The sequence below is a fragment of the Amycolatopsis orientalis DSM 40040 = KCTC 9412 genome (genome assembly GCF_000478275.1).
Classification (GTDB): Bacteria; Actinomycetota; Actinomycetes; order Mycobacteriales; family Pseudonocardiaceae; genus Amycolatopsis; species Amycolatopsis orientalis.
In genome coordinates this window covers 228672-342668 of the sequence record NZ_ASJB01000080.1, presented here as the reverse complement: position 1 = coordinate 342668, position 113997 = coordinate 228672, and the positions used below count along the sequence as shown (strand labels likewise).

Here is a 113997-nt window from a genome sequence, read left to right as displayed (position 1 = left end):
CCGCCTCTTCGAAGATCCGCGCGAGCACCACGCCACCGGTGACGGCGGTGCGCGGATCCGGTTTGAGGATGACGGCGTTCCCCAGCGCGAGCGCCGGGGCGACCGAGCGGATGCCCAGGATGATCGGCATGTTGAACGGCGAGATCACCGCGACGACACCGGCCGGGACCCGCCGCGCCATCGAAAGCCGCGGTTCCTCACTCGGCAGCAGTTCGCCGTACGGGCGGCCTGGCAGGGCCGCCGCTTCGTAGCACTCCTGTTCCGCCACGTGCAGCGAGAACCCCGCCACGCCGGGGACGGCCCCGACCTCGCGGACGTTCCACCAGCTGATCTCGTCGGCGTGCTCGGCCCACAGCCGCGCCGCGGTGCGCAGGACGGCGGCACGCCGGACGTGCGGTGTCGTCGCCCAAGCCCGTTGCGCCTCGGCCGCGGTTTCCGCCGCCTTCGCGGCGTCTTCGGCCGACGCGATCCCGACACTGCCCAGCACCGCACCTGTCGCGGGCTCCGCGACATCACGGACGCCGCCGGTGCCGGGCACCCACGAGCCTCCCGCGAAGATCCGGTCCGTCCACGTCGACGAGTCGAGAAACACCACAAGGCCGCCTTCCGTCTCGGGGAGGCCGACGCTATTGCAGGTTCACCCGATCGGGCAATGATCGGATCAACTCACCGGTTCGATGATCCCCGAACGCGCTTCCGGCGCCGCCGACCGCAGCGCGTCCGCGGCCTCGTCACTCGGCTGCGACTGGGATTCCCGTTCCGCGTCGACGCGTGCCTTGTAGACCTCGACCTCGCGCGTCGCCTGCTCCTTGGACCAGCCGAGCACCTCACCCACCAGCGTGGCGACCTGCTCGGCGCAGTCGACGCCGCGGTGCGCGTACTCGATCGAGATCCGCGTCCGGCGCGCCAAAACGTCTTCCAGGTGAAGCGCGCCCTCGTGGCTGGCCGCGTAGACGACCTCGACGCCGAGGTAGTCCGGCGCGTGCTCCAGCGGCTTCAGCAGCTCCGGACGTCCTTCGCCGAGCGCGAGGACCTCGTGCACCATCGAGCCGTACCGGTCGAGCAAATGCCGGACGCGGTACGGGTGCAGTCCGTGCTCCGAGGCCAGGTGGTCGGCCTGGTTCACCAGGGCGTGATAGCCGTCGGCGCCCAGCAGCGGCACCTTGTCCGTGATGGACGACTGCGGCCTGCCGGGAAGGTCGACCGCGGCGGCGTCGACGGCGTCGGCCGCCATCACCCGGTAGGTGGTGTACTTCCCGCCGGCGATCGCGACCAGCCCCGGCGCGACCCGGGCGACGGCATGCTCGCGCGAGAGCTTCGAAGTCTCTTCGCTTTCCCCGGCGAGCAAAGGCCGGAGTCCCGCGTAGACACCTTCGATGTCGTCGTGCGTCAGCGGTGTCGCGAGCACGGTGTTGACGTGTTCGAGGAGGTAGTCGATGTCGTGCTTCGTCGCGGCCGGATGCGCGAGATCGAGGTTCCAGTCCGTGTCGGTGGTTCCCACGATCCAGTGATTGCGCCACGGGATGACGAACAGGACGGACTTCTCGGTGCGCAGGATCATGCCCGATTCCGAGACGATCCGGTCGCGCGGGACGACGATGTGCACACCCTTGCTCGCGCGGACGCGGAACCGGCCGCGGCCACCGGAAAGGCGCTGCAGTTCGTCGGTCCAGACGCCGGTGCAGTTGACCACCGCGGAGGCGTGGATCTCGGTCTCGCGGCCGTCCTCGACGTCGCGAACGCGGACGCCGGAAATGCGGTCCGCCTCGCGGAGGAAACCCACCACCTGGGTGGAGGTGCGCACCACGGCGCCGTAGTGCGCGGCGGTGCGGGCGACCGTCATCGTGTGCCGCGCGTCGTCGGATTGCGCGTCGTAGTAACGGATTCCGCCGATCAGCGCGGAACGCTTCAGCGCCGGGACCATCCGCAGCGCACCCGCGCGGCTCAGGTGTTTCTGGCCGGGAACCGACCGGGCACCGCCCATCGTGTCGTACATCAGCAGGCCGGCCGCGGTGTACGGCCGCTCCCAGACGCGGTGGGTCAGCGGGTACAGGAAGCTGACCGGCTTCACCAGATGCGGCGCGATCGTGGTCAGCATCAGCTCGCGTTCACGCAGGGCTTCGCGCACCAGACCGAATTCCAGCTGTTCGAGGTAACGGAGCCCGCCGTGGAAGAGCTTGCTCGACCGGCTCGACGTCCCCGAAGCGAGGTCGCGCGCTTCGACCAGGGCGACCCGCAGGCCCCGGGTCGCGGCGTCGAGCGCGGTGCCCGCCCCGACCACGCCGCCGCCGATGACGACCAGGTCGAATTTGTCCTCGCTCAGGCGCTGCCACGACTCTTCCCGCTTGAGCGGTCCCAGCCTGGCGGGGCTGTTTTCGGCTTCGCGCTGAGAGCTTGCCACGTGACATTCCTCCTTGGTGCCGCTGTGTCTCCAGCATCGCACGATCGGCCGCGACCGGTCCGTTATGCGGGTGACACATGTGGCGTAACCCTCGTCGATCTTGGAAGGATTGGGCCACCGGATGCCTGGAAGGAACAAATACGCGACGGTAACGTGCCTCGGACGTGGGTCGGCAAGGGCGCCGTAGCACACCGTGTTCGACCCTGCGCGGAATGTCCAATGTGGAGGTCGAACGGTGAGTGTGGGAGCCATATTCGTCTGGGAACTGCTGGGAACGGCGGTCCTGATCCTGCTGGGTAACGGCGTGGTCGCCAACCACGTGTTGCGGAAGAACAACGGCCACAACGGCGGCGTCGTGATGATCACCCTCGGGTGGGCGTTCGCGGTGTTCGCCGGCGCCAGCATCGCCGCGCCGAGCGGCGCGCACCTCAACCCCGCGGTAACACTGGGGCTCGCCATCGCGGACAAGACGAAATGGGCGGACGTCCCGATCTACTTCGCCGGGCAGATGGTCGGCGCGATCCTCGGCGCCGTGCTCTGCTGGGCCGCCTACAAACTGCAGTTCGACGACCACCCGCAGCGCGACGAGACGCTCGGCATCTTCTCGACCGCCCCGCAGATCCCGAACAAGGCCTGGAACCTCGTCACCGAGATCATCGGCACCTTCGTCCTGGTCGCGTGGATCCTGCTCAGCCCGGTCTACGCCAACGCCACCGGCGAAGGCGGAACGCCGACCTTCGGCAACTCCGCGCTCGGCTACGCGGGTGTAGCGTTCGTCGTGCTGGTCATCGGCCAGTCCCTCGGTGGCCCGACCGGTTACGCCATCAACCCGGCCCGAGACCTCGGCCCCCGTATCGCGTACGCGTTCCTGCTGCCCATCAAGAACAAGGCCAACCCGAACTGGGGTTACTCCTGGATCCCGGTCGCCGGCCCCTTGGTCGGCGGTGCCCTGGCCGCCCTGCTGTTCCTCGCCGTCCACAACCTGACCTGAGACTGGAGCTTCGATGACTTCGTACGTAGCCGCGATCGACCAGGGCACCACGTCGACCCGCTGCATGATCTTCGACCACTCCGGGCGAGTGGTCGCCGTCGACCAGCGGGAGCACGAGCAGATCTTCCCGAAGGCGGGCTGGGTCGAGCACAACGCCGAAGAGATCTGGGAGAACACCCGCGCGGTCGCGGCGGGCGCGCTCGCCAAGGGGGACCTGGTCGCCGGCGACATCGTCGCGGTCGGTATCACCAACCAGCGCGAGACGACCCTGGTCTGGGACCGCACCACCGGCAAGCCGGTGTACAACGCGATCGTGTGGCAGGACACCCGCACCGACAAGATCGTCAACGACCTGGGCGCGCTCGGCGGCGGGCAGGAGCGTTACCGCGAGAAGGTGGGCCTGCCGCTGGCGACCTACTTCTCCGGACCGAAGATCAAGTGGATCCTCGACAACGTTGACGGCGCCCGTGAGAAGGCCGAAGCGGGCGACCTGGTCTTCGGCAACATGGACACCTGGGTGTTGTGGAACATGACCGGCGGGGTCGACGGCGGTGTGCACGTCACCGATCCGACGAACGCGTCGCGGACCATGTTGATGGACCTCGACACCCTGACCTGGGACGCCGGGATCGCCGAAGAGATGACGATCCCGCTGTCGATGCTCCCGGAGATCCGGTCGTCCTCGGAGACCTACGGCAAGGTCCGCGAGAAGGGCGCGCTGGCCGGTGTCCCGATCGCGGGCATCCTCGGCGACCAGCAGGCCGCGACGTTCGGGCAGGCCTGCCTTTCGCCGGGTGAAGCGAAGAACACCTACGGCACCGGCAACTTCATGCTGCTCAACACCGGTACCGAGAAGGTCATGTCGAACAACGGGCTGCTCACCACGGTCTGTTACAAGATCGGCTCGAACGACACGGTGTACGCGCTCGAAGGGTCGATCGCGGTCACCGGTTCCCTCGTGCAGTGGCTGCGGGACAACCTCGGCCTGATCGGCTCCGCGGCCGAGGTCGAGGAGCACGCCCGGACCGTCGAGGACAACGGTGGCGCGTACTTCGTCCCGGCGTTCTCGGGCCTCTTCGCGCCGTACTGGCGCTCCGACGCACGCGGCGCGATCGTCGGGTTGACCCGGTACGTCAACAAGGGCCACATCTCGCGGGCGGTCCTGGAAGCGACGGCCTTCCAGTCGCGCGAGGTCATCGACGCGATGAACGCCGATTCCGGCGTCCCGCTGAAGTCGCTGAAGGTCGACGGCGGCATGGTCGTCAACGAGCTGCTCATGCAGTTCCAGGCCGACATCCTCGGCGTGCCCGTGATCCGCCCGGTGGTCAACGAGACCACCGCGCTCGGCGCGGCCTACGCGGCCGGTCTCGCTGTCGGCTTCTGGAAGAGCGAAGACGACATCCGCAACAACTGGGCGCAGGACAAGCAGTGGGACCCGTCGATGGACGAGGCCCGCCGCGAAGCCGAGTACCGCAACTGGAAGAAGGCCGTCACCAAGACCTTCGACTGGGTCGAGGATGAGGACTGACGACTGATTCGCGCGTGAATGCCTCCTTCCCCCGGCTGAGCCGAGGGAAGGAGGCCTTCACGCGCTGGGGGCGCTAGCCGAGAGCGCCACCGCCGGTCTGCGGCGCACCAGCGGGCTTGACCTTCACCTGTGGCGTCCTGCCCGGTGACAGCGGTGTTCCGCACGGCTTCGTCAGCGCCGCCGGGACGACGGCGCGGGAGCTGGACGGTGCGGGACTCGACGACGGCGCGCCGCTGCTCGGCGGCACACTGGAACTCGACGGCGGCTTGCTGCTCGACGGTGGTGCGCTCGAAGGCGGCGTGCTCGAAGGCGGCGTCGTGGGCGGCAGGCAGACGATCTCGAACTCGACGGTCGCCGTCCCGCTCGCGGCAGGGAGGTTCGGCCCGCCGTCACAGTGGAAGCTCGCCTTGAACTTGCCGGTCTTCCCGGCGGCCTTACCGTGCCCGATGTACGGCGCCTGGTTGCCCGAACCGGGCTGGACTTCGAGCGTGACCGGACCGGCCAGGCCGTCCGACGTCACCGCGGTGCGCGTGCCGTAGCAACTGGCGGTGAATTCCAGCGCCTGCCCCGGAGCGACCTTCGCCGGGCTGACCCACAGTTTCGGTGGCGGCGCCGTCGCCGCCGCCTGAGGCGCGAGAAGCACTCCCGCCGTCATCGCGAGCAAACCCGCACCCGCGACGATTCCCTTGATTCCCATGTTCTTTCTCCCTCAGTGCGTGCCCTCGCACAAAGAACACTCCCGGAAACGGGAATCGGTTGCCTTCACCGGCGAAAAACTCGTGAGTGGTAATGACGGTTAGAACCGTCATTACCACTCACGAGAAAGGACCCCCACCCGTCTGCGGCGCCCCCACCGGAATCTTCGAAACCTGACGTCCCGAACCCACCCTGGCCGAAGGGCCTGAATGACCCGTCGGCACGGGTTTGACCGTCGATACCGTCGGTTTCGGCGGCTTGGACGACGGAGTCGGTATCGCCGTCACTTCGAGATTGATCGTCACCGGCTTCGTCTTGCAGGTCGCCGTGACCGCGTAGAACCCGGGGCGCGCCTTGCCGTCGATATGCGCGACGGCACCGAGGATCACCGGATCCTCCGAGGTGACTTCGAACTTCCCGATGTGGTCCAGCACCATCGACTTCACCTCGCCGAGGTCGTCGACAGGGCAGCCGACGGAGACCAGGATGTCCTCACCGGCCTTCGCCTTCGCCGGTGAAACCGCGATGAACGGATACTGCATCGGCGGCGGCGTGAACGACGTGGTCGGCGAGGTGGAGACGTCTTGCGCGGACGCGACGGCCGGGGCGGCCAGTGCCGCCCCGCACGCCACCACCACCACCACCAAGGCGGACCGGTACTTGATCATGGAACTCACCTCGCGATCAGCCGGGCGAAGACGATGATGTTGTCGAGATAGTTGTGCGACGCCTTGTCGAAGACCCCGCCGCAGGTGATGAGCCGCAGTTCCGGCGCGGTGGTGTCGCCGTAGACGGCGTCGGTGGGGAACTTGTCCTTCGCCACCCGCTCGACCTTCGTGACCGCGAACTCGGCCGTCGTGCCGTCCTTGCGGGCGATCGAGACCTTGTCGCCGGGCACCAATTCCTTCAGCCGGAAGAAGATGCCCTTCTGCTTGTTCCCGTCCACGTGCCCGAGGATCACCGAAGGCCCGACCTCCCCCGGGGTCGGCCCGTGCTCGTACCAGCCCGCCTGCATCGGCTGGGTCACCGGCGGCACCTCGACGGTGTTGTCCGCGTTGAGGCCGAGCGGGACCAGGCTGGACTTCGCCTCGATCTTCGGCACGTCGATCGAGACCGGATCGGCCTTCGGCATGCCCTCGACGGCGGCCCCGCCGTCGGTGGGCGCGCCGGACTCGACCGGCGCGGCCGACGACGTCTCCGCTTGGCTCGCGGCCACCTGCGGCGCGGCCTGACCGGTCTCCCCCGGACCGGACAGGACGAACGCCAGTGTCGCCAGTACGGCCAGCAGGACGACCGCGAGCACCAGCGGTGCCCGGCGTCCTCGCCACCATGTCGACTTCATGCTCACCCCTGTAGTGAAACTTCGGTGGCGGGCCGACCGAGCCGGTCCCGGCCCCAGACCGGAACCGGCTCGTCGTTCACCCCCACGCCTGCCAGACGCCACGCACGACGCGGCGGTTGCCCATTCAGGTCACGAAATGATCGCGATCGCTACGCGCGCACCGCACGACGACGGTACGCCGCGAACCCGACACCGCCCGCGACCAGCGCGAGACCGCCCCCGACGGCGGCGAGGACGCCGATGTGGTCGGCGGGCCCCTCGGTGCCACCGGTCTGCGGAGCACCGGCCGGCACCTTCGCGACCTGGTTCTTCTTGCCGACCACCTCGAAGGTGACCGTCGACTTCTGGCCCCAGCAGGTCAGCGTCACCGGGTACTTGCCCGGCTTGATGTCCCTGACCGTCGCCGACCATTTCGCGGAATCGACGGAGTTCGCGGAGTCGACGGTGAGAGCCGCCGAAGTGACCTTCGGGCCGAACTCGTTGCCGCGGGTGGCGCACTGGAAGTCCAGCTTCACCCTGTCCCCGGGCTTGCCCTTGGCGGGCGAGACGGTCAGGTTCTCGAGGATCCCGACCGGCGACGCGTGCGGGCCGGGGCCGTCGGGGTCCTCGGTCGGGGACGCCGACGGCGAGGGAGACGGAGAAGGCGAAGCCGACGAAGAAGGCGACGGGACATTCGTCGGAGAAGCCGCGAGAGCGGCACCCGGCGCGAGAAGAAGGAATCCGGCGACGGTACCGGCGGTGAGCATGATGGTGCGCTTCATTGAATTACCCCTGAAAGCTGACTGTGAATGGAAATCGGAAAAGAACGATCCCGCGCCCCTGTTTCCCCCAGTGGCGGTTTTCTGTTTTCCGACACCCTCATGACGTCTCCACGGGGGCCCGGGTTGCCCGGTTTCATCACGAAAAGGTCGCGAAATCACCGGCGCACTCGGACTCGGCCACGAAAAACCGCCCCCGGGCCGAAGTCCGAGGGCGGTTTCGAGGAAAAGGAATCAGGAAGCCATGCTGCCGTCACCCGCGCGAGCACCGCCGGAAGGGACCGCGCTCACCTGCCGGGCGGGAACGGAAAACGTTGCCGTATAAGACTTCCCGTTGCAGTTGACGGTCAGCGGGTAGCTGCCCGGCGCGGTGCCCTTCTTGAGTTCGACCTCGGCGCTGACGTTCGCCGGGACGCCGATGAGCGGGCCGTAGTCGTACTTCCCGACGGTCAGGACCGGCGAAGAGAACGTCGTCGACTTCGGCGCCTTCAGCCCTTCGCCGGGGCACTGCGCCAACGCCACATTGGACTCGCCGTGGACGTACTTGTTGACGAGTCCGAGGTCGTAGGCCGTGTCGTCGTTGAGCTGCACCGTGACACCGGAAGCGGGCTGGGGATCGGGCTGAGGCTGCTGGGCGAGGCCGGTCGCCGGACCCGCCAGCACCGCCGCGCCGATCGCCACCACTCCGAAAAGAACCCTGCGGACCACGAAAAACCCCTAGCTGTCAACGAAACACCTGACACGCGCTAGACGCGGGCACCCCCGCGGGGGTTGCTTCGCCGGTGAAGATCAGTCCAAGTCGTCGTGCCGCATGAGCTGGCGGCCCGCCTCGGTGATCGACCCCGAGAGCGACGGGTACACCGAAAATGTCAGTGCCAGATGTTCCACTGTGAGCTGGTTCTGGACGGCGAGCGCGATGGGAAGGATGAGTTCGCTCGCCGTCGGCGCCACGACCACCCCACCGACGACGACGCCGGTGGCGGGGCGGCAGAACAGCTTCACGAAACCGCGTCGCAGACCTTCCATCTTCGCGCGGGCGTTCGTCGCGAGCGGGAGCATGATGGTGCGGGCGGGCACCTCACCCGAGTCGATCGCCTGCTGGCTGATGCCTACGGTCGCGATCTCGGGGTGGGTGAACACGTTGGCGGCGACGGTCTTGAGCTTGATCGGCGCGACACCCTCACCGAGCGCGTGCCACATCGCGATGCGGCCCTGCATGCTGGCCACCGAGGCGAGCATCAGCACCCCGGTGCAGTCGCCGGCGGCGTAGATGCCGGGCGCGCTGGTGCGGGAAACCCGGTCGACGCCGATGAAGCCACCGGGGCCGGGCTCGATGCCGACCTTCTCCAGGCCGATGTCGGTGGTGTTGGGCACCGACCCGACGGTCATCAGCGCGTGGCTGGCCTCGATCACGCGGCCGTCGGCGAGGTGGATCTCGACGCCCTTTTCGGTGCGCTCGACCTTGTCGGCGCGGGCCTGCTTGGCGACGGTGGTGCCGCGCTGCGTGAAGACCTCTTCGAGCACGGCCGCGGCGTCGGCGTCCTCGTGCGGGAGCACCCGGTCGCGGCTGGACACGACGGTGACCTTGACGCCCATCTCGGTGTAGGCCGAGGCGAACTCGGCACCGGTGACGCCCGAGCCGATGACGGCCAGGTGCTCGGGCAGCTCGCGCAGGTCGTAGAGCTGACGCCAGTCGAGGATGCGCTCACCGTCCGGCACCGCGCCGGGCAGCACGCGCGGGGTGGCGCCGGTCGAGATGAGGACGACGTCCGCGTCGAGCACCTCGACGGAGCCGTCGGCGGCGGTGACGGCGACCTTGTGGGTGGCGAGGCCGGGCTCTTCGTCGTCGAACCGGCCCTGGCCGATGACGACGCGGACACCCTCACGCTGCACCCGGGCGCGGATGTCGGCGGACTGCGCGAGCGCGAGTCCCTTCACCCGGCCGTGGACGGTCGGCAGGTCGACGCTGGTGTCCGCCATGTCGGTGTTGATGCCGAGTTCGCGGAGGTCGTGCATGTTCGCGAGGGCGCCGGAGGAGGCGATGAACGTCTTCGACGGGACACAGTCGTAGAGCACGCACGCGCCGCCGAGACCGTCGCGTTCGACGATGGTGACGTCGGCTCCGTGCTGGGCCGCGACCAGTGCCGCTTCGTAACCGGCGGGGCCTCCGCCCATGATCACGATCTTGGTCACTGGTCTCCTCCTCGCACTGGTGTCTGTGACTGCGTTTACCGTACGCGGGCGACCGCTGGGCGGATTGAGTGGCCGGACACGGCATGTGCGTCCAGCCGGGTGACCGCCGGGTCGCTAGGCTGTGGTCGTGCCGTTGTATGCCGCGTATGGATCCAATATGGAGCCCGCCCAGATGCTGGAGCGCGCTCCTCACTCGCCCATGGCCGGCACCGGCTGGCTGGAGGGCTGGAGGCTGACCTTCGGCGGCGAGGACATCGGCTGGGAAGGCGCGCTGGCGACCATCGTCGAAGACCCGGGCAGCCGGGTCTTCGTGGTGCTGTACGACGTCACGCCGCTGGACGAGGACGGCCTCGACCGCTGGGAAGGCGGCGAGCTCGGCGTCCACACCAAGATCCGGCTGCGCGTGCAGACCATGGACGGTTCCGTCCTGCCCTGGCTGTACGTCCTGGACGCCTATGAGGGCGGCCTCCCGTCGGCGCGCTACCTCGGCGTTCTCGCCGACGCCGCCGAAGCCGCGGGCGCCCCCGCCGACTACGTCGAGGCGCTCCGCACGCGCCCGTGCCGAGGGATCAGCGGCTGATCCACGCCCTGTGGATACCTGGGCCTCCACGGCCCCTCACTTGAGTCACCCGACCTGATGAAAAACCGGGCTTTTGCCTGCTCCCGCCCCGAAATCCGCACGTAGCACAGGCCCCCGGACGGATCTTCCGGGGGCCTGTGGACAACTCTGTGAACTGTGGATAACTCGGTTCAGGCCAGGGTGGCCAGTGCGGTGTGGACCAGCGTGCGGACACCGCACATGAGTGCACGCTCGTCCAGGGTGAAGGTGGGGCGGTGGATGTCGGCCATCGGACCTTCGCCGGACCACACGCCGAGACGCGCGAAGGCGCCCTGGACGTGCTCCAGGTACCAGCCGAAGTCCTCGCCACCGGACGACTGCTCGGTCCCGGCCACGGCGGACTCACCCAGCGCGGCTTCGACCCCGGCCCGCATCAGCGCGGTCGATTCCGGGTCGGAGACGACCGGCGGGACACCGCGGCGGTAGTCGAGGGAGAACCCGACGCCGGTCGGCGCGAGCAGCGACTCCACCGAAGCCGCGACGAGCGGCTCCAGCATCGTCCACACCTCGTGGTCCGCCGTCCGGAGCGTGCCGCGCAGCACCCCGTCCTGCGGGACGGCGTTGGCGGCCTGCCCCGCGTGCACCGCGCCCCAGACCAGCACGGTCCCGGAGCGCGGGTCGACGCGCCGCGACAGCACCGCGGGCAGCGACGTGATCACCGTGCCGAGCGCGTGCACCAGATCGGCGGTCAGGTGCGGCCGCGAGGTGTGACCGCCCGGCGAGGTGAGCCGCAGTTCGATGAGGTCCGCGGCGGACGTCAGCGCGCCTTCGCGCAAGCCGACCTTGCCGACCTCCAGCCGCGGGTCGCAGTGCAGCCCGTAGATCCGCTCGACGCCCTCCATCGCGCCGGCGGCGATCATGTCCAGCGCGCCGCCGGGCATGACCTCCTCGGCGGGCTGGAAGATCAGCCGCACCCGGCCCGGCAGTTCCGGCGCGCCCGCCAGTGCCCGCGCCGCGCCCAGCAGGATCGCGGTGTGCGCGTCGTGCCCGCACATATGCGCGGCGCCGTCGGTCTGGGAGGCGTACGGGAGTCCGGTGGCCTCGGTCAGCGGCAGCGCGTCCATGTCGGCGCGCAGCGCCACACACCGGTCACCGCTGCCGATGTCGCAGACGACACCGGTGCCCACCGGCAGCACCCACGGCTTGAGGCCGACCGAGCGGAGCAGGGACATGACCATTTCGGTCGTGGCGAACTCGTGGCGGGAGAGCTCCGGGTGCGCGTGGATGTGCCGGCGCCACGCGAGGACGTCGGTGGCGTTCGCGCGGAGCCAGTCGTCGAGCCAGAAGGGGCCGCGCCCGGCACCCAGATCATGCACAGGTGCCATGCTGACGCCGGCCTCGGAGATCAGCGCGGTGGGCGCCTCTATAGGGGCAACGACGCGACCCTCGGGGTCGCCTGGAATGTCCGGACGTGAATCGAGCACCGTCACGCCGCACCTCCTCCCGCAACACAGTTGCCTCCGCCTACCACCGTACGAGTGGTCACTGAAGACACGCTGGGTGCCGTTCGATCTGTGATACGCATTTGCGATAGATCGTGCACCATGCAGATGACAAGCCGCTCGTCGAGTGATCGAGCCCGAGACGGCCGGTAGCGGATCTGCGTTGAACGGCTACGAAGAGTTCGGTCCGGGCTAAGCGGAGAGCCCTACTACTTACCGGTAGCGGTTCAGGACTTCTTCTTCTTGGAACGGGAGCGTCGGCCGAGGATCACGAGCCCGAGGAGCACCGCGGCGGCGATGCCGGCGATGACCTTGTTCTTGGTCTCCTGGCTGTTGGCCTTGTCCGTCTCGGCGGGGTCGAGCACCGGTCCCGGCTGTGCCTGCGACGGCACCTCGTGCACCGCTGCCGCCTGCGTGATCACCGACGACGCGGCGGGGAGCGCCGTGACCGGCGCGGCCTGCGCGACCGGGGCGCAGACGACCAGCCCGGCGGCGATCAGCCCGGCCAGCTGTCCGAGGCGAGACCTTTTCGGCATGACTCCCTTTCGTCGACAGAGCGCGAATCCGATTCTGCACTCTGCCGCGTTCCCGCGTCAGCCGCCACGCGGAGGACCGGAGAACGCCTCCAGAATCCGTTGCGCGGCCAAGGTGGGGGTCAGTTCACCGTCCCGGACCGCCCGTTCGACGTCCGGAACGACCGCTCGCACGTCCGGATGCGCGGCGAGCCTTCCGAGAAGCTGTTCCCGGACCATCGCCCAGGTCCACTCCACCTGTTGCCGCCGTCGCCGTTCTTCGAGTTCGCCGGACGCGGTCAAAACGTCACGGTGACGGCCGATCTCGGCCCACACCTCGTCCAGCCCGACATCGGTGAGCGCACTGCACGTCAGCACCGGCGGGGTCCATTCGGCGTCGCGCCCGTAGATCATCCGCAGGGCCCCGGCGAGTTCGCGGGCCGCGCGTTTCGCGTCGCGTTCGTGGTCGCCGTCGGCCTTGTTGACGGCGATGACGTCGGCCAGTTCGAGGACGCCCTTCTTGATCCCCTGCAGCTGGTCGCCGGTCCGCGCCAGGGTCAGGAACAGGAAGCAGTCGACCATGTTCGCCACGGTCACCTCGGACTGCCCGACGCCGACCGTCTCGACCAGCACGATGTCGTATCCGGCCGCTTCCATCAGGACGATCGTTTCGCGGGTCGCCCGCGCGACACCGCCGAGAGTCCCCGAAGTCGGCGAAGGGCGGATGAACGCCTTCGGGTCCACCGCGAGCCGTGCCATCCGGGTCTTGTCGCCCAGGATCGAGCCGCCGGTCCGGGTCGACGACGGGTCGACGGCCAGGACGGCGACCTTGTGCCCGGCTTCGGTGAGATCCGTGCCGAGCTGGTCGATGAAAGTCGACTTGCCGACACCGGGCACGCCGGTGATGCCGACCCGCCGCGCGCCGCCCGCGTGCGGGAGCAGCTCGACCAGCAGCTCCTGTGCCTGCGCCCGGTGGTCTTCGCGGTTCGACTCGACGAGCGTGATCGCCCGCGAGAGCAGGCCGCGGTCACCCGCGAGGACACCCTTGGCCAGCGCCCCGACGTCGATCTTGCGCGGCAAGGCTCACGACTCCTGGGCGGTCAGCTGTCCGATGAGGTCGATCGCCGCCTCGGCGATGACCGTGCCGGGCCCGAAGATCGCCGCCGCGCCCGCCGCGCGCAGCTCCTCGTAGTCCTGCGGCGGAATGACGCCGCCGACCACGACGATGATGTCCTCGCGGCCCTGTTCGGCGAGTTCGGCGCGCAGCGCGGGCACCAGCGAAAGATGCCCGGCCGCCAGGGACGAAACGCCGATCACGTGCACGTCGGCCTCGATCGCCTGCCGCGCGACCTCGCCGGGGGTGGAGAACAGCGGGCCGACGTCGACGTCGAACCCGATGTCGGCGAAACCGGTCGCGATCACCTTCTGGCCGCGGTCATGGCCGTCCTGGCCCATCTTCGCGACCAGGATCCGGGGGCGGCGGCCCTCTTCCTGGGCGAAACTCTCGACCAGTTCACGGGCCCTCTCGACGTTCTCGGCCTTGCCGACCTCCTCGCGGTACACACCGGAGATGGTACGAATCTGGCCGGAGTGGCGCCCCCAGATCTTCTCCAGCGCGTCGGAGATCTCCCCGACCGTGGCCTTCGCCCTGGCGGCGTCGATGGCCAGCGCGAGCAGGTTGCCGTCGGCCTGGGCACCGGCCGTGAGCCGTCGCAGCGCGTCCTGCGTCGCGTCCTCGTCCCGCTCTTCGCGCAGCCGCCGCAGTTTCTCCAGCTGCTGCGCGCGCACGCCGGCGTTGTCGACCTTGAGCACGTCGATCTGCTCGTCGTCGGTGACCTGGTACTTGTTGACGCCGATCACGGGCTGCCGGCCGGAGTCGATCCGCGCCTGGGTCCGCGCGGCGGCCTCCTCGATGCGCAGCTTCGGGATACCGGCGTCGATCGCCTTCGCCATGCCGCCCGCCTGCTCGACCTCGGTGATGTGGCCCCATGCCTTGCGCGCGAGGTCGTAGGTCAGCTTCTCGACGAACGCGCTGCCGCCCCACGGGTCGATCACGCGTGTGGTGCCGGATTCCTGCTGCAGCAGCAACTGCGTGTTGCGCGCGATGCGGGCGGAGAAGTCCGTCGGCAGCGCGAGGGCCTCGTCGAGGGCGTTGGTGTGCAACGACTGCGTGTGTCCCTGGGTCGCCGCCATCGCCTCGACACAGGTGCGGACGACGTTGTTGTAGACGTCCTGCGCGGTCAGCGACCAGCCCGAGGTCTGCGAATGCGTCCGCAGCGACAAGGACTTCGACGACTTGGGCTCGAAGCCCTTCACCAGCTTCGCCCACAGCAGGCGCGCGGCACGGAGCTTCGCGACCTCCATGAAGAAGTTCATGCCGATCGCCCAGAAGAAGGACAGCCGCGGCGCGAACTTGTCGACGTCCAGCCCGGCCTCGACCCCGGCGCGGATGTACTCGACACCGTCCGCGAGCGTGTACGCCAGCTCCAGATCGGCCGTCGCCCCGGCCTCCTGCATGTGGTAGCCGGAGATGGAGATCGAGTTGTACTTCGGCATGTTCCGCGAGGTGAACGAGAAGATGTCCGAAATGATCCGCATCGACGGCTGCGGCGGGTAGATGTAGGTGTTGCGGACCATGAACTCCTTGAGGATGTCGTTCTGGATGGTCCCGGCCAGTTTGTCCGGCGTGACACCCTGCTCCTCGGCCGCGACGACGTAGAGCGCGAGCACCGGCAGGACGGCGCCGTTCATGGTCATCGAGACGCTCATCTTGTCGAGCGGGATGCCGTCGAAGAGCTGGCGCATGTCGTAGATCGAGTCGATCGCGACGCCGGCCATGCCGACGTCACCGGCGACGCGCGGGTGGTCCGAGTCGTAGCCGCGGTGCGTCGCGAGGTCGAAGGCGACCGAGAGGCCCTTCTGCCCGGCGGCGAGGTTGCGGCGGTAGAAGGCGTTCGATTCCTCGGCGGTGGAGAAACCCGCGTACTGGCGGATGGTCCACGGCTGGTTGACGTACATCGTCGGATACGGGCCGCGCAGGTACGGCGCGATACCCGGATACGTCCCGAGGAAGTCCACTCCGGACAGATCGTCGGCGGTGTAGACCGGTTTGACGCCGATGCCCTCCGGCGTCTCCCACGCGAGCGCGTCGGGGCCCTTGCCGGTGGCGGCGTGCAGCGCCTCCGTCCACTGAGGACGGTCCGCCGGGTCGGGCGATCCCAGCTCGATTCCGGAGAAGTTCGGGATGGTCATCACTGCACTCCGAGCTCGTTCAGCGTGCCGGTCAGGATTTCCAAGGCGTCGCAGCCCGTGTAGAGGTAGCCCGTGACGTCCGGGTGGTCGCCGGGCTTCCCGGCGAGAAGCACCGACGTGGCGCCCGCTTCCTTCAACGCCTTCGCGACGCTGTCGGCTTCTTCGGCGTAGGAGGTGTTGCTTCCGCAGAGGCAGGCGACCTTCGTTCCGCTGGCGCGGAATTCCGCGACGACGTCCTCGGGCGCACCGGGGTTGACGGCTTCGATCCCGCCGGCCTGGAAGAGGTTCGCCGCGAAACTCGCCCGCGCGGTGTGCGCCGCGACCGGGCCGAGGGTGGCGAGGAAGACCCGGGGACGGCTGGGATGCGCGTCCGCGCGGTCCCGCAGGGCTTCGAAGGCCTCCGCGTACCGATGCCGGGGCAGGCCGCCGTCCGGGAGGTCTTCGACCGGGTCACGAACGACCGCTTTCTCCGTCAGGTTGGGGAATTCGCTCACGCCGGTGATCGGATCGCGCCGGGTCGCGAGCCGTTTCGACCGCTTCTCCCAGGTCTCCGCGAGCCGTCCCGCGAGCGCGCCCGAGGCCAGTTCGGCCTCGATCCCGCCCGCCGCTTCGATGGCGGTGAACTCGCGCCAGGCGGCCTTGGCCAGCTCGTCGGTGAGGTTCTCGACGTACCAGGAGCCACCGGCCGGGTCGATGACCCCGGCGAGTTTGGACTCCTCCAGCAGGACGGCGTGCGTGTTGCGCGCGATCCGCGCGGAGAACGCGTCCGGCTGGCCGATCGCGGCGTCGAACGGGAGCACGGTGATCGCGTCCGCGCCGCCGACCCCGGCGCCGAAACAGGCGACCGTCGTGCGCAGCATGTTCACCCACGGGTCGCGCTGGGTCAGCATCGCGGGCGAGGTGACCGCGTGCTGCCGCATACCGGAACCCCGGCCGCCGGAGACCTCGGTGACCCGGGCCCACAGGCGCCGCGCGGCGCGGAACTTGGCGATCGTGAGGAACTGGTCGGCCGTGGCGGCGAGCCGGAACTCGAGTTGCCCGGCCGCGGTGTCGACGTCCAGGCCCGCTTCGGTCAGCGCCCGCAGATACGCGACTCCCGCGGCGATGGTCGCGCCGAGTTCCTGCGCGTCCGAACCGCCCGCCTCGTGGAACGGCAGGCCGTCGGCGACGATCGTCCGCACCTTCGGGTGGCTCTTCGCGACCCGGGCCGCCAGCTGGGCGGCGGGGGCGAGCGGATGCGCCGAACCGGTGCGCGCGGTCAGGCCGATCGGGTCGGCACCGAGGGTCGCGGTGACCGCGCTCGCCGGGATCTCGCGTTCCGCGAACAGCTCGAACAACTCGGTGGCCGCGGCTTCGTATTCGTCGCCCGCGTCGAGGATGACGGGCGCGAGGTCGACGTAGACCTCGTTCAGCGCGTCGGCCAGGTCGGCGACGGGCACCCCGCCCGCACCCGCCCGCAGCCAGATCGAGCTGACGCCGCCTTCGAGGTCGGCGAGGATCGCGGTGTTGACGACCTTGGCGTCGCGGCGGGCGTAGCGGGCGCGGATGTCCCATCCCGTCGTCACCGCGCCTTCGGGACGGGCGCTTCTCACGAACGGCGGAAGACCCGGGAAGCCGGTTCCCTCGACCGTGTCTTCGGCCGTGTAGAGCGGCTGGATCTCCAAGCCGTCATAGGTTCGGGTGACCAGCTTGCTTTCGGGCAGCCCTTCGAAGGCCTCGTCGATCGCGCCGCTCTTGCGCAGCACCCCGGCGACGAGCTCCCGCCACTGCTCCCGGCTCGCTTCCGGGAACTCCGCCGCGAGGACCAGGTCGTCGGGCTCAGCGGGCTCAGCTGGGGTCGGCACTGACTCCGTTCCGGCCACTTCCGTCATAACCCACGATGCTAACGGCCCCTAACAGCCCCTACCTGTGACGCTAGTCGCGCCAAGGGGTGGCCGGTTCACTCCGCCAGGGCACGGCGCATAAGCCCGCCACGGGGGCATACGACACAATTGGGGCCGTGCCGTCCGACACCCCCGAGTCCAGCGAGAGCCCCGGCGAAGAGAAGCGTGTCGTCGCCGGGCGATATCGGTTGCGCTCGGTCATCGGATCAGGGTCGATGGGGACGGTCTGGTCGGCCTACGACGAGTTCCTGCACCGCCCGGTCGCGGTCAAGGAAGTGCGGCTCCCGCCCGGCGTCCCGACCTCGCAGGCCGACGAACTCCGCGAACGGACCCTGCGCGAAGCCCGCGCGATCGCCGTCCTGAGTCACCCGAACGTGATCATCCTGCACGACGTGGCGCGGGAGAACGACGAACCCTTCGTGGTCATGGAGCTGCTGCCGTCGCGCAGCCTCGCGCACATCCTGCGCGACCACGGGCCGCTGACGGTCGAGCAGGCGGCGGCGGTCGGCATCGCGGTGGCCTCCGCGCTCGAGGCCGCGCACGCCGCCGGGATCACCCACCGTGACGTGAAACCGGGGAACGTCCTGGTCGCCGGGGACGGCCGGATCAAGCTCACCGACTTCGGGATCGCCCGCAACGTCTCCGAAGCCACCATGACCCGCACCGGGATGATGCTGGGCTCACCCGCGTACATCGCGCCCGAAGTCGCCTCCGGCGGCGCCGTCGTGCCCGCCGCCGACCTGTGGGGCCTCGGCGCGACGCTGTTCGCCGCCGTCGAGGGCTCGCCCCCCTACGACGCCGACGGCGACCCGCTCGAAACCGTCGGCAAGGTCGTCAACGGGAAGGTGCCGAAGCCCGGCCCCGGTCCGCTGTCCGACGTCATCGGCGCGCTCATGAAGAAGGAGCCGTCGAAGCGGATCACCCTGCGCGAGGTGCGGCGCCGCCTGTACCCGTTGCAGGCCAAGACGTTGATCGACCTCTTCCCGGCCGAGCTGTTCCACACGCCCGACGGCAAGAAGACCACCGCGCATCTGGACGCGACCGACACCCAGGTGATCAAGACCGTCGCCCCCGAGAAGCCGTCGGAGGGCACGAGTTCCGAACTGGCCGCCGATCCCGGGCCACTGCCGTTCCTGCGCCCGCCCGAGCCGGCGACGGCTCCCCGCGCCCCGGAACCGCCTGCCGAACTCGCGCCGATGCCGACGGTCACGCCGACGGCGCCGCGGCCGCCGGGCCGGTCGACGGTGGCCACGGTGGTACTGGCGTTCGCGTCGATCGTCGTCTTCCTGCTGGCGGCGGCGGGCGGGTTCGTCCTGGCCAGGACCGTCGGCGGAGAGGACCTGCGGCCACCGGCCGCGCTGGAGGAGGGCGACACGATCGTTCCCCAGCAGCCACCGAAGCTGATCACGCAGCAGGGCGACGCCAGCATCGTGAACGGCGTCAAAGGCGGCCGGTTCAGCATCGGCGTGCCGGAGGGCTGGAAGAAGTTCGTCGCGCCGCACGTCACCAAGGGCCTGGCGAGCACGGTGGTCCAGTACGTCTCCCCCGACGGCCGCCAGGTCATCCGGGTCGAGCGGCTCGGCGGTTTCCTGTCCGACAGCCCGCCGCCCGCCTACTTCAGCTGGCTCAAGACCCAGCATCCGGAGATCTCGCCCATCGGCGGACCGGTAGCCGTGCCCGGCCGGGGCGACAACAGCATGCGGTACGTCTACCGGACGACCGAGCGCTCCGCCGCGACCAGGGACTCCTCGAACGAGAGCATCACGCGCACGACGTTCATGGACCTGTTCGGCGGGGGCACGGATCTGTGGATCCTGTCGGTGACCTCGCCGATCGAGCAGGAGACGTCCGCTAGGACGGCGATCTTCGAGCCGGTCGCGCAGTCACTCGTCGTCGACGGCTAGCCGGGCGAAGTACGCCTTCGAGGCCCGCTGCTGCGCCAGCCGCCGCAGCACCGAAAGCAGCCTGTCGCCGAGCACGGTCTCGACGACGGCGATCTCGATGATCCGCTCCAGCGACTCGACCCCGGCGATGCCTTCGAGGTCCAGGTCGGCGGTCCGGTCGGCGATCTCGGCGTAGTCGTCGAGTTTGTCGAGGTACCAGCCGTGCCCGACGTCCCGGATCGCGCACAGGACGCCGACCAGGGCCTGGATGATCGGATCGTCGTCGTCCTTGCAGGGCCAGCCCCGGCGCCCGGCGAGGTCGCGGATCGTGGCGAGCGCCCAGTCACGGCTTTCGTCGTCGACGGTCTGCCGGGACGCGGTGATGCCCTCCTGGGCGAGGCCGAGGATGCGGTGGGGACTCGCGTTCCCGGCGTCGACCGCGGAGAGCACCTCGCCGACCGTCGCGAGCGACAGGCCGCCGACGTCCATCAGCGCCCTGATCAGTTTGATCCGCTGAACGTGCCCGTCGTCGTACTTGGCCTGGTTGGGGCTCGTCCGTTCCCCCGGCGGGACCAGCCCTTCCCGCAGGTAGTACTTGATCGTGGCGACCGGGACTCCGGCCCTCTCGCTCAGTTCCGCCATCCGCACGCGTGGTCGCTCCGATCTCGGGGACGGTTCAGGGACAACCCTGAAGACTTCTCAGGATGGATAGTTTAACTTCCCATAACGGAGAGCATCACTATCCATTCTGGGAGGAACCCGTGACCATCTTGACCGATCTCCGCGAGAGAACCCGCACCTGGCACCGGCCGTCCTATCGGTTCGCGCAACTTCTCGCCGGGATCACCGTGCTGTGCGTGCTGCTGCTGGTGGTCGACCAGCGGACGTTGCAAGGCGCGCCGATCTGGGCGAAACCGTTCAAATTCGCCGTCTCCGGCGCGCTGTACTTCTTCACCTGGAGCTGGCTCACTTCGCTGCTCCCGCGGTTCCGGCGGACCGCGGGCTGGCTCACCAACCTGCTCGTCGTGATCTTCGCGGGCGAGTACGTGCTGATGGTGTTCCAGGCCGTTCGGGTCCGGGCGAGCCACTTCAACAACGCGACGCCGCTGGACGCCTCGATCTTCCAGATCATGGGGGTGATGATCGCGACGCTGTGGGTGATCAACCTCGTGCTCACGATCGCCGTCCTGTTCACCCGGATCCCGGACCGCGCGACGGCGTGGGCGGCCCGGATCGGCGCGGTCCTCGGCATGGCCGGGATCTCGCTGGCGACGCTGATGAGCGGCCCCACCCCCGACCAGCGGGCCGCGTTCGAGGCGACCGGGACCTCGGCGATGATCGGCGCGCACACCGTCGGACTCCCGGACGGCGGCCCCGGCCTGCCGATCCTCGGCTGGAGCACGGTCGGCGGCGATCTGCGGATCCCGCACTTCATCGGTCTGCACGCCCTTCAGGTACTTCCGCTGCTCGCGCTCGCCCTCGGCGTCCTGGCCGCGCGCTACCCGCGTCTTCGCGACGGCGTCCTCCGGACTCGCCTGGTGCTGATCGCCGGCGCCGGCTACGCGGGCCTGCTCGCGCTGCTCACCTGGCAGGCCCTGCGCGGCCAGTCGATCGTCGCCCCCGACGGCCTCACCTTGACCGCGTTCGCCCTGCTCGTGGCCGCCGTCGCGGTTAGCGGGCTAATCGCGATCGGGCGGCCGTCGAGGGACCGGGAGCTGGCGAGGTCCCTCCGATGAGCGTCGAGACGCTGTTCACCTGGACGTTCCCGATCGCGACGCCGTTCTGGCTGCTGATGATCTTCCTGCCGGGCTGGTCCTGGACGCGCCGGATCATGTCCTCGCCGTGGGTGCCGCTGCTGCCGCTCGTGCCGTACTTCGCCCTCGCCATCCCGCATCTCGGCGAACTGTGGACGGCGGTGCGGCGACCGGACCTGGACGTGCTCAGCGCGTTCACCGGCTCGCCGTACGGGGCCGCCGCGATCTGGGCCCATCTGGTCGCCTTCGACCTGTTCATCGCGCGATGGATGTACTTCGAGTCCCGCGAGCACCGGATCCACCCGCTGGTGACGGGCCCGATCCTGGCACTCACGATCTTCCTGTCCCCGTTCGGGCTGGTGGCGTTCCTGCTCGTGCGAAGTGTCCGGATACGCTCGTCGGCATGAGTGAGAACGAGGTCGCGGCGGCCGCCGCCATCGCCGAGCGCACCGGCGTCGAGAAGCACGACATCGCCGTCGTGCTCGGTTCGGGCTGGCGCCCGGCGGCGGACGTCATCGGCGAGCCCCAGGCGGAGATCCCGCTGGGCGAACTGCCCGGATTCGCCGCCCCGGGCGCGGTGGGACACGGGGGAACCGTCCGGTCGGTCCAGGTCGGCGACAAGCGTGCGCTGATCCTGCTGGGCCGCACGCATTTCTACGAGGGCAAGGGCATCGACCCGGTCGTGCACAACGTGCGCACCGCCGCGGCGGCCGGCGCGCGGACAGTGCTGCTGACCAACGCCGCGGGCGGGCTGCGTGAGGGTTTCCGCGTCGGGCAGCCGGTGCTGATCTCCGACCACCTCAACCTGACCGCGCGCTCGCCGATCGTCGGCGCGAACTTCGTCGACCTGACGGACCTGTACTCGAAGCGGCTGCGCGACATCGCCCGCACCATCGACCCGTCGCTGGAAGAGGGCGTCTACGCGGGACTCACCGGACCGCATTTCGAGACTCCGGCGGAGATCCGGATGCTGCGGACGCTCGGCGCCGACCTCGTCGGCATGTCCACCGTGCTGGAGGCCATCGCCGCCCGCGCCGCCGGGGTCGAGGTCTTCGGGCTTTCGCTGGTGACCAACCTGGCGGCCGGGATGACCGGGGAACCGCTGAACCACGAAGAGGTCCTCGAAGCGGGCCGCCAGTCGGCGACGCGCATGGGGACTCTGCTGAAGGAACTCGTCGCACGCGCCTGACCTCGGGTGCTCGCGACGGGGATCGCGTTTAGCCCGCTAAACGCGATCCCCGTCGCGAGCCGTCAGGTCAGCCCGCGTAGTCGGGAAGCCGCTGGGCGACCTCCGCGGGCGACGGCATCGCGGCGACCTCATCGGCCAGCTTCCGCGCCGCCGAGCGGACGTCGTCGTCGGCCAGCAGATCGCGCGCCTTCTCGAAAATGACGTCTCCCGTGGCTTCCGGGCCGATCAGCTGCCCGCCCACTCCGGCCGCGACAACGGCTTCGGCGTTCGTGAACTGATCCGCCCCCTGCGGAAGCACCAGCTGGGGCAGGGCCGCGCCGAAAGCACCCAGCGTCGTCCCGCTCCCACCGTGGTGGACCACGAGATCGACATGCGGCAGAAGATCGGCCTGCGGCACCCATGCCTCGACACGCACGTTGCCCGGGACTTCGCCCAGCCCCGCCGGATCCACCGTCGGGCCCGCGGCGACCACGACGTCCGCCTCGAGCCGAGCCAAGCCGCTGATGGCCTGTTTCAGCACGCCCTCGTCACCGAAAGCGGTGCCGAGGGTCAGGTAGACCAGCGGACGGCTCTTGTCGCGCCCCCGCACACCGGCCGGGAGGTCGCCGGGCTCGGCCCAGCCGACGGGACGCAACGGAATCCTGCTCGCCTCGGCCAGGAAATCGGGCGACTGCACTGATTCCGGGCAAATGTCGACGACCGGGTCCCCGTACAAAGGCGGTTCGGCGCCTTCGAACCCGATCTCCTTCGCGTACTCCACGAGCCGGTCGTTGATGATGTCCATGACCTCGCCCGGCGAAACGCGGCCGAAACCGTGCCCGATCGCGGGGATCCCGGCGAGCCGGGCGGCGATGGCGCCACCCGCGTTGCCGGATTCGTAAACGACCAGATCCGGCCGGTGCCGTTCGAACAACGGCGTCAGATCGGCGACGAACCGCCGGGGCAGGACATTTCCGAACACCTGCCCGATAACGGGATAAAACGACTCGGGCGGGGCCTTCGGGTCACGAGGCGGGGCGTCCGGGCCGAAGAACGATTCGAACGCCTCACGCATCCCGAATCCGGCGCTTTCCGCGGCCAGACCCGCCTTTTCGACGGCAGGACGCATGTCGTCACCCGTGGCGAACAGGACGTCGTGCCCGGCGTCGCGCGCGGCGACGGCGAGCGGTAGTAGGGGATAGAGATGACCATGACTCACCAGAGAAGTGAAGATCAATCGCACCCTCCCCAACGTACCCGTAGGCTGACTCGGTGACGACTTCTTTGACCCCGGTTCTCAGGGATCAGGCGTTCCGCTGGATCGCCGACGATCCGGACGACGACTCCCGCGTCGAACTGCAGAACATCCTCGCCCGCGCGATGGGCGGCGAAGCCGAAGCGGCGGACGAACTCGCGGACCGGATGGCGGGCCCGCTCGAGTTCGGCACCGCCGGGCTGCGCGGTCCGGTGCGCGCCGGCCCCAACGGGATGAACGTGGCGGTCGTGACCCGCACGACGGCCGGAGTCGCCGCTTGGCTGACCGCGCAAGGACATGGGGGCGGCGTCGTGGTGGTCGGCCGCGACGCGCGGCACGGTTCGGAGGCCTTCGCCGCGGCCGCCGCCGAGGTGCTGACGGCCGCCGGATTCGCGGTGAAGGTACTGCCGGGGCCGCTCCCCACGCCGGTGCTCGCGTTCGCCGTACTGGAACTCGGCGCTGTCGCGGGCATCCAGATCACCGCGTCGCACAATCCCCCGGCCGACAACGGTTACAAGCTTTACGACGCGACCGGCGGCCAGATCGTCCCGCCGTCGGACGGCCAGATCGAGCAGGCCATCGAAGCCGCCGCCCCGGCGATCAGCGTGCCGCGCGCGCCGGGTGCCGAGGTACTGGGCGACGAACTCCTGGACGCCTACCTCGCCAAGGTCGCGCTTCTCCCGCGCGGCCCGGAACGCGAGGTCAAGGTCGCCGCGACGGCGCTGCACGGCGTCGGGGCGGAGACCCTGCGCGCGGCGTTCGAACGCGCCGGGTTCACCGATCTGCGTCAGGTGACCGAGCAGGCGACGCCGGATCCGGACTTCCCGACGGTCTCGTTCCCGAACCCGGAGGAACCGGGCGCGACGGATCTCCTGCTGGCACTGGCGTCCGAAGTGGACGCCGATCTGGCGATCGCGCTCGACCCCGACGCCGACCGCTGCGCGCTGGGCGTACGGATGCGGGACGGTTCGTGGCGGATGCTGCGGGGCGACGAAACCGGCGTCCTGCTCGGCTGGCATGTTCTGTCCACTGTGGACAACGCCGATCCGCTGGTGGCCACGACGATCGTGTCGTCGTCGATGCTCGGCGAGATCGCGAAGGAGTTCGGAGCGCGCTACGCGGAGACGCTGACCGGGTTCAAATGGCTGGTCCGCGCGGGCGAGGGACTGGTGTTCGCCTACGAAGAGGCGCTCGGCCTCTGCGTGAACCCCGGTTTCGTGCGCGACAAGGACGGCATCTCCGCCGCCGTGCTCGCCGCCGGGCTGACCGCTTCGCTGCGCGCGGCGGGCCGCGGCCCGCTGGACGTCCTCGACGAACTGGCCGTCCGGCACGGGGTGCACGTGACGGACCAGGTCTCGCTGCGGGTCACCGATCTGTCGGTGCGGGAGAAGCTGATGGCCGGGCTGCGTGCCGCTCCCCCCGCGTCGATCGGCGGCACCGACGTCACGATGGAGGACCTCCTGCCCGACGCCGACGTCCTCCGACTGACCGGTGACGGCGTGCGCGTCGTGATCAGGCCGTCCGGGACCGAGCCGAAGCTGAAGGCGTACCTGCAGGTGAAGCAGGCTGTCACGGGCGACCTCGCCGAAGCGCGCGCCACGGCGGACGCCCGGCTGGCCGCGCTCCGGGCCGACATCGAGGCCCGGTTGAGCTGACAATCGGTCCATGGCGAAGCTGCTGATCGTTCACCACACGCCGTCGCCCTCGACACAGGCGATGTTCGAAGCCGTGCTCTCCGGCGCGAATCATCCGGACATCGAGGGCGTCGACGTGGTGCGCCGTCCGGCGCTGGGCGCGACCGTGCCCGACGTCCTCGAAGCCGACGGGTACCTGCTCGGCACCCCGGCGAACCTCGGCTACATGTCGGGGGCGCTGAAGCACTTCTTCGACACCGTCTACTACCCGTGCCTGGATTCCACGCGGGGACGGCCGTTCGGTTTCTTCGTGCACGGCAACAACGACACCGCGGGGACCGTGCGCGGGATCGAGGGCATCACGACCGGCCTCGGCTGGGAACGCGCGGCCGCCCCGGTGCTCGTCACCGGCGAACCGGGCAAAGCAGACCTGGAGGCCTGTTTCGACCTGGGCGGCACCCTCGCCGCCACCCTGATGCCCTGACCCGCGTCGCGTTTAGCCCGCTAAACGCGACCGCCGGCGACCCGCCCCACGCGTTTCGTCCTCTGGATGCGGTGGTTGGCGGCGCGAACGATCGCGTTCAGCCCGCTAAACGCGAAAAGTTCCGGAAAAAGTAAGGGGCCTGTCACCGGAAGCCCTGGGGGTCGACCTCCGGCAACAGGCCTAGGCCAAGGGTTCGCCGTGATGGCGATCAACCTTGGCTAACGAAGCGTACTACATCCAGCACGATCTTGTGCACCCACCGGGAAAAACGCCTCTCACTCCGTACTCCGTGCACCCCCAGGGCACGGATTCCGGAGAGAGAGGCCCGGACACGGTACGAAACCGCTTGACAACTGTAAACCACTGCATACAGGCGCTGTCAACAGCTGCGGACAGGCCGAATCGCGTTACACTCCAACTACGCAACGGGACCAGGGAACGAACGGGGGGTCATGTCGTCGCACCAGACCTTCGCCCAGAAGCTCAGCGCGCTGATCGACTCGGTGCGCGCGGACGAAGGCGCCCCGCACAGCTATCGCGAGCTGTCCGCGGCGATCGACCGCGCCGGCGGCCCCGCGATGTCGCCCGCGTACCTCCAGCAGCTCGCCACCGGCAAGCGGATCAATCCGAAGATCCACTACGTCGAAGCGCTCGCGAGACTCTTCGGGGTCCCGATCACCTACTTCTTCGAAGACCAGGAACCGCAACCCGTCGGAGAGGCCAAGCTCATGGCCATGCGCGCGCAGGAGCTTTCCCCGCAGGGCCGCCGTCAGGTCATGGACCTGCTGGAGCTCGTCGAACGGTACGAACGCGCCGCCGAACGCGACCACCCCGGCGAGAAGCGATGAAGGAACGCGAACTCCGCAAACGCTGCCGGAAGATGCTGAACAACCTCGACATCGAACCGCCGCTCGACGTCGGCGTGCTGTGCGAGCGGCTCGGCGAACAGCGCGGCAGGCCGATCCGGCTCATGCCGTATCCGCTGGAGGTACCCGGCCCGTTCGGCTGCTGGATCGCCACCGGCTCGGCGGACTACATCTTCTTCCAGCAGGAGACCACGAAGTCCCACCAGGATCACATCATCCTGCACGAACTCGGGCATATGCTCGCCGATCACCACCCCGGCGGCGACGCCGAACCCGCCGACTTCCTGCGCGGTCCGGCACCGGGCCTCGACGGCGACGCCGTGCATCGCGCGTTACGCCGCACCTCCTACGATGAGGCCCACGAATGGGAAGCCGAGACCGTGGCGACGATCATCCTCGAATGGGCGTCGGTCTTGAACTACACGATTCCCCGTCGCGCCGACGACGATGACGTCCGCCGCGTCCAAGGCGCGCTGGGCGACCATCAAGGGTGGCTGTGAACTCGCTGTTCTCCCCTCTCAACGTCGTGGCGATGGTGCTGTTCGCGACCGCGCTCGCCTGGCGGATCTACCAGACGTACCGGGCGCCGCGCGTCCTGCCGAACTGGGCGATCACCATCACGATCGTCTGCGTCGCGGGGTCCTTCCTGTCCCAGCAGAAGGTCATCTCCGCCTGGCTCGACGGGCTGACGGGCAAGGGCACCGGCCGTCTCGTCAACAACATCTTGCTCGCCTTCGGCGTCTGCGCGCTGTTGATCGTCTTCCTCGGCTCCGCGCTCGGCCCGCGCAGGCCACGGCGGGTCCTCTTCGAGCTGGTCCCGCTGTCCGCCGCGATCGCGCTGATGCTGATCGCGATGGCCATCACGCCACCCGAAGCCCGCGGGCTCGCGCTGAGCCCGAAGCTCGTGCACGAGCCCGGCGTGGCGCTGTTCTACCTCGGGGCCGGGCTGTACCTGATCTACGGCCTTTCCGCCTGCGCGCTCTGGATCTTCCGGTACATCCGCACCGCGGACAGGCATCTGCGGACCGGCCTGAAACTCAGCGCCGCCGGACTGCTCTGCCTTTCCGTCGGCAGCATCTTCCGCGCGCTCTACATCGTGATCGCGTGGGCGTTCGGACCGTCGATCCCGCTGCTGCTCACCGTCGCCGTCCCGTTGGTGCTCCTCGGCATCGTGCTCTTCCTCGCGGGGATCACCTATCCCGGCGCACGCGCCCGGTTCGCGGCGCTGCGACGCCGTCGTCAGCATCGCCTCCACCACGAACGGCTCACGCCCTTGTGGACCGCGCTGGCCGAGGTCTACCCCAACATCGTGCTCCGGACGACGCCGCAGGGGCCGTGGGAGCGATGGCGCCCGCGCACGATCCACCGCCGGTACTACCGCCGGGTGATCGAGATCCGTGACGGGCTCGTGCAGCTGAGCCCCTACCTGGAAACGGACCTCACCGCGCTCGCCGTCGACGATCCCCAGGCCGCGGCGGAAGCGTTGAAGACGGCGATCGCCAGGCAAGCCGCGGGCGAAAAGACCGACGGGCGGGCGAAACTCGTGCTCCCTGGCGGCGCCGCGGACATCGAATCCGACGTACGGCCGTTGCTCGCGCTTTCGGCCGCCGTATCCCGGAACGGGGCATGACCTTGCAGCTGCTGCTGACGGCGAGCCGGATACTGACGCGTCCCGGCACGCCTGCCGAAGACGGCGCCGTTCTCGTCGACGGAGACCGGATCCTCGCGGCGGGCCCACGCGCGGAAGTGGCCGCACAGGCGGCCCCGGACGCCGAGAAGCTCGACTTCCCCGGCGCGACGCTGATGCCCGGCCTGTTCAACGCCCATGTGCATCTGGCCTTCGACGCCACCCGCGAAATGCTCCCGAACTTCCTGGCGAGCGACGACGCCGCCTTGCGCGCGGGCGCCAGGGAACGGCTGGATCACCTGCTGCGCAGCGGCGTCACGACGGTGCGGGACCTCGGCGATCGCGCCGCCCTCGGCGCCCGGGTCCGGGCGGAGCTGGACGCGGAAGGCGTGACGGCGCCGCGTCTGCTGACCGCGGGTGCCCCCTTGACCGTCCCGAGTGGACACTGCCACTTCTTCGGCGGTGAGGTCGCCGACGACGACGCCATCCGGGCCCTGATCGACGCGAACGCGGCCGACGGCGCCGACGTCATCAAGGTGATGGCCAGCGGTGGTCAGATCACCGAAGGCGGCGCCGACATGTGGGAATCCCAGTTCGACGTCCGCGCGCTCCGCCTGATCGTCGGCCACGCGGCGCGCCACGGGCTCCCGGTCGCCGCGCACGCCCACGGCGCCGACGCGATCGAAGCGTCGGTCGAGGCCGGGGTCCGCACGATCGAGCACTGCACCTGGATGACCGGGCCCCAGCGGCAGGACAGGCGCGAAGGCGTCGCCAAGCGCATGGCCGCCGAAAGCATCGCGGCGTGTTCGACCAGCAGCCGCAACTGGCGGATGCTGGCCGAGCGCATGGGCGAAGACCTCGCGAAGAACGTCTACGGACGGCTGTCCTGGCTGGAAGAACTGGGTGTCCCGCTGTTGTCGGGGACGGACGCCGGACTGCCCGGTTCGGTCTTCGACGATCCGGTGGGCGCTCTCGAACTCTACGAATGGCTCGGTTTCGGACGGCGGCGGATTCTCGAGATCGCCACCGAGGACAGCGCCGCCGGGCTCGGCCTCGGCGACATCACGGGCCGCCTCGCGCCCGGTTTGAGCGCCGACGTCCTGGTCGTCGACGGCGACCCGCTGAAAGACCTTTCCGCTCTTCGCAACGTCCGTCTAGTCCTCGCGCGCGGCTCCCGGGCCTGATCCCGGAAGTGGGACGCCAACTTTGGTGACACCGTTTTAAAACAGTGTTATCGTTGCGCTCCCACCCGCCACGAAGGGAAGAACCATGGAAGGCCCGATCAGGCTGTTCACCGTCATCGCGCTCGTTTCGCTGCCGACGGTGATGTACGGCGGATACGCCCTGATGGGTGTCCTGCGCGACCGGAAACTGACCGAGCACCAGCGCGGGATGTTCCGCGCCGGTCACGCCCACGCCGGTGTCCTGCTGGTCCTGGCGCTGGTCGCGCTGCAGATCCTCGACCGGACCGGGCTCGGCGGCACCGCGCGGTGGATCGTGTGCTTCCTGCTGCTGTTCGGCGTGCTCGCCCAGTCCGGCGGCTTCTTCCTGCACCTGCTGCCGGGAAAGGGCAAGCTCGGCGGGCGGGTCACCAGCGCCGGGGCCGTCCTGCTCGCGGCCGCGATCCTGACCACCGCGTACGGCGTGGCCTTCCCCTGACGAAATCGCCGGGACCGGCTCGTTAAGCTTGCTGACGTGCCTGAATACCTGCCGACCAACCCCGTCAAGGGGACCCGCGACTTCCTGCCCGCCGAGATGTCCGTCCGGACGCAGGTGTTCGGCCATCTCTACGACGTGCTCGAACTGCGGGGTTTCCTCCGCTACGACGGGCCGATCCTCGAACCCGCGGAGATCTACGAGCGGAAGTCCGGGCAGGAGATCGCGGATCAGCAGCTGTACACGCTGACCACCAAGGGCGGCGAGCGGCTGGCCCTGCGCCCGGAGATGACGCCGTCGGTCGCCAGGATGATCGCGGGCAACGCGAAGTCGCTGCAGTTCCCGGTGCGCTGGTACAGCCACCCGAACTGCCACCGCTACGAGCGGCCGCAGCGGGGCCGGGTCCGCGAGCACTGGCAGATCAACGCGGACATCTTCGGTTCGGACAGCGCCAACTCCGAGATCGAGATCTTCGAACTCGTCCACGACATGATGGGCGCGCTCGGGGCGACCCCGGACATGTTCCAGGTGCGGGCCAACGACCGGAACCTGCTCTCCTCGGCGCTCACCGACATCGTCGGCGTGACGCCCGAGCAGCTGCCGCAGGTGTTCACCCTGGTGGACCGCTGGGAGAAGTCGGACCGCGTGAAGCTGAGCGACACCGCGACCGAGATCGGCCTGACCGACAAGCAGTTCGAAAAGCTGACCGAGGTACTGGCGGCCGGCACCGCGTTGCTCGACGAGCTTCCGGAGCAGGTCAAGGAGAACTCGAACCTGGTGAAGGTGCTCGGCAGCGGTGCCGCGGAGCTGATCACCTTCGATCCGATGATCGTGCGCGGGCTCGCGTACTACACGTCGACCGTGTTCGAGGTCTTCGACACCTCTCCGGAGAACCGCCGCGCGCTGTTCGGCGGCGGCCGGTACAGCGACCTAGCGTCGTTGTTCACGTCGCAGCAGATCCCCGGGATCGGCTTCGGCATGGGCGATGTCACGCTGATCGACTTCCTCGACACCCACGAGCTGACGCCGAAACCGCGCAGTGAGGCCGATGTCGTGGTGATCCCGGTGGTCGAAGAGCTCACCGACGCCGCGCGCGACGTCGCCGGGCGGCTGCGCAAGGCCGGGCTGCGGACGTCCACGCCCATCGAGCTTCGCAAGCTGGGCAAGGAACTCACGCGTGCCGACAAGGCCGGGGCGCGGGCCGTGGTGATCGTCGGCCAGGAGGACTGGGACGCCGGGAACGTGACGGTCCGCAGTCTCGCGACCCGCGAGCAGCGGACCGTGACCGTCGACGAAACGGTTTCGACGGTCACTTCCCTTCTCTGACAACGAAAAACCGGCGCCGGTTCGCCCGGCGCCGGTTTTTTCGTTCGTGCTCAGCGCGAAACCAGGCGCATTCCCTCGTCGGGATAACGCTGCCCGGCCACCGCGTCGGCCGGTACAGCCTCCTCGATCTCGGCCACGTCCTCGGCCGTCAGCTCGAGGCCGACAGCCGCGACGTTCTCTTCGAGGTACTTGCGCCGCTTCGTACCCGGAATCGGCACGACATCCTCGCCTTGGGCCTGCACCCATGCCAGCGCCAGCTGACCCGCGGTGACACCCTTTCGCTCGGCGAGGGCCCGCAGTGCCTCGACGATCGCCAGGTTCCGTTCGAGGTTCCCGTCGGCGAAGCGCGGTTGCGCCGTCTGCCGGAAGTCACCTTCGGCGAAGTCCTCTTTGGACTTGAACCGGCCGGTGAGGAAACCTCGGCCGAGCGGCGAATACGGCACCAGGCCGACACCCAGCTCACGGCAGACCGGGACGACCTCGTTCTCGATGTCGCGGGACCACAGCGACCATTCCGTCTGCACCGCCGTCACCGGATGCACGGCGTGCGCCCGCCGGATCGTCTCCGGACCGGCTTCTGACAGCCCGATGTGGCGGATCTTCCCCTGCTCCACCAGCGAGGACAACGCCCCCACGGTCTCCTCGATCGGCACGTTCGGGTCGACGCGGTGCTGGTAGTACAGATCGATGTGGTCGACGTTCAGGCGGCGCAGCGACGCCTCGACCTGTTGGTGCACATAGAACTCGTCGCCCCGGATGCCACGCTTCATCGGGTCCGCCTCGTCGCGCACGATGCCGAACTTGGTCGCCAGCACGACCTTGTCCCGCTTGCCGGCCAGGGCGCGGCCGACCAGTTCCTCGTTGCGGCCGAAGCCGTACATGTCCGCCGTGTCGATCAGGGTGACCCCCAGCTCGATCGCGCGGTGGATCGTCGCGATCGATTCGGTGTCGTCGCCCTGGCCGTAGAACTCGCTCATGCCCATGCAGCCGAGTCCCTGCGCGCCGACTTCCAGCGTGCCGAGCCTGCGGGTGGGCAGCGTCGAACCCGTCATGATTTCTCTCGCAATTCTTCGGAGGTTATTTGCCGGCGGCGCGGGCGAGCCGCTCCGGGTAACGCTCACCGGCGATCGCCTCGGCGGGCGCCGCCTTTTCGATGGCCGCGATGTCCACTTCGGACAGTTCCAGCTCGGCGGCGGCGGCGTTCTCTTCGAGGTACTTGCGCCGTTTGGTGCCCGGGATCGGCACGACGTCGTCGCCCTGGGCCTGCACCCACGCCAGTGCCAGCTGGCCCGCGGTGACGCCCTTTTGTTCGGCGAGCGCGCGCAGTGCCTCGACGATCGCCATGTTGCGCTCGAAGTTGCCCTCGGCGAAGCGCGGCAGGTTGCGGCGCATGTCGTCCTCGGGCAGGTCCTTCACCGACGTCACGCCGCCGGTGAGGAAACCGCGGCCGAGCGGCGAGAACGGCACGACGCCGATCCCCAGCTCACGGACGGTCGAGAGGATCTCGCCTTCGATGCCGCGCGTCCACAGGGACCATTCGCTCTGCAGGGCCGTCACCGGGTGGACGGCGTGCGCGCGGCGGATCGTCTCGGCGCTGGCCTCGGAGATACCGGCGAAGCGGATCTTCCCCTCGTCCACCAGCTCCGAGAGCGCTCCCCAGGTCTCCTCGACCGGAGTGTTCGGATCGACGCGGTGCTGGTAATAGAGGTCGATGTGGTCGACGTTCAACCGGCGAAGGGACTTTTCGCAGCTCTGCTTGACGTACGCCGCGTCGCCGCGAGCGGACATGCCGCCGTCCTGGTCCCAGACGATGCCGAACTTGGTCGCCAGCACGACCTGGTCCCGCTTGCCCGCGATCGCGCGGCCGACCAGCTCTTCGTTCGCGCCGGCGCCGTAGACGTCCGCGGTGTCGAGCAGGGTCACGCCCAGTTCGAGGGCGCGGTGGACGGTGGCGATCGACTCCGTGTCGTCGTCGCGGACGCCGTAGGCCTGGCTCATCCCCATGCAGCCGAGTCCTTGCGCCCCGACTTCCAGACCGCCGAGCCTCCTGGTGCTGATCACGCTGAAATTCCCTCCATGGTGGCTCCGGTGCCGAGCACCTTGCGTTCCACCTGGTCGTAGTGGTCGATCTTGTAGTCGAGGATGTCGAGGCAGGCCTGCAGCTCGGCGATCCGGTCGGCGACCGATTTACGCTGGTCGACGAGGATCGCCTTGCGCCGTCCCGCGCTCGCCGAGCCGTGATGGCGCAGGGAGGCGTACTCCCGCATGCGTTTGATGGGCATGCCGGTCAGCCGTAGCTTGGTCAGGAACCCGAGCCACCCGAGGTCCTCATCGGAGTAGGCGCGGCGCCCCGCGGCGTCCCGGGCCGGGGGCTCGACGAGTTTGATGCGCTCGTAGTACCTGAGGGTGTCGATGGACAACCCGCTACGTCGCGCGGCTTCCGCTATCGAGTAGCTCATGCCGACGACACTACGACCTGGAGCGCACTCCAGGTCAACTCCGAATCCGAGCGATTGATAACAGCGTTGCGTTACGCTGGGCGCATGCCCCGCCCCAGGACGCACGACGAGAACCTCCGGCTGAAGCTACTGGACCGCGCCGGTGAGCTGATCTCGGCCGACGGCCCGAAGGCGCTCAGCCTCCGGAAGCTGGCCGCCGACGTCGGCACCTCCACCACCGCGGTCTATTCACTCTTCGGCGGTAAGACGGATCTGGTCAGCGCGCTGTTTTCCGAGGGCTTCCGGCGCTTCGGCCTGCGGATGTCCGGGGTCACGCTGACGGGTGACGCGGTCGAGGACCTGGTGCGGCTCGGCGTCGCGTACCGGGAAAGCGCGCTGGCCGACCCGCACCTCTACGCGATCATGTTCACGAAGTCGGTGCCGGGATTCGAGCCCGCGGACGAGACGTCCGAGCAGGCGCGCGCCACGATGGCGCCGCTGGAGGAGACGATCCGCAAGGCCGTCGCGGACGGCGTCTTCGCCGACGTCGCGCCCGAGGTCGTCACCGTGGCCTGCTGGGGTTTCGTGCACGGCCTCGTGTCACTGGAGCTCAACGGGAACCTGCCGGAGGAGTTCACCGTGAGCGAGGCCTACGAGACCGCGGTGCGGGCGAACGCCTCCGGCTGGCTGCGCCGCTGACGCGTCGCCTTTAGCGGGCTAATCGCGACGCGTTTAGCCCGCTAAAGGCGCTCCCGGTGGAACGCGTTTCGTCCTCTGGATGCGGTCGGAGGCTCAGTAGAGCGGAAGGGTGCCCTGGTGCAGCATCGCCCCTGCCGCGTCCAGGACGACGACGCCTACCTGCGCGTCCGGGTTCTCCGTGTCGATGCCGTCCGGCCGCCAGATCGCGAAAGTCCCTTCGGTGACCGCCGCGTCGACCTTCTTGCCCGCTCCGAAATCGAGCTTCACCGTGGCCGCGGTCCGCGGCACAGTCCCGATGAACGGGTTCTTCGCCCTGCCGGGCAAGCCCTGCTCGGAGCCGCCGAGCGTCTCGGTCCGGAGTTTGTTCACCGGTCGCGGATCGGTGTTCGTGTCGGCGAATACGCGGTAGTGCTCGCTCGTTCCCTCGCGATATCCGAGCCCGCCTTGGCAGACGACGGACCTTTCGCCGAACCGGCCGACGACCACCTTGACGTCATCGCCTTCGAGCAGCGTGCCTGCCTGGTACCCGTCCTCGTCCGGCAGCGTTTCGGTCGCCCCGGCCACACAGGTCCGGAAGAACTCACCCGCCGGCGTGTCCCGGCCCGGTACCGAGGGCGGTGGTCGATCGATGCTCGTCACGGCCGGTTCGGGGGCGGGCGGAAGGCCGTACGGCGCGACGTTGACGCCGTCACCGGGCTCCCCGGTGTACGGCCCGACGGAGTACGTGGTCCGCGACGGTTTGAACTGCGAAAGCTCCACGAACAGGTTCCCGTTCCGGAAGACCTTCACATCGGAAGTGACGGTGAAGTCGGCGGCCCGGCCGAAGATCTCCATACCCGTCCAGCCGGGGTCGGCCACCCCCGCCACCGTCCCGTTGCGACTCATCAGCAGAGCGGCGGCTTTGGTACCCGCGGCGTAGGACGGAGCGGCGTTCGGGTCGGAGACCGTCACCGTCATCTCCGTGGTCTCACAGAAGAAGACCTTGTCCCCCGCCTTCACCGCGACGACGGTGACGGAAGTCCAGGAGGGAACGACGGTGAACTGCGGCACCCACTCTTCCCTGGCGGGGAAACCCGCCGTCCTGTTCTGCGCCCGGATCGCCGCCCAGCACCGGTCCATGGCCGGAATCGCCTTCGGCAGGTCGAGGGCGAAGTCAGGGTTCGCGGGGGCCGGCCCCGGGACGTCCGGATCCCGGACGAGCACGGTCGTGACCAGTGCGCCCGCGAGGACCGCGACCACGGCGGCCGCGGCGGCGACGATCGGCCATCGCCGCCGTACCGGTTTTCCCATGCCCTCCCGCAGGGACATCCGCAGGTTGTCGAGCACTTCCGGAGGGAGTTCGCGCCTGCCGGGCAGGCCGAGGTCGTCGGTCATTTCTCCTCCAGGGCGGCCCGCAGCTGCGCGCGGGCCCGCGAGATGTGGGCACGAACGGTCACCTCGGCGACGCCGAGCAGTTCGGCGGCGTCCGGCAGGGAGAGATCGCCGAGCAGGCAGAGTTCGACGGCTTGCCGCTGCGACTTCGGCAGCTTCGCGACCAAGGCGAGCACCTGCCGGAGACGGTCTTCGCCGTCGAGCTGGTCGACGACGGTGTCGGCGTGGTCGGACACCTGCCGGGGTTCGGGCAGCCGCCGGACGAGCCGGAGACGGCGCCCGGAGCTGCGGTGTTCACTCCGCGCGAGGTTTCCCGTGACGGTGTACAGCCAGGGCAGCGCGCTGTCGCGGATCAGCGTGATGTCCGCCCGGCGCCGCCAGGCGGTCAGAAAGGTCGCCGACGTCAGGTCTTCCGCCGACGCCCACGACCCCGTGAGCCGGTAGGCGTGGTTCCACACCGACTGGGCGTGGCGTTCGAAGAGTTCGCCGAACGCCCCGTGATCACCACCCGCGGCCGCCCGCCAAAGCTCCGTGTCATTCCTGTGGGGAGGAGATTCGTCCACGTCCACCGGCACCCCCACCGATCCGGTCACTGTTCTGGTCACATCCGTCAGTGACCGGCACCCGGCGAGATGTTGCGTCCCGGCCGGCTCGCGTTTAGCGGGCTGAACGCGATCCGGCGGGGGTCAGACGGCGCCGTACTGGCGATCTCCCGCGTCCCCGAGGCCGGGCACGATGAAGCCGGAGTCATTGAGCCGCTCGTCGATGCTCGCGGTCACCACCCGTACCGGCAGCCCGGTCTTCTTGAGGTGCTCGATGCCCTCGGGAGCCGCGAGCGCGCAGATCGCGGTGACGTCGGTGGCGCCCCGGTCGGTGAGCAACCGGATCGTGTACTCCATCGAGCCGCCGGTCGCGAGCATCGGATCGAGCACCATCACCGGCCGGTCGGCGAGCGACTCGGGCAGCGACTCCAGGTACGGCGTCGGCTTGAGCGTCTCCTCGTCGCGGGCGAGCCCGACGAACCCCATCTGGGCGTCCGGGATCAGCTTGTGCGCCTGATCCGCCATCCCCAGCCCGGCCCGCAGCACCGGCACGAGCAGCGGCGGGCTGGCCAGCGCGTAGCCGTCCGTGCGGGCCACGGGCGTGTGGATCCGCTCGATGCGGACAGGGATGTCGCGCGTGGCTTCGTAGACGAGCATGACCGTCAGCTCATGCAGGGCCGCCCGGAACGCCGCGCTGTCGGTGCGCGCGTCGCGCATGGTGGAAAGCCTGGCCTTGGCCAGCGGGTGATCAACGACGTGCACATCCATGCCGGTCAACTTATCTCCTCACGCCTGTCGCGCGAACCAGCCGACCCAGCGGCGTTGCCACGGCATCTCGACCGAACGTTCGTGGTGGTTCGCCCGCGCCCACGCGACGGCCTCGTCGGCGGACAGCCCGGAAAGGGTGGCCAGACACGACATCACCGTCCCGGTCCGCCCGACCCCGCCGTAACAGGCGACCTCGACGGCCTCCCCCGCCGCCGCCCGGGCGTGGAGGGCGACGATCTGCCGCCGCGCCTCCGCCCGGTCCATCGGCAGCAGGAAGTCGGGCCAGCGGATCCATTCGTGGTCCCAGTCCAGCTTGTGGTCGTGTTTCCGGCGCAGCTTCGCCCCGCCCAGATAGAGCCCGAAATCCGGTGCCGGTCCCTCGGGCCAAGGGCGCCCCAGGCCCCGTCCCCGCACCTTGACCCCGTCCGGCAGTTCGATCGCACCAGGTAGTGAGTTCCCCATCACGGCAGAATCCCACTGTCGGCCAAAAGATGGACGCCCGGCCCTTCTCCCGGCGCTAGGCTCCTGCGCGTGAGCGAAGAGCCAGCCCTGCCAGGCCCCGAACAGATGCGCATCTCCGACGCCGACCGCGAACAGGTCGCGCAGGTGCTGCACCTGGCGATGTCCGAAGGGCGTATCACCATCAACGAGCTGGAAGAGCGGCTCACCATCGTCTACGCGGCCAAGACGGTGGGCGATCTCAAGCCGGTCACCGCGGATCTGCCGCAGTCCAGCACAACGCTCCAGCCCTCGGCCTCGCGCGCGCTCGGCCTGCCCGACGACCGGATCGGCGGCCACCCCGGCTCCGGCGCCTCGATCGCCGTCCTGTCCGGCGCGTCGCGCAAGGGCAGCTGGGTGGTCCCGCCGCAGCACAACAGTTTCGCCTTCTGGGGCGGCGCCGAACTCGACCTGCGGCACGCGCGGTTCGCCGAGAAGCATTCGACGATCACCGCGGTCGCGATCATGGGCGGGATCGACATCATCGTGCCCGACGACATCAACGTGGACGTCACCGGAATCGGCTTCATGGGTGCCTTCGAACTGGAGGACCGCGCCGGTACGCCGGCCGCACCACCGACGGCGCCGACAGTGAAGATCACCGGGCTCGCGTTCTGGGGCGGCGTCGTCGTCAAACGGAAACCACGCAAGAGGGACACACCCGAACTGGAAGCCTGAGCCGAACTGGGGGGATACATCCGATGCGCCGAACTCTTGTCGCGATCGCTTGTGCCGTAACACTTTCCGTCACCGCGCTCCCGGCGGCGGCCGCCGGGAAGGCCGATCCGCGCCAGACCGCGATGGACGCGGCGGTGGCCGCGGGCATTCCCGGCATGGTCGCGGTCGCCGATGACTTCCGCGGTGTCAGCGGCGTCGCGGACATCACCCGGCCCGGTAAGCCCGACGCGTCCGGTCGCTGGCGGATCGCGAGTGTGTCCAAGGTGTTCGTCGCGACACTGGTGCTGCAGCTGGTCGCCGAAAAACGCGTCGGGCTGGACGAGCCCGTCCAGCGCCACCTCCCCGGGCTGCTGCCGTATCCGGAGCCGATCACCGTCCGCCAGCTGCTGCAGCACACCAGCGGTCTCCCACGTGACCTGCTTCCCGAGGATTCCTGGGCGACGGGGCCGGAGATCGACACCGAGCGCTTCGAGCACTTCGGCAGCGAAGACCAGATCCGCTTGAGCACGTCGAAGCAGCCGCTGCAGTTCAAGCCCGGAACGAGCTGGGGGTACTCCAACACCGGCTACAACGTCCTCGGCCTGCTGGTCGAGAAGACCACCCACAAGCCGCTGGAGCGCGTGCTGGCCGAGCGCGTCACCGGACCGCTGCACCTGCGCGACACCTCGCTCCCCCGTGACTTCCCGTTCCTGTTCAAACCGGCCGCGCACGGCTACGAGCAGCTGTACGACGCGCCGCGCGGCCTCACCGACGTCACGACCTACAACTACTCGCGCTACTTCGGCGCGGGCGGGATGGTGTCTTCGGGCAAGGACCTCAACCGCTTCTTCGAGGCTCTGCTCGGCGGCCGTCTGCTGCCCGCGGATCTGCTGGCCCAGATGAAGACGACGGTGCCCTTGAACGGCGGTCTCGAATACGGCCTCGGCCTGATGAAACTGAACCTCAAGACGGCGGGCGGCTGCGCGGAGGACATCACCGTCTGGGGCCACGGCGGTGACCTGCCGGGGTTCAACACCCTCAGCTTCCACGACGAGTCCGGTAAGGACATCTCCACACTGGCCACCGTGGACCTCACCGCGTCGCCGGACGCCTCCCTCAAGCGTCAGCTGCCGATGATCTCGGAGTTCTGCTCGCCGGTGGTCCCGACCAGGGCGGTCGCCCAGGCGCCGGTGCCCAGCCTGTAGGCCGCTTACACTCACCCGTATGACAGCTACGACCAGCTCGTCAGCGGCGACGGCAACCCCGGCGCCGCTGACGGACGCGACTCGCGACGAGGCGAGCCTGCGCCGGTTCCTGCACGGGCTGCCCGGTGTCGACCAGGTCGGCGTCGAGCAGCGGGCGGCGGGCCTCGGCACGCGCAGTATCAAGAAGGCCGCCAAACTCTGGGCGATCGACACGGCGATCTCGATGGTCGACCTGACGACCCTCGAAGGCGCCGACACCCGGGGCAAGGTCCGCGCGCTCGCCGCGAAGGCCAAGCGGCCGGACCCGGAGCGGCCGGACACCCCCAAGGTCGCGGCCGTCTGCGTGTACCCGGACATGGTCGAGACGGCTGTCGAGGCCCTGCACGGCACCGGCATCCACGTCGCGAGTGTCGCCACCGGCTTCCCGGCCGGCCGCACGAGCCGCGAGATCAAGCTGGCCGACACCAAGATCGCCGTCGACGCGGGCGCCGCCGAGATCGACATGGTGATCGACAGGGGTGCCTTCCTGGAGGGCCGCTACCTGGAGGTCTTCGAGGAGATCCAGGCCATCAAGGCCGCCTGTGGCAGCGCTCACCTGAAGGTCATCCTCGAAACCGGTGAGCTGGCCACCTACGACAACGTCCGCCGCGCGTCCTGGCTCGCGCTGCTGGCGGGCGGCGACTTCATCAAGACCTCCACCGGCAAGGTCTCGCCCGCCGCGACCCTGCCGGTCACCCACGTGATGCTGCAGGCCGTCCGCGACTGGTTCGTCCAGACCGGCGAACTGCGCGGCGTCAAACCCGCCGGTGGCATCCGGACGACCAAGGACGCGATCAAGTACCTGGTCGCGGTGCACGAGGTCGCCGGCGAGCAGTGGCTGACCCCGGACCTCTTCCGGTTCGGGGCGTCCAGCCTGCTCAACGACCTCCTGCTGCAGCGCCGCACCCAGGCCGACGGCCACTACAGCGGTCCCGACTACGTGACGGTGGACTGACCATGGGCATCTTCGAGTACGCGCCCGCGCCCGAATCGCGCGATCTCGCGAACCTCAAATCGCAGTACCGGCCGTTCGTGAACGGCGAATTCGTCGACGGCTCGGGTGAGCCGCTCAAGACGATCAACCCCGCCACCGAAGAGGTGCTCGCCGAGGTCGGCACCGCGTCGGTGTCCGATGTGGACACGGCGGTGAAGGCGGCGCGCAAGGCGTACAACGGTGTCTGGTCCAAGATGCCGGGCTCCGAACGCGCGAAGTACCTGTTCCGCATCGCGCGCCTGATCCAGGAGCGGTCGCGGGAGCTGGCCGTGCTGGAGAGTCTCGACAACGGCAAGCCGATCAAGGAATCGCGGGATTCCGACGTGCCGACGGCGGCCGCGCACTTCTTCTACCACGCGGGCTGGGCCGACAAGCTCGACTACGCGGGCTACGGCCCGAACCCGAAGCCGCTCGGTGTCGCGGGCCAGGTCATCCCGTGGAACTTCCCGCTGCTCATGCTGGCGTGGAAGATCGCGCCCGCGCTGGCCACCGGGAACACCGTGGTGCTCAAGCCCGCGGAGACCACGCCGCTGACGGCGCTCGTGTTCGCGGAGATCTGCCAGCAGGCCGAACTCCCGCCCGGCGTGGTCAACATCCTGCCCGGCGCCGGGGACATCGGCGCCGCGCTGGTGGGCCACGGCGACGTGAACAAGGTCGCCTTCACCGGCTCGACCGAGGTCGGCAAGGCCATCCAGCGCCAGATCGCGGGCAGCGCGAAGAAACTGACCCTGGAACTGGGCGGCAAGGCGGCGAACGTCGTCTTCGATGACGCTCCGCTGGATCAGGCCGTCGAGGGAATCGTCAACGGGATCTTCTTCAACCAGGGCCACGTCTGCTGCGCGGGCTCCCGGCTGCTGGTGCAGGAGTCCATCGCCGAAGAGCTGCTCGCGAAGCTCCACCACCGCGTTTCCACGCTGCGGCTGGGCGACCCGCTGGACAAGAACACCGACATCGGCGCGATCAACTCCGCCGAACAGCTCGCGAAGATCAAGGGCCTGGTGGAATCCGGCGACGCCGAGGGCGCGCAGCGCTGGACCAGCCCGTGCCCGGTGCCGGAACGCGGGTTCTTCTTCGCTCCCACGGTGTTCTCGGACGTGCAGCAGTCGATGCGGATCGCCCGCGAGGAGATCTTCGGCCCGGTGCTCTCGGTGCTGACCTTCCGCACGCCGGACGAAGCCGTCACCAAGGCGAACAACACGCCGTACGGGCTCTCCGCCGGAATCTGGACCGAGAAGGGCTCGCGCATCCTGTGGATGGCGAACCAGCTCCGCGCCGGCGTCGTCTGGGCCAACACCTTCAACCGCTTCGATCCCGCCGCGCCGTTCGGCGGCTACCAGGAGTCGGGTTTCGGCCGCGAAGGCGGACGCACCGGACTGGAGGCCTACCTCGATGTCTGACCGTATTTCGGTGGCGAAGACCTACAAGCTCTACATCGGCGGCAAGTTCCCCCGCTCGGAATCCGGCCGCGTGTACCCGGTCACCGACGCCAAGGGCAAGTTCCTCGCCAACGCCTCGCACGCGTCCCGCAAGGACGTCCGTGACGCGGTTTCCGCCGCCCGCAAGGCTTTCGGCGGCTGGTCGTCGGCGACGGCGTACAACCGCGGCCAGGTGCTCTACCGGGTGGCGGAGATGCTGGAGGGACGCCGCGAGCAGTTCGTCGCGGAGGTTTCGGCGTCCGAAGGCGTCGCGGCGAAGAAGGCACAGTCCCTTGTGGACGCTTCGATCGACCGCTGGGTCTGGTACGCGGGCTGGACGGACAAGATCGCGACCGTGCTCGGCGCGGCCAACCCCGTCGCGGGCCCGTACTTCTCCTTCACCGTGCCGGAGCCGACCGGTGTCGTCGGCGTACTGGCGCCGCAGCAGTCGTCGTTGCTGGGTCTGGTGAGTGTGCTGGCGCCGGTGCTGGCGACGGGCTCGACGGCGGTGGTCGTCTCCAGCGCGGAGCGTCCGCTGCCCGCGATCACCCTGTCGGAGGTCCTGGCCACGTCCGACCTGCCCGGCGGGGTGGCGAACATCCTGACCGGCCGCGCGTCGGAGCTGGGTTCGTGGCTCGCGTCGCACGGGGACGTCAACGCCCTCGACCCGACCGGCGCGGAGCCGTCCGCCCGGGCGGACCTGGCCCGCGACGCCGCGGGCACGGTGAAGCGCGTCCTGACCGTGCCGGACACCGAGCCGGACTGGACGGCCGACGCCGACATCGCGCGGCTGCGGCGGTACCTGGAAGCGAAGACCGTCTGGCACCCCCTGGGCGTCTGACCCCCACCCCACCTCATGCATTTAGTCCTCTGAATGCATGAGGTGGCGTCACCCGCCGTCGCGTTTAGCGGGCTAAACGCGATCGGTGCCGCGTCCCGAAGGCGTCGCGTTTAGCCCGCTAAACGCGCCGCTCTCAGGGGCGCGGGGGCCGGTCCGGGTCCAGGTCGGCGCCGGTCAGGACACGGCCTGGCAATGAGCCGTTCCGATCGGCCCGCAGCCCGTCGATCATGATCCCGATGCAGCGCCGGGTCGCCATCCGCGCGACCTCGTGGCCCTTACCCGGCATCTGCCGGAGCAAGGTCGCGAACAACATCGCGACGTCGCCGGTGCCGACGTCCGTCCGGAGCCTGCCCTCCGCCTGCGCGCCCCGGACGAAACCCTCCAGCACCACCAGCAGATCGTCACGCAGGGCCTTGATGGCGGGATCGCTCTTGAGGATCGCCAGCGCCCGCGGGGAAACCATCGCGAGCTGGATGCTCAGCTGGAGTTCCATCGATTGGTGCAGCAGCCGGATCAGGGCATCCCAGTCAGAGGACTCTTGGTCCTTCGCCGCCTTCGCGTCCCTGAGGACCCTGTCGAAGTTGTCGACGGCGACCGCCCGGATCAGCGCGTCCCGGTCCGGGAAACGCCGGTACAGCGTGCCGACGCCCACCCCCGCCGCGCGCGCGATCTCCTCCATGGGGACCTCGGCGCCCTGAGCAGCGAAGATCATCCGGGCGGCGGCCAGGATCTGATCCCGGTTCCGGCGCGCGTCGGCGCGCAAGGGGGTCTCGGGGTCGGCTGTCATGGTCCTCGCCTCTCACGGATGGTTCGGCGCCGTGATTCTCGCACGGACGAACGGGCGCTTCACGCTTCACGCGGAACCACCCCTTCGCGAGTGGACGACCTGTCTCCACTTGAGTACCTTGGTGACATAAGCGGAATAAAACCATCCGCATACGTTTTATGGGGCCCCTGTCCGATTTCACCCGTACTCACCCGACACCCGGGGAAGGACGACCCGATGACCGACGTCGAGGAAACCACCGCCACTCTGCCGCTGGCGCGGAAGTGCCCGTTTTCGCCGCCTCCCGAGTATCAGAAGCTTCGCGAGGAAAGTCCGATTTCGCGGGTCAGCCTCCCTTCCGGGCAGACGGCGTGGGCACTGACCAGGCTCGAAGACATCCGCGAAATGCTGAGCAGCCCGCATTTCAGTTCCGACCGGCAGAATCCGTCGTTCCCGATGATGGTGGCACGACAGATCCGGCGTGAGGACAAGCCTTTCCGGCCGTCCCTCATCGGGATGGACCCGCCGGAACACGGCCGGGCCAGGCGTGACGTCGTCGGCGAATTCACGGTCAAGCGGATGAAGGCACTGCAGCCGCGTATCCAGCAGATCGTCGACGAGCACATCGACGCCTTGCTCGCGGGCCCCAAACCCGCCGATCTCGTCACGGCGCTTTCGCTGCCGGTTCCGTCGCTGGTCATCTGCGAACTGCTCGGCGTCCCCTATGCGGACCATGACTTCTTCCAGTCCTGCAGTTCCAAGATGCTCAACCGGGAGGTCAGCGCCGAAGAACGGCAGACGGCGTTCGAGCAACTCGAAACGTATCTCGACGAACTCGTCGCCAAGAAGGAAGCGAACGCCACTGAGGAAGACCTGCTCGGCCGCCAGATCCTGAAGCAGCGGGAATCCGGCGAAGCCGACCACGGAGAACTCGTCGGATTGGCGTTCCTGCTGCTCATCGCCGGGCACGAGACGACGGCGAACATGATCTCGCTCGGCACGGTGACCCTGCTGGAGAACCCCGATCAGCTGGCGAAGATCAAGGCCGACCCGGACAAGACCCTTCCCGCCATCGAAGAACTCCTGAGGGTATTCACGATCGCGGAGATGGCGACCTCACGCTTCGCCACGGCCGACGTCGAGATCGGCGGCACGCTCATCCGGGCCGGTGAGGGCGTGGTGGGCTTGAGCAACGCGGGCAACCACGACCCGGCAGGCTTCGAGAACCCCGACGACTTCGACATCGAACGCGGCGCGCGGCACCACGTGGCGTTCGGCTTCGGGGCACACCAGTGTCTCGGCCAGAATCTCGCGCGGCTGGAACTCCAGATCGTGTTCGATACGTTGTTCCGGCGTATCCCGGACATCCGGGTCGCCGTTCCGGTCGACGACCTGCCGTTCAAGCACGACTCGTCGATCTACGGCCTCCACGCGCTTCCGGTCACCTGGTAGGAGGAGCCATGAAGATCATCGCGGACACCGGCCGGTGTGTGGGCGCGGGCCAGTGCGTGCTCACCGACCCCGAGCTCTTCGATCAGAGCGAGGACGACGGGACGGTCATCGTGCTGGTCGCGGAACCCGAGGGGAGCAAGGCGGAGGAGAACGCGCGCACGGCCGTGCACATCTGCCCGAGCCAGGCGCTTTCCCTCGCGTAACCGACCGGGCTCGTGAGTGGTAATGAGGGTTCTAACCCTCATTACCACTCACGAGACCCAACGCCTTACTTGACGGCGCCCATCGAAAGTCCCCGAACCAGGTGGTTCTGCGCGATCCAGCCGACGATCATCACCGGCAGCGACGCCAGCAGGGCGGCCGCGGACAGCTGCGCCCAGTACAGGCCCTCGCTGGTGATGAAGCCGACCAGGAACACCGGTACCGTCCCGGCCCGCGCGGCGGTGAGGTTGACCGAGTAGAAGAACTCGGTCCACGAGAAGATCACGCAGATCAGCGCGGTCGCGGCCACCCCGGGCGCGACGACCGGCATGATGATCTTCCGGAGCAGGATCGGCAGGGTCGCCCCGTCGATCCGGCCCGCCTCGATCATCTCGTGCGGCACCTCCAGGAAGAACGACCGCATCATCCAGATGGCCAGCGGCAGGTTCATCGAGGTGTACAGGATGATCAGCGCCCAGACGTTGTCCAGCAGCCGGGTGTTCTGCGAGATCACGTACAGCGGGATGATCGCCGCCACGATCGGCAGCATCTTCGTCGACAGGAAGAAGCCGAGCGCGTTGCTCGTCCCCTTCACCGGCGCCAGCGAGAGCGCGTACGCCGCCGGGATTCCCAGCAGCAGCACGAAAAGCGTCGACACGACGGTCACGAACGCCGAGTTCGACAGGTACGGCAGGAAGCCGCGTTCGAGCACGCCCGCGAACTGGTCGAGGGTCGGCGTGAAGAACAGTCGCGGCGGATCGGTGTAGGCGTCGGCCTCCTGTTTGAAGGCCGTGAGGATCATCCACAGCAGCGGGAACACGAACAGGATCGCGATCACCCAGGTCGCGACCGTCAGCGCGCCGGGGCCGAAACGGCTTTTCATTTCGCGCCTCCCTGTACCGAGAACGTGCGGAACATCAGCCGCAGCGCGAAGGTCGCGACGATCATCGTCAGGATCACGACGATCACGCCCATCGCGGATGACTGTCCGATGTCGAAACCCTGGAACGCCCGCTGGTAGATGTAGAACGGCAGGTTCGTGCTGGCCGTCCCCGGACCTCCCTGTGTCATCAGGAAGATCGCGTCGAAGCTGTTCACGATGTAGATCGCGCCCAGCAGGGTCGCCAGCTGCAGGAACCGGCTCAGATGCGGCAGCGTGATCGCGGTGAACGTCCGCCAGCGGCCGGCACCGTCGACCGACGCGGCCTCCAGCACGTCCTTCGGCTGGCTCTGCAGCCCGGCCAGGATCAGCAGCATCATGAACGGCGTCCACTGCCAGACGACCTGGGCCATCACGGCGGCCAGCGGGAATTCCGAAAGCCAGTCGACGTCGGTGCCGAAGACGAAGTGCAGCAATCCGTAGGTCGGGTCGAACATCGTGGTCTTCCACAGCAGTGCGCCCGCCGCGGGCAGGATGAGGAACGGCGTGATCAGCAGCGTCCGGACCACCCCTCGGCCGAGGAACTTGCGGTCCAGCAGGATCGCCAGCCCCAGGCCGAGCAGCAGCGAGACGAACACGCAGACGACCGTGAGCACGACGGTGTTCAGCAACGCGCCGAGGAACGTCGAGTCGGCGAAGACGTCGATGTAGTTCCGCAGCCCGACGAAATGCCGCGAACCCGGCCGGACCAGGTTCCACGACTGGAACGAGTAGAACACCGTCAGCAGGAACGGCAACTGGGTCACGGCGACGACGAACAGCAAGGCGGGCAACAGCGGCAGCCGTCGCTTGAACGGCGTATCAGTGCCGCGTTTCGGAGCCGCCTTCCTCGCATGGGCCGGCTCCGGGCGGGCAGGAGCGGAGATCGTGGCCATCACTGCACCTCCTGATAGGACTTGCCGACGGTCTGCGCGTACTCCTGCGACTGCTTCAGTGCTTCGTCCACGGTGATCTGGCCCGCGATCGCCGCCGAAAGCTGCTGGCTCACCCGCGTGCCGAGGTCCTGGAACTCGGGGATGCCGACGAACTGGATCCCGGGATAGGGCACCGGATTCGCCATCGCCTTCCGCTGGTCGGCGTCCGCGATCCCGTCCAGCGTCGGCTGCGCGTACGCCTTGGCGGCCTCGCGGTACTGTGGGATGTCATAGGTCGACTTCCGCACGCCCGGCGGGACGCGGTTCCAGTCGCCGAACTCCTGGGCGACCCGCTGTACGTAGGCCTTGTCGGTCATCCAGGACATGAACTTGAAGGCGGCGTCCTTGTCTTTGGCGACCTTCGGGATCGCCAGCGCCCAGGTGTAGAGCCAGCCGCTCGCCCGCGTCTTCTCCACCGGGGCCGGGGCGTAACCGGACTTCCCGACGACCTTGCTGGCCGACGGATCCTCGTTCGTGCCCGCCATGACCGTGGCGTCGTACCACATGGCGGCCTGGCCCTGGGTGTACCGCGTGCCGCATTCGGAGAAGCCCGCACTCGACGCGCCGACCTCGCCGTGGTTCCGCACGAGGTTCACGTAGAACTCGGCGGCCGCCTTGAATTCGGGGCTGGTGAGCTTAGCGTTCCAGTCCTTGTCGAACCACTGCGCGCCGAAGGTGTTGGCGACCGTGGTGAACGGCGCGAGGCTCTCGCCCCAGCCGGGCTTCCCGCGCAGGCAGATCCCTGCGACGCCCTTGGCCTTGTCGTCGAGTTTCGCGGCGAACTCCGCGATCTGCGACCACGTCGGCCTGGCCGGCATCGTGAGTCCGGCCTGCTCGAAGAGATCCTTGCGGTAGGCGAGGAACGACGACTCGCCGTAGAACGGCAGCGCGTAAAGCGATCCGTTGTGCGACAAGGATTCCTTGATGCTCGGGATGAAGTCACCGGCATCGTAGGAGGGATTCGCCGCGAGATGAGGATCGAGGTTTTCGAGCCAGCCGTTCGCGGCCCACTGCGGCGCCTCGTAGTTGCTGATCATGACGACGTCGAACTCGCCGCCTTCGGTGGCCGTCGACGCGGTGATCTTCGCGCGTGCCTGGTTTTCGGGCAGCGAAACGAATTTGAGCGTGACGCCGGGGTTGGCCTTCTCGAACTCGCCAGAGAGTGCGATGGCGTCCTTCATCTGCGGGTTCGCGACGATCGCGACGACGAGCGTCCGGTCGCCGGTCCCGAGCGCGCCGGCACCGGCGCATCCGGTCAGCGTCAGCAGGAGAACCGCGAGCAGAGCGGCGGTTTTACGCACTTTCGCCTCCCGGTAACACCTGGACCTTCAGCCCGGCACCGCTGCGCATGAGGGCGAGCGCGTCGGGGTACCGCTCCAGCGGCAGGGTGTCGGTGAGCAGGGCGCCTGTGTCGATGGCGCCGTCGGCGACCAGGTCGAGCGCGGCACCGAAGCTGTTCATGACGGCCATCGAGCCGACGACGGTGATCTCGTCGTTGTAGATGCGGAAGGGCGAAAGCGCGACGCGGGCTTCGGCGGGCGCGACCCCGAAGACCAGCAGACGGCCTCCGCGCTGGAGCGAGTCGAAAGCGGCTTCGATGGCCGGTGCGGCGCCGGTGCAGTCCGCGGCGGCGTCGAACTTCTCGTCGTCCAGGTCCTTCACGTCACCCGCGACCGCGACCGCGCCGAGGTCCATGGCCCGGCCGAGGCGGGCGGTGTTGCGATCGACCACCGTGACGTGGGCGCCCGCGCGCTGCAGCAGCTGCTGCATGACCAGGCCCATCGTGCCCGCGCCCACGACGAGGAACCGCTCCCCCGCCTCGACGCCTATCCGGCGTACGCCATGGACGGCGCAGGAGACCGGTTCGACGAGCGCGCCCTGTTCCCAGGTCATCGTGTCCGGCATGCGGTAGCAGTTGGCGGACGGAACGGCGACATACTCGGCGAAAGCGCCGTTCACGGTGTCGCCGGTCGCGTTCCAGTTCTCGCAGAGGTTGCCGCGGCCGGTCCGGCAGGGCTTGCAGTAGCCACAGAACAGGGACGGGTCGACGGCGACGCGATCGCCGATCTTCCAGCCGCCCGGCACGTCCGCGCCGAGTTCGACGATCTCGCCGGCGAACTCGTGGCCGGGAACGATCGGATAGGGCGTCGGCGGGAAATGCCCGTCGGCGATGTGGAGGTCGGTGCCGCAGATCCCGCAGGCACCCACCTTGACGACGACCTGGCGATCGCCCGGTTTCGGGTCGGGTACCTCGCCGACCCTGATCTCCCCGGGCTTGTCCACGATCGCGGCACGCATGCCAGCTCCTCTTCTCCGCTCAAATGAGCAGGACGGGCTTATGCTTCAGACTGCATGTCCCCGCATGGTGAACTTTTCCCTGGTGTTACGTCAACCTTTCGGGTTGATTTCGCGCTATAGTGCTCATATGAGCGCCAACAAGCAGGGTCCCGGCCTGGTGGAGTCGTTACGCCTGGCCGCGGTGGCCCGGCGCTTCTACGAGCAGGGTGCCTCGAAACTCGAGATCGCCGACGAATTCGGCATCAGCCGGTTCAAGGTCGCGCGGATGCTCGATACAGCCAGGGAAAGCGGCATCGTCAAGGTCGAGTTCCACCTTCCCGCGCCGGTGGATCTGGCGCTGTCCGAAGAGGTCCGGACCGCATACCGGCTGGACAGGGTCCTCGTGCTCGAACGAGCGGCGGAGCCGGAATCGCGGGAAGTGGCCCGGCGGAAGATCGGCACGCTCGCGGCCCGGCTCCTGACCGAGATCATCACTCCCGGCGACGTCCTCGGCCTGTCGTGGGCACGGTCCGTGAACGCGATGACCGACGCCATCCGGTCGTTGCCGAAATGCCCGGTCGTGCAGCTGTGCGGAGTGCAGGCGGGGATGGACATGCGGGACCGGTCGGTGGAGACCGTCAGCCGCGTCGCGTCCGTCTCCGGTGGACAGGCGTACCCGATCTTCGGGCCGCTCGTCCTCCCGGACCGTCGTACCACCGAGACGCTGCGCAGGCAGCCCGGTATCGCGGAGACGTTCGGGCAGTTCAAGAACCTGACCAAGGCGGTCGTCAGCATCGGCGCGTGGAAACCCGAGGAATCGACGGTCTACGACGCGCTCGACGAACCGGAGCGGGTCGCGATAGCGAAACGCGGCGCCAAGGCGGAGGTCTCGGCGCGCCTGTTCGACGCCGACGGGACACCGATGTCGACGGGGCTGGCCCACCACGTGCTGGCCATCAGCGCCGAGGATCTGCTGGCTGTCCCCGAGGTCATCGCGCTGGGCTACACGGCACCGAAGGCCGAAGCGATCGACGCCGTCCTCCGCTCCGGCATGGTCTCGACCCTGATCACCGACGCCGCCGCGGCCATCCCGCTCCTCGAACTGGCCGAGGCGCGCCCGCTCGCCTAAAGCTGCTGAAGGACGCTTTCCCCGCATGCGATGCGACGAAAGCGCCCTTCACCGCGTGAGATGCGGGGAAGGGCCCTTTCAGCCCGTCCTGTCCCGGGCCACCCTGTCCTGGGCCGCCATCACCTCGTCACCGTGCCGGAACGCCCACTCCCCAAAAGCCTCGATAGGCCCCAGGAGGCTGGCCCCGAGGTCCGTCAGGGAGTACTCGACCTTCGCCGTCCGCCCACAGTCACGCCTGCTGACCAGGCCGTTGAACTCCAGGCGGCGGACCGTCTCCGTGAGCACCTTCGTCGAGATCCCGCCGAGCCGTCGCCGCAATTCGGCCGGCCGCAGCGCGCCGTCCCGCAAGGCCCAGAGCACGACGGGATTCCACGTGTTCGCCATCAGGTCGAACGCCAACCGGGCCCGGCAGTCGGCGAGGAAGACGTCGTTCATGGAGCCTCCGGTAACCACTTGGTATCCACGCCGCTTTCTACGGTCAGGTGGTAACTCGATCTTAAGGAGCGGCACATGCGTATCGGCGTTTTCGGGGCGGGCGGGATGGCGGAGGCGCTCGGCGGCCAGTGGACGGCGGCCGGGCACGAGGTGATGGTCGCCGCCCGCGACCGGGCCAAGGCGGCCAAGATCTCCGCACGGGTGGGAACGTGGGCGGAAACCGCCCGTGCCAGCGACGTGATCCTGCTCGCCGTCCCCGCCGCCTCGGTGGCGGAAGTCGTCGCGGCGGCGGGGGATCTCGCCGGGAAGACCCTGATCGACTGCACCAACGCGGTCGCCCCGGGCGCCGTGCTCACGGTCCCGGACCAGGCCGCCCGGATCGCGCTCGCGGCGAAGGACGCGCACGTGGTCAAGGCGTTCAACCTGTGCCCGGTGGAAGTCTGGCGGATGACTCCCCCGGTGTTCGGCGGCCGCCCGCTGGCCGTGCCGCTCTGCGGTTCGCCGGAAGCGGTCGCCACGGTGAGCGAGCTCGTCCGCGACCTCGGCTGCACACCGCTGGCGGCCGGCGGGCTGGACCGGGCGGAACTCATGGAGGCGACCATGGCGTTCATGGTCGGGCTGTGGTTCGACGGCCACGACGCCCAGGCCTGCTTCCCGCCCCTTCCGGTCTGATTTCAGGGTCGTCCCCGATGCGCCCGGCCGGGTGGCCGGGCGAACCTGTCCGGCGTGAAAAGGAAAACGTCACAACGCTGGCGGCAGGCGACGGTGTGGCTGCACGTCATCACCTCGGTGGGCTGGATGGGGCAGGCGCTGGCCCTGTTCGCCCTCCTGATGGTCAGCCGCACCGCCGCCGACGGCGCGACGCGCGTCGCCGCGACGTCGATGGCGCACGAGATCGACACCCTCCTGCTGGCCCCGCTCGCCAACGCGTCGGCCTTCACCGGGTTCATGCTCGCGGCGTCGACGGCCTGGGGTTTTTACCGCCATTGGTGGGTACTGGCCAAATTCGTGATCACGCTCGTCCAGCTCTACGCCGGGATCTTCCTGCTTTCGGGTGCCCTTCAGGATTCCGTCGTGGCGGCGCGGGCGGGCGACCCCGACCCCGTACCGCTGGCCCAGGTCACCGGCACCGCGCTGATGGCGAGCGCGATCGCGTTCCAGGCATGGCTCTCGGTCGCGAAACCGTGGGGCAAGGTCCGCGCCGGCGCGAAGCCGCCGACGGCGCCGACGTGGGTGTTCGTCATCGCCGTCGCGGCGCCCCTCGCCGACATCACGATGGGCCTGATCCTGGGGTTCCCGCTACCCGCGCTCTCGCTGATCGCGCTGATCGTGCGGCTGACCGGGCGGCGCCGGGAGTCCCGTCGCCGGACCGCGCCGGTGCCCGCCACCTGAACGCGTCAGAGCCGGTCCACCGCGGTGACCCGGATGACCGCCGACCCCGCCTCGTCCGACGCCGCCAGGTCGACCTCGGCGCTGATGCCCCAGTCGTGGTCGCCCGCCGGATCGTCGAAGATCTGCCGCACCCGCCAGATCTCCGTCTCCTTCTCGATGATCAACAGCTGCGGCCCGCGCGCGTCCGGCCCGATGCCGAGGGTTTCGTGCTCGTCGAAGTAGTCCTCGATGGCGTCTTCCCACGCGTCCGCGTCCCAGCCCGACGCGGCGTCCAGTTCCCCGAGTGTGTAGTAGGAACGCCGGGACGCCAGCTCGACCCGGCGGAACAGCTCGTTCCGCACGAGGACCCGGAAGGCCCGCTCGTTCCGGGTGACCCCTGGCGGCTCGGACGGCGGCCTTGCCGAGACCGGGCCTTCCTCTTCGGGATGCCGCAAGGCTTCCCACTCGTCGAGGAGGCTGGAGTCGACCTGGCGTACCAGTTCGCCCAGCCATTCGATGAGATCCTGCAACGCCTCGGTCTTCGCTTCGTCGGGGACCGTGTGCCGGAGTGAGTCGTAGGTGTCGGTGAGATACCGCAGCACCAGCCCTTCCGAGCGGGCGAGCTGGTAGAAACCGATGTACTCCACGAAGTTCATCGCGCGCTCGTACATGTCGCGCACGACGGACTTCGGCTTCAGCTCGTAGTCGTCGACCCACGGATGTCCTTGCCGGTAACGGGAATACGCCGCCTCCAGCAAGTCCTCGAGTGGCTTCGGATACGTGACGTTTTCGAGCAGTTCCATCCGCTCGTCGTATTCGATGCCCTCGGCCTTCATCGCCTGCACGGCCTCGCCGCGCGCCTTGAACTGCTGCTGAGAGAGAACCGGCCTCGGGTTGTCCACTGTGGATTCCACAATGGACACGACATCGAGCGGATACGACGGCGATTCGACGTCGAGGAGTTCGATCGCGGCCAGCGCGAACGGCGAGAGCGGCTGGTTCAGCGCGAAATCGAACTGCAGGTCGACGGTGAGCCGCACGATCCGGCCCTGCTCGTCGGGTTCGTCGAGCCGTTCCACCACACCGGCCGCGAGCAGCGCGCGGTAGATCGCGATCGCGCGCAGGATCAGCTTCCGCTGGGTCGCGCGGTCGGAATGGTTGTCCTCCAGCAGATGCCGCATCGAGTCGAACGCGTTGCCCGGCCGGGAGACGACGTTCAGCAGCATCGAGTGGCTGACGTGGAAACTCGACGTGAGCGGTTCCGGGTCGGCGGCGATCAGCCGGTCGAAGGTGCTCTCCGTCCAGTTGACGAACCCCTCTGGCGCCTTCTTGCGGACGATCTTCTTTTTCTTCTTGGGATCGTCGCCCGCCTTCTCCAGCGCCTTGGCGTTCTCGACGACGTGGTCCGGCGCCTGCACGACGACGTAGCCGTCGGTGTCGTAGCCCGCCCGCCCCGCACGCCCGGCGATCTGGTGGAATTCACGCGCCTTCAGATGCCGTTGCCGCACCCCGTCGTACTTCGTCAGCGCGGAGAAGACCACTGTGCGGATTGGTACGTTGATGCCGACGCCCAGGGTGTCGGTTCCGCAGATCACCTTCAGCAGTCCGGCTTGCGCGAGCTGTTCGACCAGGCGCCGGTACTTCGGCAGCATGCCGGCGTGGTGGACGCCGATGCCGTGCCGGACCAGCCGCGAGAGGGTCTTCCCGAACCCGGCCGCGAAGCGGAAGTCGCCGAGCATCTCGGCGATGGCCTCCTTCTCCGCCTTGGTGGTGACGTTGATGCTCATCAGCGTCTGCGCGCGCTCGATCGCCGCGGCCTGCGAGAAGTGCACGACGTAGACCGGCGACTGGCCACCGTGGAGCAGCTCGGACATCGTTTCGTGCAACGGCGTGAGCGCGTAGCGGAAGGTGAGCGGCACCGGCCGCTGCGCCGAGGTGACCACCGCGGTCGGGCGGCCGGTCCGGCGGGTGAGATCTTTTTCGAAGAACGAGACGTCGCCGAGCGTCGCCGACATCAGCACGAACTGCGCCTTCGGCAGTTCCAGCAGCGGCACCTGCCAGGCCCAGCCGCGGTCCGGCTCCGAGTAGAAGTGGAACTCGTCGGCCACGACCTGGCCGACCGGCGCGTCGGCACCGAACCGCAACGCCATGTTCGCCAGGATTTCCGCGGTGCAGCAGATGATCGGCGCGTCGGCGTTCACACTCGAATCGCCGGTCATCATGCCGACGTTCTCCGCACCGAAGATCTCGATGAGCTGGAAGAACTTCTCCGAGACCAGCGCCTTGATCGGCGCCGTGTAGTAGCTGCGCCGGCCGTGCGCGAGCGCGGTGAAGTGCGCCCCGACGGCGACCAGGCTCTTCCCCGACCCCGTCGGCGTCGACAGGATCAGGTTCGCCCCGGAGACCACTTCGATGATGGCCTCCTCCTGCGCGGGGTACAGCTCGAGCCCGCGCTCGGCCGTCCAGGTGGAGAAGGCTTCGAACAGCGAGTCGGGATCGGGATCCGCAGGCAGGAGGTCTGTAAGAGTCATCAGAGGACCTATCGTGCCATCCGTTGGTCGCTTCTTGCCCAGGGGTGATCGCGCCCTTCGCCGGAAACCCGTAGGCTTCGCGGTACCGCGCACCTATCGGGCAAGCATCGCCCGGTCGCGCGCACACAGGCGGTAATCCGAGAGGGCTAAGGAATGGCACAGGACATCATCCCGATCGAACTCGGCCTGCCACAGGGTGACGTCGTCACCCTCTGGGCGCCGCGCTGGCGGGAGGACGGCGAGGAGTGGGAAGCCTTCCTCGGCGACGAGGAGGACCTGTACGCCTTCCCGGACGCCGCGCACCTCGCCGCGTTCGTTCGGACCTCGGAGCAGCACGACCTGCTCGACCACCCCGCGTGGGACGTCGTGCCCGCGCTGAACGTGCCCGAGCTGATCCCGGACGACGACCACACCTACGACCTGGTCGGCGTCCCGGAGCTGGTGGCCGAGAAGCCGGACCAGTGGACGCTCGGCGAGCTGGCCGAGATCATCGGCATCGTGCGTTCGCTCGCGGACGTGTGCGAACTCGACGAAGTCCACGAAGTCCTCGACGCGCACGAGAGCTTCTCGCTCCTGGATCAGGGCACGCTGCCCTTCTCCGGCCGCGACGGTGAGCGCCTGTGGGCGGATCTGTCGGAGGCCGTCTCCGAGAAGTGGGACATCGTGCTCGACGCGATCGACGGTCTGGTGACCGCTCCGGACGTCGACGAGAAGGTGCTGGAGCAGACGGCGGAGGAACTCGCGACCTTCCTCGCGGAATCCGCCGAAGCCGAAGCCGCCGCCGATGTCGACGAGGATCTCGAAGACGTCGACGAGGACGAGGAAGACGACGAGCCCGTCGGCTTCTGGGGCGAGGTCGGCATCGACCCGATCAAGATCATCACCTCCGGCGCCGAGTACTACACGCTGCGCTGCTACCTCGACGACAAGCCGATCTTCCTCGGCAGCGAGGGCGAGATCGACGTCTTCACCTCCGAGAAGGCGCTCATCCGCGCCATCGCGGACGGCAAGGAGCTGGCGGACAACGACCTCGCCCAGGTGTCCACTTGGGACGAGGTGACCACGAAGGCCACCGCGGGCGAACTCGAGATCGAGGTCGACACCGAGAACACCTACGTGCTGACGGGGATCGCCGACGACATCGCCGAGGGCCCCGAGGCGATCGACCCGACTCAGCTCGAGCTGGCCGTCGAGCTGATCACCGACGCCGCCGAGTGGGCCGAGGACGACAGCGTCGAAACCGCGCTGGCCGCCAACGAGAGCCTCGGCTGGCTGGTGTCGTTCGTGCTGCGGCCGGACCCCTCGCGCCTCGAGCCGAGTGCTCCGTTCGACGCCGAGCAGTCCGAGTGGCGCAAGCTCGTCGAGACCTTCGAGAACCGCCTCACGGTCGTCTGATCCCCCTACGGGACGCTATGAAAGGTCCTTTCCTTGCAAAATTTGCAAGGAAAGGACCTTTCATTGCACTGGGGGGTTCTCGTTCTTGACGGGTACCAGGGCGACGGCCAGTACCGGGAAGACCGCCGCCACGCAGAAGGCCAGCGCGTACCGCGAGTCGCCGATCACGAGCCCCAGCATCGGCGGGGTCAGGGCGGCGGCGATGTTCTGGCCGGTGTTCTGCGTGCCCATCGCCCGCCCGGCCCACGCGAGCCCGGCCATCTCCGCCGAGGCGGTGAAGCCGAGCCCGTTGTCGGACACGGTGATCACCGCGGCCAGCACGAGCGCGAGCAGCACCAGCCACGGCCAGGTCGCGTCCCCGAGCGCGACCAGGAGCATCACCGCGGCGCTCGCGACGGCCAGCTGCCGCATCGGCCGCAGCCTGCTGCCGACGCGGTCGGACCAGTGGCCGGAGACGAGCCTGCCCACCGCGCCGAGGATCTGCACGCCGCCGACGAACAGGCCCGCCGACGCCGCCGTCCAGTGGTGCATGGTCACCAGGTACACCGGCGTGAACGCGGAAACCGTGAACTGCGGGACCACCAGCAGCGCGCTCGCGCCGTGGACCCGCCACAACGCCGGCTTCCGGTACGGCGACGGCGGCTTCCCGCCCGTCACGGGTCCGGTCTCCGGACGCGGCGGGTCGATCAGGAGCCAGGCGACGAGCAGCGCGACGACGATCGCGGCCAGCGCGGGCAGCATCAGCGAGATCTGGAAGCCCCAGCGGTCCGCGAGCGGCGGGAGACCGAAGGCGGCGACACCCACGCCGAGCGGCTGGGCCGTCTGGCGGACGCCCATCGCGAAGCCGCGTTCGGCCGGGCCGAACCAGCCGAGGACGGCCCGGCCGCTCGCGGCGTTCACTGACGCGGTGCAGGCACCGGCGAGCAGGAATACCCCAAAGAGCACCCCGAGCGAGTGATCACCGAGGGCCGCGTACACGAGGAGTAACCCCGAGACACCCAGCCCTGTGGCCATCACCAAACGCTCTCCGTAACGGTCGGCCGCCGCACCCCACAAGATCAACGTGAACAACAGGCCAAGACTCGGTGCCGCCACCACTGTTCCCGCCTCGGCCAGCGTGAGCCCCTCCGCACGCTGCATGGACGGCACCAGGAACGGGATCCCGTAGAGGAACGAACAGCTCGCGGTCTGCGCGGCGAGGCCGAGCGCGAGGATGAGCCAGCGTCGTTTTCCGCCGATCCCCACGTCCACGACCTGCGCCATCATCGCCACCGTTTCACTATATGGGAAAGTTCTCCTATATAGTGAAATATAGTTGGCTATGCTAACGAACGCAAGGCGGCGTACCCGGGCTTGATGACCGTGTTGATGATGTCGAGCCGGTGGTCGAAATCGAGGAACGCGGATTTCATCGCATTGATGGTGAACCACTCCAGATCGGCCAGGCCGAAGCCGAACGCCTCCGCCAGCGCGGCGAATTCGCTGGTCATCGAGCAGCCGCTCATCAGCCGGTTGTCGGTGTTGACCGTGACCCGGAAGCGCAGCCGGGTGAGCAGGCCGATGGGATGCTCACCGATCGAGCGCGCCGCTCCCGTCTGGACATTGGACGTGGGGCAGATCTCCAGAGGGATCCGGCGGTCGCGGACGTAGGCGGCCAACCGTCCCAAATGGACCGTGCCGTCACTGTCGGTCTTGATGTCCTCGACGATGCGCACACCGTGCCCGAGGCGCTCGGCACCGCAATGCTGAATCGCCTCCCAAATGGACGGCAGCCCGAACGCCTCCCCGGCATGAATGGTGAAATGCGCATTATTCGTGCGGAGAAACTCGAATGCGTCGAGATTTCTGGTAGGCGGAAATCCGTCTTCCGGTCCGGCGATGTCGAACCCGACGACGCCGGCGTCGCGGTAGCGGACGGCGAGCCCGGCGATCTCGAGGGCGCGGGCGTGCTGGCGCATCGCGCAGAGCAACGTCCCGATCCGGATCCGGCCGCCTCCGGCGGCCACTCTCCGTTCACCTTCCTCGAAACCGGCCTGAACAGCCTCGACCACCGCATCGAGTGAAAGGCCTCGTTCGACGAAGAGCTCGGGGGCGTAGCGCACCTCCGCGTAGACGACCCCGTCGGCGGCGAGGTCTTCCACCGCTTCGGCGGCCACCCTGACCAGCGCTTCCTCGGTCTGCATCACGCCACAGGTATGCGCGAACGTCTCAAGGTACGAGACGAGGGAGCCGGAATCGGCGGCGTCGCGGAACCATCGGCCGAGTTCGACGGGGTCGGTGGTGGGCAAGCCCGGGTACCCCGTCCGGTCGGCCAGTTCGGCGACCGTGGCGGGCCGCAGACCGCCGTCGAGGTGGTCGTGCAGGAGGACCTTCGGAGCACGGCTCAGTACCGCCTCCGGGATGCGGGAACTGCTGCTTTCAGAGGACATACGTAACGGTAACCAGCCTGTCATTCCCCTACATGGCGGTAACCCTCGCTGTCCACTTAACCCTCAGCTTTGTCGATCACGGGCTGAATCGGCCATCAGGGGCAGAGCTCGGCATTGTCCGATACCCGGGGGCCATACGCACAGCAATTTCGCAATGGATAAGCTTCACGTCACGTCCCTCCCATTTCCCCGCCCCCGAAGGACACCGCAGTGACCACTGACAACAACATTGCAGCCCCGTCCTTCGACCGGATGCGCAACATGCTGGTGCGCGCGGCCGAAGTGCGGGAGAGCGAACAGCAGCAGATCTTCGACGCCCTCGACGACATCTATGCCCGCCTTGCCCCGGTCGACTCGCTCGGCGCGGTCCGCAAGCGGCTGTCGGAGATGCCCGACCGCACCGAGGTGAGCGTGCTCGCCGAGCGGCTCGACGAGACCATGTCGCGGCTCGAGGCGCAGGACAACGCGCTCGCCGCGCTGACCCGCGCCGTCGAGAGCATCGTCGACAAGCTCGCCAAGCCCTTCGCGCAGCTCGACGGCCGCCTCGACGGCATGGCCGCGAAGTTCGAAGGTGTCGCGGGCCGGATGGACGGGCTCGAGGACAAGCTCCAGAACATCCACCGCCGTCTCGACGAGCTCGGCGCGCACCTCGACAAGCAGGACGTGAAGACCGACTCGCTGCCGCAGTCGGTGATCGGCCCGGTGCGCGAGCGCGTCGAGCAGGCCGAGTCGGTCCTGCGCGACCGTGTCGACACCGTCGACCGCGAGCTGCGCACCCGCGTCGAGAACCTCGACAAGGCCACCAAGGAAAGCCTCGCCGCGAACGCCGACGCGCTGAAGACCGCGCTGACCGAGACCGGCGAGATGATCGACGCCTCGGAGCGGCTCGACGGCCTCGGCGACCGGCTCGAGAAGGTCACCTCGCGGCTCGACGATCTGGCGGAGCGGCTCGACAAGGTCGAGGACGGCTTCACCGGACGGCTCGGCGACCTCGACGGGTCGATCCGCAGTGGTCTGTCGAAGGTCGAGAGCACGCTGTCGAAGCAGCCGGACACCGACTCGGTCGACACGCTGGTGCGCAAGAGCAACGACGAGTCCGTCCGCCGCATCGGCGGGCAGCTGGACGAGGCCATGGCGACCTTCGCGGAGCTGATGCTCGGCGGTGGCCCGGCCCTGCAGCAGATCTCCCCGCCGCCGCCCGCGCCGCGCCAGCCGCGTCGCAGCTCCCGCAACGGCCGGGCGCCCAAGGCGGCCGACGCCAAGGCGAAGGCCGACGGCGGCGACGAAACCTCCGACTGACCCCTTCCCTCCTCCGCGTTCAGTCCTCTGGATGCGCTACTTGCCCGCGCAAGGACCGCATCCAGAGGACGAAACGCGCGAGTCGCGGCCGGGCGCGTCGCCTTTAGCGGGCTAAACGCGCTCAGCCAGGTGCCCCTCCCCCCTTTTAGCGCGTGAAGGCCCCCTTCCCTCGGCTGAGCCGAGGGAAGGGGGCCTTCACGCTGTCCTGGCCCTTCGCGTGCCCCGTCACCTGCCTCGGAGCGACTTTCGCGGGCTAACCGCGCTCCCGCCCTCGCATTTCGTCCTCTGGATGCGGTAGTGCGTAGTGCGAACTACCGCATCCAGAGGACGAAATGCAGAAGGCGAGGGCCCCAAGTGAGCGAGCGCGTCGCGTTTAGCCCGCTAAACGCGATCAGGCGGGAGCGGAGCGGGCGAAGCGCGGTTAGCCCGCTGAAAGCGATCAGGTGGGGCGCACGGTCTCCAGGACGAGCGGAGCGGAGGCCGGGGCCTCGGAGCCGACCGAGTAGGCGTCAGCGAGCGCGGCGAGCGCCGCCGGGACGGCGTCCGGGGTGTCCGTGTGCAGCTCCAGCAGCGGCTGCCCGGCCGACACGGCATCGCCCGGTTTCGCCAGGCACAGCACACCCGCGGCGGCCTGCACCGGATCCTCCTTGCGCGCCCGCCCGGCCCCGAGCCGCCAAGCGGCGACACCGACCGAGTAAGCGTCCAGAGACGTCAAGACACCATCCGCAGGCGCCGAGACGACATGGACGTGCTTAGGCCGCGGCAGAGCGGCCTCCGGATCCCCGCCCTGCGCGGCGATCATCCGGCACCACGTCTCGTAGGCCTTCCCCGACGCGAGCACCGCCGCCGGGTCCACTTCGGACAGACCAGCCAGCGCCAGCATCTCCCTGGCCAAAGCCACGGTCAGCTCGACGACGTCGGCAGGGCCACCGCCGCGCAGCACCTCGACCGACTCCGCGACCTCGATCGCGTTCCCGACGGCGTAGCCCAACGGCACGTTCATGTCCGTGATCAGCGCCGTCGTCGCGACGCCGTGCGCCGTGCCGATCTCCACCAGCGTCCGCGCGAGTTCACGGGCCTGCGGAAGCGTCTTCATGAACGCGCCCGACCCGGTCTTCACGTCGAGGACCAGTCCGGCCGCGCCTTCGGCGATCTTCTTGCTCATGATCGAGCTGGCGATCAGCGGGATCGACTCCACCGTCGAAGTCACGTCCCGCAGCGCGTACAGCTTCTTGTCCGCGGGAGCCAGCCCGGAGGTCGCCGCGCAGACGACCGCGCCGACGTCGTCGAGCTGCCGGATGATCTCCGATGTCGACAAGGCGGCACGCCAGCCCGGGATCGACTCCAGTTTGTCCAGCGTCCCGCCGGTGTGCCCGAGCCCGCGCCCGGACAGCTGCGGCACGGCCGCCCCGCACGCCGCGACGAGCGGTGCCAGCGGCAGCGTGATCTTGTCGCCGACCCCGCCCGTCGAATGCTTGTCGATCGTCGGACGGCTGACCTTCAGCTTCAGCCGCTCCCCCGACGAGATCATCGCGCCGGTCCAGCGCGCGATCTCGCCGGAGTCCATACCGCGCAGGAAGATGGCCATCGCGAGCGCGGCCATCTGCTCCTCGGCGATCTCGCCGCGCGTGTACGCGTCGATCGTCCAGTCGATCTGCTCGTCGGAGAGCCGTCCGCCGTCCCGCTTCGCGCGGATGACGTCGACGGCGGCGAACGCGCTCATGGCAGATCGTCCGGTCCGAACGCGTCCGGCAGGACGGCGGACATCGGCAGGATCCCGCTGGGGGTGTCCACGAGGCACTCGGCCCCACCGTGCTCGAACAGGATCTGACGGCAGCGGCCGCACGGCATCAGCAGATCGCCTTCACCACTGCGGCACGCGACGGCGACGAGCCTGCCACCGCCGGTCAGCCGCAGCTGGCCCGCCATCGTGCATTCCGCGCACATTCCCAAGCCGTACGAAGCGTTTTCGACGTTGCAGCCGACCACGATCCGGCCGTCGTCCACCACACCCGCGACACCGACGTGCAAACCCGAGTACGGCGCGTACGCCGACTTCGCCACCTCGACGGCTTGAGCCCGCAGGGCTTCCCAGTCGAACTCCGCCATGTCAGTCCTCACCTCGCCGGTAGAGAGCGCCGTCCGCCTTGGGCGGCCGCAGCCGCTGCGAAGCCACCGCCAGCACGATCAGCGTCACGAAGTGCGCGGTGTACGGGATGAGGTCGCTGGGCAGGTCGTCGTTGGTCCAGTAGATCGCGTACAGCAGGGCCGCGCCGAAGACGCCGAGCGCGGCGGCAATCCACTGACGGCGGAACAGCTGCACGGCCACGATCACGGCCAGCAGGATCACCGCGCCGTACAGCAGCGCGAGCACCGCGGTGCCGCCACCGGCGAGCTGGAGCCCGTCCGCGTACCCGAACAGCGCCGCGCCGCCGAGCAGGCCACCCGGCCGCCAGTTGCCGAAGATCATCGCCGCGAGGCCGATGTACCCGCGGTTGTTGGTCTGGTTCTCCAGGTAGTCCGCACCGCCGGCGAGCAGCACCAGCGACGCGCCGCCCATGCCGGCGAGCCCGCCGGAGATGATCATGGCGACGTACTTGTGCAGATAGACGTTCACGCCGAGGGATTCGGCCGCGACCGGGTTCTCACCGCAGGACCGCAGGCGCAACCCGAACCGCGTCCGCCACAGCACGAGGTAGCTGATCGGGACCAGCGCGATCGCGATCATCGTCAGCGGTGCGACCTCGGTGACCAGGCCGTTGAGGATCCCGGCCAGGTCGGAGATGAAGACGCGCTGCATCTTCTCCAGATCCGACAACCAGTCCGAGAGGAACGTCGCCGAATAGGTGTCGAACTTCGGGACCGGCGGCGACTGGCGCGGGTTCCCCGAAAGCGGGGTGAACACCAGGTTCGCCAGGTACTTCGCGACGCCGAGACCGAGCAGGTTGATCGCCACACCGGAGACGATGTGGTTGACGTTGAAGGTCACCGTCGCGACGGCGTGCAGCAGACCGCCGAGCGCGCCGAACACGATCGCCGAGATCAGCCCGGCCCAGACCCCGCCGTGGTACGCGCCCCACGCCGCACCCCAGGTGCCGAGGATCATCATGCCTTCGAGGCCGATGTTGATCACGCCGGCGCGTTCGGCCCAGAGGCCGCCGAGCGCGCACAGCAGGATCGGCAGGGCCAGCCGCAGCGCGGTGTGCGCGGTGTTGGTCGAGGTCAGCGTGTTGACGCCGGTGGCGTACGACGCGATCGCGAGCACCCCGACCGCCAGCAGCCCCCAGATGGCGCCCTTGAGCCAGCCGGGGATGCGGCGCTTCGGCGGCTTCACCGGCATGGTGGTGCCGCCGGTGTTGGGCGATAGAACGTCCGCGGTGGTCACACCGCACCTCCCTCGGACACGCTGGAACCCTTGCGGCCGTTGCCGGCGAGCGCACGACCCACGCGGTGTTGTTCGGCGGCCAGGTCGGCGCGGCGCACGATCTCGTACGCGATGACGACCGACAGCACGATCACGCCCTGCATGATCGTGGCGATCTCTTTGGACACGTTGATCTGCTCCAGCGACACCGCGGACCGGTCGAGGAACGCCCACAGCAGGGCGCCCAGCGCGATCCCGGCCGGGTGGTTGCGCCCGAGCAGGGCGACCGCGATACCGGTGAAGCCGTACATCTGGGTCGACGTGATGCCGTAGGTGAAGTCGCGGCCGAGCAGTTCCGGCATCGCGACCAGACCGGCGACACCGCCGGAAAGCAGCATCGCGATCAGCGTCATCTTCTTGGCGTTGACCCCGCCCGCCGCGGCGGCCGTCGTCGACTCGCCGCTGGCCTTCAGCTCGAAGCCGAACCGGGTCCGGTTGAGCATGAACCAGTAGGCCGCGCCGATCAGCGCCGCGATGATCACGAAGCCGAACAGCTCACCGGACCCGATCGGGATACTGGGGATCCGGCCGGTTTCGGCGATCTCACGGGTGGCGATGTTGTTGCCGGTCTGCACGCCGAACTGGTCCGCGTTGACCAGGAACGCCACGATGCCGCCGACGATCGCGTTCAGCATGATCGTCGAGATGACCTCGGAAACCCCGCGGGTCACCTTCAGCACGGCGGGGATGGCCGCGTAGAGCATGCCGCTGGCGACCGCGACGAGCAGGATCGCGAGCACGTGGATCACCGGCGGCAGCCGCAAGGCCCCGCCGATGATGGCGGTGACGATGGCGGCGAACCGGTACTGGCCCTCGACACCGATGTTGAAGAGGTTCATCTGGAAGCCGATGGCCACCGCGAGCCCCGACAGGTAGTAGACCGTCGCGAGGTTCACCGTGTCGACGGCGGTCGAGCCCTTGAAGAGCTGGCCGATCATCGTGCCGTAGGCCTGGAGCGGGTCGGCTCCCGAGATGATCAGCGCGATGGCCGTCAGGATGACCGCGAAGACGATCGCGAGCAGAGGCGGCAGCAGCCTCGTACGCCAGGAACTCACGCTGTTCCTCCAAAGCCATGAGTCGCGTAGATGGCGAACCTTTTCACGCCACACCATCCTCTTCGGAGTCTTCGGAGGCACCCGTCATCGCGGAGCCCAGTTGCTGCGGGGTCACGGTCGCGGGGTCGGCCTCGCCGACCAGTCGTCCGCGAAGCATGACCTGAATGGTGTCGGAGAGTCCGATCAGCTCGTCGAGGTCGGCCGAAACCAGCAGGACGGCCAGCCCGGCGGCACGCGCCTGGCGGATCTGTTCCCAGATCAGCGCCTGCGCCCCGACGTCGACGCCGCGCGTCGGATGCGACGCGATCAGCAGCACGGGATTGCCCGAAAGCTCGCGCCCGACGATCAGCTTCTGCTGGTTACCGCCCGAAAGCGCGGCGGCCGGGACTTCGATGCCCGGCGTGCGGACGTCGTACTCCTCGACGATGCGCCGGGTGTCCTCCCGCGCGCCGTCGATGTCGAGCAACTGTCCTTTCGCGACCGGCTCACGCGTCTGGTAGCCGAGAATCCGGTTGACCCACAAGGGTTGCCTGAGCAGGAGGCTGTACCGCGTGCGGTCTTCGGCGATGTAGCCGATCCCTGCCTCGCGGCGGGCGAGCGTCCCCAGTTTGTGCAGTTCGATGGTCTTGCCGTCGGTGTCGACCAGCTCGATCCGGCCGCCGCCCTTGCGCATGCCCATGATCGTCTCGACGAGTTCGGTCTGCCCGTTGCCCTCGACACCGGCGATCCCGAGCACCTCACCCGCGTGCACGGTGAAGGAGATGTGGTCGAGCACGTTCCGCTCGGAACCCTCGACGCTCAGGCAGACGTCGTCCAGGCGGAGGACGTCCCGGTCGGTCACCGTGGACTCGCGGGTCTCGGGGCTGGGCAGCTCCGAACCGACCATCATCTCGGCCAGCTGACGCGAGGTGATCGTCTTCGGATCCGCCGTGCCGACGGTGGTGCCGCGGCGGATCACGGTGACCGTGTCGGCGATCGCGCGCACCTCGTCGAGCTTGTGCGAGATGAAGAGGAAGGTGAAGCCGTCCTTCTGCATGGCGCGGACGGTCTCGAACAGCGCCTCGACCTCCTGCGGCACGAGGACCGCGGTGGGCTCGTCGAGGATGATGATCCGCGCGCCGCGGTAGAGCACCTTGACGATCTCCACCCGCTGGCGGTCGGCGACGCCGAGCTCTTCCAGCAGCGCGTCCGGGCGGGCGTGCAGGCCGACGCGTTCGGCGAGTTCCGCCAGCTTCGCCTTCGCCGCGCGGCCGATGCCGTGCAGGTTCTCCGCGCCGAGGAAGACGTTCTCCCCGACGGTCAGGTTGTCGGCCAGCATGAAGTGCTGGTGGACCATCCCGATACCGGCCTTGATGGCGTCCTGCGGGTTGCGCAGTTTCACCGGTTCGCCGTTGATCGCGATGTCGCCCTCGTCCGGCTGCTGCATGCCGTAGAGGATCTTCATCAGGGTCGATTTGCCCGCGCCGTTCTCGCCGCAGACGGCGTGCACCTCGCCCTTGGTGACGGTGAGGTTGACGTCGGAGTTGGCGACGACACCGGGGAATCGCTTCGTGATCCCGGTCAGCTGCACGGCCGGTTCACCCCGGTCGGGGGCGTCGGTGACCTCGGCCTGGGGAGCGCTCATGAAAAGCCATCCAGTTCTGGGTAAACAGGTTGGGGCTCGGAAGGGGTTACCCTCCCGAGCCCCGCTGCCTGGTGAAGCTTACTTCTGCGGCTTGTCCGAGACGGTGATCGCCCCGGAGACGATCTGCGCCTTGTAGCCTTCGAGCACGTCCTTGATGTCGTCGATCTTGCCGCCGGAGGTGGCGTAGCCGATGCCGTCGACCTTGAGGTCGAACCGCTTCGGCAGCGACGTCAGGTCACCCTTCGCCAGCGCGCGCAGGTAGTCGAACACCGCCACGTCGACGCGCTTGAGCATCGAAGTGATGATGACGTCCTTCGACGCCTCGACCGTCTTCTGGTTGTACTGGTCGGAGTCGACGCCGATGGCCATGGCGTTGTTGGACTTGGCCGCCTCGAAAACGCCCTTACCGGAGGCACCGGCGGCGTGGTAGACGACGTCCGCGCCCTTGGCGATCTGGGCGGCGGCCTTCACGTTGCCCTTCGCCGGGTCCTGGAACCCGGAGAAGTCACCGGCCGGGGTGAGGTACTCGTCCTCGATCTTGGCCTTGCTCGAAGCGGCCTTCACGCCCTGGAGGAAGCCGGCCTCGAACTTCTGGATCAGCGGCGTGTTGACGCCACCGACGAAGCCGACGTGGCACTTCTTCGACTTGTAGGCGGCGGCGACACCGGCCAGGAACGAGCCCTGCTCCTCGGCGAACACCAGCGGGGTGACGTTCGGCGCCTTGACCGAGTCGTCGTCGACGATGGCGAACTGGGTGTTCGGGTACTTCGGCGCGATGGCGCCGACGGCCTTGGCGTAGGCGAAGCCGACCGCGATGACCGGGCTGAAGCCCTGCGAGGCGAGCTGGTCGAGACGCTGCGACTTCGCGGCCTCGTCCTCGGTCGCGGCGGCGGTGCTTTCGGTGACCGACGTGACGCCGAGTTCGGCCTTGGCCTTGTCGGTGCCGGCGGCGGCGGAGTCGTTGAACGACGCGTCACCACGACCGCCGACGTCGAAGGCCAGCGCGACCTTGAGCTTGCTGCCGTCGACCTTCTCGCCGGCCTGGCTGGTGCTCGTCGAAGCGGCGGCCGCGGCGGGCGGCTTCGGCGCGGTCACGCAGCCGGCGGACTGGTCCCCCGTGCTCGCGTTGTTGTTGTTCCCCGCTCCGGAATCCTTCGCGCACCCAGCCAGTACCAGAGCACCGGCCATGGCAGCGGCGGCCAGCGCGGTTCCACGCATGCGACGCAACGTGTGTCTCCCTCCCCGCTGATCCAGCGGATGGTCCGAAGAAACGACCCGGCACTACTGCCGGGTTCGACCGAGGAACGGTACCTAACGGCCGCTTAGCCGCCATAGGAAAGGCACGCTACGTAACACAAACGTTTACTCATGAGTCGTACGCGCGACGAATGGAGTACTTACGGTGATCAAGACGGAGTACTCGCGTGAAGGCCCCCATCCCTCGATTGAGCCGAGGGAAGGGGGCCTTCACGCGCTGTTCAGGGGCTATGCGCAGGTGAGCAGCGGAGACGCCCAGTCACCCCGGTCGTACTGCACCCCGTCGCCACCGTCGGTGAGCACGAGCCGGAGGTACCGGGCGCCGATCAAGCCGGCCTTCAGGGTCGTCGCGGGATCCGCCCAGGTCTTCAGCCCGGAATCCGCGGCCTTGGTCCCGTCCGCGTAAATCTCGAAAGTGGCCGAACCGAGTTTCGTGGCCGGTTCCTTCTCGTCGTCGATCCCGACGTCGACGGTGAACTCCGAGCAGCGGCCGCCGAGGTAGAACACCACTTCGGCGCTCGCGTGCGTCCCGAGGCCCTTGGCGTACCGCGTCCCGTTGATGGTCAGCGGCTTGCCGTCGCGGGCCGGGATCCCGCCGTTCGACAGGTCCTTCTCGACGGGTCCGTACCCGTTCCGCTCCGCGGCCCAGGCGACGTCGCTGGCCCAGACCCGGCCGGACGGCGGCGCCGCGGGCACCGTCACCGGCGAGTCCATGGCTCTCGCGACCTTGCCGAAGCCCACGGTCCAGTAGCCGATCTCGCTGGTCAGCACGGCCTTGGTGCCCGCCGCGCCCGCCGGCGGGGTGAGCCGCCACCGGCCGATCGCGGATTCCCCGGTCGTCAGAAGCCCGCGACGTGGCCCGGCCACCGGTTCGGCCTTCCACCCGGACGGCGCCTTCAGCGAGACCTCCGGGGCGAACACCGGGAGACGGGCCTCATTGGTCGCCCGGACCGCGACCTCGACCGGTTCACCCGCCGGGAGGAGGTCGCCCGGGACGCCGGGCGCCGGACGGCTCAGTTCAAGCCCGCCGCTGACCAGCGGTTCGTGCCGGAACCAGTCGCCACCGGCCTTGACCCGGTAGAGGGCCGTCTCGTGCGGGCCCACCACCGCCGAGATCCGGCCCGCCGTCTGCAGGTCATGCCGGGCCCACAGATCGCGCGCGGTGTACCCGGCCGCGGGCGGCAGCCCGACTTCTCGCGCGTCGGCCGAGATCGTCGCGTTCGCGGAGTTCTCGTTGAACAGCGCCACCGCGACGTCGCCGTTCGCCAGCGGCTTCGCGAACACCCACTTCCCGTCCACGTTGGAAAGCACCTTCGCCTGGACGCCCTTGCGGTCCTGGTCGATCGCGATGATCTCTTCGTTCCGCAGGATGTCGAAATGCTCGGCGGGCACCTTCCGCAGGTCGGCGCCGATGAGCAGCGGCGCGGCCATCATCGACCACAGCGCGAAATGCGTCCTGTACTCCGCCGTGGTCATCCCGCCGTTGCCGACTTCGAGCATGTCCGGATCGTTCCACCGGCCTGGCCCGGCGTAGGCGTCCAGCGGCGCGTTCTGCTTCATCAGCTGGAGCATGCGCGCCCAGTTGTCCTTGATGTCACCGGTGGTCCGCCACAGATGCCCGACACCGGCACCCCATTCCCACGGCTTGTTCTCGCCCCACTCGCAGATCGAGAACACGATCGGGCGGCCGGTCTTCTTCAGCGCGTCCCGCATCTTCGTGTACCGCTCCAGCGCGGGACGGCCCTGGTTGTTGCAGTTGTCGTACTTGAGGTAGTCGACGCCCCAATCGGCGAACGTCCGCGCGTCGGCCTCCTCGTGGTCGAGCCCGCCCGGCATCGTCTTGGCGCAGGTCACCGTGCCGGCGCTGGTGTAGATGCCGAACTTGAGGCCCTTCGAGTGCACGTAGTCGGCGAGCGCCTTGATACCGCCGGGAAAACGGGTCTTGTGCGCCTGCAGCCTGCCCTCGGCGTCGCGCTGTGGCTCCGCCCAGCAGTCGTCGACGTTGACGTATTCGTAGCCCGCGGCCTTGAGCCCTCGCGAGACGAAGATGTCCGCCGTGTCGCGGATCAGGTTCTCGTCGACCTCGCAGCCGGTCGTGTTCCAGTTGTTGAACCCCATCGGCGGGGTCAGCGCCAGTCCGTCGGGCAGTGCCCGGGCTTCGGGCGCCGTCGCCAGCCCCAGCAGGACGACGGCCACCATGACTGCTTTCACGTCGCCGCCCCCTCAGACGAGCTGGTAGGACTTCAGGCCCCGGATGTTCTGGTGGCAGTTCTTGAGGCCGTCCGAGTTCAGGCTCCGGTAGATCCCCCACTTCGGCCGCAGATAGTTCTTGTCCCGCCACAGATCCGCCGTCTTCCGGACGTCGGCGACGGTCTTGGAGCCGTCCTTGAGCACGCAGCGGAGATATCCGCTGTGCGAGGCCTTGAACTCCCAGGACACGTCGATCCACTTGTTCTGCAGCGGCGCGTAATCGGTGAGGTCCGCCTCCGCCCCCGAGTCACCGGCGATGGTCAGGACGCCCTTGCCGCCCTTCATCCTCGGCGTGAGAGTCCACTGTGGAGCGCCGACGTCGGAGACCTTCATCTGGAACAGGTGGGTGAAGGCCGTTGTCGCGGTCAGTTCAGTGGGCCAGTAGGCCTGATACGTGATACGCCAGGTCTCGTTCTGGAGGATCTTGTAGGTCGTGTCGCCCTTGCGCATCCCCTTCGCCTCGTTGCGCTGCCGGTCCGTCGAGGTGTCGACGTCGCGGGTGTGCATGTCGAAACGCCAGTGGTCGCCCTCGGGGTAGATGTGCTTGACGCCGGGATGCGATCCGGCGCGGTCGTCTTCCAGCCCCTCGAACGCGCGCAAGCCGTCTTTCGCCGGGTCGGGACTCCACCTCAAGGTCCAGGCGGCCGCCTCCGCCGTCCCGGTGCCGAACGCGGCAGCGCCGAGTATGCCCGCGCCCAGGACGAGCGCGGTCCGCCGGTCGAGGTTCTCCATGGCTACTTTCCCTTCTCTAAGGTGACCGCGAAAACGTGCGGTCTCGGGGTGGCGGCGGAAGGGAGCGTGACCGACACGACCTCGCGTGCGGGGTCGAGCGGGACACGCTGATGGAAGATGGCGAGCTTCACCGACTGGACACCCGCCCGTGAATGCAGCTGATTCGTGGTGACGGCCTCGCTTTCGCCGAACGCGGCGGCGGCACGCCATCCGGTGAGCCGGAGCGGCACCTCGGCCGATCCGTCCACATAGGACACCTTCAGCGTGGTGACGGCGTTGCCGGTGTCGGCGGCGCCGAGCAGATGCAAGGTGGCGTACTTCCCGGCGGGTAAAGGGATCGTCGCGCCGACGACGTTGTTCGGCGTGCCCTCGCCGCCGTTGACGAACAGGAACGGGACACCGTCGTCGGTGACCTGCCCGGTCTGCGGCAGCTGCGCGGCGGGATAGGTGTTCCCGCCGCCGTCGAAATCGCCGTCCCCGAGGTAGAACTCGCTCGTGACGCCGTCGGAGTTCAGCACCGCGGCCAGGTCCACCGGGACGAGGTCCCCGGCGGGCGGCAGCGCGGGAAGCCCCCACGGCGGCGCGGGCACGGAGATCGGGACCGGCGCGATCGTCGTGTCCGGCCGTCTTCCCCTGGGGTAGACCAGCACCTCGTGGCCGCGCGCGAGTTCGATGGTGACCGTGCCGTCGGGCCGCTGCCGCCAGTTCCGCGCGCCTTCGACCTCGAGCCTTCCCGGTATCGACGGCTTGAGTTTCAGCGGCTCGCCCGCCAGGCTCCGGACACGGACGAACTTCGTGACCCCGTCCTCGCGCACCGCGCTGACCTGGAACGCGCCCTGGGTGAGGAAATCGTGCAAGGTGACGTCACGCCAGGTCGTGGGGAGGGCGGGGAAGATCCGGATCGTGTCGCCCCAGCTCTGGCACAGCATGTCGTGGATCGCTTGCGCGGCGGACAACGGCGTTTCGATGACCGGACCGGCTTCGTAGTACATGGTGTTGGGCTGCGCGAACCGCGTGACGAACGCGCGCAGATGGTTCAGCGCGTCGTCGCCGCGCCCCAGCGCCGCGGAAAGCGAGGCGGCCCCGGTGAAGCTGAACCCGCGCAGCGCGCCTTCGAAGCTGATCCAATGCGCCAGCGACTTCGAGATCAGCTCCGCCTGCGCGGGATCGTCGACGTTGAGCAGGTACAACGGGTAGGCCGCGAGGAGATGCGAGTAGTGGCGGTGCGATTTGGCGAACGGGACGCCGGTGCCGACCATCAAACCGTGTTCGTCGACGGGGAAGTCCACCAGCTTGTCGAGCACTTCCCGCCATTTCGGCGCCAGCGGATCGTCGACCCGCAACGTCTTCGCCGCGTCGAGCAGGGTCCGGCAGCTCCACCGGATCAACGCGAGGTCGTAGTGGCAGTCGGGCGCGCGGCCGTACTCGGGTGAGAACGTCGGCGGCAGATGCAGCCTGCCGTCGGCACCGGGCGCCAGGAAGTGCAGGTAGTAGTTCATCGCCTTGCGCAGCACCGGGAACAGGACGTCGCGCAGGATCGCCACGTCCATGGTGTGGCGGTAGCTCAGCCAGACGTTGTGCAGCAGCCACGGCAGGTCGCCGATCTCGGCGTCCGCGTCCGGCCCCGGCACGCCGACGAATCCGGCGTCGGCGAACCGCGCGTCCGCGCTGCGCCGCAGGCCCATCGAGTCGGCGCGATACTCGGGCCGGAGGCCGTCGATCAGCGTCTGCCTGTTCTCGGCGATGGTGCGCGGGATCGGGTCGAGTTCGAGGTGGTTCGAGCCGTGCACGGGCCAGTATTCGAGCTGGGCATTGAGGTTGTACCAGACCGACGGCCACGGGGTCGGCTCCAGCCAAGGCCCGGTGGTCGCCATGATCGGCGCTTCCGCGCGCGCGGCGGACGCCAGTTTGTACAGCTGGATCCAGTAGAAGCCCTGCAGCTTCGAGTCCGGAATGGACAGAAAGCCGCGACGGTGGAAGGCATGCCACCAGCGCCGGTGAGTCCCCGCCAGAGCGTCCACGGTGGACACTCCCCCGACAACGGACCGCGCTTTTCCCTCCGCCTCCGTGCCCGGATGGCTGTGCGAAGTCGACAGGAGAAGCGTCTTGCCGCCGTGCCCGGCGCGGCGCACCCGGTAGGCCGTCGCGTTCTGCCCACCGGCGACGAGCGGCTGGACGACCACGGTGAGGTCGCCTTCGGTGCGGGTCACCGGCGGCGGGTTCGGCTCGAAGCCTTTCGGCGGCTGCTCGCGGACGATGCGCGGGCTCACCGCGGGGACCGGCGCGAAAGTGAGTCCGAACCCTCGCTCCCCCGCGCTCGGGGCGACGTCCACCACCAGCAGGTCTCGCGTGCCGTGCACGAACGCGCGGATCTCCAGCGTGCCCTTGTCCGTGGTCACGGTCCCGTTGAGTTCGGCGTTCCAGAGGTCAAGTCGCAGCCGGGCGCCGGTGAGTTCACCCACTGGTGTGAGCAGCACCTTCCCGATCGGGAGCCGCGCGACACCCCACTCGTTGCCGAAGCCGGGCCGATGGTCCTGGGATTCGCTGTGGTCGACGGTGAACTTGAGCGCGCCCTGGTCGCGATAAACCTGCGTGCCCAGGAATCCGTTGCCCAGGAACGGCCCCTCGTACCAGGTGCGCGGCAGCCGCTCCCAGCACGGATCCTGACCGGCGAGGAACCGCGACCACTCCGCGTCCGTGCCCATTCCGTGACAAAGGGTCCTGGCCTCGGACAAGGCCGGGGAAGCGGCGGAAGTCGCCGGGAGAAGCGCTCCTAAGAGGACACCGGCGGCCGCGCCGCCGAGCAGGTCGCGTCGCGGGAAGCCGGCGGGCTGGCCCATGGTCACCCCATCGTGAACTCGGCCGAATGATCGGATGTCTGTCCAGCCTGAACATAAGATATGGCATATGACTCGTCAACGATTCGCAGACATGACGACTCATTCGGCCGATCCTGTCGAGCGAGCGTGGATGTCCCGCTCAGAGAGATCCGATGTCCGGCCGCTCAGGCGCCGGTGATCAGGGCACCGACGACGGATCCGGACGGATCAGCCACCCCCGCTCGCGACGGGGTGTGATGTCTGGTCCATCACACAGACGAACCCGGAGGTGAGCCCACCGTGAGGTCCGGGTCTAGCATCTTTTTCATCCACGCTCGATGACCATGATCTCGGCACCGTCGCCGGAGCCGTCCCCAGTGGACGTCCCGGCGGCAGGCGCGGAAACCAGCGGTCAGCGGGCCCAAGCCATGACGTTGGAGGCCGTTCACCGATGTCCACCACGGCTAGCACCGCCTCTGAGGCGGCAGCGAGCGATCGGGCGGGTGCCTCACGCCGGCAAGGGACGTTCTACCGGGGCGACCCCGGTATGTGGTCCTGGGTGCTGCACCGCATCACCGGCGTGCTGACATTCTTCTTCCTCTTCGTGCACGTCCTCGACACCGCGCTCGTGCGCGTGTCGCCCGACACGTACAACGAGGTCATCGAGACCTACAAGACCCCTCTGGTCAACCTCCTCGAGGTCGGCCTGGTCGGCGCGGTGCTGTTCCACGCGCTCAACGGCATCCGGGTCATGCTGGTCGACTTCTGGGAGAAGGGACCGAAGTTCCAGAAGCCGATGCTCTGGACCATCCTGGCCATCTGGGTCGTGGTGATGATTCCCGGTGCCTTCTTCATGATGAAGCGCACCGTCGAGACGCTCTTCGGGGGGAACTGACCATGGCATCCGAAGTTCTCGCACTCGACAAGCCGCGCTCCCCGAAGCGCCCCGCCGCCCGCCGGAGCAACTTCGAGCTCTACAGCTGGCTGTTCATGCGCATCTCGGGCCTCGCCCTGATCGTGCTGGTGCTCGGCCACCTGTTCATCATGAACATCCTCGACGGCGGCGTGCACCGCATCAACTGGGGCTTCGTCGCCGGCCGCTGGGCCTCGCCGTTCTGGCAGTTCTGGGACCTGTCGATGCTGTGGCTCGCCGAAATCCACGGTGGCAACGGGCTGCGCACGATCATCGACGACTACGCCCGCAAGGACAGCACCCGGTTCTGGCTGAAGATCGTGCTCTACGTCTCGATGGTGCTGATCCTCGCCGTCGGCACGATGGTGATCTTCACCTTCGATCCCGGTATCTCGGCCAACTGACGCCCACCACACGTTAAGCGGAGTCCTCATGCAGTTCCACAAGTACGACGTGGTGATCGTCGGCGCCGGTGGCGCCGGGATGCGCGCGGCCATCGAGTCCGGCCAGCGTGCCCGCACCGCGGTCCTCACCAAGCTCTACCCGACGCGTTCGCACACCGGCGCCGCCCAGGGCGGTATGTGCGCCGCGCTGGCGAACGTCGAAGAGGACAACTGGGAGTGGCACACCTTCGACACGATCAAGGGCGGCGACTACCTGGTCGACCAGGACGCCGCCGAGATCATGGCGAAGGAAGCCATCGACGCGGTCCTCGACCTCGAAAAGATGGGCCTGCCGTTCAACCGGACGCCCGAGGGCAAGATCGACCAGCGCCGCTTCGGCGGGCACACCCGTGACCACGGCAAGGCCGCGGTGCGCCGCGCCTGCTACGCCGCGGACCGCACCGGGCACATGATCCTGCAGACGCTGTACCAGAACTGCGTCAAGCACGGCACCGAGTTCTTCAACGAGTTCTACGTGCTCGACCTGGTACTGACCCCGGACGAGGACGGCAACCCCGTCGCCTCCGGCGTCGTCGCCTACGAACTGGCGACCGGTGAACTGCACGTCTTCCAGGCGAAGTCGATCGTGTTCGCCACCGGCGGCGCGGGCAAGATCTTCAAGACGACGTCGAACGCGCACACCCTCACCGGTGACGGCCTCGGCATCATCTTCCGCAAGGGCCTGCCGCTGGAGGACATGGAGTTCTTCCAGTTCCACCCGACAGGTCTCGCCGGGCTCGGCATCCTCATCTCCGAAGCCGTCCGCGGCGAGGGCGGCATCCTCCGCAACGCCGACGGCGAGCGGTTCATGGAGCGCTACGCCCCCACCATCAAGGACCTCGCGCCGCGCGACATCGTCGCCCGGTCGATGGTGCAGGAAGTGCTGCAGGGCCGCGGTTGCGGGCCGAACAAGGACTACGTCGTCCTCGACGTCACGCACATCCCCGAAGAGACCCTGAACGCGAAACTCCCGGACATCATGGAGTTCTCGCGGACGTACCTGGGTGTCGACCCGGTCACCGAACCGGTGCCGGTGTTCCCGACCTGCCACTACGTGATGGGCGGCATCCCGACCAACATCCACGGCGAGGCGTTGCGGGACAACGAGAACGTCATCCCCGGCCTGTACGCCGCGGGTGAGGTGGCGTGCGTGTCCGTGCACGGCTCGAACCGGCTCGGCACCAACTCGCTGCTGGACATCAACGTCTTCGGCCGTCGCGCCGGCATCGCCGCCGCCGAATACGCGCTGGCACACGAGCACGTCGACCTGCCGGAGAACCCGACCAAGGTCGTCGAGGACCAGCTGTCGCTGCTGCTGTCGGAGCACGGGGACGAGCGCGTCGCCGACATCCGTACCGAACTGCAGCGGACGATGGACTCGCACGCTTCGGTGTACCGCACGGAGGACACGCTGAAGCAGGCGCTGACCGACGTGCAGTCGCTGAAGGAGCGGTACAGCCGCATCACCGTGTCGGACAAGGGGAAGCGGTACAACACCGACGTCCTCGAGGCCGTCGAGCTGGGCTTCCTGCTCGAACTCGCCGAAGTCCTGGTCGTCGGCGCCCTGGCGCGCAAGGAATCCCGCGGCGGGCACGCGCGCGAGGACTACCCGAACCGCGACGACACGAACTTCATGCGGCACACCATGGCCTACAAGCAGGGTTCTGAGCTGTCCGCCGACATCCGACTGGACTACAAGCCGGTGACCTTCACCCGCTACGAACCGATGGAGCGGAAGTACTGATGACCACGGCCACCCCCGAGAAGTCGGAGGCCGTGTCCTCCGACCACACGCCGATCACCGTCACACTGAAGATCCTGCGGTTCAACCCCGAGGTCGACACCGAGCCGCACTGGGAGTCCTACGACGTCCCGGCGCAGCGCACCGACCGGCTGCTGAACCTGCTCTTCTACGTGAAGGACTACATCGACGGGACGTTCTCGTTCCGGCGCTCGTGCGCGCACGGCGTCTGCGGTTCCGACGCGATGCAGATCAACGGCATCAACCGGCTGGCGTGCAAGGTCCTGATGAAGGATCTGCTGGAGACCGGCGGCAAGAAGACCGTCATCACCATCGCGCCGATCAAGGGCCTGACGACGCTCAAGGACCTTTACGTCGACATGGACCCGTTCTTCGAGGCGTACCGTGCGGTGAAGCCGTACCTGATCGCCTACGGGAACGAGCCCACGCGCGAGCGGATCCAGTCGCAGGCCGACCGCGACCGGTTCGACGACACGACCAAGTGCATCCTGTGCGCCTGCTGCACGTCCTCGTGCCCGGTCTACTGGAACGACGGCTCGTACTTCGGCCCGGCCGCGATCGTCAACGCGCACCGGTTCATCTTCGACTCGCGTGACGAAGGCGCCGAAGAGCGGCTCGACATCCTGAACGACTCCGAGGGTGTCTGGCGCTGCCGGACGACGTTCAACTGCACCGACGCCTGCCCCCGCGGCATCCAGGTGACCAAGGCGATCCAAGAGGTCAAGCGCGCCCTGCTCTTCAAGCGCGTCTAAACGCTTCTCGCGGTGGCGCGCTGTCTGCCTTCGGACAGCGCGCCACACGCCAGCCTGCCCAACTAAGCCTGGTCATGGCGGTAGCCTGACGCATGTGTCGACTACCACCTACTCTGCGTTCGCTCCTGCTGCGCATCGCCACCTCGACGATGCGGAATACCTCCACGAGGCGAAGCGCTGGGCGAACGCGGACCACCTTACCGGGTTCGCAGCCGAGTGTGGCCTGAAAGCTATTCTGATTTCATACCTCGGCGGCAAGTTGACCACGGGCGGCAAGCCGACCCACGACAATATTCCTTCCGGAAGTAGATCCTACGGCCACATCGACCGACTATGGGATCAGCTTGGCGCAACAGTTACCGGTCGAAATGGCGCCCAATTCAGTGCTCTTATCGCTGCGCCAAACCCATTTTCCTCATGGAAAGTCGACGAACGCTACAGCGATGGCACGCATATCGACGAGACTCGAGTTACTGCACATTTAACTCACGCCAGACGGATCCTTAGCCTGCACGAACAGGCGCGAATCAACGGGGCCATTATATGACAGTAAGGTTTGACGCCGCTTGGAACAATTCGATCGAAGTCGCCAGCGAAATCAGTAGAAACAACCTCGACGTAGTAGTCGTGCGCGACATACTAGGTCGAGTATCCATTTTTGTCGACGGAGATACATCCGCCATCAAAGATGAATTTTCTCGAAAGCTCCGTGAAGCAGCTGGCAATTTTGCCGCCCCTAATCCAATCGTGTCCTCGCTCGAGCTTTACGAGAGTGATGCGGTCATGAAGTCACACGATCTGATCACTCTTTCAGAAGACTCGAATTCGGGTCGACTTTCCATTCTTGAGAGAGGAGTCGTCGGGGCCGACTGGACTCGATCAAATTCACCCTCCCGATTGTGCAGAGCGGCCGTATATGGCTTTAAAGGAGGGGTTGGCAGGTCAACCGCAACTTTTATGCTCGCCCAGTACCTCGCAGATCTCGGTAAATGTGTACTAGTCGTAGATCTGGACTTAGAATCACCCGGAGTCAGCGCGCTCGCCCAAGACGTGCAAAATGTTTCCGAATATGGCATAGTTGACTTTCTCGTCGAATCCGCGGTAGGTAACGCCGACGGCCTGGAGATCGCAAGCAGGAGCCAACTCATCACAGGCAAGAACAATGGAGAGGCCTGGTTAGCCCCCGCCGGAGGACGGGATCTTTCAGGCTATCTAGCAAAACTTAACCGGATTTATGCTGACCTGCCAGCCACCGAAGAACAACCATCGAAAAGTTTCGCAACAAGGCTAGATGAAGCTATCCGCAAAGCGGAGGATACCGTCACAAGCCTGAGCAGAAAACCCGATGTCGTACTACTCGACAGTCGAGCAGGAGTCCACGACATTGCAGCCGTGGTCCTCACCCAGCTTAGCTCGATCAACTTTCTATTCGGCGCCGACAATCCGCAAACATGGACCGGGTATCGCACACTTTTTGAGCAATGGAAGATTTCAGGAAAGGCACGGGAGCTCGGCGAACGAATCCAAATGGTGTCCTCCATGACTCCTGACAAGGATCGGGATCGTTACCTTTCAAGCTTTCGCGACCATGCCCAAGAAGTTTTCTCTGAAACCTTGTACGAGGACACCGACGACAGCGAGTTGGACGCATTCAACTTCTCAGTCGATGATGTGAATGCGCCGCATTCACCACTGCCTATTTCTTTTAATTCTGATCTTGTGGCACTTGACCCTACCAGGCAGCCACATTGGCACAGTCAACAACTTATTCAGGCGGCATTCAAAGACTTCCTACTGCCAGCTTCCCAGCTAATTCTTGGATACGACCAATGATCGATTTATCAACTCGTCAATACCGCCACCTCCTCGAAAAAGCAATTCCTATCACAGCGGACTCTGACACAACAGAAGTCCAACGCGAGACCCTCTTTACCCCCGGAAGTCACAGGAGCGCACTTGAGCCTGACGTCACTGTAGTAAAGGGTGGCCGAGGGGTAGGCAAGACACACTGGTTTAAGGCTCTCATGAATCCCGATCTACGGGAAATTGCTGCCAAAGACTACCAGTTGCCAAGGCTCCTCAAGGTCGAGTCACTGGCGGGGTACGGCTCAGCTCTCGCTCCGACCCAGTACCCAAGCACACGGGCACTTGAAAAATTGACCTCTGCTGGAGTTGCCCCTGTCGACATCTGGACCGTCGTAGCTCTCAAGGCACTGGGCGTACCAGCAGTCAACGATCTTGACTCATGGGAGTCGCGAACTTCCTGGCTTCAAGAAAATCAAGAAGCGGTCGAAGTGGCACTTTCCGACGCCGACCAGGAAGCCGGCAAGACTGGAACGACAAAGCTCTTCCTGTTCGACGCACTCGATCGACTTCATAATAATCGTCGGCAAGCCGATCAGCTAGCGGGCGGAATTCTCGAGTTTGCTCTTAACTTGCGCCTAACAACTCGAAACCTACGCGCAAAGGTATTCATTAGGCATGATATGCTTGAAAGCGCTCAAGGAAATTTTCCGGACGCGTCGAAGTTGGTCTCAAACGCCGCTGACTTAACTTGGTCCCAAGTAAGCTTATACGGCCTACTATTTCAGCATTTAGGCAATGCTGACACATCCGAGGCCGCATTGTTTCGCCAAGCGGAACCGGGTTGGCGAGAACGCAATGACCGCCATGTCCCCCCCGAGCCATTGGTAACAGACTCGACGACCCAGCAGAAGACATTTATTCGCCTCGCGGGGCGATTCATGGGAACAAATCACCGCAAGGGTCACACCTACACGTGGCTGCCAAATCACCTAGCCGACGGAAATGGTCAAACCAGTCCGCGCAGCTTTCTCGTCGCACTTCGAACTGCCGCCGAACGCACTGGGAGTACATACTCCACCCACGAGTTTGCGCTGCACTGGGACGCGATCAAACGCGGTGTCCAGGTTGCCTCGCAAACTCGTGTGAGTGAAATTCAGGAAGACATTCGATGGATTAAGACGGCGATCGATCCTCTTCAGGGCCTACAAGTGCCTATTGAGCAAAGTGACGTCATTGCTCGTTGGACAGAAGTAAAATTGTCGGAAATGCTTGCCAATTTTGCAGAGCAGCCGGATGACGAAGACGACGCTCGAACCGGACCCGCAAATCCAAACAGTTATCCAAAATTGATTACCGAACTAATTGACTTAGGCTTGATGACACGTCGAGCAAACGGAAAATTAGATCTTCCTGATGTCTACAGAATCGCATTTGATCTAGGACGCAAGGGTGGCGTCCCACGAGTACGCACATAGCTGAACCCAGAAAACCCGGGGCCCGCCCGCGAAACGCGGACAGGCCCCGGCAATCGAAAGGAACTACTTCACCGCGTCCAGGGCGTTGACGCGGCCGTGCCCGTAGTACGAGTTGTCCTTCTCCGGGCCTTCACAGACCGGCGCGGCGGTGCCGCACGCGATCGGGTCGGCCTGGTGCTCCAGTAGCCAGCTCAGCAGCCGCGGCGGAGCGTGGCGGTAGCGGGACGCCAGCAGCGCGGCGACACCGGCGGCGTGCGGGGACGCCATCGAGGTGCCGCACTTGGCGCCGTAACCACCGTTGAAGATGGTCGACAGCGGGCAGCCGACCCCCTGTCCGGCGGGCGGCAGCTGGGCGCGGTCGCCACCGGGGGCGGTGACCGAAACGTCGTCACCGTAGTTGCTGTACGACGACTTCGTGCCCGCGTAGCCGATGGCCGAGACGTTGACGACGCCGTCGATGGCCTTGGGCAGGATGCCGCAGCTCTCGTCGATCGGGTGAGGGCGGTTCGGGTCGGTGGTCTGCTCGTCCGGGTCGAAGCCGCTGTTGCCGGCGGCGGCGACGTTCAGCACGCCACGGCCGGTCGAGTAGACCACCGCGCGGCGGACGGCCTCGTACGCGGCCGCGTCGCCCGGCTCCTTCGAGCAGTAGAACATGCCCGGGTCGATGTAGTAGCTGTTGTTCGTGACCGGGAAGCGGTGCTTCGCCGCCCACATGAACCCGCAGACGGCGGCTTCGGGGAGGATCAGGCCGTCGTCGTTCACGACCTTCACCGACGCCAGTTTGACGCCCGGCGCGATACCGGTGAACCCGCGCGCGGTGTCCTTGCCGGCGATCGTCCCGGCGACGTGCGTGCCGTGGTCGGAGTTGGTGGGCGCCCAGGCGGCGGGCGTGGTGTCGGGCGCGCCCGAGTTGCAGCCGGCGGACACCGACGGGTCCAGCGCGGCCTTCAGCGCGGGGTGGGTGGGCTCGATGCCCGAGTCCAGCACGCCGACGGTCACCGAGCTGCTGCCACCGGAGATCTTGTTCGCCTCGGGAGCCTGGATCGCCCGCATGTCCCACTGCTGGGCTGACAGGTCCTCTTCGACCGCGACGCTGGTGGTCTCTTCGGTCTCCTTGGTGTCGACCACGGCGGAGCGGGTCGCCCTGGCGGTGGCCGCCGGCGGGAACGCGACGTCACGGCCGCCCGAGTAGGCGCGGAAGACGCCGATCTTCGCCTGGAAGTCGGCGTTGCGCGAGGTCGCCACGGCGACCCCAATCTCCGGGTAGTACGCGACCTTCTCGCCGCACTTGGCGCGCAGCTCGCTGTCGACCTTGCGTTCCGGGGTGCGCGGGTTGTAGAGCACCACGTAGTTGAACGGCGCGCTCGCGGTGTCGCACTGCGGTGCCGGCGCGGCGCTCGCCGACGGGGCCGCGAACACACTTCCCGCCGCCGCCGCGACGAGCGCGGGGACGAGCAGGCGTCTGATCCGGGACATTCCACCTCCATGATTCGGTGGAGTGAACGTAGGCGAGCCTGAGCCCGGCCACCACCGTCAAAAGGACGACAAACCTGATCAGGCGTCAGCCTTTTCCGCGTCCTGTGACTTGGCGCCACGGAGCGTGCGCAGACCGATCAGGCCGATGATGGTGCCGAGCACGAACGAGACGACCGTCAGCACCGCGTGCACGATGAAGTAGGCGGTGGGCGAGCCGTCGGCGGCCCAGGCGCGGTCGCTGTCCCAGAGGTTCTTGGCGAACGTGATCCAGATGATCCACGACCACACGCCGAAACCCAGCAGGAACATCGAAGTACCTCGCGAAATGCGCATGCCCCTGAGTATGCAGCGAGCCCGGCGACGCTACATTGCTCGGGTGCACAGCGCTATCTCCCGGTCGCTCCTGGTCCTCGTCTCCGGTGTGCTCGCCCTCGCGGTGACGCCGGTGGCCACAGCCGCCCCGAAGCCACCAGCCGAGGCGCAGCCGTGCGCGAACAAATTAGTACCGCCGCCGCCGGTCGACACCTCCGAGAAACCGCGTCCCGGCGCGGCCGTCCCCGCACCGCTGCCGGTCCCGCCCGCCCCGGTGGGCGGCGAACGGATGGCCGAATGCGGGCTGGTGCTCCCCAAGCGCGCGCTGAACCCGCCCGAGGGGACCACCGCCGCGTCCTGGGTCCTGCAGGACCTCGAAACCGGCGACATCATCGCGGCGAAGGATCCGCACGCCCGTCAACGGCCGGCGTCGCTGATCAAGACCCTGCTCGCGCTGGTCGTGGTCACCGAACTGCCGCCACGCAAGGTCGTCGTCCCGACCAAGGAGGACGCCGAGCAGGAGTGCACCTGTGTCGGTATCGCCGCCGGTGGTCAGTACACAGTGGACCAACTGCTGCACGGGCTGCTGATGCATTCCGGAAACGACGCGGCGCACGCGCTCTCCACCGTGCTGGGCGGCGTCGACGCCACCATCGGGAAGATGAACGCCCTCGCCGCCCGCATCGGCGCTACGGACACACGGGCCGCGACGCCGTCCGGACTCGACGGTCCCGGCATGTCGACCTCGGCCTACGACATGAGCCTGATCTTCCACTATGGGATGAAACAGCCGGAATTCGCCCAGGTGGTCAAGACCAAGTCCTTCGAAATCCCGCCCACCGCCGGAAAGCCGGCCATCACGATCTACAACGACAACAAGCTCCTCGGGTCCTATCCCGGGTTCCTCGGCGGGAAGACCGGCTTCACCGACGACTCGCGCCACACCTACGTCGGCGGCGCGCTTCAGAACGGTCACCGGGTTGCGGTCGTGATGCTCCGCGCCGAGCAGCGTCCGACGCGGGTGACCGAACAGGCCGCGAAGCTGCTCGACTACGGCATCGCGCTGCGCGAGGACAAGGCCGAATCGGTCGGGCGGATCGAGTACAAGCCGGCGGACACCGTGGACGCGGGCGTGGCCAAGGCCGCGCCGAACGCCGACGGCGCGTCGAACAGCGGTGCCGCCGTCGCGGCCGAAGACCCGTTCGGGACGGTCGGGTGGATCATCACCCTGGTCGTCTTCCTGATCATCGTGGCGTCGTTCGTCATCGGGCATCAGCGTAAGAAAGCCATGGCCGGCGAGTAGGCACGACGAAGGCCGCCCCTCCGTTCCTTCGGAGAGGCGGCCTTCGTGTTTTCAGGATTTGCGGCGGCCCATCCAGCCCAGCAGCGCCCCGGTCGCGAAGGCGCCACCGACGGCGCCCAGACCAGGCCCTTGCTGGACGGTCACCCTCGGGTGGATGGACACCGGTGGCGGCGGCTCGATGACCGTCTTCAAGTTCTCCTTCGCGGTCGCCGTCCACGCGGTGACGAACAGCAGGAACCTCGAGACGAGGTTCGCGAACACGAGCAGCCCGATCACCGGGCCGAACAGCGTGAACGCCGGTGATTTCGTGACGCTGCCGAGGTAGAGGGTCGCGGCCTGCTGGAGCACGACGAACCCGACAGCGGCGAACACCGCGCCCTTGACCGCGCTGCGCAGCGCGACGTGTTCGCGGGGCAGCCTCGCGATGACCCACAGGAACACCAGCGTGTTCGCGAGCAGACCCAGCAGGATCGTCGCGACCTTCAGCACGAACACCGCCCAGGCCTGCTCTTCCAGACCGACGAGTTCGAGCAGGAACCGGCCGACGCCGCTGCCCGCCGCGGTGAGACCGAACGAGACCACCAGCGCGAGGCCGAGCCCGACCAGCGACAGCAGATCCTTGATCGTCGTCGAAACCAAGGGCAGCTTCTGCTTTTCCTGTCCCCATTGGGCGGTCAGGGCGTCACGCAGGTTCGACATCCAGCCGACACCGGAGTACAGCGCGAGCAGCAGACCGAACACCCCGATGCCGCCGCCGGACTTCAGCGCCGCGCCGATGATGCCGCTGACGAGTTCGCTCAACCCTTCCGGGACCGACTTCTTGATGCCGTCGATGAGCTGGTTCGTCACCGTCTCGTCGCCGGCGAGCACGATCCCGACGATCGCGAAGGCGACCATCAGGATCGGGATCACCGAAAGCACGCTGAAGTAGGTGATGGCCGCGGCGTAGTGATTGCCGTAGCGCTCGGTGAAGGCGTCGTTCGCCCGGATGAGGTGATCGAGCCAGCCGTACTTCCGCCTCAGCCGGGGTAACAGCTTGTCCTCTTCCGGCTTCGCGCCGTCATCTTTCGCCACCAGTAGACGCTAACCACGCCCAAGGCGACCCGCAACGCGAGCTAGCCCGCCGGGGGAAGGAACCCGATGTTCTCGTAGACGTTCCGCAACGTCACCGAAGCGACTTCCCTGGCCCGTTGCGCGCCGAGGGCCAGCGCCTTGTCGAGTTCGGCGACATCATCCATATAGGACTGGACGCGTGCCTGGACCGGCGTGACCCACTCGACGAACGCCTCGGCGACGCCCTTCTTCAGATCGCCGTAACCCTTGCCCTGATACGAGGTTTCCAGCTCGGCGACGGACTGGTCGGTCAGCGCGGAGAGGATCGTCAGCAGGTTCGAGACGCCCGGCTTGTTCTCGGCGTCGAAGACGATCTCGCGGCCGGTGTCGGTGACCGCCGAGCGCACCTTCTTCGCCGACTTCTTGGGGTCCTCGAGCAGCTCGATGAGGCCGTTGCCGGTCGACGAGGACTTGCTCATCTTCGCGGTCGGGTCCTGCAGGTCGTAGATCTTCGCCGTGTCCTTGACGATATGCGGCTCCGGCACGGTGAACGTCTTGCCGTAGCGGTTGTTGAACCGCTGCGCGAGGTTGCGCGTCAGCTCCAGGTGCTGGCGCTGGTCCTCGCCGACGGGGACCTCGTTGGCCTGGTACAGCAAGATGTCCGCGGCCTGCAGGACCGGGTAGGTGAACAGGCCGACACTGGCGCGATCGGTGCCCTGCTTCGCGGCCTTGTCCTTGAACTGCGTCATCCGGCTGGCCTCGCCGAACCCGGTCTGGCACTCCAGCACCCAGCTCAGCTGGGCGTGCTCGGGCACCTGGCTCTGGACGAACAGCGCGCTGCGGGCCGGGTCGACACCGAGCGCGAGCAGCTGCGCGGCCGAGCGGCGCGTGCGATCCCGCAGCACCTTCGGGTCCTGCTCGACGGTGATCGCGTGCAGGTCGACGACCATGTAGAAGGTGTCGTGGGTGTCCTGCAGCCGCACCCATTGCCGCAGCGCACCCAGGTAGTTGCCCAGGTGGAACGAGTCGGCGGTCGGCTGGATCCCGGAGAGCACGCGCGGGCGCTTCAGTTCGTCGGACACGTCCGGATTCTGTCAGGCCGCGCGGTGGCGAGTCACCCGAGGTCGGCCCGGCCGAACGGTCTAAACGGTTAAACGCCACATACTTCCGACGGTTCTGGGCGAGGAGTCCGATTCCTAGCGTTCATGGCACCGGATCTTCCGGCCACACCGAAGGAGAACCCAGATGAAGGCACGATCCCTGCTGATGGGCTTGGCCATCGCGGCCGCGGCCGTGTTCTCGCTCCCGGGCGTCGCGACCGCGACCGAGCCCACCGGCGGCGTCCAGCCGAACATCGTCGGCGGCGGCAACGCGACCCAGGTCTACTCGTTCATGGTGTCGCAGCAGTCGAGCTCCGGCGGCCACCAGTGTGGTGGCTCACTGATCAGCTCGACCTGGGTGGTCACCGCGAAGCACTGTGGCACGCCGTACCAGGTGCGCGTCGGGACCACGAACCGCACCAGCGGCGGCACCGTGGCCCGGGTCGCCCAGCGGATCGCCCACCCGAGCGCCGACCTGGCGCTGCTGCGCCTCTCGACGGCGGTGCCGCAGGCGCCGGTCACGATCGCCGACGCGTCCGGGGCCGTCGGCACCGCGACGCGGATCATCGGCTGGGGCCAGACCTGCGCCCCGCAGGGTGGCTGTGGCGCCCCGATCACCCTGCAGGAACTGAACACCTCGATCGTCTCCGACAGCCGGTGCCTCGGCATCAGCGGCGCCAGCGAGATCTGCACCAACAACCCCAACGGGAACTCGGGCGCCTGCTACGGCGACTCCGGCGGCCCGCAGATCAAGCAGGTCAACGGTGTCTGGCAGCTGATCGGCGCCACGAGCCGCGCCGGGAACAACAGCAGCACCTGCGCGACCGGGCCGTCCATCTACGTGGACGTCCCCTACTTCCGCAGCTGGATCCGCACCAACACCGGAGTCTGATCCGGTTCCCGCGTCGCCCCACCGTCCCCGGGGGCGACGCGGGCCCAGCCGGTTCAGCAAGGAACCGCGCGGAAGTTCGAAAAGCCGCTCCAGCAGCGCGACCGCCTTCAGGGAGTCGCACCGCTCGGGGCGGCTTCTTCCGGTTCGCCAGTAGCTCAAGGTCGCGACACTGACCCGGACGCCCTGCTGGGCGAGCCGGTGGCGGATCCGGTCGAGACCGAGACCGCTGTCCGTGATCGCCCGGTCCAGAGCGCGGGGGAAGGGATCTCCGGGCCGGCTGCGACGCCGCGTCACCGTCATGGACCTGAGCGTGGCGATCAGCGCGCCACTAAACAATCCGGGCCGGACTAGGTGTACCTACCCAAGTAATCCGACGGAGCGACTTTCGCCCCCTAATCGCGATCCGCCGGCAGAGCGACTTTCGCCCCCTAATCGCGATCCGCCGGCAGAGCGACTTTCGCCCCCTAATCGCGATCCGGGGGCAGGGAGGCCCAGGTCAGGGGCGGCGCGGGTGGGTGAGGGCCTCGCCGTCGGCGAGCACGGCCTCGGCCATCGCGGCGACGTCGGCGGCGGGCTGCACCGGGGTGGCGGCAGCCGGGACGACAGGAGCGGCAGAGCCGACGGTGGCGGCACGCGCCTTGCGGCGCTGACGGAAGACGCCGAAGGCCATGCCGACGATGCCGAGGGCGACGGCGACCAGGCCGACCGGGCCCAGAAGACCGAACGCCATCTCCGAGCGCGATGTCGACTCCGCGGCCGACGCCGGGACCGCGCCCGCGATGAGCAGCGCGACGGGGATCGCGACGACCGCCGCGGCCCTGGCCGCGGGCAGAGCCGACCGCATCAGGAGATGAACTGGGTTCCGCACCGGAGTGCCTCCCGTGACGTGACAGTGCCGAACCGGAACGCTAACCCGAACGAGTGAGCATTTCCAGGTTGCTGGTCAAAAAACTACCGAGCGTGTCAAGACCTGTGGGTTCTGATCAACTCGGGGAACGAGACTAGCCCCTCACAGGGGGGATCTTTCGAGCACCCCTACCCCTCAAAGTATGTCGCGAGCTGAAGGCGTTCCGGCAAAACGCGGCACATTACGCCGTTCGGCTGCCACCGCGGGGCCGAACAGGCACGATCCGACTTTCCCCGGTTGGTTTCTTGCGCGCAATGGTCTATACCTGTTGGCCATACCCCTTAAAAGGTATAGACCAATCTCCCTGCATGGTCCCCCCGTACGAAGGAGCCACCGATGTCTCTTCGACGTATTCTCGCGGCGGTCGCCGCCACCTTCGCCGCCACCACGGTCGCCGTGGTCGTCCCGGCCCAGTCCGCCGCCGCGGCGGACTGCGTGGCGCCGTGGAACGCGAGTTCGGTCTACTGGGGCGGCAACACCGCCTCCTACAACGGGCACAACTGGTCCGCGAAGTGGTGGACACAGAACGAAACCCCCGGCACGGCGCAGGTCTGGGCCGATCAGGGCAGCTGCGGCGGCGGCACGACCAACCCGCCGAACCCGTCCGGCTTCGTGGTCAGCGAAGCCCAGTTCAACCAGATGTTCCCCAGCCGGAACCCGTTCTACACCTACAACGGCCTGGTCACCGCCCTGAGCGCGTACCCCGCCTTCGCGGGCACCGGCAGCGACACCGTCAAGAAGCAAGAGGCGGCGGCCTTCCTGGCGAACGTCAGCCACGAGACCGGCGGACTGGTCCACGTCGTCGAGCAGAACGAGGCCAACTACCCGCACTACTGCGATACGAGCCAGTCCTACGGCTGCCCGGCGGGCAACGCCGCGTACTACGGCCGCGGCCCGATCCAGCTGAGCTGGAACTTCAACTACAAGGCCGCCGGCGACGCGCTGGGCCTGCCGCTGCTGACCAACCCGTGGTTGGTGCAGAACGACGCGGCGGTCGCCTGGAAGACCGGCATCTGGTACTGGATGACCCAGAACGGCCCGGGCACGATGACCCCGCACAACGCGATGGTCAACAGCCGCGGCTTCGGCGAGACCATCCGCAGCATCAACGGCAGCCTCGAGTGCAACGGCGGCAACCCCGCCCAGGTGCAGAGCCGCGTGAGCAAGTACCAGCAGTTCACCGGCATCCTCGGCGTCGACCCCGGCGGCAACCTCTACTGCTGACCCGGCCAGGGAGCTGAAGGGGCCCTTCGCCGCGTCACATGCGGCGAAGGGCCCCTTCAGCTCTCCAGGGACATCAGCAGCCGACGCAGCGAAGCGTCCAGGACGTCGAGGTCGTCACCAAGCGGCGAGAGCAGCTTCGCGACGTTCGCGGTGTGCTCGGTCATCGCGGCGTCGACGACTTCGAAACCGCGCTCGGTCAGCGTGACCCGGAAACTGCGCCGGTCCTCCGGGTCGAGCGCGCGCTCGACCAACCCCGCCGACTCGAGCCTGTCGATCCGGCTGGTCATCCCGGCCCGGGACATCATCAGCGTCGCGGACAGCTCGGACGGGATCAGGGTGTACGGCTTCCCGGACCGCCTGAGCGCCGCGAGCACGTCGAACTCCCCTTGTTTCAGGCCATGTTTCGCGAAAACCGCCTCCACCATCGGCGTCGTCAGCATCACCGCGCGCCCGAGGCGCCCCGCGACCCCGATCGCCGTCAAGTCCAATTCCGGCCGTTCCCGGCGCCATGCGCCGACCACCGCGTCGATCGCGTCCGCGTTCCGCTCTTCACTCACGGTCGAAGTCTATTAGATCGGAGATAGTTTGACAGCGAACTATCAGTGGTGGAACTATTCGGCTATGACGCAGAGCATCGAAACCCGCGAACCCGTCCTCGTCCGTGCCTCCGAAGCGGAGACCGTCGGCGCCGGCCCCACCCTCGTCACCCTGCTCGCCGACGTCTCGACCACAGGCGGAGTCATGAGCAGTGCGAGAACCCAGTTGGGCGTCGGGGCCGACGGCGCGGCGCCGCACTATCACACCGGCTCCTCCGAGATGTTCTTCATGCTCGGCGGAAACCTGGAAGTCCTTGTGGGAGAAGAGATCGTCACCGTTTCCGAGGGCGACATGCTCGTTGTCCCGCCGATGACGACACACGCCTTCCGCGCGGCGGCGGACTCTCCCGCGGACGTGCTGATCGTGTTCATCCCCGGCGTGGAACGCTTCGGCTACTTCCGGCTACTGGAGAAGGTCGGCCGCGGGACGGCGACCGTCCAGGAACTCTTGGACAGCCAGGAGGAATTCGACAACCACTTCGTGGACAGTCCAGTGTGGACGGAGAGCGCGAAGAGCCGTCAGTAGCCGCGCGGCGGATAACCCGGCGGCGGCCCGTAGGGGCCCGGCGGTGGATAGCCCTGCGGCGGGTACCCGGGCTGTGGGTACTGCGGTTGCGGGGGCTGCGGATACTGCGGTTGGGGGTACTGGGGCTGAGGGTAGGGCGGCGGATAGCCCGGCTGCTGTGGCGGATACGGCGGCTGGCCGTACTGCGGCGGAGGCGGATATTGCTGCGGATACCCGGGATTCTGCGGCGGATAGGGCGGTGGCGGGTACTGCTGAGGCTGCGGTTGCGGCGCGGCGGGCTGCCCACCGCCGAGGTGCAGAGGCAACACCGAGACCAGCTGCCCGAGTTTGCCCAGCGTCGCGAGCACGTCGTCCGGCTTGGTCCGGCCGAACGTCGGATTCTCGACGTAGACCAGCTCCGCCCCCACCAGCGACCAGGTGTGCAGCTTCGACGACCGCATCAGGGCGGCGACCTGCGGCGTCAGCACCTGGACCGCGATGTTCGGATCGGTGTCGATCAGCTTGTACCAGCGGTTGAACTTCCGGTCCGCGGTGGCGGGCTCGGGATACTGCTCGACGTCCCAGGCGGATTCGATGCTCGACACGATCTGGAAGTTCGGCATCGGCGCGGGCAGGGTGACCACCCAGACCGTGTCGATCGAGATCGTGTCGAGCTCATTGACCTTCTTGTTGGTCCACCGCGTGTGCACGCTCGTGACCGTCGGGCGGCGGTGATAGTCGAAAACGCTGAACGGGAGCCCGTTGTACGCGCCGCTCAGCGCGCCGAACGCGATCCGTTTGTCGCCGCGCTGGTTGAACGGCAGCACCGTCCAGCGTTCCAGCAGGTTCGGCGCGTCCGGGCTGAACTCCCACCCGTACTGGCCCGACATCTGGTAGCGCTCGGCGTTCGTCGCCTCGATACGCCTGGCTTCGTTCGTCTCCATGACCGGCCCAGGTCAGTCGGAGTAGGTCGCTGTCACGGGGGCGTGATCGGACCACCGCTGCTCGTAGGACCCGGCGCGCTCGACCACGACCGACGTACACCGCTCGGCGAGGCCGGGAGTGGCGATCTGGCAGTCGATGCGCCAGCCCGAGTCGTTGTCGAACGCCTTCCCGCGATACGACCACCAGGTGTACGGGCCCGGACCTTCCGGATCGAGTTTGCGCTGCACGTCGACATAACCGGCCTCGGTGAACACGCGGCCGAGCCACTCCCGCTCCTCCGGGAGGAAGCCCGAGCTCTTCTGGTTCCCGCGCCAGTTCTTCAGGTCGGTCTTCTCGTAGGCGATGTTCCAGTCCCCGACCACGACGACCTCACGGCCGCCGGCCTCGGCCTTGGCGCGCAGGTCGACGAGGTACGGCAGGAACGCCGCCATGAAGCGCTCCTTCTCGTCCTGGCGCGGGGTCCCGACGTCGCCGCTGGGCAGGTACAGGCTCGCCACCACGACGTTCGGCAGGTGGATCTCCGCGTAGCGGCCGCTGTCCTCGAATTCGGGCTCGCCGAAACCGATGCGGACCTCTTCCGGCTCGGCGCGACTGAAGAGCATGACGCCGTTGCGCCCCTTCTGTGCCGACGGCGCGTGCACCACGTGCCAGCCTTCGGGCGCGGCGGCACCGGCCGGGAGCTCCTTGAGCTCGGCCCGGACCTCCTGGCAGGCGACGACATCGGCCTTGGTGGAGCCGAGCCACTCGACGAAGCCCTTTTTCGCGGCGGCACGGAGGCCGTTGACATTCACAGTGGAGACGGTCAGCACCCTTCGCACGCTACCCGGAGGGTCTGACAGAACCGTCAGGGGTGGAGCGGCGCGGCGAGATCCCGTGATCACGAAAGTCGCGCCGTTACCCGCGGCGCTCTGCGAGACTGCGCGCATGAGCGAGCTGACCGTGCTGGGCAGCTGCGGCGCCTGGCCCGAACCGGGCCGCGCCTGCGCCGGCTTCCTCCTGGTCCACGAAGGTTTCCGGCTCGTGCTGGACCTCGGCTACGGCGCCGCGTCGCGGCTGTTCGAACACTGTCCCGGCGGCCGGGTCGACGCGGTGGTGGTGACGCACGAGCATCCCGATCACTGCGCGGACGTCAGCGCGCTCGGCCGGGCGCGTGCCTATGGGCTGCCGGACGAGCCGAGGATCCCGTTGCACTGCACGCCGGGCACGGTCCGGCGGCTGGAGGCGCTGGAACCGCGGCCGCATCCGACGACCATCTTCGACATCTTCGACCTCGGCCCGCCGCGCGAGGTGGGGCCGTTCCGGATGACCACGTTCCTGCTGCTGCACCATGTGCCGAATTACGGCGTCCGGTTGACCGCGCCCGGGCTCACCGTCGCCTATACCGGCGACAGTGGGCCCAGCCCGATCTTGGCGGAGCTGGGGCGCGACGCCGATCTGCTCATCGCCGACGCGACCCTGCAGGGTCCGTCTCCCGACGAGACGCCGCGGCTGGTGTCGACGGCCGGCGAGGCCGGGTACTGGGCCGAACGCGGAGGCGCCCGGCGGCTGCTGCTGACCCACTTCTGGCCCGGCTCCGACCGCGGGATCTCGGTGGCCGAGGCGCGGGAGGAGTTCAGCGGCGAGGTGCTGGCTGCCGACGAGGGCACCCACGTGCGTTTAGCGGGCTAACCGCGATCCGCGCGCGTCCCTGCCCGCTCGCATTCAGAGGACGAAATGCACCTCACGTACCCCACCGACAGGTCGACATTCGCGGGCTAACCGCGATCCGAACCCGACCCGAGCGGGACTCGCGGCCCCCTCGCATCCAGAGGACGAAATGCGGAGCGGGCCCCGGGACCTAACGCATCGAGAGGACGAAATGCGAAGGGGACTCGGGACCGAACGCATCCAGAGGACTAAATGCGGAGCAGGTGCGAACGCGGCGGAGAGGGCGAGGCGCAGCGGGGCGGGGTCGAGCGCGGGGGAGAGCGGCGGGAGCGGGAGGGCGCGTTTAGCGGGCTGAACGCGACGCGGGAGGGGTCACGGGCCGCACTTCGAGCCTTCGACCGGGGCCACGTACTGGGCCGAGACCCACTTGCCCTCCGCGATCTTGCGGAAGCCGTTCTCGACCACCGGCTGGGCGTCGATCTTCGCGTCCTTGACGTACTTGCCGACGATCTTCTGCCCACCGGGGGTGTCGCGCGCGTTGAGCACGTCGGCCGTCACCACGACCTGGCAACCGGTCGGGCTCGAAGCGCTCGACGCCCTGTCCTGCCCCGAGATGGCGACGACGACGATCAGCGCCAGTCCGCCGCCGATGAACAAGACCGGTTTCGAGATGGCCATGATGGTCACTCCTCGAACAAGGGAATCGTTTTCTTCCTCGACCAGAGTGACAGAAACCGGGACAGTCGCCCAGATCCCGGATCGCCAACCACTCGGAGGCGCCAACCGGACGGCCTCCGCGCTACCCACCGTCACACCACAGGCCGAAGTACGCGAGGGCCCCCTTCACCGCGCTGGACGCAGCGAAGGGGGCCTTCAGGCACTTACAGCGAAACTCAGCCCTGGGCGATCTTCTTGGCCAGGTTGTCGTCCAGCGTCGCGAGGAACTCCTCGGTGGTCTGGAACGCCTGGTCCTTGCTGATCAGCAGCGCGAGGTCCTTGGTCATCTTGCCGCTCTCGACGGTCTCGACGACGACCTGCTCCAGCTTGTTCGCGAACCCGATCAGCTCCGGGTTCGAGTCCAGCTTGCCGCGGTGCTCGAGGCCCCGGGTCCACGCGTAGATGGACGCGATGGGGTTGGTCGAGGTCGGCTTGCCCTGCTGGTGCTGGCGGTAGTGCCGGGTCACCGTGCCGTGCGCGGCCTCGGCCTCGACGGTCTTGCCGTCCGGGGTGCGCAGCACCGAGGTCATCAGGCCCAGCGAGCCGAAGCCCTGCGCGACCGTGTCGGACTGCACGTCACCGTCGTAGTTCTTGCACGCCCAGACGTAGCCGCCCTCCCACTTCATCGCGGCGGCGACCATGTCGTCGATCAGGCGGTGCTCGTACGAGATGCCCTTGGCGTCGAAGTCGGCCTTGAACTCGGCCTGGTAGATCTCCTCGAACACGTCCTTGAACATGCCGTCGTAGGCCTTGAGGATGGTGTTCTTGGTCGACATGTAGACCGGGTACTCGCGGTCGAGGCCGTACTGCAGCGAGGCGCGCGCGAAGTCCTCGATGGACTTGCGGTAGTTGTACATCCCCATGGCGACGCCGCCGCCCTCGGGGAACTTCGCGACCTCGAACTCCATCGGCTCGGAGCCGTCGTCCGGGGTGTAGCTGATGGTCAGCGTGCCGGGACCGGGGACCTTGAAGTTGGTCGCCTTGTACTGGTCACCGTGCGCGTGACGGCCGATGATGATCGGCTTGGTCCAGCCGGGCACGAGCCGCGGGATGTTCTGGATGACGATCGGCTCGCGGAAGATGACACCGCCGAGGATGTTGCGGATCGTGCCGTTGGGCGAGAGCCACATCTTCTTCAGGCCGAACTCTTCGACCCGCGCCTCGTCCGGCGTGATCGTGGCGCACTTGACGCCGACACCGTGCTTCTTGATCGCGTTGGCCGAGTCGACGGTGACCTGGTCGTCGGTGCGGTCCCGCTCCTCGATGCCCAGGTCGTAGTACTCCAGGTTCACGTCCAGGTACGGGTGGATCAGCCTGTCCTTGATGAACTGCCAAATGATGCGGGTCATCTCATCGCCGTCGAGCTCGACGACGGTGCCCTGGACCTTGATCTTGGCCATGAGCAGCGGTGCTCCTTCCGCGGATCTTCGCGTTTCTTCTTCAGTCTCCGGTAGCGGTACAAGCGTACTGCTTAACGGTCCTTGATGGTTCCAGTAGTGGTCGGTATCAAGTCTCCACGAGGCCGATGTGACCGACGTCACCCGGTCGGACGACGGCCATCCGGCCGTCACGGGACCCGCGGAACCGCGACATCATCGAACCGCACTCCTCAGCCGGCCACCGGAAGGGCGGTCCCCATGTCCACCAACCCCTACGCCGTACCGCCATACGAACAACAGCAGCAGCCGGCCATGGAGCCCTACCCGCAGCCTAGGCAAAGCAGCCGCGCCGTGCCCCGCGTGCTCAGCGCGCTCGGCGGGTTCCTGCTGACGCCGGTCGCGCTCGGCATGGTGATCTACGGCGGCTTCCCGATCTGGATCGGCACCGGACTGCTCGCGCCGATCGTGCTGGACCTCCCGGTGATCGTCGCCGACCTGATGAAGCCGCAACCGGCCGGAACACCACTGGAGAACTGGGTCTGGGCCGTCGTCTACGGCGGTTTCGCCTGGCAGGGCGTCCTCCTGCTGACCGCGTTCGTGCTCTACGCCCGCGATCGCTGGTGGTTCGTCGTCACCGGCACCGTGCGGCCGGGGACGATCGGCGTGGCGGGTGGGCTCGGCATCGCCGCCGCACTCGTCACCGCGATCGGCCATACGATCTGGGCGTTCGGCCCCGGCGGCATGGCGGCCCGCGGCCAGGACGTCGTGATCGCGCTGCTCGGCCTGCTCGCCGCGGTGGCCTTGGCGACCGTTTCGCGAGGACGGTTCTGGCCGCGGCTCGTGCTGGTGTGGACGGGCGCCGGGGCGATGGCGGGCTCCGGTGCGTGGGGCCTGTTCAGCGCGTTCACCATGGGCTCGGCGGGGCATGTGCCGGTGCTGGCCGTGCAGGTGACCGGCGGGGTGCTGATGATGACGTCGATCCTGCGGCGCCTACCGCACACGGCGTAGCCGGGAAGCCGCTTCTCAACGGACGCGGTACGCCGCTTCCCCGGGGTAGCTTTCGTCCTGTGCTGCTGAAAGAACGGTATCCGTGGAGCCCCTGGGCGGGCCGCGTCCTGCGCGTGGTGCTGCCGCTGGGGTTCGTCCTCGGCGCCACGAGCAGCGCGGCCCGCTGGCAACCGGGCGCCCCGTCGCTGACCACGCTCGGTGCCCTCTGGCTGGTCGCCGTCGCGCTGCCGTTGCTGGTGGTCCACCGGTTCCCGATGACGATCTTCCTGCTCACCTCCGTGCTGACGCTGGGCTACTACGCGTCCGGCAACCCCGGCGGGCCGGCGGTGGTGCTGCCGACGATCGCGTTGTTCGTGCTCACCAAGATCCGCGGGCCGCTGGTCGCCGGGATCACCGGCGGATCGTTGCTGGTGGCAGCCGGTATCGCGTTGTTCGCCCGGCACGGGTTCGACGGTTTCGACCTCCGGGCCGGGCTCGGCTTCGTCTGGGTGATCGCGGTCGTCGGGATCGGGACGGCGGTGCGCAACGGCCTGGCCGCGGCGCGGGCCCGGCGCGAGCAGGCCGACGAGCACCGGCACCGGATGGCCGAGCAGGAGCGGCTTACCATCGCCCGTGAGGTGCACGACGTCGTCGCGCACAGCCTCGCGATGATCAACGTCCAGGCCGGGGTCGCCGCGCACGTCGCCGACCGGCGTCCTGAGCAGGCGAAAGAGGCGTTGCTGAACATCAAGGAGGCGAGCGCTTCGGCGCTGAAGGACCTCCGCGCGACGCTGGCCGTGCTGCGGTCCGGCGAGGACAAGGCGCCCGCGCCGAGCCTCGCCCAGGCCGGCGAACTCTTCGAGCACGCGCGGGCCGCCGGGCTGGAGGTCCGTGTCGACGGCGAACCGGGCGAGCTGCCCGCTCCCGTCGACGGCGCCGCGTACCGGATCCTGCAGGAATCGCTGACGAACGTGGTCCGCCACGCGAACCAGGCGCGCGGCGTCGAGGTCAGGTTCGAGCGGAAAACCGGTGCGCTGACGCTGCTCGTCCGCGACGATGGTCGCGGCGCCGTCGAACCCGCGCCCGGCCACGGGCTGCGCGGCATGTCCGAACGGGCGGCGGCGCTGGGCGGCGCGCTCACGACGTCCATTGTGGATGGTGGGTTCCAGGTTCGCGTGGACCTGCCAGTCGAGGGGGAACGATGACGATCCGGGTGGTCCTCTCCGACGACCAGGCGCTGGTGCGCGCGGGTTTCCGGGTGCTGCTGGAGACCGAAGACGGCTTCGAGGTCTGCGCCGAGGCGGGCGACGGCGAGCAGGCCGTCGCGGCCGCTGCCGAGCACAAGCCGGACATCGTGGTGATGGACGTCCGGATGCCCGGCGTCGACGGACTCGAGGCGACCAGGCGGATCACCGCGAATCCGGAGCTGGCGGGGGTGAAGGTCCTCGTTCTGACCACGTTCGACGTCGACGAGTACGTCTACGAGGCGTTGCGCGCGGGCGCGAGCGGGTTCCTGCTGAAGGACACCGACCCGGTGGAGCTGCTGCGGGCGCTGAAGGTGGTCGCCGCGGGTGAGGCGCTGCTGGCACCGACCGTGACCCGGCGGCTGATCGCGGAGTTCGTCGACCGGCCGGAGAACCGCCGCATCGACGTGAGCGCCGTCCGTGAGATCACCGACCGCGAACGCGAGGTCCTCGGCCTGGTCGCCGGCGGGATGTCGAACGACGAGATCGCCGCGCATCTGGTGATCTCGACGGCCACCGCGCGCACGCACGTCAGCCGCATCATGACCAAGATCGGCGCGCGCGACCGCGCCCAGCTGGTGGTGCTGGCCTACGAGTCCGGGCTGGTCAGCCCCCGCCGGTCCTGATCGGGAATTCCCCACCCCGGATTCCCCCAAAAAGATGAGATTTACCGCCGAAGGCCCCGCTTCACCCCGCGTGACCGAGGTGGCGGGATCGCTGACGCTCAGTTAAATCACTGAGATGCACGTGCAAATGCACGACCTCCATGACGGCTGACGCAAGGGTCAGAAGGCTTCTGTCTCAGCTTCCTCTTCACGTCGACCAGGGGAAACATCCGGCTCGCCTGGGCGGCCGAGAATTGCCCGGGAGCGATTTCCAGCCGAACAGGCGTACCGCTAACCCTGATTTCCCGGTGTTTTCAGGCGCGACCCGCCGGAACTGGCGGCGACTTCGTGCACGGTCCGTGATTTTCTGCTTCGAGGGAGCTGGAAATGGTCGTCACTTTCTGTCGTGAAATGGTCCGCTTCGGGCTCCCTGTACGGGGTGTGGCGGCCCCTGAGTTGCTTTCGAGCAATGACTCTGAGCACTAGTCTTCGGAGTCACGGTCGCGCGGCGAGGTCACCTACCTGACGTGATTCTCACCCGGCCGGGCAAGGATCGGAAAAACTTCAAGATCGCATTTCTTCTCACTGGGAGTCACCATTGGCGACAAATAGACCTGATCCCCTTCTGGTGATCACCGCGGGACTCGTCGTTCTCGCCTACATCGTTTTCGCCGCGATCCTCACCCGGCTTCTGCTGACCAGAAAGGTCGCCCAACCCGCCAAGGTGATCGGCTCGGTGGCGGCCCTGGTGGCGGGTCTGCCCGCCATCCTCTACGCGTTCGCGGCGGTGGTGGGCTGATGGGCGGGACGTTCCTGGAGGTGCTCACCGAGCGGCAACGGCGGCGCCTGATCGACCTCGGCAGACATGTCGACTACGCGGCAGGCGCGAACCTGGCGAACCAGGCGGAGCCCGCTCCGCCGGTGCTCATCCTGCAGTCGGGTTACGTGAAAGCCCAGCGTACGGCCCAGGGCGACACTCCGCCCATGATCGTCGACCTGTTCGGCGCGGGGGACGTGCTCGGCCTCGAGGACTGCCTGATCGGATGGTCGAGCCACCTCGCCCACGTCGCCACGAAACCGGTCCGCGTACTCGAGATCCCTCAGAAGACCTTCCGCCGCTTTCTCCAGGACAACAAGCAGGCGATGGGCGCGGCCGCCGAAGCGCTGGCGCTGCGGCTGCGCCGCCGGGACATCGCGCTGGGTTTCGCGCCCGCCAAGATCCGGAGCAGGCTGACCGCATTTCTGGTTCGTTTACAGGTGGTCTACGGAATTCCCCGAGAAGACTGCGTGGTGATCGACGTAGGTCTGAACCACGCGGACATCGCGTCCGCGATCGGGGCGTCACCCGCCTCGGTGAACACCGAGATGGTGAAACTGAAGAACGAGGGCTATCTGACGACGGGATACAAGACCATTCACGTCAAAAAACAATTGCGGGAAGACGGTCCTCCGCTTTTCCCGGCCAAGCAGGCCAAGTCACGGCGGATTCCGCAAATGAAGCTGCCGCGCCGAGAACTCAGCCGCGCTTCAGCTGAAGCGCGAGCCGTATGACGAACACGACGGCCAACGCGGCGACCAGGGCGATTTCCCAGGCCATGGCGGCTCCTCCTCGTCCAGCATCCGAAGGCTCCGATGCTCTGCCCTTAAGGCGCGCCACCGGGGGAGGACGTTCACCGACACGGCCTAACTCACTCGAACGGACGAAGCTCGCCCCGCGTCTCGGTGGGGGCTGAAGGACGCTTTCCCCGCATGCGATGCGGGGAAAGCGCCCTTCACCGCGTCGCATGCGGGGAAAGGGCCCTTCAGCTACAGCGCGCTCTCGACGGCAGCCCACACCCGATGCGGGTCGAGGTCCATCGGCCGCGAGTCCGGATCCGGCCGCAGCCGCCGCAGCAGCACCTGCTGCACCAGCGCCGTCGGCTTCGCCGCAGCGGCCACCCGCCGCCAGAACAGGTGATCCTCCAGGCCCTCGAACAGCACCTCGGAGTTCCACCCGCCGAACTCGTCGACCAGCGACCGCCGCACCAGATACCCGCTGCCCAGGTACGGCAGCGTCCGCAGCCGCCGCTCCTCCGGCGGCAGCGCCCCGACCAGGCCGTCCACCGGATCCGCGACCGGGCAGTGCACGACGTCGACGTCGTCCGAAGCGGCCAGCAGACGCTCCAGCAGGAACTCCGACGCGCGCATCCCGCCGTCGAGGACCAGCAGCCAGGACGCCGTCGACCGTTCGAGCAGGGAGTTCCGGGTGAGTCCGCGGCCGAGCGGGGTGTCGTGCAGCAGCACGTCGTACGGCCGTGGCCGCGGCCACGGATGCACGCCGTCCTCGCCGACGAGCACTTTCCTCGGCGACACGCTGCCGGTGAGCAGGTCGTTCGCCAGATCGTCCGGGTCGACTTCGCCGGTCCGCCGCACGATCAGCACGTCGACGTCGGCGGAGCCCGTCACCGAAGCCGCCGCGGGCTCCCAGGTGCGCGAAGCGACCCTTCGGGCGCCTGCCGCGCGCTGGGCGATCCGGGCCGACAGCGCCGTCCCGCGTGCCGAAGCCGGGCCGGCGGCGGACCGGTCACCCGCGAACCGCGCGTCGAACGACGGGGTGTCGACGGCGAGCGCGTCCTCCGGGTTCCGCAGGCTCGTCGCCAGTGCCCGTGCCGGCGCGATGTCCGCGGCGGGCGCCGAGCCCAGCGACGAGGCGAGGTCGATCAGCCGCCGCGCGGACGCCGTCATGTCCAGCGACTTCACGAAACCGTAGGCGGCCGAACGCAGATGCCGCTCGCGCTCGGGTTCGTCGGCCAGCGCGGCGACGACCGAGCCCAGCGCCTCTGGCCGCGCCAGCACCAGATGCTCGCCGGGGACCAGCGGCTCGACGTCGGCCGAGGTCTCGCTGACCACCACACAGCCGTTGGTCATCGCTTCGAGCGTGCGCACCCATTCCAGGGTCTGCTTCTGCTCGCGGTGCAGGTTCAGCAGGAACCGCGACCGCGCGAGGTGCTCGAACTTCGCCTTGCCCGGCAGGAAGTCGACGCGCGCGGTGGTCATCGGCTCGTGCGGCGGGGTCAGCAGCCGCGTCCGCAGGCCCGCGAGGTCCCGCGCGTAGGAGCCGAGCAGCACCGAACGCCGCCGCTCGGCGGTGCCGAGATAGGTGACGTCGAGGTCGCGCGGGCTGTCGAGGTCGCCGCCCCACAGGTCCCACAGCGGGCTGTAGCCGAGCTGGAACTGCTCGACGGCGATCCCGCGCCGCCGCAGCTCGGCGGTCGAATCGTGGTTGATGTCGACGGCGCCGCCCAGGATGGAGAGCAGTTCGGCGTTGCGCTCGAAGGTCGCCGTCCCGGGGTGCTCCACACAGAACCCGATGGTGCGGCGGCACTGCTCGGCGGTCGGGAAGTCGGCGTCCTTAATGGTCACGAAGTACTCGTGGGGGACGACGACGAACACCGTGTCGGCCCCGGCCTCGGGATACCGGCCGACGGCGGTCCTGGCCTTGCCACCCGCCGTGCGCACGGCGTCGGCGACCACTTCGAGCAGCTCCTCCATGAAGGCGGAACCGCCCTCGGCGGAGACGAAGCAGAGTTCGGTCACGGCCGGTCCATCTTCTTCCGCACGACCCGCAGCGGCGCGGTGACCCGCCAGCTGACGGTGCGGCGCGTGGCGTCGAGTTCGCGGGCCATCTCGGCGGCGAGCCGTTCGGCGTTGAGCAGCCGCTGCCGGTCCGCCGACGGCTCGCCGCCGGGCAGGATGTCCGCGTCCACGACGCCCGCCGAAACGACGAGTTCGGCGTCGAGCAGCGCCAGCCGCAGTTTGTCGCGCTCTTCGCGGCAGGTCTTCAGCTCGGCGCGCAGCGAGTCACGCTGCTGGTGGGCCAGCAGGACCTCGGCTTCCAGCGCCTTCAGACGCGCCTTCGCGACGTCGAGTTCTTCCTGCTGTGAGGAGAGCTTCTGATTCACCTCGGCGGACTCGCCTTCGTTCGACGCGGCCGCGGTGGCCTCGCGCAGCTCGTGTTCGGTGTCGGCCAGCTTCGCCTTCAGCCGGTCCTGTTCGGCGGTGAAAACCTGCCGTTCGGCACGGAGCCGGGTCAGCTCGGCCTGGACACGGCCGGGAATGTCGGTGTCAGACATGAACGCCCCCACTCAGTTCGGTCAGGATTTCGGAGTATTCGCGCGCGTAACCCGCCGGGTCGAGCCACGGCCGCAGCTTCTCGTGCGCCGCCTTCGCCATCTCACGGCGACGGGTGGCCGACGTGCCCAGCGCGCGCAGCAACGCCGCCGTCAGCGCGTCGACGTCGTTGGTCTCGAACAGCCAGCCCGTCTCGCCGTCGACGATCATCTCCCGCGCGCCGAACACGTCGGTCGCCGCGACCGGGACGCCACAGCAGACGGCTTCGAGGATCGACCGCGGCAGCGATTCGATGTCGGAGCTGTTCACGAAGATGTCCGCCGCCTGCAGCCAGCGCAGCGGATCCGGCTGGATCGGCACCAGGCTGACCGACTTCTCCAGCCCCGCGCGCTCGACCGATTCCTCCATCGCGAGCCCGTACGGCGACGGGTGCAGCCCGACGACGGCCAGTTTGGCCTCGGGGTGGACCTGGTGGATCCGCTCCATCGCCGAGATCAGCGGCGCCTGCCCCTTGCGGGATTCCGCGATGCCGATGTTGACCAGCACGATGTCGTCCGGCGCGTAGCCGAGCATGTTCCGCGCCTGCCGCCGGGTCTCCGACCGCGTGCGACCGCCGAACTTGTGCATCGGCGTGCCGTAACGGACGGTCTGGCAGCGTTCCGGCTTGCTGTAGGGCAGGAACATCTCGCGCGTCGCGTCCGCGACGAACAGCAGCTTGTCCACCTCGGCGAGCGTGCTTTCCCAGCGCTGCCAAACCGCGGCGGGCGGTTTGACCGGACCCCAGTTCTGGTAAGCGAACGCGGGCAGCGAGAAGCTCTCGTGGATCACCCAGGCCGTCGGCATCCCGGCGCGCTTCGCCGCGTCCGCGCCGACGAAACCGCCGAGCGTGTTGACGAGCGCGACGCCCGCTCCGGAGCACTTCGCGAAGCGAGCCAGCTCGGCGACATGTCCTTCATATGCGGGGACCGTCTGGTTCCGGTAGTGCGTCGTGACATGCACGGGGATGCCGAGTTCGTGACAGTCCGCGCGCAGCGGGCCGTCGGTTTCGCTGACCAGGCTGACCTGCCAGCCGTGGTCGGTCACCATCCGGCTCAGCAGCTCCTGCAGCCACAACTGGCCGCCGCCGACGCCGAGGCTGTGCGTGAACACCAGCACGTGCTTCGGGTCGGTCGGGATGTTCACCCGCGCCATCGCCTTCGCCGTGTCACTCGCCAGTTCGTCGGCGAGTTCGGCGTCGTCCGGGTCCGCGACGGGATTGCGAAGCGTGAAAGTGCGCTTCGCCGACACGACCTCGCCGATGCCTTCGGTGCGGTACCGGACGCGGAGCGACAGCGTCCGCTCTTCGCCGTAGGGAAGGTCGACGGGCACCCAAGCCTCGAAACCGCTGACGGCGGCGTCGTCGAAGCCGGGGAATTCCTTCGGCACGTCCTTGCGGGGCAGGCGGGTGCGGGCGCTGACCGTGCCACCGCCCTCGACCATCACCTCGATCAGGCTCGGCGCGCGGCCCTGGAGCATGGCCCAGCCCGTGACGTAGACGACGTGTCCCTCGGAGACCTTTCCCTGCTTCGGCGCTTCGAGTTCGCCCAGCCACAGCGGTTCCTCGCCGGGCAGCGTTCCCACGTGGACGGTCGCCTGGTTCAGCACCCGCTCGTCCGGGCCGGTGACGACGATGTCCTGGGTGCCCGCGGGAACCCAGGTGGCCGGGACGGCGCGCCAGCCGAAAGTACCTTCGGGCGCGCCCGGGCACGGCTCGGGGAACAGGTTCGCTTCGACGTCCGCGACGGTCACGGACATCTCGTCGATCCGGCTGATCCCGGTCGTCCAGCCCCGGAGTTCGAACAGGTGCCCGACCGGCCGGTCCGGGGTCAGGATGCCGGCGGTATGCAGGCTCGTCATCGCTTCGCTACCTCGTCTTCGTTCGCCGCCACACCGGCGCCGACCTTCGGTGAACGGTACTCGTGGACGGTTCTCGCCAGGCGCGTTCGCCAGATTTCGGCGATGGCCTCCCGCACCTCGCCGGTGCCGTGCGCGGTGCCGCACGAGGCGATCGTCGAGAAGGCGACCTCCCGCGCCACCGCGGTGTCCACAAAGGAGGGATGGAGACCGATCAGCACACCGAGCCAGCCCGCCAAATCGCGCATCGAGCCGCCGTCCGCCGCCGCGGACCAGCCCGCGTCGGCGAGCTTGTCGGCCAGCACGAGCACTCCGCGCTCGACGACCTCCGGCAAACCGGCTTCCGCGTTCCGCCACTCGAGATCGATCGGGCGCAACGTCGTCCCATCGACGAGTACGTTGTGCGGCACCAGATCCCACAGCGCCTCGACCCCGCGCGCGGCCTCGGCGCGCAGGAGATCCCGCCAGCCGGTGAGCAGTTCCGCGACGCGCTCCGGCTCGTCGAGCAGGACTTCGACCATCGTCGGGGCGTCGTACACCTTGTCCGTGCACGGTCCGACGGAGATCCCGGCGACCGGCGGCGACGGAGTGAGCGGCGTCCGTCGGACTTCGGCGCCCTCGCCGGTGCGCACGACATCGGCGCGTGTGCAGGCGAAGGCGGCGCGCTCGGCGGTGTTGAAGTAGGTCGCGAGCCGGTACGCGGGCCAGAGGGCGGCGGCGGCGGGGCCGCACAGCAGGGCGAGGCCGTGCGCGGGGCCGCCGGTGATCGCGGCGGACAGCCGGGGGAGTTCGGTGTCGATCTGCGTGCCGAGCACCGCGCGGGCGACTTCGTGCCCGGGGGTGCAGCGCAGCTCACGCTGGATTTCGAGACCGGCCGCCGCGAGCGTCTTGGCGACATTCCGCGACGTGGTGAGCACCACGACGGCGCCTGTTGGAGACAGCCGCTCGCGAACCACGTTCAGCAGGCTTCGCGTCGCGTAGGGCTGTTGGACGATGACGAGGTCGTAAACCCCGGAGCCGGGAGGCTGGTCGTACACCGTGACCGTGCCGAGGTCGCGGGTGCGGAACCGGACGGCGGCCGCGCGGACCGGATCGGCCTCGACGGCGTGCACCGTCGCCGAGACCTCACCCAAATACCTGGTCAGACCGCCGAAATCGGCACCGATTTCGAGTACTCGCGGCGCCTTCGGCAGCACGAGCGCCCGGAGGACGTTCGCGGCGCCGTGGTCGAGCGGCACCCGCTCGGTGGCGTCCCAGCCGGCGAAGTGCAGTTCGTCGGACAGCGAACCGGTGTCCTCGGCCAGGGAGAGCAGCGTCGTGAGCAGCCGTGCCTTCTCGGCGGTCATCGATCAGCTGGTGACGGCGTAGTTTTCCAGCGTCTTCTTCACCGCGCGCTGGTACGTGCCGCTCAACGCCTTCTCGCCGTCTTCCCCGCCGAGCGGGTTCTGCAGCACGTCCACCCGGATGATGTTGTTCCCGCTGATCCAGGTGCCGCGGTACGAACCCTTGTCGGCGGCGATCTTCTTCTGGAAGTTCAGCTTCGGCGGCATACCCGGCAGCGGTTCGGTGATCTGCACGAAGCCGTTGCTCGTCTGGTACTGGCGCAGCTGCTTGACCAGGTCGCCGGCGGCACCGGGGCTGGTCAGCGGGATGACCGTGACCGAGATCTTCGCCGGCTGCGGGCCGGTCTCGTCGGGCTGCTTCTGCGAGCCGCGGTACGCGACCTGCTTCACGCCGGCGGCGATGACCAGGTCGGCCTCGGCCTTCTCCATCCCGGTGATCTCGGCGAGCTGGGCCGCGGTGATCACGCCGCTCTTCGCGTCCTCTTCGCCGGACTGCTCCGGGATCTTCTCGAACAGCAGCTCTTCGGGCGTCTTCGGCTTGGCCGACGACGGCGGGGGCGCGTTCTGCGACTGGGTCGGCTGCGGCTGAGCCGTCGGGTCCGCCGGGTCGTCACCGCCGCCGGAGAAGGCGAAGTAACCGCCGACGCCCAGGCCGGCGAGGACCAGCACGGCGACGATCGCGATGATGGCGATCTTGCCGCCCTTGCCCTTGGGCTTGTCTTCGAACAGCTCGGGGCCCTGCTTGACCCATTCCGTGCTGCCGACCGGCGAGATCGGCGGGAAGTCCGAACCACCCCACGGCGGGCTGGCGTCGTTGTCGGTCCAGCCCTGCTGCTGCGGCTGTTGCTGCTGCGGGTAGCCGTGCTGCTGGGGCGGCTGCTGCGGGAATCCACCCGCGGGCGAGGCCTGGCCCTGCTGGGGGAAACCGCCCGCCGGGGATGCCTGGCCCTGCTGCGGGAAACCGCCGGGCGGCGACGCGACCGGGGGCACGACCTGGGTGCGGTTCGGGTCGGCCTGCGGTTGCTGCCAGTTCGGGACGACCTGGGTCCGCTCGCCCTCACCGTTCTGCGGCGGCTGGTTCACCGGCGCGATGATCTGGGTCGAGTCGGCGCTGGGCTGACCGGACTGCGGAGCCTGCTGGGGCTGCTGCGGCGCCTGCGGTTGCTGAGGCTGCTGGAAGGGCGTCTGCTGGAAAGGCTGCTGGGGCTGCTGGCCGGGCTGCTGCACCTGCTGCTGGGCAGGGTCGCCGTACGCGACCGCTGAGGAAAGCACCTGGTCGCGCCGGAGCCGGTAGTCGTCCGCGGAGAGGCGTCCAGATGCGAGCTCCTCGTCCAGATTGCGCAGCTCTTCCTGCCAGGACACCACCAGCCCCCTTAATCCGATTCAGGCGGGAAAGTACGCTCCCTGCCCTCGCGATACCACCACTGCGGTGACCTCGCACATTCTGCACTGCCCGGACTCGGCTCGCCCTCGCGGGTCGAATCGTGATCTCCCCGCGACCTGCGCTTCTCAGGACGACGGCAGAACGGTGTCCAACGAGGTCAGCGTCTGCTCCAGACGGGTGTCGAGCGCCTGCGAGTCCCCGCCGAGCGGCTGCGAGACCCACGTCGTCACGGCCATCGTCCCGGACACATAACCGATGCCGCTGAGCTGGCCGTTCTTGTTCGCGCCGACGAGCGCGAGCCGGTCGCCGACGCGCTGCTCGCGCAGTCCGGCGTTGATCGAGTTCTCCCGGAAGTAGTTGACGATCGCGGTGGCGTCCTTCGCGTCGTTCGCCGGGATCACCAGGACGAGGTAACCGTTCGTACCTTCGTTCGAACCCTTGTAGGTGACGGAAGTGATGTTCTTCGAAGTGAGGTAGTCGGCGGCGGCCTTCGAATACAGATTGAGTTCGACACCCTTCGCGACCGACATCGTCGAGTTGTCCTTCGACGGCGTTCCCGGCAACGCGGGCAGGCGGTCTTCCAGCGGCGTCTGGGCGCTGTTCGGCTGGCTGGACGGCGCGAGGCCGGACAGGCCGTCCGGCGGCTGGGCCACGGTCGGCTGCTCGGCGACGTTCGAGGACGACGACGAGCCCAGCCACAGCGTCCCGCCGATGATCAGCGCCAGTACGACCAGCACTCCGGCGCCGAGGAACAGCCACGTCGGCTTGCGACCGCCGGTGACCGCGTAGTCCTCGGCCGGCGCGCCGTGCCGCGGGCCGGGTTCGGGCGCCAGCGGCGGGAGCGGCCGGTGCAGCTGGTGGGTCGACGGCTTGTTCCGGACCGGTGGCGGTTCGGCGCGCAGGTAGACCGTCGGATTGATGTCGGCGGGCGAAGGCGCGGTGGTCTTGTGGTCCTCGATGCGCGGGACGACGCTCTTCTTCTCTTCGCGCTGGGGCTTCTCGGTGTCGAAAGGCTGCGTGCGCTGTTCCGACGGTGGCGCGTAGTGCTGCTGCTGCTGAGGCTGTTGGTACGGCTGGGGCTGCTGAACCGTGACGGTGGGCAAGTCGGCCGGTCGCGCGGCGGGATTGGTGCTGTGCCAGGCGCCGCCCGGTCGTCGCAGCGGGGAGGGGACCGGTGACGGCATCGTCCCGCCGGAGGCCTCCGCCAGGAGTTCGTCGCGCTTCCTGCGGTGTTCGGCGTGCCCGATGCGACCCGCGGCCAGCTCGACGTCCAGCTGTCGAAGCTCGTCCTGCCAGCTCATTTAGCCCCCTGCCGCCGGGTGTGGGCAGCCAGTGTTGCATGCACCCTTATGGGTGGTTGATGTGGTCTTTCCTCATTCTTGCGTCCACAAGTGACCGGGTCCAGCACCGATCTCGCGTCCGGTCACCAGGAGGTGAAGGGGCCTTTCCCCGCATCGTATGGGGGTAAAGGGCCCTTCACCGCGTGAGACGCGGGGAAAGGCCCCTTCACCCTGCCGGCGGTACGGTGGCGGACGTGGGAAGTGCCGGGTGACGGAAATCGACGAGTGCCGCAGTGCGTTGCGCGAGCTGGCCATCGGCCGGCTCGCCGGACGTGACGTCCGCACGTCGCACCTGGTCGAGGCCGGTCTGGACGCGATCGTCGCCGGACTCGACGCCCCCTCCCTCGGCCTGCTGGCCGGACTTGAGTCCGCGGGTGAGGACGCCGTCGACAAGGCGCTCCACCAGGTGGTCGACGAACTGGGGATCGAACTGCCCGCCGACCCCACGGCCGCGCGGTGGTCGCTCATCCACGGCTGGCTCACCGCGATGGTCGAGGGCGACTTGTCACCGGCGACAGGTGGTGCCCTGGTCAGCGAGGTCGGAGAGCTGCTCGGCTCGCCGCCGTCGCTGCGGGGGATCACGCGCTGGTCGGCGATGCTCGACAACTGGATCCCCACCGACCTCACTCCGAGGGACGTCTGCGAGGTGCCGATCCTCGAGGAATCGGCCGAGTTGCTCGAAGGTCCCTGGCCCCCTGGTCCGCGTCACCCGTAAGGCGCCGGTTTCTGTCGTACATGTGTTCTAAAATCGTCGTTGTACAGCAGGAACAGCGGCGAAAGGCAGACACGGATGGCCTACATCACCCTGCCCACGTTCGTGGGATACAGCACGAGCTCGGGTCCCTCGCGTTCCTCCTTCGTCCGGCGCTGGCGCCGTCAGTACGAGGACCCGGCCAGGGGCGGGTTCAACTTCTACCTCCGCGCCGCGAACGCGATCCGGGCCGGGCGGATCTCCGGCCGGGATCGCGAGGTGCTGCGGGCCCTCGTCGAGAACGCGGACGAGCGCACGCGGCCGCACTACGCCGAGATCGCCAACGGCTGGCTGCGCTACCTGGGGCGCCGTGACCTGCGGCTGGCCGAGGTCGGCCGGTCGCGCTGGCGGCTCGGCGCGCTCGAGGTGGGCATCAACCCGCACCTCGGGCTCCGCAAGGGTGACGGTCCGGTCCACGTCACCTGGCTCTACTTCAAGGAAGAGCCGTTGAGCCGGGACGCGGCGCAGCTGGTGCTGTGGCTGCTCGAGCAGACCATGGACGAGCTGCGCCCCGGCGGCCGTCCGCTGGTGATCGACGTCCGGCGCGCGAAGGAGTTCGCGCTGTCGCCGCGTGATCGCGACAAAGTGCGGCCGTGGGTGCGAAGCGAGGCGTCGGCCTTCATGAGCCTTTGGGAGGCGGCCGCATGATCGAACGACGGCGAGCCCGCATTCGGTGGGCTCGCCGTTCACGCACCGTCATTCTCACGGTTCTCGCGGCGGCGCAAGACACCTGATCAGGTGACAGTTTTACGGAGTGCGCCCACGAGCTGGACAACTTGGGCCCCGAACACGAAGCTTTCCCAGTCTTAATCGGCCGAACCACCGAGGGTCGCTCGTGAACAACGCTTGGGAAGCCATCTCCAGGGTCGCAGATGAGCCTGCTTGGTACTGGGTCTACGACAAGCTCGCGTTCTGGCCGAGCACCTACTCGCACGCCTGGCCGGGTTTCCGCGAACCCGCCCCGTCCGTCGCGTGGGACCTCGCGCCCGGCGGACTCGACCGGTCGTCGGCCGAGTTCCGGCTCGGCCCGTACGCCGTCGAGCAGAACGACGTCGCCCGTGTCGCGCTCTCGGCGCTGAAGGACTGCGTCGCCGAGGACGAGTGGGTGTGGGTGCTGCACTGGCAGCACCAGTCGTACCGCTTCTACCCGCATCGGCACGCCGCGCTCGACCCGTGGCCGGTCCCGGTGTTCCCGCGCACGGACTACCACCTGTTCCTGGCGAACGACTTCCGCTTCGGCACGCTCGGGCATCCGTGGGAGCGGACGCTGTGCGTCTACGGCGAGAAGCTCGTCCCCGCCTTCGAGCGGCACGGCGAGCAGGTTTTCAAGAACGCGCTGCGCCGCAACGGCTCACCGGCCGCGTTGGCGGGCTGACCGCCGTCCGATGGGCGGACCTGCCTAAACTCGGGCCGGTGTTCGAATATCACGGGTGGGTGACCATCCAAGCGAGCCCTGCCGGTGACGATGACGCGGCGCTGCTCGAGCGCATCGTCGAGCGGGTGCACCGCGCCGTCCGCGACTTCGACGACGGCGACCTGGTGGACCTGCGCTGGGCCGCCGGGGTGCCGGTGCTGCACCTGGGCGGCATGGACAAACACGGCACGACCATCGGCCCCGAGCTGGTGGACCTGTTCACCCGCGTCGGCGACCTCGCGCCGGGCTCCTACGGTCTCCTGCACGTCTGGGACGACCAGGACCCCGAGCACGACAACGAGTTCAAGGTGTACCGGATGGCCCGCGGCCTGGTCACCGAACGCGGCGACGACCACCTGTCCCCGGTCGCGCCGACGGTGATGGACGGCTACGAGATCTGAGCGGCCGCCCGCGGTTTCGTCGATGATCGAAGACCTAGGGATCAACTGATTTCCATGATTCGATTCGACTCGCTCAGCAAGGATTTACTCAGGGCGCTTGCTGCATCCGGATGGAGCGTGGGCAGGAGAGTTGACGTCGGCCAATGGATAAAGCCGTTGGAGGATGAAGGGTACCGGGCTCACCCCTTGGCTGAAGAAATCCTCGCTGTGCTCGGCGGGCTCTCGATCGAGCCGGTCAATAGAGTCGGCTCGAACTTCAGTAATGACGAGCCTTACAATTTCGATCCTCTTGCCGCCGGGTCAGGGCAGCGTGATCTGGCGGAAGAGATGGAGAGTGTTCTCGGTGGGGACTATTTCCCGATCGGTGAATGGCTCAGTTATTCAAGTGTATTCGTCGAGGCTGAGGGGAGGGTGGTTGCCGCTGGCATGGGCTGGATTTGGGAACTCGGTTCCACCTTTGAAGACTCACTGGAGTTGGCGGTCTGCGCGAATCGCCCGCTGGTTTGCCTGTACTCCGATCCGGGACTCGATCCTTGGCCGAGGCCCGAGTCCCGTTAGCGAATCTCGGCCGCGTCGGGCCCGCGACTCGTTCAAAGCGCCCGCGCTCTAACCCTTTCCGGCGTCCTTGATCGTGGTGATGCGGTGATACGTGCCGTCGCGATAGGCGAGGACGACCGGATCCTTGACCTCCGGCGCCGCGACGGCCTGCCAGCCGGAGCGGCCGGTGCCGTTCATGAACTGCGAGATGTCGTCGCGCGGGAGGCCGACCGTGCCCCCGCCGACGACCTTGCCCGCGCCGTCGGTGATGAGAATGCACTGGGCCTGCTCGCCGCCGATGAGTGCCCATCCGTTGATCTGCTTGTCACCGGTGACGGGCGCGGTGTCGACGGCGCCGGCGGTGTCCTTGGTGCCGTAGCCGGGGCCCTTGAGTTCGACGGCCTTGGCGAGGTCGACGGTCGTTCCGAGTTCAGGTCCGCCCGCGCCGCAACCCAAAGTGAAGTCCGGGGTGAACGGGTAGATGCCCATCGTCCGTTCCTGTTCGAGGAAGTCGGGGTAGGCGTACATCTTGCTCATCACGCCGCCCGCGTTCACCTGCATCGCCACGCCGAGGACCGGCTGGTACGCGTACCGGTAGCGGGTCGCGCCCGCGGCGGTGTTCCCGATCGCGTAGACGGCGAGGGCCATGACGAGCGCCAGCGGGATCGCCTTGAGTCGCAGCGCCCGCGGCCCGCGGGTCACCAGCAGCACGAGTACCGCGCAGACGCCGAGGAGCCCGATTCCGACGTAGCGGGACGACATGCCTTCGGTGGCGTTGTAGCCGCCTCGGCTGACGCCGATCATCGCGCCGTTCAAGGTCACTTGGGCGGCGAGACCGAACCAGCCTGCGACGGCCGCGACCGGTGCCGGACCGTCGAGAGTCCCGGTGAAGTCCTGGGTCCTGGCGGCGAGCCGCTGTTTGACGGCGGTCGCGGCCAGGACACCGAAGAGACCGACGGTGAGCGCTCCCGCGAGGAATGCGAGATCCGGCGACTTGGTGGACCAGGACTGGCCGATGGTGCTGGTCATGGCGCCGAGGTAGGTGTCGGCGCCGACGACGTTCGGCTTCTGATAGCTCGGCGGCCAGGGGGCGACGCGCCAGAGGATGAAGACGACGAGACCGAGCCCGAGCGGCAGCGCGGTCTTGATCCGGCTCTCACCGCGGAGCCAGAGCACGAGCGCGAGGACGATCCAGACCGGGAACGCCACACCGTGCCCGAGGCTGCCCATGAAGGCGAAGAGGAAGGCCGGGATGAGCTTGCCGTGGTGGGCGAAGGCGATCGCGATGACGGCGGGGGCGAGTCCGAGCAGCCACTGGACGCCCATCATGCCGTCGCCGAAGTACTCGACCGTGCCCGCGGAGAACACCAGTCCGGAGAGTCCGGCCACGACTCCCGCGCGGCGCAGGCCGGTGAGAGTGCGGGGCAGCATGCTCCACAGCGCCGCGAACATGCCCGCGGCGAGGATGATGCTGAGGAAGCCGAGTGGGGTCTGGGTGCCGGCGAACAGTTTGGCGTCGAGCCAGAAGACGAGCCCGACCAGCACGATCGGGTGCTCGTGGTAGAGGTGGAACAGCTGTGCGACGTCGAGTTGGCCGTTCTTGTCGGCGACGAGGCCGAGGACGACCCAGTAGTCCGCGTGGTTGATCTTGGGGGCGCGGACGACTTCGGCGATCGACAGCAGGATCGGTACCGCGGTCAGTGCCCACAGCGCCCAGTAGGGCAAGCGATCGAGTAGGCCGCGCTTCGCGGGCTTGCCCGGTTCAGGCGTTTTCCGCTCGGCTTCCATCGTCGCGACGGCGCCGCCGTCGCGCGCGTTCTCACTCATCCGTGCTTCCCCACCCTCGAAGATCCGGCCCACAAAGTACCGAACTCCCAGGTAGGCGCCCCCGCCAGCACCACGACCCATGCACAAATCCGAATTACTACGGTCGTGTGACTCTGCTCACCGAACCTGTAGCACTTAGTAACCACAAAGAACCCATTGCGAACTGGGAAGATGTCGCGCCCCATACCCACCCGCAAGGGTGAGGTGAACGAACCGTGGGGGTCCGGGGGCTCGGCCCCCGGGAATTATGGCGAGCAGGCCCTGGCCCAGGCGTTACCTGGGCAAGACTCTCCCGCCTGCGAGCGGATGACGGGATTCGAACCCGCGACCCTCACCTTGGCAAGGTGATGCGCTACCAGCTGCGCTACATCCGCATGTACCTCAGCGCTTCAACACTCGTTTGAAGCAGTGGAACAACCATACACCGACCGTCCGTAGCGGTTTTAACCCACCCCGATAGGTGCTTCGGTGTCACACCTGGCGTACAAGGGGTGACGACGGCTGCATACCTCCGTATGGTGTCCCCATTCGACCGAATGGTGAGTCCTTCGGGGAGGAGGTGCCTGGCCGGATGACCGAGCAGGGCACGGTGCCGCTTCAGGCGGCCTCGGAATCCGACGAGCAGGCATTGCTCCAGCGGCTCCGCGAAGGGGAGGACGCCGCCTTCGGGGAGCTTTTCGAACTTCACGCCGCCGCGGTGCGGCGGCTGGCCCGCAGTCTGGCCTCCGATCGGTCGGAGGCGGAGGACATCACGGCCGAGACCTTCTTCCGGGTGCTTCAGGCGTTGCGCCGGGGCGCCGGGCCGCGGGACTACGTGCGGGCGTATCTGCTGACGGTGGCCCGCCGGGTCTCGTGGGAATGGCACGGCGCGCGCCGTGACGTGCCGGTGAGCGACGACGAGCTGTCGTTCCGGGCCGGCGCCGGGGCGGACACCAACGCCCGGACGGCCGAGCATTCGCTGATCACGACCGCCTTCACGAGTTTGCCGGAGCGCTGGCGTTCGGTGTTGTGGCAGACCGAGGTCGAGGGCGAGCAGCCGTCGATGGTCGCGCCGCATTTCGGGCTGAGCGCGAACGCGACGGCGGCGTTGGCGCGCCGGGCGCGCCAAGGGCTGCGGGCGGCGTATCTGCAGGCGCATCTGTCGGTGAACCGCGGCCCGGATTCGTGCCGGGCGGTGGTGGAGAAGCTCGGCGGGTTCACCGCGGGCAGCGTCACCGGTGCCGAGGCGAGCCGGATCAAGGCCCACCTGATCGGGTGCCAGTCCTGCCGGGCCACGCACGACGAGCTGCGCGACGTCTGCTCTTCGCTGCGGGCGCACGCCGGTGTGGTGGCACTGCTGGTGCCGGGTGCCGCCGGTCTTTACGCGAGCGGGTCGTCCGGGGCGTTGTCGGGATTCGCCGCTTCGGTCAAGGGGCTTCTGCTCGGGTCGAAGATGAAGGTCGGCATGGCGGTGGCGTCGACGGCCGCCGCGGGCGCGGTCGGGATCGTCGCCGGTCCGGCCGTGTTCGGGACCGACGTGACTCACACCATCGGGTTGTCCGGAGGAGGGCTGCCGGAGCTGGCGTTGCTGCCGCCGGCGCAGGTCGCCCCGCCGGGCCAGGGGCAGCCGGTGCAGATTCCGCCGCAGCGGATCGCCGAGGACCAGCTTCACGGCAAGGACTCCTCGCCGAAGCGGACAGGGCTGGGCCCGGGTTCCGAACTCGGCGTGGCCGACGTGCCGAGTCTGCCCGGCGCGGGCACCTCGCGGAAGGAACTCGGCGGCGGCGACCTCGTCGTCCAGCCCCCTCCAGAGCAGAAGCCGGTGCAGGAGACCGCCCCGCGGAACGAGGTCCCGGAAAGCGGCTCGAACCAGACCACCTCGAAGCGGGACGACATCCCGCCGCCCGACGAATCGCTCAGCCCCACCGAGGAGTCGCT

General features: G+C 68.2%; 108 protein-coding genes and 1 tRNA gene (2 of these 109 running past the window's edge). 51 read left to right on the top strand and 58 right to left on the bottom strand.

Features of this window, described 5'->3' with window-relative positions:
• Nucleotides 1-595, bottom strand: the 5' portion of a protein-coding gene (locus L324_RS29400; protein ID WP_037315947.1) for an aldehyde dehydrogenase family protein. 869 nt of this gene lie to the left of the window's left edge; the window shows 595 of its 1464 coding nt (coding positions 1-595); the start codon lies at nt 593-595; its stop codon lies beyond the left edge, outside the window.
• 66 nt (nt 596-661) lie between these two features.
• Entirely contained in the window at nt 662-2401 is a 1740-nt protein-coding gene (locus L324_RS29395; protein ID WP_044854512.1) for a glycerol-3-phosphate dehydrogenase/oxidase, read from the bottom strand.
• Between the two features lie 235 nt (nt 2402-2636).
• On the opposite strand from L324_RS29395, the gene L324_RS29390 reads away from it, so the two are divergent.
• On the top strand, nt 2637-3392 hold the full coding sequence (locus tag L324_RS29390; RefSeq protein ID WP_173426413.1) for an MIP/aquaporin family protein: 756 nt from the start codon (nt 2637-2639) through the stop codon (nt 3390-3392).
• Nucleotides 3393-3405: 13 nt separating this feature from the next.
• Nucleotides 3406-4920 carry a glycerol kinase GlpK gene (gene glpK / locus L324_RS29385; RefSeq protein ID WP_037315944.1) on the top strand — a complete coding sequence of 505 codons (1515 nt, stop codon included), beginning with the start codon at nt 3406-3408 and terminating at the stop codon, nt 4918-4920.
• Nucleotides 4921-4993: 73 nt separating this feature from the next.
• Here glpK and L324_RS42890 read toward each other — a convergent pair whose 3' ends face one another.
• The 6 genes from L324_RS42890 to L324_RS29355 all read right to left on the bottom strand — a co-directional run bounded on the left by L324_RS42890 (nt 4994) and on the right by L324_RS29355 (nt 9909).
• Nucleotides 4994-5617: a hypothetical protein gene (locus tag L324_RS42890; RefSeq protein WP_161780891.1), complete on the bottom strand. Its 624-nt coding sequence runs from the start codon at nt 5615-5617 to the stop codon at nt 4994-4996.
• A gap of 118 nt (nt 5618-5735) precedes the next feature.
• The gene (locus tag L324_RS29375) at nt 5736-6284 is read right to left on the bottom strand and encodes a hypothetical protein (RefSeq protein WP_037316597.1); all 549 of its coding nucleotides are present in this window, start codon (nt 6282-6284) and stop codon (nt 5736-5738) included.
• A gap of 5 nt (nt 6285-6289) precedes the next feature.
• Nucleotides 6290-6958 carry a class F sortase gene (locus L324_RS29370; protein WP_037315938.1) on the bottom strand — a complete coding sequence of 223 codons (669 nt, stop codon included), beginning with the start codon at nt 6956-6958 and terminating at the stop codon, nt 6290-6292.
• Between the two features lie 149 nt (nt 6959-7107).
• Nucleotides 7108-7719: a hypothetical protein gene (locus L324_RS29365; protein WP_037315935.1), complete on the bottom strand. Its 612-nt coding sequence runs from the start codon at nt 7717-7719 to the stop codon at nt 7108-7110.
• 231 nt (nt 7720-7950) lie between these two features.
• Nucleotides 7951-8400: a hypothetical protein gene (locus L324_RS29360; protein WP_081736507.1), complete on the bottom strand. Its 450-nt coding sequence runs from the start codon at nt 8398-8400 to the stop codon at nt 7951-7953.
• Nucleotides 8401-8505: 105 nt separating this feature from the next.
• Nucleotides 8506-9909 carry an NAD(P)H-quinone dehydrogenase gene (locus L324_RS29355; RefSeq protein ID WP_037315929.1) on the bottom strand — a complete coding sequence of 468 codons (1404 nt, stop codon included), beginning with the start codon at nt 9907-9909 and terminating at the stop codon, nt 8506-8508.
• Between the two features lie 127 nt (nt 9910-10036).
• Between L324_RS29355 and L324_RS29350 the strand changes: the two genes are divergently transcribed.
• Entirely contained in the window at nt 10037-10489 is a 453-nt protein-coding gene (locus L324_RS29350; protein ID WP_201769691.1) for a gamma-glutamylcyclotransferase, read from the top strand.
• A gap of 170 nt (nt 10490-10659) precedes the next feature.
• On the opposite strand, the gene L324_RS29345 is transcribed toward L324_RS29350, so the two are convergent.
• The 5 genes from L324_RS29345 to L324_RS29325 all read right to left on the bottom strand — a co-directional run bounded on the left by L324_RS29345 (nt 10660) and on the right by L324_RS29325 (nt 17605).
• Nucleotides 10660-11958, bottom strand: coding sequence for an amidohydrolase (locus L324_RS29345; RefSeq protein WP_081736506.1), 1299 nt, complete (start codon nt 11956-11958; stop codon nt 10660-10662).
• A gap of 239 nt (nt 11959-12197) precedes the next feature.
• Nucleotides 12198-12506: a hypothetical protein gene (locus L324_RS29340; RefSeq protein ID WP_037315922.1), complete on the bottom strand. Its 309-nt coding sequence runs from the start codon at nt 12504-12506 to the stop codon at nt 12198-12200.
• A 57-nt stretch (nt 12507-12563) separates the two neighbouring features.
• On the bottom strand, nt 12564-13562 hold the full coding sequence (meaB, locus tag L324_RS29335) for a methylmalonyl Co-A mutase-associated GTPase MeaB (protein ID WP_037315919.1): 999 nt from the start codon (nt 13560-13562) through the stop codon (nt 12564-12566).
• Nucleotides 13563-13565: 3 nt separating this feature from the next.
• Nucleotides 13566-15734, bottom strand: a complete 2169-nt coding sequence (scpA, locus tag L324_RS29330; RefSeq protein ID WP_037315916.1) for a methylmalonyl-CoA mutase — start codon at nt 15732-15734, stop codon at nt 13566-13568.
• Complete coding sequence (locus L324_RS29325; RefSeq protein ID WP_152547036.1) at nt 15734-17605, bottom strand: methylmalonyl-CoA mutase family protein; 1872 nt, start codon at nt 17603-17605, stop codon at nt 15734-15736. Before L324_RS29325 ends, scpA begins: the two co-directional genes overlap by 1 nt.
• A 128-nt stretch (nt 17606-17733) precedes the next feature.
• Between L324_RS29325 and L324_RS29320 the strand changes: the two genes are divergently transcribed.
• Nucleotides 17734-19521, top strand: a complete 1788-nt coding sequence (locus tag L324_RS29320; RefSeq protein ID WP_037315913.1) for a protein kinase domain-containing protein — start codon at nt 17734-17736, stop codon at nt 19519-19521.
• On the opposite strand, the gene L324_RS29315 is transcribed toward L324_RS29320, so the two are convergent.
• Nucleotides 19501-20142: a MerR family transcriptional regulator gene (locus tag L324_RS29315; protein ID WP_037315910.1), complete on the bottom strand. Its 642-nt coding sequence runs from the start codon at nt 20140-20142 to the stop codon at nt 19501-19503. The genes L324_RS29320 and L324_RS29315 overlap by 21 nt on opposite strands.
• A gap of 119 nt (nt 20143-20261) precedes the next feature.
• On the opposite strand from L324_RS29315, the gene L324_RS29310 reads away from it, so the two are divergent.
• From L324_RS29310 to L324_RS29300, 3 genes are read left to right on the top strand one after another with little or no spacing between them, the layout of a single operon-like run.
• Nucleotides 20262-21236 (top strand): hypothetical protein, encoded by a 975-nt coding sequence (locus L324_RS29310; protein ID WP_037315907.1) that lies wholly within the window; start codon nt 20262-20264, stop codon nt 21234-21236.
• The gene (locus L324_RS29305) at nt 21233-21661 is read left to right on the top strand and encodes an ABA4-like family protein (RefSeq protein WP_037315904.1); all 429 of its coding nucleotides are present in this window, start codon (nt 21233-21235) and stop codon (nt 21659-21661) included. Before L324_RS29310 ends, L324_RS29305 begins: the two co-directional genes overlap by 4 nt.
• Entirely contained in the window at nt 21658-22443 is a 786-nt protein-coding gene (locus L324_RS29300) for a purine-nucleoside phosphorylase (RefSeq protein WP_037315901.1), read from the top strand. Before L324_RS29305 ends, L324_RS29300 begins: the two co-directional genes overlap by 4 nt.
• A 67-nt stretch (nt 22444-22510) precedes the next feature.
• On the opposite strand, the gene L324_RS29295 is transcribed toward L324_RS29300, so the two are convergent.
• On the bottom strand, nt 22511-23665 hold the full coding sequence (locus L324_RS29295) for a glycosyltransferase (RefSeq protein WP_037315898.1): 1155 nt from the start codon (nt 23663-23665) through the stop codon (nt 22511-22513).
• A gap of 29 nt (nt 23666-23694) precedes the next feature.
• On the opposite strand from L324_RS29295, the gene L324_RS29290 reads away from it, so the two are divergent.
• The 8 genes from L324_RS29290 (at nt 23695) to hisS (ending at nt 31270) form a co-directional block, all read left to right on the top strand.
• On the top strand, nt 23695-25332 hold the full coding sequence (locus tag L324_RS29290) for a phospho-sugar mutase (RefSeq protein WP_037315895.1): 1638 nt from the start codon (nt 23695-23697) through the stop codon (nt 25330-25332).
• 10 nt (nt 25333-25342) lie between these two features.
• Nucleotides 25343-25795, top strand: a complete 453-nt coding sequence (locus L324_RS29285; RefSeq protein WP_037315891.1) for a flavodoxin family protein — start codon at nt 25343-25345, stop codon at nt 25793-25795.
• A 452-nt stretch (nt 25796-26247) separates the two neighbouring features.
• Nucleotides 26248-26643, top strand: coding sequence for a helix-turn-helix domain-containing protein (locus tag L324_RS29280; protein ID WP_037315888.1), 396 nt, complete (start codon nt 26248-26250; stop codon nt 26641-26643).
• Nucleotides 26640-27161: a hypothetical protein gene (locus L324_RS29275; protein WP_037315885.1), complete on the top strand. Its 522-nt coding sequence runs from the start codon at nt 26640-26642 to the stop codon at nt 27159-27161. Before L324_RS29280 ends, L324_RS29275 begins: the two co-directional genes overlap by 4 nt.
• Nucleotides 27158-28291, top strand: coding sequence for an MAB_1171c family putative transporter (locus L324_RS29270; protein WP_037315883.1), 1134 nt, complete (start codon nt 27158-27160; stop codon nt 28289-28291). The genes L324_RS29275 and L324_RS29270 overlap by 4 nt, the downstream gene beginning before the upstream one ends.
• A complete protein-coding gene (locus tag L324_RS29265; RefSeq protein WP_037315881.1) occupies nt 28288-29472 on the top strand; it encodes an amidohydrolase family protein in 1185 nt (394 codons plus the stop codon). The genes L324_RS29270 and L324_RS29265 overlap by 4 nt, the downstream gene beginning before the upstream one ends.
• A gap of 85 nt (nt 29473-29557) precedes the next feature.
• Nucleotides 29558-29947 (top strand): hypothetical protein, encoded by a 390-nt coding sequence (locus tag L324_RS29260; RefSeq protein ID WP_037315879.1) that lies wholly within the window; start codon nt 29558-29560, stop codon nt 29945-29947.
• Nucleotides 29948-29983: 36 nt separating this feature from the next.
• Nucleotides 29984-31270: a histidine--tRNA ligase gene (gene hisS / locus L324_RS29255; RefSeq protein WP_037315876.1), complete on the top strand. Its 1287-nt coding sequence runs from the start codon at nt 29984-29986 to the stop codon at nt 31268-31270.
• A 50-nt stretch (nt 31271-31320) separates the two neighbouring features.
• Here hisS and L324_RS29250 read toward each other — a convergent pair whose 3' ends face one another.
• Genes L324_RS29250 through L324_RS29240 form a run of 3 tightly spaced genes read right to left on the bottom strand, consistent with a single transcriptional unit; the run spans nt 31321 to nt 33729 of the window.
• Nucleotides 31321-32322, bottom strand: a complete 1002-nt coding sequence (locus L324_RS29250) for an aldo/keto reductase (RefSeq protein ID WP_037315873.1) — start codon at nt 32320-32322, stop codon at nt 31321-31323.
• Nucleotides 32323-32347: 25 nt separating this feature from the next.
• Nucleotides 32348-33331: an aldo/keto reductase gene (locus L324_RS29245; protein ID WP_037315870.1), complete on the bottom strand. Its 984-nt coding sequence runs from the start codon at nt 33329-33331 to the stop codon at nt 32348-32350.
• Nucleotides 33328-33729: a MerR family transcriptional regulator gene (locus L324_RS29240; RefSeq protein ID WP_037315867.1), complete on the bottom strand. Its 402-nt coding sequence runs from the start codon at nt 33727-33729 to the stop codon at nt 33328-33330. The genes L324_RS29245 and L324_RS29240 overlap by 4 nt, the downstream gene beginning before the upstream one ends.
• Before the next feature lie 84 nt (nt 33730-33813).
• Between L324_RS29240 and L324_RS29235 the strand changes: the two genes are divergently transcribed.
• The gene (locus tag L324_RS29235; RefSeq protein ID WP_037315864.1) at nt 33814-34407 is read left to right on the top strand and encodes a TetR/AcrR family transcriptional regulator; all 594 of its coding nucleotides are present in this window, start codon (nt 33814-33816) and stop codon (nt 34405-34407) included.
• A 93-nt stretch (nt 34408-34500) separates the two neighbouring features.
• On the opposite strand, the gene L324_RS29230 is transcribed toward L324_RS29235, so the two are convergent.
• From L324_RS29230 to L324_RS29215, 4 genes are all read right to left on the bottom strand, one after another.
• Complete coding sequence (locus tag L324_RS29230; protein ID WP_037315861.1) at nt 34501-35781, bottom strand: hypothetical protein; 1281 nt, start codon at nt 35779-35781, stop codon at nt 34501-34503.
• Nucleotides 35778-36371 carry an RNA polymerase sigma factor gene (locus L324_RS29225; protein WP_037315858.1) on the bottom strand — a complete coding sequence of 198 codons (594 nt, stop codon included), beginning with the start codon at nt 36369-36371 and terminating at the stop codon, nt 35778-35780. Before L324_RS29225 ends, L324_RS29230 begins: the two co-directional genes overlap by 4 nt.
• Nucleotides 36372-36464: 93 nt before the next feature.
• On the bottom strand, nt 36465-37088 hold the full coding sequence (gene upp / locus L324_RS29220; RefSeq protein ID WP_037315855.1) for a uracil phosphoribosyltransferase: 624 nt from the start codon (nt 37086-37088) through the stop codon (nt 36465-36467).
• Between the two features lie 18 nt (nt 37089-37106).
• Nucleotides 37107-37550, bottom strand: coding sequence for a protein-tyrosine phosphatase family protein (locus L324_RS29215; protein WP_037315851.1), 444 nt, complete (start codon nt 37548-37550; stop codon nt 37107-37109).
• A 105-nt stretch (nt 37551-37655) separates the two neighbouring features.
• Here L324_RS29215 and L324_RS29210 point away from each other — a divergent pair, with 105 nt between their 5' ends.
• The 5 genes from L324_RS29210 to L324_RS29190 are packed head-to-tail and all read left to right on the top strand — an operon-like array spanning nt 37656 to nt 42737.
• Nucleotides 37656-38264 (top strand): DUF1707 SHOCT-like domain-containing protein, encoded by a 609-nt coding sequence (locus tag L324_RS29210; RefSeq protein WP_037315848.1) that lies wholly within the window; start codon nt 37656-37658, stop codon nt 38262-38264.
• 23 nt (nt 38265-38287) lie between these two features.
• A complete protein-coding gene (locus L324_RS29205) occupies nt 38288-39448 on the top strand; it encodes a serine hydrolase domain-containing protein (protein WP_037315845.1) in 1161 nt (386 codons plus the stop codon).
• 19 nt (nt 39449-39467) lie between these two features.
• The gene (gene deoC / locus L324_RS29200) at nt 39468-40442 is read left to right on the top strand and encodes a deoxyribose-phosphate aldolase (protein WP_037315842.1); all 975 of its coding nucleotides are present in this window, start codon (nt 39468-39470) and stop codon (nt 40440-40442) included.
• Nucleotides 40443-40444: 2 nt separating this feature from the next.
• Nucleotides 40445-41878, top strand: coding sequence for an aldehyde dehydrogenase family protein (locus L324_RS29195; protein ID WP_037315840.1), 1434 nt, complete (start codon nt 40445-40447; stop codon nt 41876-41878).
• Nucleotides 41871-42737 carry an aldehyde dehydrogenase family protein gene (locus L324_RS29190; RefSeq protein WP_037315837.1) on the top strand — a complete coding sequence of 289 codons (867 nt, stop codon included), beginning with the start codon at nt 41871-41873 and terminating at the stop codon, nt 42735-42737. Before L324_RS29195 ends, L324_RS29190 begins: the two co-directional genes overlap by 8 nt.
• 133 nt (nt 42738-42870) lie before the next feature.
• Here L324_RS29190 and L324_RS29185 read toward each other — a convergent pair whose 3' ends face one another.
• Nucleotides 42871-43524 carry a TetR/AcrR family transcriptional regulator gene (locus L324_RS29185; protein ID WP_037315834.1) on the bottom strand — a complete coding sequence of 218 codons (654 nt, stop codon included), beginning with the start codon at nt 43522-43524 and terminating at the stop codon, nt 42871-42873.
• 216 nt (nt 43525-43740) lie between these two features.
• Between L324_RS29185 and L324_RS29180 the strand changes: the two genes are divergently transcribed.
• Together L324_RS29180 and L324_RS29175 are read left to right on the top strand one after the other, a co-directional pair.
• Complete coding sequence (locus L324_RS29180; RefSeq protein WP_037315831.1) at nt 43741-44955, top strand: cytochrome P450; 1215 nt, start codon at nt 43741-43743, stop codon at nt 44953-44955.
• A gap of 8 nt (nt 44956-44963) precedes the next feature.
• Nucleotides 44964-45158, top strand: a complete 195-nt coding sequence (locus L324_RS29175) for a ferredoxin (protein ID WP_037315828.1) — start codon at nt 44964-44966, stop codon at nt 45156-45158.
• 65 nt (nt 45159-45223) lie between these two features.
• Here L324_RS29175 and L324_RS29170 read toward each other — a convergent pair whose 3' ends face one another.
• From L324_RS29170 to L324_RS29155, 4 genes are read right to left on the bottom strand one after another with little or no spacing between them, the layout of a single operon-like run.
• Nucleotides 45224-46039 carry a carbohydrate ABC transporter permease gene (locus L324_RS29170; protein WP_034304644.1) on the bottom strand — a complete coding sequence of 272 codons (816 nt, stop codon included), beginning with the start codon at nt 46037-46039 and terminating at the stop codon, nt 45224-45226.
• Nucleotides 46036-46971, bottom strand: coding sequence for a carbohydrate ABC transporter permease (locus L324_RS29165; protein ID WP_037315823.1), 936 nt, complete (start codon nt 46969-46971; stop codon nt 46036-46038). Before L324_RS29165 ends, L324_RS29170 begins: the two co-directional genes overlap by 4 nt.
• Complete coding sequence (locus L324_RS29160) at nt 46971-48311, bottom strand: ABC transporter substrate-binding protein (RefSeq protein ID WP_037315820.1); 1341 nt, start codon at nt 48309-48311, stop codon at nt 46971-46973. The genes L324_RS29165 and L324_RS29160 overlap by 1 nt, the downstream gene beginning before the upstream one ends.
• Nucleotides 48304-49308 (bottom strand): zinc-dependent alcohol dehydrogenase family protein, encoded by a 1005-nt coding sequence (locus L324_RS29155; RefSeq protein WP_037315817.1) that lies wholly within the window; start codon nt 49306-49308, stop codon nt 48304-48306. Before L324_RS29155 ends, L324_RS29160 begins: the two co-directional genes overlap by 8 nt.
• 127 nt (nt 49309-49435) lie before the next feature.
• Between L324_RS29155 and L324_RS29150 the strand changes: the two genes are divergently transcribed.
• Nucleotides 49436-50416, top strand: a complete 981-nt coding sequence (locus tag L324_RS29150; protein WP_037315814.1) for a sugar-binding transcriptional regulator — start codon at nt 49436-49438, stop codon at nt 50414-50416.
• Between the two features lie 78 nt (nt 50417-50494).
• Here the strand turns inward: L324_RS29150 and L324_RS29145 are convergent, their stop codons facing one another.
• Nucleotides 50495-50851, bottom strand: a complete 357-nt coding sequence (locus L324_RS29145) for a winged helix-turn-helix transcriptional regulator (protein ID WP_037315809.1) — start codon at nt 50849-50851, stop codon at nt 50495-50497.
• 75 nt (nt 50852-50926) lie between these two features.
• Here L324_RS29145 and L324_RS29140 point away from each other — a divergent pair, with 75 nt between their 5' ends.
• Together L324_RS29140 and L324_RS29135 are read left to right on the top strand one after the other, a co-directional pair.
• Nucleotides 50927-51523 (top strand): NADPH-dependent F420 reductase, encoded by a 597-nt coding sequence (locus tag L324_RS29140; protein ID WP_037315805.1) that lies wholly within the window; start codon nt 50927-50929, stop codon nt 51521-51523.
• A gap of 126 nt (nt 51524-51649) precedes the next feature.
• Nucleotides 51650-52243: a hypothetical protein gene (locus L324_RS29135; RefSeq protein WP_438938469.1), complete on the top strand. Its 594-nt coding sequence runs from the start codon at nt 51650-51652 to the stop codon at nt 52241-52243.
• A gap of 5 nt (nt 52244-52248) precedes the next feature.
• Here the strand turns inward: L324_RS29135 and L324_RS29130 are convergent, their stop codons facing one another.
• On the bottom strand, nt 52249-54753 hold the full coding sequence (locus tag L324_RS29130; RefSeq protein ID WP_037315800.1) for a DEAD/DEAH box helicase: 2505 nt from the start codon (nt 54751-54753) through the stop codon (nt 52249-52251).
• Nucleotides 54754-54906: 153 nt separating this feature from the next.
• Between L324_RS29130 and L324_RS29125 the strand changes: the two genes are divergently transcribed.
• Entirely contained in the window at nt 54907-56148 is a 1242-nt protein-coding gene (locus L324_RS29125; RefSeq protein ID WP_037315797.1) for a SatS C-terminal domain-containing protein, read from the top strand.
• Nucleotides 56149-56208: 60 nt separating this feature from the next.
• Here the strand turns inward: L324_RS29125 and L324_RS29120 are convergent, their stop codons facing one another.
• Entirely contained in the window at nt 56209-57411 is a 1203-nt protein-coding gene (locus L324_RS29120; protein ID WP_051174164.1) for an MFS transporter, read from the bottom strand.
• Between the two features lie 56 nt (nt 57412-57467).
• A complete protein-coding gene (locus L324_RS29115; protein ID WP_037315794.1) occupies nt 57468-58577 on the bottom strand; it encodes an adenosine deaminase in 1110 nt (369 codons plus the stop codon).
• A gap of 210 nt (nt 58578-58787) precedes the next feature.
• On the opposite strand from L324_RS29115, the gene L324_RS29110 reads away from it, so the two are divergent.
• Nucleotides 58788-59876, top strand: a complete 1089-nt coding sequence (locus L324_RS29110; RefSeq protein WP_037315791.1) for a hypothetical protein — start codon at nt 58788-58790, stop codon at nt 59874-59876.
• A gap of 439 nt (nt 59877-60315) precedes the next feature.
• Here L324_RS29110 and L324_RS29105 read toward each other — a convergent pair whose 3' ends face one another.
• From L324_RS29105 to L324_RS29065, 9 genes are all read right to left on the bottom strand, one after another.
• Nucleotides 60316-61599: a thymidine phosphorylase gene (locus tag L324_RS29105; RefSeq protein ID WP_037315788.1), complete on the bottom strand. Its 1284-nt coding sequence runs from the start codon at nt 61597-61599 to the stop codon at nt 60316-60318.
• On the bottom strand, nt 61596-61985 hold the full coding sequence (locus L324_RS29100; protein ID WP_037315785.1) for a cytidine deaminase: 390 nt from the start codon (nt 61983-61985) through the stop codon (nt 61596-61598). Before L324_RS29100 ends, L324_RS29105 begins: the two co-directional genes overlap by 4 nt.
• Nucleotide 61986: 1 nt before the next feature.
• Nucleotides 61987-63261 (bottom strand): ABC transporter permease, encoded by a 1275-nt coding sequence (locus L324_RS29095; RefSeq protein ID WP_037315782.1) that lies wholly within the window; start codon nt 63259-63261, stop codon nt 61987-61989.
• Nucleotides 63258-64355 carry an ABC transporter permease gene (locus L324_RS29090; RefSeq protein WP_037315779.1) on the bottom strand — a complete coding sequence of 366 codons (1098 nt, stop codon included), beginning with the start codon at nt 64353-64355 and terminating at the stop codon, nt 63258-63260. The genes L324_RS29095 and L324_RS29090 overlap by 4 nt, the downstream gene beginning before the upstream one ends.
• A 43-nt stretch (nt 64356-64398) precedes the next feature.
• A complete protein-coding gene (locus L324_RS29085) occupies nt 64399-65979 on the bottom strand; it encodes an ABC transporter ATP-binding protein (protein WP_037315773.1) in 1581 nt (526 codons plus the stop codon).
• A gap of 78 nt (nt 65980-66057) precedes the next feature.
• The gene (locus L324_RS29080; protein WP_037315768.1) at nt 66058-67197 is read right to left on the bottom strand and encodes a BMP family lipoprotein; all 1140 of its coding nucleotides are present in this window, start codon (nt 67195-67197) and stop codon (nt 66058-66060) included.
• Between the two features lie 267 nt (nt 67198-67464).
• Nucleotides 67465-69435 carry an NPCBM/NEW2 domain-containing protein gene (locus L324_RS29075; RefSeq protein WP_037315764.1) on the bottom strand — a complete coding sequence of 657 codons (1971 nt, stop codon included), beginning with the start codon at nt 69433-69435 and terminating at the stop codon, nt 67465-67467.
• Between the two features lie 24 nt (nt 69436-69459).
• Nucleotides 69460-70218: a hypothetical protein gene (locus tag L324_RS29070; protein ID WP_037315758.1), complete on the bottom strand. Its 759-nt coding sequence runs from the start codon at nt 70216-70218 to the stop codon at nt 69460-69462.
• A gap of 2 nt (nt 70219-70220) precedes the next feature.
• Nucleotides 70221-73058 (bottom strand): glycosyl hydrolase family 95 catalytic domain-containing protein, encoded by a 2838-nt coding sequence (locus L324_RS29065; RefSeq protein WP_037315755.1) that lies wholly within the window; start codon nt 73056-73058, stop codon nt 70221-70223.
• 430 nt (nt 73059-73488) lie between these two features.
• On the opposite strand from L324_RS29065, the gene sdhC reads away from it, so the two are divergent.
• The 7 genes from sdhC (at nt 73489) to L324_RS42545 (ending at nt 80188) form a co-directional block, all read left to right on the top strand.
• Entirely contained in the window at nt 73489-73932 is a 444-nt protein-coding gene (sdhC, locus tag L324_RS29060; protein ID WP_081736504.1) for a succinate dehydrogenase, cytochrome b556 subunit, read from the top strand.
• A 2-nt stretch (nt 73933-73934) separates the two neighbouring features.
• Nucleotides 73935-74354 carry a succinate dehydrogenase hydrophobic membrane anchor subunit gene (locus L324_RS29055; RefSeq protein WP_037315751.1) on the top strand — a complete coding sequence of 140 codons (420 nt, stop codon included), beginning with the start codon at nt 73935-73937 and terminating at the stop codon, nt 74352-74354.
• 28 nt (nt 74355-74382) lie between these two features.
• Entirely contained in the window at nt 74383-76137 is a 1755-nt protein-coding gene (gene sdhA, locus L324_RS29050) for a succinate dehydrogenase flavoprotein subunit (protein WP_037315748.1), read from the top strand.
• Nucleotides 76137-76907: a succinate dehydrogenase iron-sulfur subunit gene (locus L324_RS29045; RefSeq protein WP_037315745.1), complete on the top strand. Its 771-nt coding sequence runs from the start codon at nt 76137-76139 to the stop codon at nt 76905-76907. Before sdhA ends, L324_RS29045 begins: the two co-directional genes overlap by 1 nt.
• Nucleotides 76908-77001: 94 nt before the next feature.
• Nucleotides 77002-77454, top strand: a complete 453-nt coding sequence (locus L324_RS42550) for a hypothetical protein (RefSeq protein WP_152547035.1) — start codon at nt 77002-77004, stop codon at nt 77452-77454.
• Nucleotides 77451-78740 (top strand): KGGVGR-motif variant AAA ATPase, encoded by a 1290-nt coding sequence (locus tag L324_RS41795; protein WP_081736503.1) that lies wholly within the window; start codon nt 77451-77453, stop codon nt 78738-78740. Before L324_RS42550 ends, L324_RS41795 begins: the two co-directional genes overlap by 4 nt.
• A gap of 191 nt (nt 78741-78931) precedes the next feature.
• Complete coding sequence (locus tag L324_RS42545; protein ID WP_152547034.1) at nt 78932-80188, top strand: hypothetical protein; 1257 nt, start codon at nt 78932-78934, stop codon at nt 80186-80188.
• 63 nt (nt 80189-80251) lie between these two features.
• Here L324_RS42545 and L324_RS29040 read toward each other — a convergent pair whose 3' ends face one another.
• A complete protein-coding gene (locus L324_RS29040; RefSeq protein WP_037315742.1) occupies nt 80252-81664 on the bottom strand; it encodes a S8 family peptidase in 1413 nt (470 codons plus the stop codon).
• Between the two features lie 78 nt (nt 81665-81742).
• A complete protein-coding gene (locus L324_RS29035) occupies nt 81743-81997 on the bottom strand; it encodes an SCO4848 family membrane protein (RefSeq protein WP_152547033.1) in 255 nt (84 codons plus the stop codon).
• Nucleotides 81998-82040: 43 nt separating this feature from the next.
• On the opposite strand from L324_RS29035, the gene L324_RS29030 reads away from it, so the two are divergent.
• Nucleotides 82041-83279 (top strand): D-alanyl-D-alanine carboxypeptidase family protein, encoded by a 1239-nt coding sequence (locus tag L324_RS29030; protein ID WP_037315736.1) that lies wholly within the window; start codon nt 82041-82043, stop codon nt 83277-83279.
• A gap of 51 nt (nt 83280-83330) precedes the next feature.
• Here L324_RS29030 and L324_RS29025 read toward each other — a convergent pair whose 3' ends face one another.
• Nucleotides 83331-84353: a YhjD/YihY/BrkB family envelope integrity protein gene (locus L324_RS29025; RefSeq protein ID WP_037315733.1), complete on the bottom strand. Its 1023-nt coding sequence runs from the start codon at nt 84351-84353 to the stop codon at nt 83331-83333.
• 41 nt (nt 84354-84394) lie between these two features.
• The gene (gene trpS, locus L324_RS29020; RefSeq protein ID WP_037315729.1) at nt 84395-85414 is read right to left on the bottom strand and encodes a tryptophan--tRNA ligase; all 1020 of its coding nucleotides are present in this window, start codon (nt 85412-85414) and stop codon (nt 84395-84397) included.
• Between the two features lie 163 nt (nt 85415-85577).
• On the opposite strand from trpS, the gene L324_RS29015 reads away from it, so the two are divergent.
• Complete coding sequence (locus L324_RS29015; protein WP_037315726.1) at nt 85578-86324, top strand: S1 family peptidase; 747 nt, start codon at nt 85578-85580, stop codon at nt 86322-86324.
• A gap of 496 nt (nt 86325-86820) precedes the next feature.
• Here L324_RS29015 and L324_RS29010 read toward each other — a convergent pair whose 3' ends face one another.
• A complete protein-coding gene (locus L324_RS29010; RefSeq protein WP_037315723.1) occupies nt 86821-87168 on the bottom strand; it encodes a hypothetical protein in 348 nt (115 codons plus the stop codon).
• Nucleotides 87169-87567: 399 nt separating this feature from the next.
• Between L324_RS29010 and L324_RS29005 the strand changes: the two genes are divergently transcribed.
• The gene (locus L324_RS29005; RefSeq protein WP_037315720.1) at nt 87568-88455 is read left to right on the top strand and encodes a glycoside hydrolase family 19 protein; all 888 of its coding nucleotides are present in this window, start codon (nt 87568-87570) and stop codon (nt 88453-88455) included.
• A gap of 56 nt (nt 88456-88511) precedes the next feature.
• On the opposite strand, the gene L324_RS29000 is transcribed toward L324_RS29005, so the two are convergent.
• Entirely contained in the window at nt 88512-89012 is a 501-nt protein-coding gene (locus tag L324_RS29000; RefSeq protein ID WP_037315717.1) for a MarR family winged helix-turn-helix transcriptional regulator, read from the bottom strand.
• A gap of 64 nt (nt 89013-89076) precedes the next feature.
• Between L324_RS29000 and L324_RS28995 the strand changes: the two genes are divergently transcribed.
• Nucleotides 89077-89577: a cupin domain-containing protein gene (locus tag L324_RS28995; protein WP_037315714.1), complete on the top strand. Its 501-nt coding sequence runs from the start codon at nt 89077-89079 to the stop codon at nt 89575-89577.
• Here L324_RS28995 and L324_RS28990 read toward each other — a convergent pair.
• Nucleotides 89571-90500: a hypothetical protein gene (locus tag L324_RS28990; protein ID WP_037315709.1), complete on the bottom strand. Its 930-nt coding sequence runs from the start codon at nt 90498-90500 to the stop codon at nt 89571-89573. The genes L324_RS28995 and L324_RS28990 overlap by 7 nt on opposite strands.
• Nucleotides 90501-90512: 12 nt before the next feature.
• Entirely contained in the window at nt 90513-91319 is an 807-nt protein-coding gene (locus L324_RS28985; protein ID WP_037315705.1) for an exodeoxyribonuclease III, read from the bottom strand.
• A gap of 106 nt (nt 91320-91425) precedes the next feature.
• On the opposite strand from L324_RS28985, the gene L324_RS28980 reads away from it, so the two are divergent.
• Nucleotides 91426-92169 (top strand): MBL fold metallo-hydrolase, encoded by a 744-nt coding sequence (locus L324_RS28980; protein WP_037316586.1) that lies wholly within the window; start codon nt 91426-91428, stop codon nt 92167-92169.
• 351 nt (nt 92170-92520) lie between these two features.
• Here the strand turns inward: L324_RS28980 and L324_RS28975 are convergent, their stop codons facing one another.
• A complete protein-coding gene (locus L324_RS28975; RefSeq protein ID WP_081736518.1) occupies nt 92521-92826 on the bottom strand; it encodes a hypothetical protein in 306 nt (101 codons plus the stop codon).
• 215 nt (nt 92827-93041) lie between these two features.
• On the bottom strand, nt 93042-94265 hold the full coding sequence (locus L324_RS28970) for an NADP-dependent isocitrate dehydrogenase (RefSeq protein WP_037315703.1): 1224 nt from the start codon (nt 94263-94265) through the stop codon (nt 93042-93044).
• A gap of 237 nt (nt 94266-94502) precedes the next feature.
• On the opposite strand from L324_RS28970, the gene L324_RS28965 reads away from it, so the two are divergent.
• From L324_RS28965 to L324_RS28950, 5 genes are all read left to right on the top strand, one after another.
• Entirely contained in the window at nt 94503-95252 is a 750-nt protein-coding gene (locus tag L324_RS28965; protein WP_235783679.1) for a hypothetical protein, read from the top strand.
• Between the two features lie 59 nt (nt 95253-95311).
• Nucleotides 95312-96436: a sensor histidine kinase gene (locus L324_RS28960; RefSeq protein ID WP_051174145.1), complete on the top strand. Its 1125-nt coding sequence runs from the start codon at nt 95312-95314 to the stop codon at nt 96434-96436.
• Entirely contained in the window at nt 96433-97101 is a 669-nt protein-coding gene (locus L324_RS28955; RefSeq protein WP_037315700.1) for a response regulator, read from the top strand. Before L324_RS28960 ends, L324_RS28955 begins: the two co-directional genes overlap by 4 nt.
• Nucleotides 97102-97708: 607 nt before the next feature.
• Nucleotides 97709-97879: a hypothetical protein gene (locus L324_RS42885; RefSeq protein WP_161780890.1), complete on the top strand. Its 171-nt coding sequence runs from the start codon at nt 97709-97711 to the stop codon at nt 97877-97879.
• Nucleotides 97879-98631 (top strand): Crp/Fnr family transcriptional regulator, encoded by a 753-nt coding sequence (locus L324_RS28950; RefSeq protein WP_051174144.1) that lies wholly within the window; start codon nt 97879-97881, stop codon nt 98629-98631. Before L324_RS42885 ends, L324_RS28950 begins: the two co-directional genes overlap by 1 nt.
• A gap of 255 nt (nt 98632-98886) precedes the next feature.
• Here L324_RS28950 and L324_RS28945 read toward each other — a convergent pair whose 3' ends face one another.
• The 6 genes from L324_RS28945 to L324_RS28920 all read right to left on the bottom strand — a co-directional run bounded on the left by L324_RS28945 (nt 98887) and on the right by L324_RS28920 (nt 107111).
• Nucleotides 98887-100656, bottom strand: coding sequence for a glycosyltransferase family protein (locus tag L324_RS28945; protein ID WP_037315697.1), 1770 nt, complete (start codon nt 100654-100656; stop codon nt 98887-98889).
• Nucleotides 100653-101192 (bottom strand): hypothetical protein, encoded by a 540-nt coding sequence (locus L324_RS28940; RefSeq protein WP_235783678.1) that lies wholly within the window; start codon nt 101190-101192, stop codon nt 100653-100655. The genes L324_RS28945 and L324_RS28940 overlap by 4 nt, the downstream gene beginning before the upstream one ends.
• The gene (locus L324_RS28935; protein ID WP_037315692.1) at nt 101185-103086 is read right to left on the bottom strand and encodes a glycosyltransferase family 4 protein; all 1902 of its coding nucleotides are present in this window, start codon (nt 103084-103086) and stop codon (nt 101185-101187) included. The genes L324_RS28940 and L324_RS28935 overlap by 8 nt, the downstream gene beginning before the upstream one ends.
• Complete coding sequence (locus tag L324_RS28930) at nt 103083-104429, bottom strand: methyltransferase (protein ID WP_037315689.1); 1347 nt, start codon at nt 104427-104429, stop codon at nt 103083-103085. The genes L324_RS28935 and L324_RS28930 overlap by 4 nt, the downstream gene beginning before the upstream one ends.
• 3 nt (nt 104430-104432) lie before the next feature.
• On the bottom strand, nt 104433-105791 hold the full coding sequence (locus tag L324_RS41045) for a flagellar basal body-associated FliL family protein (protein ID WP_051174143.1): 1359 nt from the start codon (nt 105789-105791) through the stop codon (nt 104433-104435).
• A 144-nt stretch (nt 105792-105935) separates the two neighbouring features.
• Nucleotides 105936-107111: a hypothetical protein gene (locus L324_RS28920; RefSeq protein WP_037315685.1), complete on the bottom strand. Its 1176-nt coding sequence runs from the start codon at nt 107109-107111 to the stop codon at nt 105936-105938.
• A 247-nt stretch (nt 107112-107358) separates the two neighbouring features.
• On the opposite strand from L324_RS28920, the gene L324_RS28915 reads away from it, so the two are divergent.
• The 5 genes from L324_RS28915 (at nt 107359) to L324_RS28895 (ending at nt 110274) form a co-directional block, all read left to right on the top strand.
• Complete coding sequence (locus L324_RS28915; RefSeq protein WP_037315681.1) at nt 107359-107865, top strand: hypothetical protein; 507 nt, start codon at nt 107359-107361, stop codon at nt 107863-107865.
• 75 nt (nt 107866-107940) lie between these two features.
• The gene (locus L324_RS28910) at nt 107941-108549 is read left to right on the top strand and encodes a class I SAM-dependent methyltransferase (RefSeq protein WP_037315678.1); all 609 of its coding nucleotides are present in this window, start codon (nt 107941-107943) and stop codon (nt 108547-108549) included.
• A 187-nt stretch (nt 108550-108736) separates the two neighbouring features.
• Nucleotides 108737-109276, top strand: a complete 540-nt coding sequence (locus L324_RS28905) for a DUF2716 domain-containing protein (protein ID WP_037315675.1) — start codon at nt 108737-108739, stop codon at nt 109274-109276.
• A gap of 38 nt (nt 109277-109314) precedes the next feature.
• Nucleotides 109315-109716 carry an immunity 7 family protein gene (locus L324_RS28900; protein WP_037315672.1) on the top strand — a complete coding sequence of 134 codons (402 nt, stop codon included), beginning with the start codon at nt 109315-109317 and terminating at the stop codon, nt 109714-109716.
• Nucleotides 109717-109770: 54 nt separating this feature from the next.
• Nucleotides 109771-110274, top strand: coding sequence for an SUKH-3 domain-containing protein (locus L324_RS28895; RefSeq protein WP_081736502.1), 504 nt, complete (start codon nt 109771-109773; stop codon nt 110272-110274).
• 48 nt (nt 110275-110322) lie between these two features.
• On the opposite strand, the gene L324_RS28890 is transcribed toward L324_RS28895, so the two are convergent.
• A complete protein-coding gene (locus tag L324_RS28890; protein ID WP_037315666.1) occupies nt 110323-112080 on the bottom strand; it encodes a hypothetical protein in 1758 nt (585 codons plus the stop codon).
• Nucleotides 112081-112381: 301 nt separating this feature from the next.
• Nucleotides 112382-112454: transfer RNA gene (locus tag L324_RS28885), tRNA-Gly, on the bottom strand.
• Nucleotides 112455-112651: 197 nt separating this feature from the next.
• On the opposite strand from L324_RS28885, the gene L324_RS28880 reads away from it, so the two are divergent.
• Nucleotides 112652-113997, top strand: the 5' portion of a protein-coding gene (locus L324_RS28880) for a sigma-70 family RNA polymerase sigma factor (protein WP_037315662.1). The gene runs 223 nt beyond the window's last position; the window shows 1346 of its 1569 coding nt (coding positions 1-1346); its start codon is at nt 112652-112654; its stop codon lies off the right edge, out of view.

Coding starts and splice junctions, on each gene's coding strand:
- L324_RS29305 (WP_037315904.1), top strand. CDS start 21,233: ATGAGCGTCGAGACGCTGTTCACCTGGACGTTCCCGATCGCGACGCCG.
- L324_RS29075 (WP_037315764.1), bottom strand. CDS start 69,435: ATGGTGGCCGTCGTCCTGCTGGGGCTGGCGACGGCGCCCGAAGCCCGG.
- L324_RS29165 (WP_037315823.1), bottom strand. CDS start 46,971: ATGGCCACGATCTCCGCTCCTGCCCGCCCGGAGCCGGCCCATGCGAGG.
- L324_RS28990 (WP_037315709.1), bottom strand. CDS start 90,500: ATGGAGACGAACGAAGCCAGGCGTATCGAGGCGACGAACGCCGAGCGC.
- L324_RS29185 (WP_037315834.1), bottom strand. CDS start 43,524: ATGACAGCCGACCCCGAGACCCCCTTGCGCGCCGACGCGCGCCGGAAC.
- L324_RS41795 (WP_081736503.1), top strand. CDS start 77,451: ATGACAGTAAGGTTTGACGCCGCTTGGAACAATTCGATCGAAGTCGCC.
- L324_RS28980 (WP_037316586.1), top strand. CDS start 91,426: ATGAGCGAGCTGACCGTGCTGGGCAGCTGCGGCGCCTGGCCCGAACCG.
- L324_RS29210 (WP_037315848.1), top strand. CDS start 37,656: ATGCGCATCTCCGACGCCGACCGCGAACAGGTCGCGCAGGTGCTGCAC.
- L324_RS29105 (WP_037315788.1), bottom strand. CDS start 61,599: ATGAGCGCGTTCGCCGCCGTCGACGTCATCCGCGCGAAGCGGGACGGC.
- L324_RS28955 (WP_037315700.1), top strand. CDS start 96,433: ATGACGATCCGGGTGGTCCTCTCCGACGACCAGGCGCTGGTGCGCGCG.
- L324_RS28930 (WP_037315689.1), bottom strand. CDS start 104,429: ATGACCGCCGAGAAGGCACGGCTGCTCACGACGCTGCTCTCCCTGGCC.
- L324_RS29010 (WP_037315723.1), bottom strand. CDS start 87,168: ATGCGGTCGGCTCTGCCCGCGGCCAGGGCCGCGGCGGTCGTCGCGATC.
- L324_RS29085 (WP_037315773.1), bottom strand. CDS start 65,979: ATGAGCGCTCCCCAGGCCGAGGTCACCGACGCCCCCGACCGGGGTGAA.
- L324_RS28890 (WP_037315666.1), bottom strand. CDS start 112,080: ATGAGTGAGAACGCGCGCGACGGCGGCGCCGTCGCGACGATGGAAGCC.
- L324_RS29315 (WP_037315910.1), bottom strand. CDS start 20,142: ATGGCGGAACTGAGCGAGAGGGCCGGAGTCCCGGTCGCCACGATCAAG.
- L324_RS29175 (WP_037315828.1), top strand. CDS start 44,964: ATGAAGATCATCGCGGACACCGGCCGGTGTGTGGGCGCGGGCCAGTGC.
- L324_RS29300 (WP_037315901.1), top strand. CDS start 21,658: ATGAGTGAGAACGAGGTCGCGGCGGCCGCCGCCATCGCCGAGCGCACC.
- L324_RS28940 (WP_235783678.1), bottom strand. CDS start 101,192: ATGTCTGACACCGACATTCCCGGCCGTGTCCAGGCCGAGCTGACCCGG.
- L324_RS29035 (WP_152547033.1), bottom strand. CDS start 81,997: ATGCGCATTTCGCGAGGTACTTCGATGTTCCTGCTGGGTTTCGGCGTG.
- L324_RS29340 (WP_037315922.1), bottom strand. CDS start 12,506: ATGCCGAAAAGGTCTCGCCTCGGACAGCTGGCCGGGCTGATCGCCGCC.
- L324_RS29155 (WP_037315817.1), bottom strand. CDS start 49,308: ATGCGTGCCGCGATCGTGGACAAGCCCGGGGAGATCAGGGTCGGCGAG.
- L324_RS29100 (WP_037315785.1), bottom strand. CDS start 61,985: ATGGCGGAGTTCGACTGGGAAGCCCTGCGGGCTCAAGCCGTCGAGGTG.
- L324_RS29195 (WP_037315840.1), top strand. CDS start 40,445: ATGGGCATCTTCGAGTACGCGCCCGCGCCCGAATCGCGCGATCTCGCG.
- L324_RS28975 (WP_081736518.1), bottom strand. CDS start 92,826: ATGGCCATCTCGAAACCGGTCTTGTTCATCGGCGGCGGACTGGCGCTG.
- glpK (WP_037315944.1), top strand. CDS start 3,406: ATGACTTCGTACGTAGCCGCGATCGACCAGGGCACCACGTCGACCCGC.
- L324_RS29260 (WP_037315879.1), top strand. CDS start 29,558: ATGGAAGGCCCGATCAGGCTGTTCACCGTCATCGCGCTCGTTTCGCTG.
- L324_RS28995 (WP_037315714.1), top strand. CDS start 89,077: ATGACGCAGAGCATCGAAACCCGCGAACCCGTCCTCGTCCGTGCCTCC.
- L324_RS29280 (WP_037315888.1), top strand. CDS start 26,248: ATGTCGTCGCACCAGACCTTCGCCCAGAAGCTCAGCGCGCTGATCGAC.
- L324_RS42890 (WP_161780891.1), bottom strand. CDS start 5,617: ATGGGAATCAAGGGAATCGTCGCGGGTGCGGGTTTGCTCGCGATGACG.
- L324_RS42545 (WP_152547034.1), top strand. CDS start 78,932: ATGAATCCCGATCTACGGGAAATTGCTGCCAAAGACTACCAGTTGCCA.
- L324_RS28970 (WP_037315703.1), bottom strand. CDS start 94,265: ATGGCCAAGATCAAGGTCCAGGGCACCGTCGTCGAGCTCGACGGCGAT.
- scpA (WP_037315916.1), bottom strand. CDS start 15,734: ATGACCATCCCGAACTTCTCCGGAATCGAGCTGGGATCGCCCGACCCG.
- L324_RS29240 (WP_037315867.1), bottom strand. CDS start 33,729: ATGAGCTACTCGATAGCGGAAGCCGCGCGACGTAGCGGGTTGTCCATC.
- L324_RS29140 (WP_037315805.1), top strand. CDS start 50,927: ATGCGTATCGGCGTTTTCGGGGCGGGCGGGATGGCGGAGGCGCTCGGC.
- L324_RS29145 (WP_037315809.1), bottom strand. CDS start 50,851: ATGAACGACGTCTTCCTCGCCGACTGCCGGGCCCGGTTGGCGTTCGAC.
- L324_RS28935 (WP_037315692.1), bottom strand. CDS start 103,086: ATGACGAGCCTGCATACCGCCGGCATCCTGACCCCGGACCGGCCGGTC.
- L324_RS29070 (WP_037315758.1), bottom strand. CDS start 70,218: ATGGAGAACCTCGACCGGCGGACCGCGCTCGTCCTGGGCGCGGGCATA.
- L324_RS28950 (WP_051174144.1), top strand. CDS start 97,879: ATGGGCGGGACGTTCCTGGAGGTGCTCACCGAGCGGCAACGGCGGCGC.
- L324_RS29170 (WP_034304644.1), bottom strand. CDS start 46,039: ATGAAAAGCCGTTTCGGCCCCGGCGCGCTGACGGTCGCGACCTGGGTG.
- upp (WP_037315855.1), bottom strand. CDS start 37,088: ATGGATGTGCACGTCGTTGATCACCCGCTGGCCAAGGCCAGGCTTTCC.
- L324_RS29130 (WP_037315800.1), bottom strand. CDS start 54,753: ATGACTCTTACAGACCTCCTGCCTGCGGATCCCGATCCCGACTCGCTG.
- L324_RS29325 (WP_152547036.1), bottom strand. CDS start 17,605: ATGACGGAAGTGGCCGGAACGGAGTCAGTGCCGACCCCAGCTGAGCCC.
- deoC (WP_037315842.1), top strand. CDS start 39,468: ATGACAGCTACGACCAGCTCGTCAGCGGCGACGGCAACCCCGGCGCCG.
- L324_RS29190 (WP_037315837.1), top strand. CDS start 41,871: ATGTCTGACCGTATTTCGGTGGCGAAGACCTACAAGCTCTACATCGGC.
- L324_RS29150 (WP_037315814.1), top strand. CDS start 49,436: ATGAGCGCCAACAAGCAGGGTCCCGGCCTGGTGGAGTCGTTACGCCTG.
- L324_RS29365 (WP_037315935.1), bottom strand. CDS start 7,719: ATGAAGCGCACCATCATGCTCACCGCCGGTACCGTCGCCGGATTCCTT.
- L324_RS28910 (WP_037315678.1), top strand. CDS start 107,941: ATGGCCTACATCACCCTGCCCACGTTCGTGGGATACAGCACGAGCTCG.
- sdhC (WP_081736504.1), top strand. CDS start 73,489: ATGTCCACCACGGCTAGCACCGCCTCTGAGGCGGCAGCGAGCGATCGG.
- L324_RS29120 (WP_051174164.1), bottom strand. CDS start 57,411: ATGGCGCAGGTCGTGGACGTGGGGATCGGCGGAAAACGACGCTGGCTC.
- L324_RS29065 (WP_037315755.1), bottom strand. CDS start 73,058: ATGGGCCAGCCCGCCGGCTTCCCGCGACGCGACCTGCTCGGCGGCGCG.
- L324_RS29055 (WP_037315751.1), top strand. CDS start 73,935: ATGGCATCCGAAGTTCTCGCACTCGACAAGCCGCGCTCCCCGAAGCGC.
- L324_RS29265 (WP_037315881.1), top strand. CDS start 28,288: ATGACCTTGCAGCTGCTGCTGACGGCGAGCCGGATACTGACGCGTCCC.
- L324_RS29125 (WP_037315797.1), top strand. CDS start 54,907: ATGGCACAGGACATCATCCCGATCGAACTCGGCCTGCCACAGGGTGAC.
- L324_RS28965 (WP_235783679.1), top strand. CDS start 94,503: ATGTCCACCAACCCCTACGCCGTACCGCCATACGAACAACAGCAGCAG.
- L324_RS29080 (WP_037315768.1), bottom strand. CDS start 67,197: ATGCGTGGAACCGCGCTGGCCGCCGCTGCCATGGCCGGTGCTCTGGTA.
- L324_RS29005 (WP_037315720.1), top strand. CDS start 87,568: ATGTCTCTTCGACGTATTCTCGCGGCGGTCGCCGCCACCTTCGCCGCC.
- L324_RS28920 (WP_037315685.1), bottom strand. CDS start 107,111: ATGAGCTGGCAGGACGAGCTTCGACAGCTGGACGTCGAGCTGGCCGCG.
- L324_RS29275 (WP_037315885.1), top strand. CDS start 26,640: ATGAAGGAACGCGAACTCCGCAAACGCTGCCGGAAGATGCTGAACAAC.
- L324_RS29040 (WP_037315742.1), bottom strand. CDS start 81,664: ATGTCCCGGATCAGACGCCTGCTCGTCCCCGCGCTCGTCGCGGCGGCG.
- L324_RS29015 (WP_037315726.1), top strand. CDS start 85,578: ATGAAGGCACGATCCCTGCTGATGGGCTTGGCCATCGCGGCCGCGGCC.
- L324_RS29235 (WP_037315864.1), top strand. CDS start 33,814: ATGCCCCGCCCCAGGACGCACGACGAGAACCTCCGGCTGAAGCTACTG.
- L324_RS29375 (WP_037316597.1), bottom strand. CDS start 6,284: ATGATCAAGTACCGGTCCGCCTTGGTGGTGGTGGTGGTGGCGTGCGGG.
- L324_RS29250 (WP_037315873.1), bottom strand. CDS start 32,322: ATGACGGGTTCGACGCTGCCCACCCGCAGGCTCGGCACGCTGGAAGTC.
- sdhA (WP_037315748.1), top strand. CDS start 74,383: ATGCAGTTCCACAAGTACGACGTGGTGATCGTCGGCGCCGGTGGCGCC.
- L324_RS29370 (WP_037315938.1), bottom strand. CDS start 6,958: ATGAAGTCGACATGGTGGCGAGGACGCCGGGCACCGCTGGTGCTCGCG.
- L324_RS29285 (WP_037315891.1), top strand. CDS start 25,343: ATGGCGAAGCTGCTGATCGTTCACCACACGCCGTCGCCCTCGACACAG.
- L324_RS29045 (WP_037315745.1), top strand. CDS start 76,137: ATGACCACGGCCACCCCCGAGAAGTCGGAGGCCGTGTCCTCCGACCAC.
- L324_RS29135 (WP_438938469.1), top strand. CDS start 51,650: ATGGGGCAGGCGCTGGCCCTGTTCGCCCTCCTGATGGTCAGCCGCACC.
- L324_RS29180 (WP_037315831.1), top strand. CDS start 43,741: ATGACCGACGTCGAGGAAACCACCGCCACTCTGCCGCTGGCGCGGAAG.
- L324_RS29230 (WP_037315861.1), bottom strand. CDS start 35,781: ATGACCGACGACCTCGGCCTGCCCGGCAGGCGCGAACTCCCTCCGGAA.
- L324_RS29115 (WP_037315794.1), bottom strand. CDS start 58,577: ATGTCCTCTGAAAGCAGCAGTTCCCGCATCCCGGAGGCGGTACTGAGC.
- L324_RS29205 (WP_037315845.1), top strand. CDS start 38,288: ATGCGCCGAACTCTTGTCGCGATCGCTTGTGCCGTAACACTTTCCGTC.
- L324_RS28895 (WP_081736502.1), top strand. CDS start 109,771: ATGATTCGATTCGACTCGCTCAGCAAGGATTTACTCAGGGCGCTTGCT.
- L324_RS29215 (WP_037315851.1), bottom strand. CDS start 37,550: ATGGGGAACTCACTACCTGGTGCGATCGAACTGCCGGACGGGGTCAAG.